Raw genomic sequence first — 113595 nt, 5'->3', positions numbered from 1 at the left:
CCCGTGGATCTGCTGCCCCGGCGAGAGGTGTTGGCGCAGCAGGCCGATCCCGACCTGGGCGACGGTCGCGGCGTCGGCGGCGTTGCGCCCGAACTCCGGTGCGGCCGACGCGTGCGCTTCGCGGCCGGTGAACGTGACCGCGATGTCGGCCAGCGCGAGCGACGTCGCTCCCGTGATGTCGATCGGACCCGGATGCACCATCAGGGCGGCCGCGACATCGTCGAAGACGCCCTTCTCGAGCATGGCGATCTTCCCCCCGCCGCTCTCCTCGGCGGGCGTCCCGATGACCCGCACCGTGATCCCCAGCCGGTCGGCGACCGTGGCGAGCGCGACGCCGGCACCGACCGCGGACGCCGCGATGATGTTGTGCCCGCACGCGTGACCGATCTCCGGGAGCGCGTCGTACTCGGCGCAGATACCGATGACGAGGTCGCCGCTGCCGAACGTGGCGTCGAACGCCGTCGGCAGGTCCGCGATGCCCGACCGCACGTCGAACCCGCTGCGTTTGAGCAGTTCGGTGATCTTCGCGACGCTCCGGAACTCCTCGAACGCCAGTTCCGGTTCGCTGTGGATCGAATGGGACAGCGCGATCAGATCGGTCTCGATTGACCTGACCGCCGCCTCGACATCCGCATTCACGTGCTCATTCTCTCACCCGAAGCTGAAGTTGCTCTTGTCCGTCACCGTGGCGAGCGCGGCGAGGGCGTCGTGATGGATTCCGCGCTTGATCCCGGCGAGGTTGGCGCCGCGGGTGGCGGTGAGTGCAGCGGCCCGTGTCACGGCGGCCGCGAGGACGCCGTCGCCGTCCGCGACCTCGTCGACGATGCCCGCGGCGAGCGCGTCGGAGCCGCCGAAGCGGCGGCCCGTCGTCATCGCCTCGACCGCGGCCTGCTTGGGCAGACGAGTGTTCAGGAGCGCCGACATCCCCACGGTGAAGGGCATGTTCAGCGACACCTCGGGGAGGCAGTAGAACCCGCGGTCGGCGCGCATGAACCGGAAGTCGTGCGACGTGGCGAGCATCGCGCCTGCACCGAAACTGTGCCCCTGGACGGCGGCGACGGTGGCCATCGGGAACGCGAGGAGGCGGCTGTAGATCGTGTGCACGCGGTCGAGATATTCCGGGAGCTTGTCCGTGTTGGCGAAGATCCACGTGGTGTCCAGGCCGTTCGTGAAGAACTTGCCCGTCGCGGTCGTGACCAGTGCGGCGGGACCCTCGTGGGCTTCCACCTCGTCCAGCGCGGCGTGGGTGGCGTCGATCCAGTCCGGATGGAAGCGGTTCTCGTTGTCCGCCTCGCCCTCGTTGCCGAGGTACAGGATGAATACGTCGCCGTCGCGATCGAGATAGGGCATGAATGGAAGACTATCGCCTCATGGGAACGCCAGACGCCGCGGCCGCCGCGCTCGCCGCGCACACGAACTGCGCCGAACACTCGATCGCCGTCGTCCTCGGATCGGGGTGGAATGCCGCCGCCGACCGGTTCGGCGAATCACTCTGCACCGTCCCGATGGCCGATCTACCGGGGTTCACACCGCCGTCCGCCGCGGGTCACGCCGGAACGATCCGCTCCGTGGACGTGGGCGGCACACGGGTCCTCGTCCTCCTCGGCCGCACCCACGCCTACGAGGGCCATCCCCTGTCGTCCGTCGTCCACCCGGTACGCACGGCCATCGCCGCGGGAGCGACGACCGTCATCCTGACGAACGCCGCCGGGGGAATCCGCGAGGACTTCACCGTCGGACAGCCCGTGCTGATCAGCGATCACCTGAACCTCACCGCCCGGTCACCGCTCGTGGGCGCGGAGTTCGTGGACCTCGTCGACGCGTACGACCCCGAACTGCGGGCCCTCGCCCGCGACATCGACGGGTCGCTGACCGAAGGCGTCTACGCCGGTCTGCCGGGTCCGCACTACGAGACCCCCGCCGAGATCCGCATGCTGCGGACGATCGGTGCGGACCTCGTCGGCATGTCCACCGTCCACGAAACGATCGCGGCACGGGCACTGGGCGCCCGCGTCCTCGGGATCTCGATGGTGACGAATCTCGCGGCCGGCATCACCGGCGAGCACCTGAACCACGAGGAGGTCCTCGCCGCGGGCCGAGCGTCCGCCGACCGCATGGGCGGTCTCCTGCGAGAACTGGTGGAACGCTTGTGAGCGATCCGATCACGGACTGGATCGACGCCGATCCCGACCCCGAAACCCGGGCGGAACTCGCAAATCTCTCCGCCGACGAGCTCGCCGACCGCTTCGCCGCTCCGCTGAGTTTCGGGACCGCGGGTCTGCGCGGGCCGGTACGGGCAGGCCCGAACGGCATGAATCACGCCGTGGTGATCCGCACGACGGCCGGGCTGAGCGCGTGGCTGAAAGACCGGTGCCCGGGCGGCTCCACCGTCGTCGTCGGGCGCGACGCGCGGCACGGATCCGAGAAGTTCGCCGTCGCCGCCGCGGAAGTGCTGGCGGCCGCAGGATTCTCGGTCGTCCTCCTCCCCCGCCCGCTCCCCACACCGATTGTCGCGTTCGCGGTCCGCCGCCTCCGCGCCGCGGCCGGCGTGCAGATCACCGCCTCCCACAACCCCGCCGCCGACAACGGGTACAAGGTCTACCTCGACGGCGGCGCCCAGTTGATCTCGCCGTCCGACAAGGAGATCGAAACATCGATCGCCCGGGTCGGGCCGGCGAATCTCGTGCCCCGCACCCCGGTGACACCGACGTCCGAGGAACTCCTCGACCGCTACGTCGAGCGGGTCGCGTCCCTGCCGACGGGACGGTCGCGGACCCTGCGCATCGCGATCACCGCCATGCACGGCGTCGGCGGCGAGACCGCGGTCACCGCACTGAAATCCGCCGGATTCACCGACGTCCACACCGTCGCCGCACAGTTCCACCCGGACCCGGACTTTCCGACCGTCGAATTCCCCAATCCCGAGGAGCCGGGCGCCTCGGACGCCGTCCTCGCTCTCGCCGCGGACGTCGGCGCCGACATCGCGCTGGCCCTCGACCCCGACGCCGACCGGTGCGCGGTCGGCGTGCGCGGGCCGGACGGCTGGCGGATGCTCCGCGGCGACGAGACAGGGGTCCTGCTCGGCGAGCACGTCCTTGCCTCCGCCCCTGCCGATTCGCTCGTCGCGACGACGATCGTCTCGTCCGACCTCCTCGGAAAGCTCGCCGAAGCCCGCGGCGCCCGCTTCGCCCGCACCCTCACCGGCTTCAAGTGGCTCGTCCGAGCGGGCGAGGGTCTCGTGTACGCGTACGAGGAAGCGATCGGTCACTGCGTCGACCCGGAGTCGGTGCGCGACAAGGACGGTATCTCCGCCGCGGTGATGGCCGCCGATCTCGCCGCGACCCTGCGAGCAGAGGGGACGACACTCCTCGACAGGCTGGACGACTACGCGCTCGAATTCGGATTGCACGCCGGAGACCAGCTGTCGCGACGTGTCACCGACCTCACGGACATCACCGCGATGATGCAGCGCTTGCGGTCGGAACTGCCGACCGAACTGGCCGGCGAACCCGTCGAGGCCACCGACCTGGCGGAACTGCGGGGGCCGTCCCGCACCGACGCCGTCGTCCTCGCCGGGTCCACCGTTCGGATGGTCGTGCGTCCCTCGGGAACCGAACCCAAGCTCAAGTGCTACCTGGAGGTCATAGTCCCGGTGCCCGATCAATCGGCGCTACCCTCAGCCCGCGAGACGGCCGCAACCCGGTTGAACCTGTTGCGCGAGTTCGCCGAAGCCCTGTAGCCGAGGCGTCAGCGCGGTCCGAACTGACGGTCCCCGGCGTCGCCGAGGCCGGGCACGATGAACGCGTCCTCGTTGAGCCCCTCGTCGACCGCAGCGGTGACGAGTCGCACGGGATAACCCGACGCCGAGAGGGCGGCAACACCTTCGGGCGCCGCGACGACGCACACGGCCGTGACGTCCGTGGCGCCGCGGGCGACGAGCAACTCGATCGTGTGCACCATCGAACCGCCGGTCGCGAGCATCGGGTCGAGAACGTACACCGGGATCCCGGACAGATCCGCGGGGAGCGACTCGAGGTATGGCACCGGCAGATGCGTCTCCTCGTCCCGAGCCATCCCGACGAAACCGACTCGCGCCTGCGGGATCAGGCTGCTGGCCTGCTCGACCATGCCCAGTCCGGCGCGCAGGACGGGAACGAGCAACGGCGGATGAGTGAGCCGCACCCCGTCAGTCGTCGCGATGGGAGTGACCACGTCGAACGTCTCGACCGGAGCCTCGCGCATCGCCTCGTACACCAACATGTGCGTCAGCCTTCGCAAGGCGGCGCGAAATGTGGCATTCTCGCTGCGCGCATCGCGCATCGTTGTCAGGAGGACCGCTGCGAGCGGGTGGTCGACGACGTGCGTGTTCATTCTCGAAGGATAAGGGGGCGCGGGGCTAGATTTCGCAGGAGAGCAATTCTCGGCGAATCGGGGGCGGAACCGAATCGGTCTCACCGGCGGCGCGCGTCCAATATGGTGACCGGTTTGACGTCCTCTCGGCCGTGAACGACCGAGATTCCCCTCGAGACTCGCGTCCCGAGGTTCCTGTTTCACCGACAGTTGCCTCCCCACACTTTATGTGCGGGGCGGTCTCACACCATCTCCGCAGGCTGCCACCGTCAGTCCGACGGCCAAAATGTTCTTCGCCGCGTTCACATCCCGATCATGGACGGCGCCGCATCGGCACGCCCACTCCCGCACGTTCAGTGGCATCGTCGAGGCGATCGCCCCACACACCGAGCAGGCCTTCGACGACGGATAGAACCGGTCGATCGCCACCACCCGCCGCCCGTACCAGCCGGCCTTGTACTCGAGCATCGACCGGAACTCGGACCAACTCGCATCCGAGATCGCCCGAGACAACGACCGATTCTTCACCATGTTCCGCACACTCAGATCCTCGATGGCGATCACTTGGTTTTCGCGCACCAGTCGAGTGGAGAGTTTGTGCAGATAATCGCGACGCCGATCGGCGATCCGGCCATGTATCTTCGCGACTTTTTGTCGGGCCTTAGCCCGGTTACAGGATCCTTTCTCCTTCTTGGCCAGCACCCGCTGCGCCTTCGCCAACCGCTCACGGTCCTTGCGCTCATGACGCGGGTTGGTGATCTTCTCCCCCGTCGAGAGCGTGTAGAGGCTCGTGATCCCGGCATCGAGCCCGACCACATGACCTATCGGCCCGAGCTCGGTGATCGTGTCCTCGACGAGGATCGAGATGTGGTACTGACCACGGGTATTGCGCGACACCGTCACCTGCGACGGCGCGGCCCCCTCCGGTAGCGGCCTCGACCACCGAATGTCCAGGGGTTCGGACTGCTTGGCCAACCGGATCTGCCCGCCGCGGTAGGTGAAGCAGTTCGAGTAGTAGGTGGCCGAATCCTTCGACCGGCCCTTCCTCTTGAATTGCGGGTAGCGGGTCTGTTTGCGCCAGAACTTGTCGAACGCGCCCTGCAATTGCCGCAGCGACTCCTGCAGCGGTCCCTTCGAGGGCTCCGACAACCACTCGGTTTCGGTGTCCCGCTTCCATCCGGTGAGCATCTTCGAGGTATCCGCGTAGGTCACCCGTCGCTGCTCCTGCGACCAGGCACGCGAGCGCTCGGCCAACGCCCGGTTGTAGACATACCGGGTGCATCCGAACGTCCGAGCTAGCTGTTCCGCCTGCACCGCAGTCGGATAGAAGCGGTACTTGAACGCCCGCTTCACCACCCTCCCCGCCATGCCTGAGAGACTAACATCCTAAAATTCCAGTTGCAGGGGATCGGCTATCCCGGACCTGTCCGACCTGGTTTGCCCCCGAAAGATTCACGGATCAAATCCGACTGGGGGGATGACGATGAACGACTTGAGGGCGGCTACCGCGAGTATCGCCGAGTCGAGTGAGTCCGATCACGTTACGGCCGCAGAAGACGGGAACGCACGCTGACCGGTCTCTGGATCGACGACTCCATCTCGACGCTCGACGCCCGCACACTCGCGACGATGATCACGAGCACCACGCAGGAGGCCGCCCGGCTCGCCACCGGACAGCGCACCCGGGTGATGACGACTTTGCAGGACGGGTTCGGGAGGGTGTGACCGTCATTCCCCGGCGAAGTCGATGACCGTCTGGCTGAGCGGCATTTCGTCGGTACGGGGTTCGGGTGTGGGCAGATACGTGACGTCGTCGAGTGTCGCGTGCCCTGCCAGGTCGAACGCGTCGAACTCGAACGGCACGCTCTCGGCCAACGCGGGATTCGTGTTGTCCATCAGATGGAAGTGCAGGTGCGGCGCCGTCGACTGACCGCTGTTGCCGAGTTGGCCCAGCATCGCCCCTTTCTCGGCGCGATCGCCCTCCTTCACGGCGATGCTGCCCGGCACGAAGTGGCCGTAGAACGCGTACACACCGTTTCCGAGGTCCAGGACGATGTGGTTGCCGGTCGCCTCGGTGAGGTTGCGCTCGGGCTGCGGTTCCCCGATCACGTTCTCCTCCTGGCCGTCGAGAACCGAGACGACCTCCGCGTCGGCCACCGCGACCACGTCGGCCCGGTACCCGACGTAGTTCTCTTTGGTGTTGTCGCCCCGGTACGCGTAACCCTCGCGGTCCACCCCCAGGAAGTCGATCGCGTACCGCTCGAAGTTCAGCAGCCGTCCGTCGACCGACCAGACACCGCGGCGGTGATGGGTGTTGTCGGCGCAGCAGCCTTCCATCGCCGCCCATCCGTCTCCGCGGAGCGGCGGGCCGATCACCGGGACCGTTCCGTCGAAGACCGGGATGGTCACCGACGTGTCGAGGGTGGCAGGCACGGGACCACCGGATTCGTCGACCATGCCCGCGAGGCCGGGAATCGGCTGATCGGGCGGCGGCGTGCCCTGGGCGCGGACCGAGACCGTCGCCTGCACCCCGTCCGGCACCGGGGTCGCCTCGTCCAGGGCGACGTCGACGAAGAAGACGCCGAGTTGGGCGGGTTGCAGGCGATCGGTCGGGGTCGCGTTGTCACCCACGAGGTTCATGTTCGCCGCGACCGACGCACCCTCGTAGTTCGCGAGGACGCCGTCCGCTCCGTCGGCCGAGTCGATCTGCACGCGCTGCACGACCAAGGGAACGGCCGCGGTGTTCGTCACGTGGACCTCGAACGTCAGATGGTTGCGACCGTCCGTCGCGGCGACGGGGGACGGGGCGAAAGGGATGGACAGCGCGACAGGCGAGGGTCCGTCGAGCTCAGCGGTCGACGACAGCCGTTCGGCGCTGGACCATTCGGTCCCCCACTCCGGCGAATCCGACCCGGAGGCGTCCGACGTGCCGCACGCGACCGTCGTCGCGCACATCCCCAGCACTGCGATCGAGGCGGCGAGCGACCGTCGCCGCCGGGGGCTTCCCGTCACATTGCCGATCCGGAACATGCAGCCTCCTCGAACGACTCGACGCACAGTGAACGTCATGGTAGGGCCCCGATACGCGCCGCTCGCCCCGTTTGGCCGACTAGGTCGCGGCCGCCGCGACACGGCGGCGACGGGCGCCGGAAACGCTCCGCACACAGCCCGGGTACAACTTTGGCCGCGGGGTCGATAGGCTTCGCGCCATGGCTGGAGACATCGTCCCGATCGAACTCGGTCTCACCGACGGCGACCTCGTGACACTGTGGGCACCACGGTGGCGTGAGGGCGACGACGAGTGGGAAGCATTCCTTGGTCACGAGGAAGACCTCTACGGGTTCGAATCAGTGGCAGAACTCGCTGCCTTCATCCGCACGAACACCGACAACGATCTCGTCGAGCATCCCGCGTGGAGTGTGGTGTCCGGACTGTCCGCCGCCGAACTCGAGCCCGACGAGAACTTCTGCTTCGATCTCATCGGTGTGCCGGAGCTTGCCGCGAGCGACCCCGAGGCTCTTGTCGTGAGCGAACTCGAAGACACGCTCAACATGGTGCGCAACATCGGTGAGGTCTGCGAACTGGACGCGGTCACCAAGTTCTTCAACGCGAACCCCATTCTCGGCGCGCTGCCCGCAGGCGTCAGCGCGTTCGAGGGCCGCGAGGGCGAGGAACTGTGGGCCCAGATCGGTACCGCCATCGCGAAGGGCTGGGATGACGTCCTCGACGCCGTCGACAACATCGTCGCCACCCCCGAGGTGGACGCCGAGGCGGTAGCCGTCGCCGAGGCCGAACTGGTGGCCGCCGACGAGAACACCGTCGACGTGGACGACGTGGCCGAAGAGGCGGAGGAAGACGAGGAGTTCGTCGCGCTCGACCTCGACACCGAGGACGAAGAGGAGGACGACTCGTTCTGGGGTGCGGTGGGTGTCGACCCCGTCAAGATCATCACGTCCGGGGAGACCTACTTCACGCTCCGCTGCTACCTCGACGACGACGCGCTCTTCCTCGGGCGTGACGGCGCGATCTTCGTCTTCACGTCCGAACGCGCGCTGGCCCGTTACCTTGCCGACAACCACGAGCACGCGCTCGCGCAGGTGAGCACGTACGAGGAGATCCAGGTGGCGGCCGTCGACGGATCGCTCGAGGTCGAGGTCACCGACGAGAACGTGTACGTTCTCCCCGGTCTCGCCGACGACCTGGCCGCCGGTCCGGAGTCCGTCGACGCGGACCAGCTCGACCTCGCCGTCGAATTGTTCACCGATGCAGCCGATTTCGCCGACGACGACTCGGTGGAAACCGCACTCGCGACGTCCGAGCCGCTGGGCTGGTACGTCTCGTTCGTCCTCAACCCGGATCCGACGCGGATGGCGCCCAGCGCACCGTTCGACGCCGAGGCGGAGGCGTGGCGGACGCTCGAGCGGGAGTTCGAGGCCCGCCTGCGGAAGGTCTGAGCGCCCGCATTCGGGACGCTCAGCCCACCAGCACGGCGAATCCCGGCTTGATCACCTCGTCGATCAGCTGCAGCCGCTGATCGAACGGGATGAAAGCCGATTTCATCGCGTTGATGGTGTAGCGCTCGAGGTCCGTCCAGCCGTAACCGAACGTCTCGACGAGGCGCAGCATCTCCATGCTCATGCTGGTGTCGCTCATCAGCCGGTTGTCGGTGTTGACGGTCACCCGGAACCGCAGCCGGGCAAGCAGGTCGAACGGATGATTCTCGAGCGCGTCCACGGCCCCGGTCTGAACGTTGGAACTGGGACACAGTTCCAGGGGAATCCTCTTGTCCCGCACATAGTTCGCAAGCTTGCCCAGCACCGGGACGCCGTCGTCGCCGATCGTGATGTCGTCGGTGATCCGGACCCCGTGCCCGAGGCGGTCCGTCCCGCAGAACGCGATGGCCTCGTGGATGGACGGCAGACCGAACGCCTCACCCGCGTGAATGGTGAAGTGCGCATTGCTGCCCCGCATGTACTCGAAGGCGTCGAGGTGGCGGCTGGGCGGATTCCCGGCCTCGGCCCCGGCGATGTCGAAACCGACGACGCCGCGGTCCCGGAACCGGATCGCCAGTTCCGCGATCTCCCGGGACCGCGCCGCGTGCCGCATCGCGGTGAGCAGTACGCCGATCCGGATGTTCTGGCCGCGCACCTCCGCCGCCGACTCCCCTGCCTCGAATCCCAGCAGGACCTGCTCCACCACCTCGTCCAGGGTCAGCCCCTCCTCGAGGTGCTGCTCCGGGGCGAACCTGACCTCCGCGTAGACCACGCCGTCGGCGGCGAGGTCCTCGGCGCATTCACGGGCGACGCGTTCGAGCCCGACGGGTGTCTGCATGACCGCGACCGTGTGGGCGAACGTCTCGAGGTATCTCTCGAGCGAACCGCTGTCGGCGGCCTCCCGGAACCACGTGGCCAGCGCGGGCGCGGTGTCGGCGGGCAGCGCGTCGTAGCCGCAGTCGCGGGCGAGTTCGAGAACCGTCTCGGGCCGGAGACCCCCGTCGAGATGGTCGTGCAGCAACACCTTCGGCGCTCGGCGCAGGGCCGACAGATCCAGTGCGGTCATGCGTCGACGTTAGCGTGAGGGATCCTCTATCCGCTCGATGACGAGCGGCGTGGTCACCGACGGCGCGTCGGCCACGACGGTCCAGGCTTCGGAAAGTACGGCTTTCGCCGCGGCGAACCGTTCGGGCGTGTCGGTGTGCAGCGTGACGAGCGGGGTGCCCACCGACACCGTCTCCCCCGGCTTCGCGTGCAACTCGATGCCCGCCCCCGCCTGCACCGGCTCGCCCTGTCGCGCCCGACCCGCGCCGAGCCGCCATGCGGCGAGCCCGACCGCCATGGCGTCGAGACCGCACACCACCCCGTCCGACTCGGAGAGCAGCACCTCGGTGTGCCTGGCTGTCGGCAGCGGCGCGTCGGGGTCGCCGCCCTGGGCGGCGATCATCCTCCGCCAGCGGTCCATGGCGGATCCGTCGCGGAGTTTGTCGGCAGGGTCGACTCCGTCGATTTCGGCTGCCTTCAACATTTCTCGCGCGAGCTCGAGAGTCAGTTCCACGACGTCGGACGGGCCGCCTCCGGCCAGCACCTCCAGCGATTCCCGCACCTCCAGTGCGTTGCCCGCGGTGTGACCGAGGGGCGCGTCCATTGCCGTGAGCAAAGCCATCGTCCGCACTCCGGCGTCGTTCCCGAGGTCGACCATCGTCTGGGCGAGCTCCCGCGCGTCGTCGAGCTTCTTCATGAACGCGCCCGAACCGACCTTGACGTCGAGCACGAGCGCGCCGGTGCCCTCGGCGATCTTCTTGCTCATGATCGAGCTGGCGATCAGGGGAATCGACTCGACCGTCCCGGTGACGTCGCGGAGCGCGTACAACCGCCGGTCCGCCGGCGCCAGGTCTGCGCCGGCGGCGCAGACGACGGCTCCGACGGCGGGATCGGACAGGATCTCGGCCATCTCGGAGGTGTCGAGGTCGGCGCGCCAGCCCGGGATCGACTCGAGCTTGTCGAGGGTTCCGCCGGTGTGACCGAGCCCGCGTCCCGACAGTTGCGGCACCGCGGCGCCGCATGCCGCGACCAGCGGTGCGAGCGGGAGCGTGGTCTTGTCGCCCACACCACCCGTCGAGTGCTTGTCGACGGTGGGGCGCCCGAGGTGGGTGAAGTCGAGGCGTCGACCGGACGAGATCATCGCCGTGGTCCAGCGGCTCACCTCCTCGCGCGTCATCCCGCGGAAGTAGATCGCCATGGCCAGCGCCGACATCTGCTCGTCGGCCACGACCCCCCGGGTGAATGCTTCGACCACCCAGTCGATCTCTGCACCGGACAGTTCCCTGCCGTCGCGCTTGGCGGCGATGATCGACGAGGCGTCATGCATGGCTGATTCTCCCCTTCTCCTCCGGACCGAAAGCGTCCGGCAGCAGCTGTTCCAATGGGCGCACGCCGGCCCGGTGGTCGACGAGCAGTCCGGGGCCGCCGTGCTCGAAGAGAATCTGCCGGCAGCGTCCGCACGGCATGAGTATGTCGCCACTCGCGTCACAGCAGGTGAAGGCGATTAATCGCCCGCCGCCGCCCGCAAATAAGTTACCGACCAGTACACACTCGGCGCAGAGCCCCAAACCGTATGAGACATTTTCCACATTGCATCCGACGACGATTCGCCCATCGTCCACCAGCGCCGCCGCTCCCACCGCGAACCCGGAGTAGGGCGCATAGGCCTGGCCCATCACCTCACGCGCGTTGGCGCGCAACAGCTTCCAATCGATCTCGACCATGGTTCCCCATCCAATCACGTGGGCTGAATGGATGCAGAGATTCGCTCGGTACGGCCCATCCGCATTGGAGAGGCAAACCTAACTTCATTTGAAAGGGCCGTACGAACCCCGACTCGAATTAGTTCCCCCGTTTCCGTTGGGTTTAGAGTTCAGAGAAGTCGGTTCAGGATCACGTCGGGTCCCCAGTTGTGGTATGTCCGCAACGCTGCGCAGACTCGACACGTCCACCAATGACGTTGGAGGCACAGCACTCGATGAGTACTACGACTGAAGCCGCTCCGGCCAAGGAGCGCACACGGTCGCTTTACCGGGGCGACCCCGGAATGTGGTCCTGGGTTTTGCACCGGATCACAGGCGTAATGACGTTCTTCTTCCTATTCGTGCACGTGCTGGATACCGCGCTGGTGCGTGTGAATCCCGACACGTACGACAGTGTCATCGAGACCTACAAGAACCCGATCGTCGGGCTCATGGAGCTCGCGCTCGTCGCCGCGGTGCTGTACCACGCACTGAACGGCGTCCGGGTGATGCTGGTGGACTTCTGGTCCAAGGGACCGCAGTACCAGCGCCTGATGCTCTGGGTAATCCTTGCGATCTGGTTCCTGGTGATGATCCCGGGCGCAGGCCGCATCTTCTACAACATGTTTGCGGGGCACTGACATGACGACAGAAGCCAAGAGTCTCGGCAAGACCTACGACCGTCCCGCCAGCCTGGACAACCCGCGCTCTCCGCGCCGGACCTCGAAGAACAACTTTGAGCTGTACGCCTGGCTGTTCATGCGGTTCTCCGGACTCGCACTGATCTTCCTCGTGCTCGGCCACCTCTTCATCATGCTGATGCTCGACGACGGTGTGCACCGCATCAACTTCGCGTTCGTCGCAGGCCGCTGGTCCAGCCCGTTCTGGCAATTCTGGGACCTCACCATGCTGTGGCTTGCCCAGCTGCACGGCGGAAACGGACTCCGCACGGTCATCGCGGACTACTCCCGCAAGGACTCCACGCGCTTCTGGCTGACCACGATCCTCGTTCTCTCGATGATCCTGATCATGGGCCTCGGCACGTACGTCATCTTCACCTTCGACCCCAATATCTCGGCGAGCTAGGGGAGCACAGATTTCATGCAGGAACACCGTTATGACGTGGTCATCGTCGGTGCCGGCGGCGCCGGCATGCGCGCAGCGATCGAGGCCGGTCCCCGCGCCCGCACCGCGGTACTGACCAAGCTCTACCCCACCCGCAGCCACACCGGTGCGGCCCAGGGCGGCATGTGTGCCGCGCTGGCGAACGTGGAGGAAGACAACTGGGAGTGGCACACCTTCGACACGGTCAAGGGCGGCGACTACCTCGCCGACCAGGACGCCGTCGAGATCATGGCCAAGGAGGCCATCGACGCGGTGCTCGACCTCGAGAAGATGGGTCTGCCGTTCAACCGCACGCCCGAGGGCAAGATCGACCAGCGCCGTTTCGGTGGTCACACCCGCGATCACGGTAAGGCCCCCGTGCGCCGCGCATGTTATGCCGCGGACCGCACCGGTCACATGATCCTGCAGACGCTCTACCAGAACTGCGTCAAGCACGACGTCGAGTTCTTCAACGAGTTCTACGCCCTCGACATCGCGATCACCGAGACGGAGAACGGCCCGGTCGCCACCGGCGTCATCGCCTACGAGCTGGCCACCGGCGAGATCCACGTCTTCCACGCGAAGTCCATCGTGTTCGCCACCGGCGGCTCGGGACGCATGTACAAGACGACGTCCAACGCGCACACCCTCACCGGTGACGGCATGGGCATCATCTTCCGCAAGGGCCTTCCGCTGGAGGACATGGAGTTCCACCAGTTCCATCCCACAGGCCTCGCGGGGCTCGGCATCCTCATCTCCGAGGCCGTGCGCGGTGAGGGCGGCATCCTCCGTAACGCCGACGGCGAACGGTTCATGGAGCGCTACGCCCCCACCATCAAGGACCTCGCACCCCGTGACATCGTTGCGCGGTCGATGGTCCTCGAGGTCCTCGAGGGACGCGGCGCGGGACCGAACAAGGATTACGTCTACATCGACGTGACCCACATCCCCGAGGAAGTCCTCGACGAGAAGCTCCCCGACATCATGGAGTTCTCCCGCACCTACCTCGGTGTGGACCCGGTCAAGGAACCGGTGCCGGTGTACCCCACCTGCCACTACGTCATGGGCGGTATCCCCACCCGGATCAACGGTGAGGTCCTGCGCAACAACGACGAGATCGTCCAGGGCCTGTACGCCGCCGGCGAATGCGCCTGCGTCTCCGTCCACGGCGCGAACCGTCTCGGCACCAACTCGCTGCTCGACATCAACGTCTTCGGACGCCGCGCCGGCATCGCCGCCGCCGAGCACGCCAACAACAGCGAGTTCGTCGACATGCCCGAGGCGCCCGAGAAGATGGTCGACGACTGGATGGCCACCATCCTGTCGGACCACGGTCACGAGCGTGTCGCGGACATCCGCAGCGAGCTGCAGCAGTCCATGGACAACAACGCCTCCGTGTTCCGTACCGAAGAGCGCCTCACCCAGGCCCTCAAGGATGTGCGCGCACTCAAGGAGCGTTACAACCACATCACGGTGCAGGACAAGGGCAAGCGCTACAACAGCGACCTGCTCGAGGCCGTCGAGCTCGGCTTCCTCCTCGAAATGGCGGAGGTCACCGTCGTCGGCGCGCTGAACCGCAAGGAATCGCGCGGCGGCCACGCCCGCGAGGACTACCCGGACCGCAACGACGCCGAGTACATGAAGCACACGATGGCATACAAGGAGGGCGACGGCCTGCTCTCCGACATCCGTCTCGACTACAAGCCGGTAGTCCAGACCCGCTACGAGCCGATGGAGCGTAAGTACTGATGAGCGCACCTGCAGTCGACAAGAGCGAGAACAAGTCGGATCTCCCTCCCGTGCCCGAGGGCGCCGTCATGGTCACCCTCAAGATCGCTCGGATGAACCCGGAGTCCGGCGAGGGCCAGCACTGGGACAGCTTCCAGGTTCCGGCTCTGCCGACGGACCGCATGCTGAACCTGCTCCTGTACGTGAAGGGCTACCTCGACGGCACCCTGACGTTCCGCCGCAGCTGCGCCCACGGCGTGTGTGGTTCGGACGCGATGCGGATCAACGGCGTCAACCGTCTGGCCTGCAAGCTCCTCATGAAGGACATGCTGCCCAAGGACGGCAAGCCGGTCACGATCACCGTCGAGCCCATCAAGGGCCTGCCGGTGGAGAAGGACCTAGTCGTCGACATGGAGCCCTTCTTCGACGCGTTCCGCGCCGTGAAGCCGTTCCTCATCACCACCGGCAACGAGCCCACCCGTGAGCGCATCCAGTCGCAGCACGACCGGGCACGTTTCGACGACACCACCAAGTGCATCCTGTGTGCCTGCTGCACCACGTCGTGCCCGGTGTACTGGAGCGACGGCAGCTACTTCGGTCCCGCTGCCATCGTCAACGCTCACCGGTTCATCTTCGACAGCCGTGACGAGGGTGCGTCGGAGCGTCTCGACATCCTCAACGACAAGGACGGCGTCTGGCGTTGCCGGACCACGTTCAACTGCACCGACGCGTGCCCGCGTGGCATCCAGGTGACGAAGGCGATCCAGGAAGTCAAGCGCGCGCTGCTCTTCGCACGCTGACCCCAGGTCTGCCGAGCACGTTCCAGGGCGCCCCCGACCGCACCGGTCGGGGGCGCCCTGCGTCGTGTCCAACCTCACTGTCCGAGCGGTCACACGGTGAAATCTCCGCGCTAGTGTCGAGAACAGATGCTCCCGACGGACAGTGAGGTTCACCCATGGCGCAGTCGCCCCCTCCCGCAGTGGTCACGGTCACCGGAGCGGCAGGCAGCATCGGCTACGCGTCGCTGTTCCGGATCGCCGCCGGCGAGATGCTCGGACCCGACACCCCGATCCGGCTGCGTCTCTTGGAGATTCCGTCCGCCGTGTCCGCCGCCGAGGGCACCGCGATGGAGCTCGACGACAGCGCCTTCCCGCTGCTCCGCGACATCGAGGTCCACGACGACCCGAAGCGGGGTTTCGACGGCACCGACGTCGCCCTTCTCATCGGATCACGTCCCCGGTCCAAGGGCATGGAGCGTGGCGACCTCCTGGCCGCGAACGGGCAGATCTTCACCGTGCAGGGTCGCGCGCTCAACCAGGTTGCCGCGGACGGAGTCCGGGTGCTGGTCGTGGGCAACCCGGCCAATACCAACGCCCTGGTCGCCGCGAACAACGCCCCCGACATCCCGGCGGAACGGTTCACGGCGCTGACCCGGCTCGACCACAACCGCGCGATCGCCCAGCTGGCACGGCACTCCGGCGCCGCGGTGAAGGACATCCGCCGCGTCGCGATCTGGGGCAACCACTCAAGCACCCAGTACCCCGACATCTTCCATGCGCGGGTCGGTGACCGGTCCGGTGCCGAGTTCGCCGCCGACCGCGAATGGCTCACCGGCGACTTCATTCCCACGGTCGCGAACCGTGGCAGCGCGATCATCGAAGCTCGCGGCGCATCCTCCGCGGCCTCCGCCGCCAACGCCGCGATCGACCACGTCCACGACTGGGTGCTCGGCACCCCCGACGACGACTGGACGTCGGTGGCGCTGCCCTCCACCGGCGCCTACGGCGTGCCGGAGGGACTGGTGAGCTCGTTCCCGGTTCGCTCGGTCGACGGGTCCTGGCAGATCGTGGACGGGCTCGAGATCGACGACTTCTCGCGGAAGCTGATCGACGCGTCGGTCGGAGAACTCGAATCCGAACGCGACGCCGTCCGGGGCATGGGATTCATCTGATCCGACGTTCGCCTTCCGGAACGGTCGCGCCGACGTCACGAAATCGTGTCGACACGTGTCCGTTTTCGGAAGTCGACCGGTCGTCGCATACGCTGCCTCTTCGATGATGTGGCGTCGAGTGTGTACCGCGGTCGTGTCCGGAACCCTGCTGGCCGGACTCTCGGTGAGTGCTGCCGGGGCGATTCCGCCTGCAGCGCCCTCCTCCCCCACCTCCACACCGTTCGCCACCCCGAACACCGACAACTGCCCCAACAGGTCGGCCCCCGCGCCTGCGATCGACCTGTCCGAGGTACCCCAGCCGGGTGATCCGGCACCCAGCGCCGTGTCCGTGCCCGACGAGCCGGTGGGCGGGCCGAAGCTGGCCGAGTGCGGGGTGATCCTTCCCGACGACGCGCCCGCGCTACCCGCCGACATCGCGGCGTCCGGCTGGGTGGTCGCGGACATCGACACCGGCGACGTGCTCGCGGCGAAAGACCCGCACGGCCGCTACCGGCCGGCGAGCACGATCAAGATGCTGCTGGCTCTCGTCGCGCTGAGCGAACTGGATCTCGACAAGACCGTGACCGCCACCGCCGAGGACGCCGCGGTGGAGGGCAGCGCCGTCGGGATCGGCAAGAACGGTCAGTACACGAACCGGCAGCTGATGCAGGGCCTGGTGATGGCGTCGGGGAACGACGCCGCCCACCTCCTCGCCCGGCAACTCGGCGGCGACGCCGCCACGGTCGACAAGATGAACCACCTCGCCGACACCCTCGGCGCGCACGACACGAGGACCGCGACCCCGTCGGGGCTCGACGGCCCCGGAATGAGCAGCTCACCGTTCGACCTCGCACTCATCTTCCATACCGCGATGAAGAACCCGACGTTCGCGGAGCTGATCTCCACCGAGACGGTGCAGTTCCCGGGTTTCCCGAAGGATCCGGCGATCCCGGACGATCAGGACCGGCCCCCGTTCGCACTGGCCAACGACAATCAGCTGCTCTACAACTACGACGGCGCACTGGGCGGCAAGACCGGGTTCACCGACGACGCCCGCCACACGTATGTCGGCGGCGCCGATCACGACGGTCGCCGCCTGATGGTGACGTTGATGGGCGCCGAAGCCCAGCCGATCCGGCCGTGGGAGCAGGCGGCACGACTGCTGGATTACGGTTTCGCCCTCGACCGCGACGCCCAGGTGGGATCACTCGAAGACCTGTATCCGACCGAATCCGATTCCGCCGCGGTGCTTGCCGCACCGCCGCAACAGGATTCGGCCGCCGCGACGAGTTCCGTCGTCGCGTCGGGTTCCGACCACCCCCACAACACACTCGCCCTGCGGGCAGGTGTGGGGATCGTGGGGACGGCCGTCGTGCTCATGCTCGTGCTCGGCGCGCGTCGGCTGTCCCGCAGGCGCTGACGAACACCGGCGCCCGGCTCAGCGCTTGGTGCGGGTGAACAGTCCGGACAGTCCGAGCGCAGCGATGGCGCCCACACCGACCAGTGCGAGTCCCCCACGCACACCCGGACCCTCGTGCACCTCGATCCGGGGGTTGATGACGGCCGGATCCGGCGGCGGCACGAAAGCGAGCGCAAGGCTGGCGCGGCTGGTCGCGGCCCACGCCGTCGAGAAGAGCAGCATCCGGCACGTCAGGTAGATGAACACGAGCAGACCGATGATCGGACCGAACGCGACACCGGCGGGACCCGCGGTGACCGCCGAGAGGTAGATGGCACCGACCTGCTTGAAGATCTCGAACACCACGGCCGCGAGCAGGGCCGCCTTGAGCGCACTGCGGAATGTCACGGGCTCTCGGGGCAGTCGGGCGATCACCCAGGCGAACACCGCCCACGTCGCGACCAGCGACACCACGGTCGACAGTGCGCGCAACCCGGCGTCGACGCCGGGCACGTCGTCGAGATTGAGCACCTCGACCACCGTGCGGGCCACCGGGCCGCTGCTCAGCGCGGAGGATCCGAGAGAGACCACCATCGCCAGACCCAGCCCGAGCAGAGCGGCCGCGTCGCCCAGTTTGGTTCGCACGAATCCCTTCGACTCGCGCTGGCTCTCCCACATCGCCGTCAGCGCGTCGCGCAGGTTCGCCATCCACCCGAGTCCCGCGTAGGCGGCACCGAGGAGGCCGAGTACACCCACGCTGGCACGGGACGCGATCGCCGAATCGATGACCGTGTTGAGCGTGTCACCCAGACTTCCGGGAACGTTCTTGGTGATGCTGTCCTGCAGTTCCTGCAGCAACTCCGGCTGACCGGCGAGGACGAAACCGGCGATGGCGAACGCGACCATCAGGATCGGAATCAGTGCGAGCACACTGAAATACGTGATCCCCGCCGCGTAATAGTCGCCCTTCTGCTGCTGATACCGCTGTGCGGCCCGCATCAGATGGTCGAACCAGGGGCGCGCTGCCCGCTGCCTGTCGAGAAAACTCGGTTCGTCAGCCACAGTGCTCATCCCTTCGGTGTCAGAAACCCAACCTTCTCGTATACGGCCGCCAGAGTCTGCGACGACACCTCACGGGCTCGGTGTGCACCGGCGGCGATGATCCGATCGAGTTCTGCCTCGTCCGAGAGGTACCCCTCCACCTTCGCTTTCAACGGTGTCACGAATTCGGCGAGGACATCGGCCGTATCGGTCTTCAGGTCGCCGTACCCTTTGCCCTCGTACCCGGCCACCAACGTCTCGACCGGCGTGCCGGACAGCGCGGACTGGATGGTGAGCAGGTTGCTCACACCGGGCTTGGCCTGCGGGTCGTAGCGGATCTCCCGCTCGTTGTCGGTGACCGCGGACTTGATCTTCTTCGCCGACACCTTGGGGTCGTCGAGAAGGTTGATCAGCCCCGCGGGGCTCGGACCGGACTTGCTCATCTTCGACGTCGGATCCTGCAGGTCGTAGATCTTGGCGGTGCCCTTGATGATCTGCGCCTCGGGAATGACGAACGCCTTCCCGAACCGGGTGTTGAACCGCTGGGCGAGATCGCGGGACAGTTCGAGATGCTGACGCTGGTCCTCGCCGACGGGGACGCGCTGCGGACGGTAGAGCAGGATGTCGGCAGCCATCAGCACCGGATACGTGAACAGGCCGACGCTCGCGTTCTCACTGCCCTGTTTGGCCGACTTGTCCTTGAACTGCGTCATCCGGCTCGCTTCACCGAAACCGGTGATGCAGTTGAGAACCCACGCCAGCTGCGCATGCTCGGGCACCTGGCTCTGCACGAACAGCGTGGCGCGGTCGGGGTCGATTCCGAGCGCCAGCAGCTGCGCCGCCGCGATCTTCGTGCGACGGCGCAGCTCCTTCGGGTCCTGCGCCACCGTGATCGCATGGAGGTCGGGGATGAAGTAGAACGCGTCGAAGTCGTCCTGCAGAGGCACCCACTGCTGCAGAGCACCCAGGAAGTTGCCGAGGTGGAACGAGTCGGCGGTGGGCTGGATGCCGGAGAGCACCCGCGGTTTCGCGGTGGGTTTCTGAGCTGCAGGGGTCGACATGAGTACTGATCTTTTCACGTGCGCCGTGACGACACGAATCAGATACCGGCCGTCACCGGTACTGGACGGTGACCGGCGCGTGATCGGACCACCGCTGGTCGTAGGTTTCGGCGCGCTCGACGACGGCCTGCTTGGCCCGCTCCGCCAGTTCCCGGGTGGCGATCTGGTAGTCGATGCGCCAGCCGGAGTCGTTGTCGAACGCCTTCCCACGGTACGACCACCAGGAGTACGGCCCGTCGACGTCGGGATTGAGCTGCCGGACCACGTCGGTCCAGTGCGCGTCCTCGGCGAACAGTGCCCCGAGCCACTCGCGCTCGTTCGGGAGGAAACCGGAGTTCTTCTTGTTGGTCTTCCAGTTCTTCAGGTCGAGTTCGGTGTGGGCGATGTTCCAGTCACCGCAGACCACGACGTGCCTGCCTGCCGCGACGGCGGCCGCTGCGGTGGCGGTGAGGTACCGGGCGAAGGAGTCCATGAACCGCTCCTTCTCCTCCTGCCGCGGTGTCTGGGCCTCCCCGGAGGGCAGGTACAGGCTCGCGACGGTCAGGTCGTCGAAGTCTGCCTCGAGGTAGCGGCCCGCGGTCGCGAACTCGTCGTCACCGTGGCCGACGCGGAAGGCGTCGGCAGGTTTCCGGGACAGGATGGCGACGCCGTTGCGCCCCTTCGACGACGGCTCCGCGGACACCAGGTTCCATCCGCCCTCCAGAGCGGGCGCGAGCGTCTCGGCGAGCTGCTCGTCGGACGCCCGCGTCTCCTGCAGACACACGACGTCGGCCTCCGTGCGCTCGATCCACTCGGTGAGCCCCTTGCGGGCGGCGGCGCGAACGCCGTTGACATTGACGGTGGTGATGATGTGTGGCACGGCAAGCACCGTAGCGGACGCGTACGACAGCGCGGCTACCGAGACGAACGGGCGCTGCGGCGTTCCATCGCGACCGCCACGGTGAGGACCACGAGCCCCGCCACGGCGAGCAGCGCACCGACCGCGGCGGGCGCCGTGTAGCCGTGGCCGGCCGCGATCACGACACCGCCGATCCACGCCCCGAACGCGTTCGCGATGTTGAGGGCCGCGTGGTTGAGCGAGGCGGCGAGGGTCTGGGCGTCGGCGGCGACGTCCATCAGCCGGGTCTGCAACCCGGGAACCATCGACGCACCCGCCGCGCCGACGAAGAAGACCAGCAGCAGCGCCGTGTACGGGTTGTGGGAGGCGATCACGAAGATGCCGAGCAACACCCCGAGCGCCGTCATCGATACGAAGAGACCGGGAAGCAGCGCCCGGTCGGCGAGCCGGCCGCCGATCAGATTGCCCGCGACCATGCCCAGCCCGTAGATCATCAGGGCCAGCGGCACCAGCGACCGCGACAGGCCGGCGACGTCGGTGAGCGTCGTGCTGATGTACGTGTAGACGGCGAACATGCCGCCGAACCCGACCATGCCGATGATCAGCGTCATCCACACCTGCGCGCGGCGCAGGGCACCGAGTTCGGTGAGGGGATTCGACATCCTCATGGCGGCGAGGGCGGGCACCCACGACCAGATCGCGCCCAGTGTCGCCACACCGATCACGGCCACGAGAGCGAAGGCGCTGCGCCAGCCGAGCGTCTGGCCCAGCCACGACGCGACGGGAACGCCGACGACGTTGGCCACCGACAGTCCCATCATCACGAGAGCGACCGCCCTGGCCCGCTGGCCGCGGTCCGCGAGGTGCGCCGCCACGAGGGCCGCGACACCGAAGTAGGCGCCGTGTGGGAGGCCCGCCACGAACCGCGCGGCCATCAGCACACCGTAGTTCGGCGCGAACACGGTGGCGGCGTTGCCGATCGTGAACGCCGCCATCAGCGCGATCAGCAGCGTCTTACGGGGCACCCGCGCGGTCAGCGCGGCGATGAGTGGCGCGCCCACGACCACACCCAGCGCATACGCCGAGATGACGTGCCCGGCCGTCGGCTCGGTGATCCCGAGGCTCGACGCCATCTCGGGCAGCAGCCCCATCGCCACGAACTCGGTGGTCCCGATCCCGAAGCCACCGAGCGCGAGCGCGATCATGGCGAGCTTGCGGACGGACGGATGTTGGGCGATGACACCGAGGTGCTCGGGGCGGACGGGGGTGGAAGTGCTCACAGAAGAACTTTCGACTAGGCAGGGAGACGGCTACGCGGCGCACGGCGCCTCGTTGCGCAACGACCCACATCGAAATTCTCTTCCCCGGATTCCGCTTTTCGCGCATCGAGCGACCGTGAGATGACTCACCCGGGCCCGGAGACGCCGGACGGGACGCCCCGTGAGGGACGTCCCGTCGGTAGCGCTGTGGCTCGATGCCTACTGCTCGGCGATGGCCTTCTGGAGGTTGATGTCCAGCGCACCGAGGAACTCCTCGGTGGTCAGGTAGCCCTGGTCGCCGCCGACCAGCATCGCGAGGTCCTTGGTCATCTGGCCACCCTCGACGGTCTTGATGACCACGTCTTCGAGCTTCTGGGCGAAGCCGATGACGTCGGGGGTGTTGTCCAGCTTGCCGCGGTGCTCGAGTCCACGGGTCCATGCGAAGATCGACGCGATGGGGTTGGTGGACGTCGGCTTGCCCTGCTGGTGCTGACGGAAGTGACGCGTCACGGTGCCGTGTGCGGCCTCGGCCTCACACGTCTTTCCGTCCGGGGTCAGCAGCACGGAGGTCATGAGGCCGAGCGACCCGAAGCCCTGCGCGACGGTGTCCGACTGGACGTCGCCGTCGTAGTTCTTGCAGGCCCAGACGTAGCCGCCCTCCCACTTGAGCGCCGACGCGACCATGTCGTCGATGAGTCGGTGCTCGTAGGTGAGTCCTGCCGCGTCGAACTCCGACTTGAACTCGGTCTCGTAGACGTGCTGGAAGATGTCCTTGAACGCGCCGTCGTACGCCTTGAGGATGGTGTTCTTGGTCGACAGGTACACCGGGTAGTTCTGCTGCAGGCCGTAGTTGAGCGAGGCACGCGCGAAGTCCTCGATGGACTTGGTGAAGTTGTACTGCCCCTGGACGACGCCGCCACCCTCGGGGAAGTTCACCAGCTCGTGCTCGATCGGCTCGCTGCCGTCCTCGGGCGTGTAGGTGATCATCACCTTGCCGGGGCCGGGGACCTTGAAGTCGGTGGCGCGGTACTGGTCGCCGAAGGCGTGACGGCCGATGATGATCGGCTTGGTCCAGCCCGGAACCAGTCGCGGAACGTTGGAGATGATGATCGGCGCGCGGAAGATCGTCCCACCGAGGATGTTGCGGATGGTGCCGTTGGGCGACCGCCACATCTTCTTGAGACCGAACTCCTCGACGCGTGCCTCGTCCGGGGTGATGGTCGCGCACTTGACGCCGACGCCGTGCTTCTTGATGGCGTTGGCCGCGTCGATGGTCACCTGGTCGTCGGTCTCGTCCCGGTATTCGATGCCGAGGTCGTAGTACTCGAGATTCACATCCAGGTAAGGATGGATCAGTTTGTCTTTGATGAACTGCCAGATAATGCGCGTCATCTCGTCGCCGTCGAGTTCGACGACGGTGCCCTCAACCTTGATTTTGGACATGGGTGCTTCGCGTCCTCCTAGGAAGTTTCCCTGGTTACACGGTTGCGGGCGCACTTTGTGAGTGGGTCCGCGAACGGTTCGCTTTTCAAACGTAAACGGTCGAAGCGGCCGCTGGGAGACCGCACGTAAACAAGACAAGCGTACTGCTATGCGCCACGCGCGCAAGACGTGGGGCACGCAGGCCGTCCCTACTCGCGGGTAACTTTTCCCTGCTAGTGGCCGTGAATCGGTGCCGTTTCCGGTCGTTCCACCCCAGCCGCTAAGATTCACTCCAGGTCATGAGTGCCAGCAACGAGCCCCGGCTAGCTGGCCGGCAACCCTCCACCGCGGTGGGGTGCCCCGGGTGATGACCTGGTTTCCTGATTCACACAACAGTCGGGTGACAAGCGCGGGTCCGACATCGGAGGTTCATGATGTGTTGTTGTCGTAGATAGACCCCAGACAAGCCCTGCGCGCGAACGAACCAGCAACTCTGTCGCGCCTCGTCAGACCACTGGAGTAGACAGCACATGACCGAGAACTGGTCGTTCGAGACCAAGCAGATCCACGCCGGGCAGACGTCCGACGCGACCACCAAGGCGCGGGCGCTGCCGATCTACCAGACCACCTCGTACACGTTCGACAGCACCGATCACGCTGCCGCGCTGTTCGGTCTGGCCGAGCCGGGCAACATCTACACCCGCATCATGAACCCCACCCAGGACGCGGTCGAGCAGCGCATCGCCGCCCTCGAAGGCGGCGTCGCCGCCCTGCTGCTGTCCTCCGGACAGGCCGCCGAGACGATCGCGATCCTGAACCTCGCCGAGGCGGGCGACCACATCGTCTCCAGCCCGCGGCTGTACGGCGGCACCTACAACCTCTTCCACTACACGCTGCCCAAGCTCGGCATCGAGGTCTCGTTCGTCGAGGACCCCGACGACCTCGAGCAGTGGAAGGACGCGGTCCGGGACAACACTAAGGCGTTCTACGGCGAGACCATCTCCAACCCCCGCAACGACGTCCTCGACCTGCCGGGCATCTCCGGGATCGCACATCAGCACGGGCTCCCCCTGATCGTCGACAACACGGTGGCCACCCCCTACCTGATCCGCCCCCTCGAGCACGGTGCGGACATCGTGGTGCACTCCGCCACCAAGTACCTCGGTGGCCACGGCACGGCGATCGCCGGAGTCATCGTCGACGGCGGCACGTTCGACTGGACCCAGGGCCGCCACGGCAACTTCACCACCCCGGACCCGAGCTACCACGGCGTCGTCTACTCCGAACTCGGACCGCCTGCGTTCGCCCTCAAGGCGCGCGTGCAGCTGCTCCGCGACCTCGGCTCGGCGATCTCCCCGTTCAACGCGTTCCTCATCGCCCAGGGTCTCGAGACGCTGAGCCTTCGGATGGAACGGCACGTGTCCAACGCGACCGCCGTCGCCCAGTACCTGGAGGCGCGGCCGGAGGTCGTGTCCGTCGGATACGCCGGGCTTCCGTCCTCGCCCTGGCACGACCGGGCGAAGCAGATCGCGCCGCGGGGTGCGGGCGCCATCGTGACGTTCGAACTCGCCGGCGGCATCGACGCCGGCAAGAAGTTCGTCAACGCGCTCACCCTGCACAGCCACGTCGCGAACATCGGCGACGTCCGCTCGCTGGTGATCCACCCGGCGTCCACCACACACTCCCAGCTGACCCCCGAGGAGCAGGCCGCCAGCGGCGTCACCCCCGGACTGGTCCGCCTGGCTGTAGGCATCGAAGGGATCGACGACATCATCGCCGATATCGAGACCGGACTCACGGCGGCGGCATCTTGACCGTGAGCGCTGTACAGAACCTGCCCGTGGCGGACGGACGTCTCGGCACCATCGACATCGGATCGCTCGAACTCGAGAGCGGAACAGTGATCCCGTCGGTGTCCCTCGCCGTGCAGCGATGGGGTGAGCTGTCCCCGAACCGGGACAACGTGGTGCTCGTCGAGCACGCCCTCACCGGCGACTCCCACGTCACCGGACCCGTCACCGACGAACACCCCTCCCCCGGCTGGTGGACCGGGATGGTCGGTCCCGGTGCGCCGATCGACACCGACGAATGGTGCGTCATCGCGACCAACGTCCTCGGTGGCTGCCGCGGCACCACCGGTCCCGGTTCGATCGCCGAGGACGGGCGCCCGTGGGGCAGCCGCTTCCCCGAGATCTCCATCCGCGACCAGATCGCGGCCGAGAAGAAGTTCACCGACCTACTGGGCATCGACAAGCTGGCGTCCGTCGTCGGCGGTTCGATGGGCGGAATGCGCGCCCTCGAGTGGGCCGTCACCTACCCGGACCAGGTGGCGTCCGCGCTCATTCTCGCGGTCGGCGCCCGCGCGACCGCCGACCAGATCGGCACGCAGACCACTCAGATCGCGGCCATCACCAGCGACCCCGACTGGCAGGGCGGCGACTATCACGGCACCGGCCGGATCCCCCGGGCCGGACTGCGCATCGCCCGCCGGATCGCGCACCTGACCTACCGCAGCGAGGCCGAACTCGACTCCCGGTTCGCGAACTCGCCGCAGGACGGCGAGGACCCGTGGCGCGGCGGCCGGTACTCCGTCGAGAGCTACCTGCAGCACCAGGCCGACAAGCTGGTCGGCAGGTTCGACCCGAGCACGTACGTGCTGCTGTCCGAGGCCATGAACCGGCACGACGTGGGCCGCGGTCGCGGTGGCATCGCCGCGGCGCTGGGGACGATCACCGCACCCGTCATCGTGGGCGGCGTCGACTCCGACCGCCTGTACCCGATCCGCCTGCAGGAGGATCTGGCCAACGACATCCCCACCTGCGACGGTCTGCGGGTGCTCAACTCACGGGACGGCCACGACGGGTTCCTCACCGAGGCCGCCGCCGTCGCGAAACTGCTCTCCGAGACGATGCAACTGGCCCGCGCGGGACGCTGACCCCCGTGCGGGACGACACCCGCTCGGACCGCTAGTCGGTTCCGAGCGGGTCGATCGACACGGCCAGCCACACGATCGCGCCCCCGACGGCCACCAGCGCACCCACGTCGAAAGGCTTGCTGCGCACCGCGAGCAGTCCGACGCGCTCCGACGGCATCATCAACCGGAACACCGCCGCGAGCAGCGTGGCCACGCCGAACACGAACGCGCCTCGCCGCCACCGATCCGCGAGCACGAACACGACGGCGACGACGATGACGACGAGGACTGCGAGCATCGGCAGATTCTTCTTCGCGAACTGCCCCCAGTCGGCCATCTCAGCCGAGAGACGCTGCGACACGCTCGGCCCGCTCCACGACGTTGGTCAGCAGGAAGGCACGGGTGAGCGGCCCGACGCCACCGGGGTTCGGGGACAGGAAGCCGGCGACCTCGGCGACATCCGCCGCCACGTCGCCGCGCAGCCCGTCCGCGGTGCGGCTCACACCCACGTCGAGGACCGCGGCACCGGGCTTGACCATGTCGGCCGTGATCAGACCGGGAACACCGGCCGCCGCGATCACGATGTCGGCGCGGCGGACCTCCGCTCCGAGATCCCGCGTACGGGTGTGGCAGAGGGTGACGGTGGCGTTCTCGCTGCGCCGGGTGAACAGCAGACCGATCGGGCGGCCCACGGTGACACCGCGACCGACGACGACGACGTGCGCCCCCTCGATCGGCACCTCGTACCGGCGCAGCAGGTGCAGGATTCCGCGCGGCGTGCACGGCAGCGGCGCTTCCTTGCCCAGCACCAGCCGGCCCAGGTTGACCGGGTGCAGGCCGTCGGCGTCCTTGTCGGGGTCGATGCGCTCGAGGGCGGCGTTCTCGTCGAGCTGCTTCGGCAGCGGGAGTTGCACGATGTAGCCGGTGCAGTCCGGGTTGGCGTTGAGCTCGTCGATGGTGGCGTCGAGCTTCTCCTGCGTGATGTCGCCGGGCAGGTCGCGGCGGATCGAGGTGATCCCGACCTTCGCGCAGTCGTTGTGCTTCCCGCGCACGTAGGCGGCCGACCCCGGGTCGTCCCCCACCAGAACGGTGCCGAGACCGGGCGTGATGCCCCTGTCCTTCAGGGCGCTCACCCGCACCTTCAGGTCTTCGAAAATCTCGTCGCGGGTCGCCTTGCCATCGAGGATCGTTGCAGTCACGTGCCCCATTCTCTCAGGTTCGCCATACACGCGTCAGGTCGGTTCCACCACGAGCCCGTTGGCGGTCGCGTACGCGATGGCCTGGGTGAGTTCGATCTGCGCCTTGTCCAGCGAGACCGCCGTCCACAGGTTCGCGTCGACGTGGGCCCCGCGCAGGTCCGCGCCGTCGAATTTCGCGCCGCCGGTGCGGGCGCCGAACAGATCCGCCGACCGGAGCACGGCGCGCCGGAGGTCCGTGCGGACGAGGTTGGCTTCCCGGAACCGGCAGTCCGTGAAATCGAGTCCGCGCAGGTCGGCGCCGCCCAGCGACGCGAGCGTGAAATCGCATTCGTCGAAGACCATCGGGCGCAGCCGGCAGTTGTCGAACTCCGACCCGAGGAAGCTGCAGTTACGGAACTCGCTGTGCCACAGCGTTGTTCGGGTGAACGAGCATGAGCGGAACGCCGTCCCCACATGATGCGACTCGGCGAGGTCGGCGCCCGTGAAATCGCATTCGGTGAAGATCACCGACTCGGTGCGGAGTTCACTCAGGTCGGCGTCGCGGAAGTTGCATTTCGTGTAGTGCCGCCGCCGCCAGTTCTGCGCGGGGAGTCGTGCGTCGCCGTAGTCCTCACCCACCACCTCTTCTACCGGATCCATGCGTCCATCATGCCGCCTCGCGGTGTGCCCCTAAGCTGTGCGGGTGTTCCGAGTGATGTTCCACGAGTGGGATTGCAGCTTTAGCGCAACCTGGATAACCGCAGGTAGACCCCACAAATGAAACGACCCCGGCAGGTGCTACCAACACCGACCAGGGTCTAGGACACAACGGAGAACGCCGTTATGAACCGTAGGCACGATTCTAGCTCTGTCCAGCGTCAAGCGGGCAGCTACACGATCAACCAAGCTGCCGACCTCCTCGGTGCGGACACCGCCGACGTCATCGACGCTGCTGGCCTCACCTTGGGTGAGCTTGAGCTTGGAGCCGTCGAGATCGGTCTCTCAGTGACCGACTACCGGAACGTCCCGGTCCTCCGGAAACAAGACCTCGCAGTCATCGCATCCCGACTGGATGCTCAGCCCTACCTCTGACACCACCTGAGCCCTGTTAGGCCCTCCACGGGCCTCTCAGGGCCAAACGTCGTTATCCGTGCGAGTCCGACGCTAACCAACCGCATCCGTGATTCATCCCTAGTCCCCGTGAACGGCACGGGGCACCTGATCGAGTGGAGTGCACGCCGTCGAACAGGTCCAGCACAACCGGCTGCCCCAGATGGCAGTCGGCTAGAAGTGTTGGCCGAGACGGTATATCGGGGCATGGCTACCGGGCGACCTTGGGGAGGGGATTCGACACCGGCACCCTTAGGTGCTCCTCTCGGTCCAGGGCAGTCACCCCGAAGGGGTGTCCTTCTCATTTGCCGCTTTACGGTGACCGAGTTCGAGACCGACCTGATGGATAAGCGCCCTTCGCGCATTACCCTCGCTGACTCGTAACTCAACGAGCGTCCGTCTCGGATTCGGTTCCCCCGGTTCCACTGTCGCCAGGCCCGCCTCGATCGCGTTGATCTCCCCAACGACAAGGACCATTTGGGTTACGAGGTCACGCCAGGCCTTCATCCGGGCCTTCACTTGCTCCGTCCCATACGCGTTGACGAACGTCTCGACATGCACCTGCTCGTGCATCTCTGGGAGCTCCGGAGCCGGACCCGTCTGATCATCGAATAGTGGATACACCAACTGCGACCACAGCGACACTCGCTCCGACATGAGGAGCAGTTCGTGGTAAGCGGATTCCAACCTTTGCTCGACGCGCTGCGCCTTGGCGGTCTCGTCGGCGTGCTCGCGCCCCTTCTTACCGGTCCGCCAGGTGACGAACCCGTTGACGGCACCAACGAGCACGACAGTCGTCGATGTCGCGACGGGGGTGACCCATTCCCATGCCACAGTCCAATTATTAACCAACCTAGCGGTACGAAAAAGCCCCGCGCCCGGTCGGTCGGGCATGGTGCGGTTCGCTACATTAGCCGGATGCCAGAGGATGACCTGCCGGAAACCGTCTACCACTACACCGACATACACGGTCTGCAAGGCATCTACGAGCACGGCAAGCTGTGGGCTACCAACTCCCGCTACTTGAACGACACCTCCGAGATCCAACTCGGGGTGGTCACCTTGAAGACCCGGTTGTTACAAGGTCGGTTGGAACTCATGAAAGAGGAGAACGACCTTCTGAATGCGAGGCTAGATGCCACCGAGCAGGACCGGGAGATCCCTGACACAACGGACCGCGAATCCGAGATTGGGACCCGGCTCAAGAAGCTGCAGCGGCTTCTCGATGCAGCCGAGCGGGTCTCGAAGAACGAAGACACCTACGTCACCAGCCTGAGCGCAGCTCCGGACCAGCTAAGCCAATGGCGCGGGTACGCCAAGGACGGATACTGCATCGGTTTCTCCACCGAGCTTCTACGCAAGGGCATGGGGACGGATTTCGACATGCGCCCGGTTGCCTATCAAAAGGGCACCACTGACGACGATGTCCACGCAAAGCGCACTCACGAGCTTATCGATCAGCTCATGGATGACATCGATACGGACGACGATTTTTCAACGGAGGATGCCGATTGGATCGTCTCGTCGGTAATCCGGCAGGAAACGGCATTCGTCAAGGACAGGCATTTCAGCGAAGAAGCGGAAATCAGGATCGTTCCCAATACGTGGAGACCACCTGACCTTTTCACCCCCAACAGGTACGGGATGGTTCCTCGGATCCTCATCGACTTACCTGACGGTGCAATCACCAAGGTGATCGTCGGCCCCGGCGCACACCAGGAGCTGCGAATCCGCTCGCTCATCGAGTACTTCATGTTCGTGAAGTTCAAGAAAGACGACAACTCCAGCTCTAAGCCAAAGATCGAGCGTTCGATCATCCCCTACCGCGATTGGTAGAAGCTACACGAAAGCCCCTCACCAGGACGGGACAGTCCAGTGAGGGGCTGACGACACTCTACGCGGTACCCAGACACGAGAATGCCCCCGGCCTTACTAGGTCCGGGGGCTCTTACGTCCAATGTCAAGTTCCGTCACTCTGACGAAAATGGGCGAACCTCCTGCGGCGCCCCAGGGACGATCCGGGACAAGATCGCCGACGCCTCCGGCGTGAGCTGTCCGCCCTTTCGGCCAGCGGAGCCGGTGAGCAGTCCTTCTTTACGCGCCCTCCACAAGTGCCCCCGAATCGTCTGCAACGACTTCCCGATGTCCTCGGCGAGATGCTCGACCGGCTTCGCCTGCCCCGAGTTCACGCGGGAGACGTACGCCGACGACAACAACGCCAGATATTCCGGTGTGACGCCCTTGGCGAGCGCGTCACGGATCCGCTCGATCCGGCCTGCCTCGTATTCGTCCGACCGCCTCCGCCATCTGTCGGCATTCGCAAGCCGACTCCGCAGCTTGGCCGTAGCGGCGCGGAAGTCCACCGACCGCAGGACCGTGCTCGATATTCCTCCTGCCGGGTACGTCTGCGGATCGGACGGCTCGATCAAAAGTGCGATCGGCCCGCCCTGAATGTCCCCCTCCTCTGGCCAGGACATCTTCACTATCCAGTCAGGTCCGAGATCCATCTCCACTTGGCGATTCGATGTCATATGCCGACCCTAGCATCGAACTCAACATGTTGGAGTTGACAGACATGTTGAACCACTGTCATAGTCATGACATCGCCCGACGGACCGGCGATACACACGAGGAGATAGACACAGTTGAAGACCACTACCGGGGTCGACACGTTCGCTTGGCTCGATGCAATCGACCAGCACCCCACCACCACCGACGCGGACCTCTTGGCCGCGCACGGACTTCTCGGAGTCGACATCGACCGGACGCCCGAGGAAGCCGACGAATCGACGTTGCGTCTGCACTTCGCGGGGTTCCTGCGCCCCGATGCGATCGACGGCAACGAATGGAGGTATCAGCTCGCAATACCACCGGAAACCGTTGCGGCTTAGAGCAACGTCCAAGGTCAATACGTTGCATTGATAACCACGACGCGTGCAACACACGCAATAGACGACGGAGCCCCCGGCGCAGGTATCGCCGGGGGTTTCTTGTCCCCACCCTAACTCAGACAAAGGAATCCATGACCACCACCAACAAGTTCAAGCAAAGGACCTATGCCGAAGTGAACCCCCTCACCGACGAAGACGCATGGATCATCGACGGCTACGTGTCGTCGTTTCACACGATGTTCTACGGCGAACCGAAGGCAGGTAAGTCTTCGCTCGTCTCCGCTGTAATCGCCTCTGTCGTCTCAGGTCAACCGTTCCTTGGGGTCTCGCCTAACCGCAAGATGCGGGTAGCTGTGTTCGGCTCTGACGACGGAGCCGCAGAGGAGTACCGGGAACGTATTGGTTCCGCGTTCGCGGAGGACGACCTGGAGAGTCCTCCCATCGGCTTCTACGACCTCCCGGTGATGTCCGCGAGCGACTGGCCGGAAGCCGTCGCCCAGGTGATCGAAGACGGGTACGACTTCGTCGTGATCGACAACGTCGAAGGCTGCATCGATGGAGACCCGAATCAGTCCCAGCCATGGCAACGGCTGTACGCCGGGACGAAGGGATTCATCGCCAAGGGGATACCGGTGCTGCTCGTCCACCACGCATCCGACAAGTCATTCCAAGGGTCGAAGTCATCGAAGCCCGGTGGCCACTACAAGGCCACTGCGTCAGTCCGTCATCGGGTGCACATCCGGAAGATCGGCAAGATCGGGAAGATGGAATTGGACCTGGTCGGTAACCGTGGACAAGAGCGCACGGTGAAGCTGATGCGTACCGGACTTGTCGAGTTCGACGTCACCGGCGAAGAGACCGCCGAGGAGATGCAGGCCGAGTCCGAGAAGACGAAGCGGACCCGGGACAAGGCCGTGATGGACACCAACCTAGAGAAGTCCAAGTTCGTCGTTGCTCACTGCCAGGGGATGTCCGATCGTGACGCGGCATCATCCCTTGCCGCCAAGTTCGGTGGCACCGAGGAAGGTCAGAAGACGTTTCTTCGGCACATGAAGGGTGCACTACTCGACAAGCAAGGACGAGGGTCAAGAACGTCGTGGGAGCTGCTCACGAGCTGATCGAGGTCTGATTGGGTTTGGGGTTTTGGGGGCCCTATAGGGGTTCGTTCCTCACCCCATACCCACTGAAAGATCTTTTGTCGCTCCGCTCCCGATGGGCGAAGGACAACTGAGCCCCGTTTCCTTCGGACGGGTCTCTTGACGATGAAGGTGGCCATAGGGGCCACACGACAAGTCCGAGTGGGAACACGAGGACATCGACACCGGACCTGACAGTTGGCAGCCTCGAAGCTGCCACACCAGGAAGTTGTCGCTTCCCCACAGGCCGGAGTCATGCCGGCCAACCATCCACCAGGAAGAACACGAGAGCGCCTATGTGGGCGCTCCACAACATCAACGAGAGGAACCACATGGACTACCCACGCATCACCACAGAGGACCGCAGTCATGCAGTCAACCCGTTGTCGCACAAGAAAGCGAAGACGGTCGACTCCAAGGTCGACGCATATCGCAGAGAGAATCCCGATGCGTTCCACACGTGGACCACCAAGTCCGGAGGTTGCGTGATCCAATTCTGGGGGATGCGCGTCTACTACGGTCGCTGCGAGGAATGCTCCACGCTTGTCACCCGACGCCGGAACATCTCGCACAAGAAGGAGGGGCCGACCAACATCGGCCGCTGGCCCAAGTACTGCGCCGGGTGCAACACACGCAAGCACGAAGCACACAACGATGCCGCCAGGGCTCGTATGCGCCGGTTACGCGCTGGAGGGCGTCAGCGCCCTTTCGAGTTCTCCGGGAAGCGAAGCTAGGCCACTGACCTGCACAGGTGTTCCACGCAATTACTACTAAGTGTAGGGGGTAAGAGGGTCAATCCCCTCAAGACCTTCGCTCGGCACGGTCCTAACTCCTCCCTGGGACCGTGCTGATGCCGCCGGGTTGTTCGGTCCCGGCGACCTCGGTTGAGTGAGTCCGCTGTTTGGTGGACCAGCGTTCGTCCTCCCGAGGTCCTCAACTTCCGCAATACACAGGCTCCAGCTTCCCGGCTGGGGCCTTCTCTCATTTGACCTCGGGTGATAGCCCGATCAACAGAAAGGAATCACCCGATGAAAGACGAATGCACCAACGGTCACGAGATCGTGGATCGGTCCCGTGACCGAACACCAACGGGACATTGCCGCCGATGCAGCTTGGATGCTGACCGGCGGTACCGGCTGAAGCGGAGAGCTGCACTAGAGCTTGTACGCGCGTTCGAAGCGAGCGGGGTCCATGTAGACCCCGAGACCTTGACGTTGACCACCGAGCCGACGACGGAGCCGAACGGAGTCGTCGCACAACGACTCGTCAACACCCACGGAGACATCAAATGACCATTATTCGCGGCATTATCACTGACGTCGGAGGCTCTACCCCCACCGGCACCATCGTCATTCGGGCTAGACACCCCCGACGCAACGAAGATGGCACGTCCACGGTTAGCACCGGGGCAGCGACCATCCAGGTCACCTCCGGCGATGTGAACCCCGAGCTGAAGGACATAGACCCAGGTCTGGTATCCCTCGAGTTCAATGTTGGTAGTTGGTACGAGATGTTCCCGTACGCCACGATCCCCCCGGTAGAGGGCGAGATCGACCTCTGGGAAATTATCAAGCCCCTGGTTGGTGCTTGATGATCACCACCGAACGACCCAGCAGGCGAACCGAGGCCGAGAAAGCCGAGGCGTTCGCCGAGTACATCTCCCGGACCGAACCGTACTTCGCGAAGATCCTCGACGACGGAGACCGAGTGTGGTTCGGCTCCGAGGCCGAACGCCGTGAGCTGTTCGACCGGAGGTACGTCCAACCCGCTCCCCCCGCAGGGATGGAGCGGATCAAGTCCGTTCGGGAGTACGCCCGCGAGGGCTGGTCCTGACGTCGTTTCTAAGCGATCGAGAAGCCTTTCCCACCCCGTCACACCAGGAGCGTACGAAACACGCTCAGCGTTGAATCATCCATCACAAAACACCAGGTCGGAAGCCGCTAACTTCCGAAGACAGGACTCAGCACCCGTGCCACAACACACAGACCTTCCAGTACTCGCATCATCCGCTGATCTAGCCGACATCCTCGGTGTCACCGAACGCACGGTGAACACCTGGCGGAACAACGGACTCGACGTCGTCGGGTCATATCTTCCCGCAGGCTCCCGGACACCGATCGATCTGTTCTCGGTAGAGGACGCACGCAGGATGCAGCGCCGAAACGCGGCCTGATCACAACCACCAAGGAGAAGACGAACAATGGCAACCACGAATCTGAAACCAGCTAACGCGCTCATGAAAGCGTTCATGGCCTCTGGTAGTCGGCCCGCACAGGCCGACGACGTCGATCAGGATGTTGAACGCATCCTGGGACGACTCAGCTCAACCCAGGCCAGCAAGGCGAAGTACACGCCAGGGGGCAAGGTCGAAGCTCAGGCGTATATCCCGTTGAACGGCGCATCGGTTCTACGTGCCGCCCTCGGAGCTAACTCCGGGAGCATCAACGGTGACGCCACCAACTCGGCTGCTGCACTGATCAGAGATGCGATCACCCAGCGACAGGACTACGCCGGATAGTCGTATCCAATTGCTAGACAACTGAATACCTCGCACACGGCCAGCCATCGAGCTGGCCATTCTTATGCCCGGACCATGGGCACACCACCAAGGAGAGAAAACCACATGTACATCGACCCCACTGTTACCGCCGCCAACGTCTCCGACTGGACCGCTCTCGGAATCAAGCTCCCTGCTGACCTGACCAAGTTGATCGACGCCTACGAAGCACTTCGCTACGTCGAGGTCGGGCACCAGCCTGTCATCGACGTCACCAAGCTCAAAGCCTCCAACGCCGCCGCAGAGGTCGACAAGATCGCTGGGGAGCTGAGCCTCAACGAACAGCGCGAGGAAGCGAAGCGTCGTCTGTTGGCCACGCTCGCGAACAAGATCGTTCGCGAAGCCGGTGACGCAGTCCCCGACCTGATCGAACAACTCACCCCTGGTTTCGTCACCGAGGCAGCAAAGTTCGCCGAGGCAGTCGCGAAGCTCCCCCAGGAGCTGTCTCCGGAGACCATCGTGGCCTCTGCTGACCCGAGTGTTCTCACCGCGTTCGGAGACGCGAAGCAGGCAGCATCGCACCTTGCTGCCGTCGATGCGTGGGTAGCTGGACTCTCCCAGCTCCCCCAGTTCGCTGGTGTCGAATCTCAGCCGGTGCTCCGGGTGCTCGCACCTGATACTCATTCGCGCCTGCACACGCTGCTCACGGCACGCAACGGGGTTAACCACGACGAACTCGTGCGGCAGATCAACCCTGTGTTCCTCACGGCTGCACGTCTCGGTATCAGTTTCGAGATCCACACCCCGCGCGAAGCCGATCAGCTTCGCCAGCGTCTCGAAGCGTCGAAGCCGTTGACCGCTGGCCAGAGGCTCATCGGCATGAACAGCCGTCGCTGACGACGCCGGTAAGAACTTCACACCACCTCGGGGGCAGGTACCGACATTGCCTGCCCCGTGGGGGTTAATCATCAAGAGGGATAAAGACATTGAACGAAACACAACACCCGTGCTCAAGGCCCGGATGCCCGGATACGGTGCCACAAACCATTGTGGATCAAGGGTTCCGGCACTGCTCCAGGCTGTGCCAGCTCGTGGATCAAGAACTTGATCAGCTAGAGGTCCAATGCCAGACACCGGGACTTCGCTCCGAGGATGACGCCGTGCTGACGGAGGCATGGACCACGCTCGTCGCAGCCGCTGACGCCTTCTCGGCGTACCGAGCAGGTGCAAAGGATCTACGAGACGTGCTCACCCGTGAAGGCAGGCGCTCTAGGCGCAGGCGTCAACGCGATAACCAACGACGGAAACCGACACCGCTGGACGCAGCTCAGACACTCACTGGGCCAGCTCGTCTGGCACTATCCCGTCAGTCAGCCACTCCAACGGCACCCCGCACCTGAGCGACCACAGCCGCAGCGTCTGCAATGGCACCCTCGCGCTGCCGCTCATGTACCGGCCTGCCGTCTCCCGGGTGATCCCGAGGTACTCGGCCATTGCGGTTGTCGTCATCTGTGCCGACTTCAGCGCCTTACGCATACGGTCGCCTTGATCCCACTCGGGGATGTGAACCGGGGGCATCAGTTCCTCGCTCATACGAGACAACCTGACACGGTGTGACTCTACGAGCAACACCCATCGGCAAAGACCGGCGTGTCTCTCACACAAGACCGTGGGTTTGTAGGTTCGTACGAGCCGGCCACCGCGGCCGGCAACTACTGACCTCGCGGTTTCCAACGCTGCCCGGAACAGGTCTTGTCCGGTTCCCACAAACAGCACACGCCTACCCGACTACCGGCTACTGCTGGCTCGGGGTAAACCCGGTCGGGGGAGGTCGGGTCAGTCCCTCCTTCTCGGTCACGAATCCACATGAGTGTGCCGCCTCCCCTCGGGGGAAGTGCGGGAGGCACGTAGGGCACTGCCTGCCTGGGTCTGGGTCGCCTGGCTCCGGGTAGGCAGGCGCTGCACGGTGTCGAGTGGGTCCTCTCGGGGCATCTCCGCAGGTCAGGACGGGTGACACCCAGGGGGTAATGCCCGGCCCTACACCTTCTGGATCGGGTCGTAATGCGGATCTGCCATCCGCTGAGGTTTTGAGAACGCTGAGTTTTTCCTATTCGCCCTGCTCAAGGGCCAAATCGACCAAAACGACGAAAGGTAAATTTATGAAGATCTGCACCTCGTGCCAGCGCGAGCTGGACACCACTGAGTTCGCCCAGGACAAGCGCACACGCGATGGACTGGCCAAGATCTGCCGTGACTGCGGCTCCGCTCCTGAGGCGGACGCCGTCAAGGTCCCACCCGCTCCGTCTGGACTCAAAGCGAGAGGACGCGCGTTGTGGACCGAGCTTCACCAGACGTTCGACTTCTCCGGTGACCCGCATCGTCACCTACTCGTGGAGGACGCTTGTCGAGAAGCGGACTTGATCGATCGGCTCCAAAGAGCCGTCGATGCCCAGGGCCTCCGCGTGGTTGGCTCCCAGGGCCAGCCCACGGCTGCACCGGAAGTGAGTGAGCTTCGTATGCACCGAGCGTTGCTGGGGCAGCTCGTGGCGCGTCTGAGCCTGCCAGATGCCGAGGAGGACAAAGAACCTGTGATTCCGCAGTCTTCGCAGGTGCAGCGTAAGGCGACGCTCAAGGTGGTGAAGTAATGGCGAAGCGACTAAGCGCGAAGAAGGTCAGCTTGGTCGATCGACTACCGGTGCGGTTCTTCCGCCCGGTGATCGACCCCGAGGACGTATTCGGCTCCCTCAACGCGTACATGGATGACCTGGACATCTGGGTCCGGGAGGAGCTGAGGCTCCCGGAACGTAAAAATTGGGACTCGCACCACAACAAGACCGACGAGCTGAGGAAAGAGATCGGCATCGACATAGCCGAGTGGATTCGGATCGGTATGACCAGCCAACGGCCTGGGAAACACCCGGTAACGAGTGTCCTCTAGGCCCCCGGTCCGCAGCCGGCCAAAAGCAGGCAGGCTGCTATGTCCCTGGGACCTCGAAACGCTCGCCCTTCTTGGACACGAACACGGCCTTACCGTCCCCGATCTCGACTCCGGCGATGTCGCACTCGGTCAGCGCCTCGAACATCTTGGTGAGGTTCTCGGGCATCTTCAGCCCGAGTGACTCGTAGAAGCCATGAGGAATACGGATGTCAGCGGACAACTGTCCATCGTGGAACTTCGACCGACGGACCCCTCCGGTCTCCAGGTGTATGGCAACAGTGATACCGGACCTGAGCAGTAGTTCGCGACGACCATCGGTGTCGGCTGCTCCCCAAGCGTCGAGGTACGTGCCACCGGTAGCCCGGTACTCCCACCGGGCCTCACGAGCTGGGGTCGATTCGAGTTCGACGATCCGGGCATCAACAGCCCGGAGCTGCTCTTGGATCCGTTGAACAGCCTGAGCGGACCTCATACTCCGGAGAGCCTTGGCCAACTCGTCCAGAGCCGACTGAGCTTCTTTCAGGTCCGCATCCCGAGAGTCACCGGGAACCCAGACACGCTCTCGGACCTCCAGGTCCCCGACCCGACCGAGGAAATGCTCCTCTACCAGCTCCTCCAGCTTCTCCGCTGGTATCTGGGTGGTGTGCTTCTCAGCACAACGGTAGTACCGGTAGTAGCGCCCCCTGGACTTGTGCCGGGTGTGGTGCAGAGGGTTGTCACACACCAGGCAGACCGCTACACCAGATAACGGGCTGGATTCGGATCGTTTGATCCCCTTACGGGACTCCTCGCGTCGGTCTAGGTACGCCTGGATCAACTCCCACTCGTCAGGGGAGACAAGCGGTTCAGCCATCTGGAGCGGCTGACCGTCGTCACCACGAACCGTCTCGCCGTTGTGGTGAACGTGTCCTCGGAGAGCCTTGGACCGGAGTAGCTGCCGAAGCGTCGTAGGTGCCCACTTTGAGCGTTTGCTGCCCTCCGAGCTGTTATCGGTGAAGTCAGGGCACAACTTCGCTGAGGGGTTGCCTGCTTTCACTGTGGAGTAGTACGCACCGGGGGTCAGATACCACTCGTCGTTGAGTTCCCGAGCAAGCCGGGTAATCGGCTTACCATCCAGGATGTGGTCAACGATTCGACTCACCAGCTCCGCTGCCAGGGGGTCAATCTCCAAGGCCCAGCCTTGGCCGTCTGTCCGCTTCACTGCCGTGTACCCGAACGGGGGCTTACCACCAGCCCACCGGGCACGCTCACGGAGCTTGGCCCGTGATGCCAAGGTCCGCTCCCGGATAGCCTCCAGCTCCCCCTCTGCGATACCGGCGATAATCGCCGCCAGCATCCGACCGGTAGTGGTGCTCAGGTCCATGGACTCGGAACAGGACACCAGCGTCTTACCGTGCTCCAGCGTCCACCCGAACAGCTTGTTGAGCTGTATCGCGTTACGACCGAGCCGGTCCAGCTTCCATGCTGCGAGAATGTCCCACTCGTGGGCCTTGCTCGGGTCCGTCAACCACGGACCCAGCGCCGGGGTATCGAACGGGTCCACGGACCCGGATACGTCCTCGTCTACGGCCCAGCCGACGACGGTGTGACCGTGGGCGTCTGCCCACCGAGTGATGATCTCGCGTTGCCGCTCGATAGAGGTTGACTCCTCGGTGGCGCGGGAGATCCGCAATCGACCGAGGACACGGCTAGGATTCGCAGAGGTTGACACAGAGTGAGATGATACATTCTGGTTGTGTTCAAGCTGATGTTCCACGAACCCCGAATCCCACCCAACACCGGCAACGCCATCCGCATGGTGGCAGGCACCGGGTGCGAGCTGCACCTCGTGGGTCCACTCGGATTCGACCTGTCCGAGCCGAAACTCAAACGTGCCGGACTCGACTACCACGACCTGGCGTCGGTGACCGTGCACGAGAACCTGGAGGCGGCCTGGGCTGCGCTGGAGCCCGCGCGGGTGTACGCGTTCACCGCGCACGCCACCGTGTCGTACGCCGACATCGCCTACCAGCCCGGCGACGTTCTGCTGTTCGGTCCCGAACCCACCGGACTGTCGGAGGAGGTGCTGGCCGATCCCCACGTGACGGAGCGGCTCCGCATCCCCATGCTTCCCGGCCGCCGGTCGCTGAACCTGTCGAACGCCGCCGCCCTCGTCACGTACGAGGCGTGGCGCCAGCACGGATTCAGCGGGGCTGCGCTGTAGCTCCGACGACTGCGGCCCCGACACCGGCGGCCGCGCTGGCACCGAGCGCGATGTCGAGGAAGTCGCGCGCCGCACCCTGAACGCCGCGCACCGGGTCCCAGACGGCGGAGAGCCGCCGCGGAAGCGTCAACCCCTCCACCTGAACGGAGGCGAGGCGGCCGTCCGTCAGGTCGGCGGCCACCGCCAGCGAGGACAGCACCGCCGGAGCGTTACCCGCCACGACCGCCGCCTTCACCGCCGTGCACGACGTCAGCTCCAGCAACGGCGGAACGCACTGCGGCACCGCGTTCTCCAGGGTGGTGCGCGTCCCGGAACCGGACTCACGCTGGATCATCGGCGTCGCGGCGAGTTCGGACACGGAAATCGGTGACCGGCGGACCCATTCGTGCTCGGGCGGCACCACGACCACCAGGTGGTCGCGGCCGATCTCCCGTACCTGCAGTCCCGCCGGAATGTCCGGGCCCTCGACGAACCCGAGATCCGCCTCACCGGACAGCACCCGGGCGGTCACCTCGGACGAGTTGAGCAGCCGCACGTTGGTAACCACGTTCGGGTACTTGCGCCGCATCGCGACGGTCCACCCGGGAACCAGGTACTCGGCGATCGTCATGCTGGCCGCCACCGTCAGCCCGGCCTGCCGTTCGCCGCGCAGCGCCGCGACTCCCGACGCCAGTTCCTCGGCCGTGGCGAGGATGTGACTCGCCCATTCGAGGATGAGCGCGCCTTCCGACGTGGGCCGCACCCCGCTGGCGCCGCGGCTGAACACCTTGATGCCGAACTGACGCTCGGCCGAACGCACCCGGGCGCTGACGGCCTGCTGGCTGAGCCCGTGTTCACGGCCCGCCGCCCCCATGCTTCCGAGCCGCTCGACGGACAGCAGGACGTCGAGGGCACTGAGTTCGGGTACTCGGGGAGACAGCGGCACAACCCAAGGCTAGTCCCACAAACGCGATTTGTGGGTATTCAACGACAAGCCTTCTACCGGCCACGACGATGCGTCGGCAAGCTCTAGGTATGACCCCGAATTGGTTCGCAGCAGTGATGGGCACCGGCATCGTCGCAGTCGTCGCCGCGGCATTTCCGGCAGGCGGTCCGGTGGCCCGGACGGCCGCCGAGATCTTCTGGCTGATCGCCGCGACGCTGCTCGTGGTGCTGACCACCGCACTGGTGCGGCACTGGATCCGTCGCCGCGACGACGCACTCGCGGACGCGCGCAGCCATACGATGTTCCCGTTCTACGGCGCGGTGTCGATGGCGGTGCTGACAGTCGGCGCCGGCACCGGATCCGCGGGTCGCGCACTTCTCGGTGGTGTCGCCGTCACCGCGTCGGCCACCCTGTGGACGATCGGGACCGTCATCGGGCTCGTCACCTACGTGGTGATGGCGCGCCGGCTGACCCGGCCTCACCAGGTGACTCCGGTGCCGTCCTGGCTGATGCCCGTCGTGCCGCCGATGGTGTCGGCCGCCACCGGTGCCGCGCTGGTCAAGCACCTCCCGGAAGGCGCGCCGCAGATCGCGATGCTGGCGCTCTGCTACACGCTGTTCGCGCTGGCGCTGAGCGCCGCGCTGACCGTCGCCGTCGTCGTCGGACGCCATCTGCTGAGCAACGGGCTCCCCGACACCCCACTCGTGCCCACCCTCTGGATTCCGCTCGGCGTGATCGGCCAGTCGGTGGCGGCGATCAATCTGCTCGGCGGGGTATCCGGCCACGCCTGGCTCCACTCGGTGGGCGTGGTCTACGGGACCACCGTCGGCGCGCTCGGCGTCCTCGCCCTCGTGACGCTGGTCACCGTGACCGTCAGGGCCTTTCGCCGCGGACTGGGGTTCACGCCCGGCTGGTGGAGTTTCACGTTCCCCGTCGGCACGTGCGCGCTGGGCGCGAACTCGCTCGGCGTCGCATTGGACTCGGTGGTGATCGTCGGCGCGGGCATGACCCTGTGGTGCGCGCTGGTCCTGATCTGGAGCACCGTCGCGGTCCGCACAGTGCGCCACGCCGCCGGGCAACGGGGTGGGCGCTCGGTCCGCGACGATTCCGCGGGGCACGCCCTCAGCGCGGCGCGCTGACCGCGAACCCTGATCCGGGTGTCAGGCGCCCGACTCGACGGGGCGTCCGGACTGCATCCACGCGGACGTCCCGCCCGCGACCGACACGGCGTTGATCCCCCGCGCGTTCAGGTACTCCGCCGCCTGCAGGCTCCGGCCACCCACCCCGCAGATCACGTAGACGACCTCGGCTTCCGGGATCTCGTCCACGCGCGCGACGAACTCACTGAGCGGAATCAGCGTCACACCCGGCACCCGCGCCTGGGCGTACTCGTCGGCCTCGCGCACATCGATGACGGGGGCACCCGACGCCAACGCACCGTCCAGGGCATTCAGGTCGACTTCGATCATTGCGTCTTCGCCTCTTCTCGTTCCGGCGCCGGGCCCGGCGGTGGGCCGGCCGGCCTGTTGTACATCCGGCGCAGACGGTACGCGCCGTACACGACCAATGCGATGACGGCCACGAAACCGAACCAGGGAATCAGCGCCCCCACGACCACGGCACCGCCCTTGATCGCAGACAGCAGGGCGTGCCAGCCCGCCACGAGACCTTCCCAGAAGTTGTCCGGACCGGGACTGGGCTGCTCGGCATCCGTGGCGGTGACGTCGATCATGAGCGTCGCCAGTGCCACCTGGTCGCTCAGCGACCGCTTCTGAGCGGTGAGGCTGTCCAGTTCGCCCTGACGCTCCGACAACGCCCTCTCGGCCTCGATCAGATCCGCGGTGTTCGCCGCCGACGTGATGAGCCCCTGCAGCCGGGTGACGGAGGCCGTCAACGCGCCGATCCGGGCGTCGAGATCCTGCGACTGCATCGTCACGTCGCTCTTCGTGACGCTGACGCTGGTGACCTTGCCCAGTTCCCGCAGATCGTCCAACGTCTGCGTGAGCGAGTCGGCGGGCACCCGGATGGTCAGGGAACTGCTCGCGTCCTGGTCGTCGGAGCCCGGCTGTTCGGTGAGCTGGTCGACGCGTCCGCCCAGATCGTCGACCTTGTCCACGATCTGCCTGCCGACCGCCACCGGGTCGTCCGCGGTGAGCGCGACCTGACCGGTGATGATCTCCTGGCGGTCGGTGGGCGCCTGGTCCTTCGCGGGTTGCTGTACCGCGCCACCGATTTCCATCTGGCTCGAGTCCCCGGGTGTCGGGGCGAGCGACGGTTGGGAGGAATCACTGCCGGAACCACCACACCCCGCGAGCGCCAGCGAAGCCACGACGATCACCGACACGACGTATCTCCTCATGTCCGAATGCTAGCGGTGCCTGCTCACCTGAAGTCCCTGGATTTGGCGGACACCCGCAAATCCATCAGCTGCAGCCGATCCGCCACCACCGTCACCGCCCCCTCCGCGTTCTGCACCTTGCCGCGCACCAGCAGTGCGGGCGCCGTGTTGGCGAGCTTGCGGTACTTCGCCCACAACCCCACCGAACACACCACGTTGACCATCCCGGTCTCGTCCTCGAGGTTGATGAACGTGACCCCCGCGGCCGTCGCCGGGCGCTGCCGGTGGGTTACCGCCCCACCCACCAGAACCCGGTCGCCGTCGGGAACATCGAGTAGGCCCGCCGCCGGGATCACCCCCAGCGCGTCGAGTTGCGGGCGCAGGAACTGGGTGGGGTACGTGTCCGGTGACACCCCGGTGGCCCACACGTCCGCCGCGGCCAGTTCGAGATCGCTCATCCCCGGCAGGGTCGGCGCGCGGGTGGATGCCCCGATCCCCGGCAGCCGGTCGCGGCGCTCCCCCGCCGCGGCGCCCGCCGCCCACAACGCCTCCCGGCGGGACAACCCGAAACTGTCGAGAGCACCTGCGGTAGCCAGCGATTCGGCTTGCGCCGTACTCAGTTCCACCCGGCCGGTGAGGTCGAGGAACGACGTGTACGGACCTCCGTCGCCGCGGGATTCGACGATCCGCTCGGCCAGCGCGGTCCCGATGTGCCGCACCTCCCCGAGCCCGAGACGCACCTCCGTCCCGCCCGCCTCGACGGTGGCGTGCGCGAGACTCGCATTGATGTCCGCGCCGTGCACCGGCACCCCGTGCCTGCGGGCGTCGGCCACCAGCGACTGCGGCGAGTAGAACCCCATCGGCTGCGCCCGCAGCAGACCGGCGCAGAACGCCGCCGGGTGATGCAGCTTGAACCACGATGAATAGAACACCAGGGCGGCGAAACTCTGCGAATGACTTTCGGGGAAACCGAAATTCGCGAAGGCGTACAGCTTCTCGTAGATCCGGTCGGCCACGTCGTCGCCGATCCCGTGCAACTCCCGCATGCCCTGGTAGAGCCGCCCCCTCAGCCGTTCCATCTTCTCGGGCGACCGCTTGGACCCCATGGCCCGGCGGAGCTGGTCGGCCTCGGCCGGGCTGAAACCCGCGACGTCGACCGCCATCTGCATCAACTGCTCCTGGAACAGCGGCACACCCAGCGTCCGCTTCAGCGCCTTCTCCAGGGACGGGTGGTCGTAGGTCACCGGTTCGAGCTTGTTGCGGCGGCGGATGTACGGGTGCACCGATCCGCCCTGGATCGGACCGGGACGGATGAGCGCCACCTCCACCACCAGGTCGTAGAAATTCCGCGGTTTCAGCCTCGGCAGGGTGGCCATCTGGGCCCGTGACTCCACCTGGAACACCCCCACCGAGTCCGCCCGCTGCAACATCTCGTAGACGGCTTCCTCGGAGAGGTCCAGCTGCGCCAGATCCACCTCGATCCCCTTGTGCTCGGCCACGAGGTCGATCATGTAGTGCAGCGCGGAGAGCATGCCGAGACCCAGCATGTCGAACTTCACCAGACCCACCGCCGCGCAATCGTCCTTGTCCCACTGCAGAACGCTGCGGTTCTCCATACGCGCCCACTCCACCGGGCACACGTCGGCGATCGGCCGGTCGCAGATCACCATGCCGCCCGAGTGGATGCCGAGGTGCCGCGGAAACCCCTCGATCTGGGCGGCCAGTTCGAGGACGGCGGGCGGAATGTCGGTGCCGACCTCCTTCCCGATGCCGCCCCAGCGGCTGACCTGTTTGCTCCACGCGTCCTGCTGCCCCTGCGAGAAACCCAGCGCCCGGGCCATGTCCCGCACCGAAGACTTTCCGCGGTACGTGATGACGTTCGCCACCTGCGCCGCGTACTGGCGTCCGTACTTGGCGTAGACGTGCTGGATGGCCTCCTCCCGCCGATCGGATTCGATGTCGACGTCGATGTCCGGCGGGCCGTCGCGTTCGGGCGAGAGGAAACGTTCGAACAACAGCTTGTTGCGGACGGGATCCACGTTGGTGATGCCGATGGCGTAGCAGACGGCGGAGTTGGCCGCCGAACCCCTTCCCTGGCAGAGAATGTCGTTGTTCTTGCAGAACGACACGATGTCGTGGACCACCAGGAAGTAGCCCGGGAAGTTCAGCCCGGTGATGATGTCCAGTTCGTGCTCGATCTGCCGGTAGGCCTCCGGCCGGTCCGCAGGCGCACCGTAACGTCGTCGGGCCCCGTCCATCGTGAGCTGCCGCAGCCAGCTCGCCTCGGTGTGCCCGTCGGGCACGTCGAACGGTGGCAGTTGCGGCGCGATGAGCCGCAGGTCGAACGCACACTCCCGGCCGAGGTCCGCGGCACCGCGGACGGCTTCCGGGTACGCGGCGAAGAGGTGCGCCATCTCCTCACCGGACCGCAGGTGCGCTCCCCCGGCGGGCGCCAGGTGCCCGGCCGCGTCGTCGAGGCTCTGCCGGGCCCGGACGGCGGCCATCGCCATGGCCAGTCTCCGGCGCGGCGGTCCCGCGAAGTGCGCCGCCGTGGACGCGATCACCCGAAGTCCGTGCTGCTGTGCGAGTTCGGCGAGGGAGGCGTTGCGCTCGGCGTCCTCCGCGATGCCGTGATGGGTGAGTTCCACCGTGACCCGGTCGGCCCCGAACCGGTCGATCAGCTCCCGCAGCCGGGCGGCCGCGGCGTCCGGGCCACCGGCGGCCAGCGCCTGACGCACATGCCCCTTCCGGCACCCGGTCAGGATCTGCCAGTGCCCCCCGGCAGCGTCGGTGAGACGGTCGAGGTCGTAGCGCAGCTTGCCCTTCTCCCCGCCCGCGAGATGCGCCGCCGCGATCTCCCGGGAGAGCCGCCGGTACCCCTCCTGACCTCGCGCCAACACCAGCAGATGCGCGTCGTCCAACGTCAGTTCGGACCCGAACACGGTGCGCATGTTCAGTTCCTTCGCCGCCTCCGCGAACCGGACCACACCGTAGAACCCGTCGTGGTCGGTGAGTGCGATGGCCTCGAGACCGAGCCGGACGGCCTCCTCCACCAACTCTTCCGGCGGGGAGGCGCCGTCGAGGAAACTGAACGCCGAATGCGCGTGGAGTTCGGCGTACGGAACGGTGGAGCCGGCCCGCTCCTGCGGGCCCGCCCGGTACTCACCCCGCTTGCGCGACCACGCGGGGCTGTCGCCGCCGTCGCCCGGGTACAGCGACTCCGGGCTGACCCGCCCCGGCCTGCCCGACAGGACGCGCTCCATCTCGGACCACGTCGGCGGACCGTTTCCCCAACCCATCTGGCACACCTCTTCATGTCACGCACGTGCCGTGCCGAAACCATGGAAGATGCCGCTGGGGAAGACGCATCATTCGAACGGGAGTTCGAACGCTGTCAGTCTGCCATCACACCCGCAGACCGGTCAACGCGGGCCACCCGGACTCACGTCACGAGCGCGGCCAGACCTCGCAGACGGTCCTCGGCCGGCCTCCTCGGGCAGCTCACACACTTGCCCGACCCGGGGGTCTCGTAGATCAAGCAGCACGACGCCCGCTGCGTGAACCGGCGTGACAGTGCCCCGGCCCGGACGTCGACGAACCGCGGGTCCGGCAGCACCACACCGACGCGGCGGAGTGCGTCCACCAGCCCCCGGGCGAAGATGCTGCCGCGTGCGCGATCGCCGCACGCCGTTCCCGCGTCGAGTGACCGGTTGGCAATCGAATCCGTCGTGATCGCCCACATCGCCGCCTGCCGCACCCCGGACGCCGCGGCGAGAGCGTCGATGATCGGCGTCAGCGCCGCGGCCATCTCGGACGCCAGCTCGGACAGCCCCTCGGTGACCGGCAGTGCCGACGACGCGGTCAGGCCGCCGAGATACCCGTCGTCCCGCAGGAATGCCACGGCGTCGACGAGCCGAGGCCGGGCGGCGACCCCGGTGACGAGCGCGGTCGCGATCGGAATCCCGGTCAGTGTCGAGCTGGCCGAGTACCACCACAGGGTGCCGTTGACCCGGGGATCGTCGCTGCCCCACCGCCGCGCCGTGTCCGCGACGCGGTCCGCGAGCCAGCCGGGATCGGTCAGGCGCACGGCCGGGAACGAGGAGGCCCCGGGTTGCCCGATCTGGTCGGCGATCATCGGGACGCGGCGGGCGGTCAGCTCGTACGCACGCCGCAGTTGCTCATCCATCGGCCAACCCCAGGATCTCCATCGACAGCCGCGGCGCCGACCGCACCACGGCGCGGATGCCGAACACCCCGCCCAGCACGGTGTCGTCCAGCACGTCGGCGGGCGGACCGGTGCTGATCACCCGTCCATCGTGCATCACGGCCAGCGTGTCGCAGAACTCGACGGCCAGCCGGAGGTCGTGCATGGTCACGACGATCGCCAGACCGTCGCACGCGAGGTCACGCAGCAGGTTCATCACCGTCAGCTGATGCCGCAGGTCGAGGTGGTTGGTGGGTTCGTCGAGCAGCAGGACCCTCGGCTGCTGCGCGAGCGCCCGGGCGATCGACACCCGTTGACGCTCCCCACCCGACAGTGCCTGGACGTCGCGACCCGCGAGTTCGGCCAGCCCGACCTGACGTATGCACGTCTCGACGATCTCACCGTCGGCGCCGGTCGCCCGCTCGAACCAGCCCCGGTGCGGGATGCGTCCGAGCGAAACGGATTCGCGCACGGTCAGTCCCGCGGACACCCGCGGCTCCTGGGTGCTCGCCCCGATCGTGCGGGCCAGTTCCCGCCGGCCCAGATCGGCGGTATCCGTTCCGTCGACGACGACGGCGCCCCCGGTCGGGGTGAGCGCGCGGTAGCAGCAGCGCAGCGCGGTGGTCTTGCCGGAACCGTTGGGCCCGACCAACGCCAGCACCTCCCCGGGACGCACGGAGAAGTCGATGCCGTGCAGCACTTCCCGCGACCCGAGTTCGGCGCGGACACGTTGCAGGCTCAGGGCGGTCACTGTTCGGCCCTCCGATACTGCCGGTAGAGCATCCACACGAAGATCGGCGCTCCCACGAGCGCGGTGACGACGCCCACCGGGACCTCGATGCTGTGCGCGACCGACCGCGCGGCCGTGTCCGCCGCGACCATCGCGATCGCGCCGAGGAATGCCGCGACGGGCAGCAGCCTGACCGCCCGGGCGCCCACGACGTACCCGGCAAGGTGCGGCACCAGCAGACCGATGAAGCCGATACCGCCTGCGACGGACACGGCGGCCCCGGCCAGCATCGACACACCGAGCAACTGCACGACGCGGAAGCGTCGCACGTGCATGCCGAGGGCGGCGGCGCCGTCGTCTCCCGCCTGCAGCAGGTCGATTCGGCACGCGCTCAGCATCATCGCAGCCCCGACCGTCGCGAGTGCCACGGCCGGGAAGACCGCCGTCGACCAGCGCGAGTCGCCGAAACCGCCCGCCAGCCAGTGCATCACCGAACTCAGTTGATGCTCGTCCGCGACGACCAGGATCGAGAACGTGATGAGGGCCGAGAACACCTGCGCCGACGCGACCCCCACGAGGATGACGGCCGTCGGCTGCGGATACCGTCCGCCGATCGCCAGCGACAGGAACAACGGCACCATCGCGCCCAGGAACGCCGCGACGGGGACGGTGAACGCGCCGAGCGCTCCCACCCCGAGCCCGAGCACCGTCACCACCACCACGCCGAAACCGGCACCCGAGGACACGCCGAGCAGATAGGGATCGGCCAGCGGATTGCGGGTCACCGCCTGCGCCACGGCGCCTGCCAGGGCCAGCGCCGCACCGACGGCCGCCGCGGTCAGCGCCCGCGGCAGCCGGGAGTCGAGGACGATCGACTCCCGCGCCTGTGACCACCAGGACTCGAATGCGCCGGGGGCCACGCGGTGCGCGACGATCGCCCACACGTCGCCGACCGGGATGCGCACGGAACCGAACGACACCGCGAGGCCGACGACGAACAGGGTCGTCAGCGCGAGCGCCACCATCAGGCCCGCGAAACCGAGGCGTGCGCGGGCCGGGTGCGGTGCCTGCGCCGGCGGTGCCGCGCATTCTGCGGTAACGGTCATCGCGCGCCGACGACATCCGGATGCAGCGCCCGCGCGATCGTCTCCACCGACCGCACCAGGCGCGGGCTCTCGAAGAAGTCGTCGAGCGGCACCACCACGAAGCGGCCGGCCTTCACGGCGGGTGTCGTCGACATGATCGGGTGCGACTTCAGGAAGTCGATCTTCGCCCGCGCACTCGTCGTGCCGTAGTCGAGGACGACGATCGCCTCCGGGGCGCGTTCACCGATGATCTCCCAGGTGGACTTCGAATACGGCTTCTCGCCCTCGGCGAAGAGGTTGGCCGCGCCCGCGTGGTCCGCGATGAGCTGGCCGACTCCCACACCGCCGATCGTCAGCGGGACGTCCTCGCCGGAATCGTAGAAGAACGTCGGAACCGGGGCGGTGCCCGCGATCTCGTCACGCACGGCCTGCAACCCGGACGTCACCCGGTCGGTGATCGCCCGCGCCCGGTCCGGGACTCCGAGGATCTCGCCGAGCTGCTGGTAGTCGCCGCGCAGCAAACCGATGTCCGGGAAGCCGTGCCCGCAGTACTCGGAGAACAGGAACGTGGGAATGCCCTGGTCGCCGAGGGATTCACGCGACCGCCCCTCCTTCTCGTCGAATGCGCTCCGCATTCCGCCGACCACCAGGTCGGGGTCGAGGTCGAGGATCTGCTCCCGGGTCGGGTACTCCTTCGCGAGTTTCGGGATCTTCCCGAAGGCGTCCGCGAACTCCGGCAGCGGGGTCGCGTCGCCGTACCCCGTGCCGACGATGCGGTCGCCGGCCCCCATCTCGATCAGCACCTCGGTGACGTGATCGTTCATGCTGACGATGCGCTGGGGCGGGGCGTCGAACGTCTCCGTTCGATCGCAGTTGGTGACGGACACCGGCTCGGCGAAGGATTCGGCGGAAGCGGTCTGCCCCACGGACTCCCCGCGCGAACAGCCGGCGACCACCAGCGCGGCCACCAGCGCGGCCAGACCGGTACTTCTGAACAACTGACCGTGCATGTAAACCTCATTGCGGCTCAGAGCCACGAATGAGAAGTCAGCAGACGCCGGTGCGACGCCTGCAGGACTCCGCTTCGTAGACCACGACGAAAAGGATGTCGCACACCCCACGCCGGGTAATCGGGCTCGCCACCGAAAGGATCTGGTGGCCTACCGTTGCGGGTCAGCGCCGGATTCGGACCGGCTTCCCCCGTGCGTGTGGCTGCAAGTGCGATGCCGAGTATGCACGATTTGCCGGGAGCCGCATCACACCCCCGTCGGTGACACCCCGATCCGCACTACAGTCGGCAGTCGCAGCTGCCCGCCCCCGACACGCCGGAGATGACGCATGACACGTTGGGCCTCGACCGTTGTTTCACGCAAATGGTGGGTCCTGAGCCTCGCCGTCGTCGCCGTTCTGGTGAGCGGCCTGTGGGGCACCGGTGTCTTCGCGAAACTCAGCTCGGGCGGGTTCACCGATCCCGGTAGCGAATCCGCGGAGGTGGCCCGGATCGTCCAGGACAACCTGGGTCCGCAGACACCGGACATCATCGCGATCTACACCGCACCCGACGGGAAGACCCTGGACGACATCGGCCCCGAGGTGACCGCGAGTCTCGACCGGTTCGCCGCCGAGGTGCCGACGTATTCGGTGACGTCGTACTGGACCGCGGACGCGGCGAGGAAGCAGCTGATGGTGTCGGAGGACGGCACCAAGGCGTCGGCCGCGATCACCGTCGACCCGGACGCCGGGATCACGGCCGCCACGTTCGACGACCTGCTGCCGAAGCTCGAGGTGGAGGGCATCGACACCGAGTTCGCGGGCAATTCGGTGGTGGGTGTGGCGTTCAACAACCGGCTGCAACAGGACCTGGTGCTGGCCGAGGCGATCGCGCTCCCGATCACTCTCGTGCTGCTGGTCTTCATCTTCGGCGGACTGGTGGCCGCGGCCGTTCCGGTGTTCGTCGGGCTGCTCTCGATCTTCAGTGCCCTCGCCACCCTGCGCCTGCTGACCCTGTTCACCGACGTCAGTTCGTTCGCGATCAACGTGGCGTCCCTGCTCGGCCTGGGGCTCGCGATCGACTACGGCCTGTTCGTCGTCGGACGTTTCCGCGAGGAACTCGAGTCCGGCGCCGACGTCGCCGAGGCGACCCGGCGCACCGTGCTGACCGCGGGCCGCACCGTGCTGTTCTCCGGTCTGCTTCTCGTGTGCGCCTTCTCGGGCATGCTCGTGTTTCCGCAGGACGTGATCAAGTCTCTCGGATTCGGTGCGATGGCCGCGGTCGCGAGCGCGGCGCTGCTGTCGCTCACCGCGGTTCCGGCGCTGCTCGCGATCCTGGGGCATCGCATCAACGCACTGACCTGGCACAAGGACGCTTCGCAGCGTGGGGAGGTTCGCGCCCGCAAGTTCTGGGGCTCCGTCGTCACCTGGGTGATGCGGCGGCCGGTCGCCATCGCGGTCGGCATCGTCGCGGGGCTGCTGGTCCTCGCCTCGCCCCTGCTCAGCGCGTCGCTCGGCGAGGTCACGTACACGGCGCTGCCGGAGAACGACCCCGCCCGCATCGCCACCGACACTCTCACCACCGAATTTCCGACCACCGGAAACGGCGCCACCCTCATTCTCCGGGGCACCGACGGCACCGCCCCGACCGCGGCCGACGGTGCCGCGGTTGCCCAGGCCGCCGGCCAGGTGGAGGGCATCGGGGCGGCCACCGTCGTCGCGTCCGGCAACGAAATGGTCGCCGTCCAGGCCGTCTACTCCGAGGGTGTCACCACCGACGACCAGAGCGCGGCGGTCGACGGTCTCCGCGCCATCACGCCACCCGAGGGAACCGAACTCCTCGTCGGCGGCGGCCAGGCGACCGTCGACGACGGGAACGCGGCGATCGTGCACTGGATGCCGGTGATGATCGCGATCATGGTGGGGTCGACGCTCGTGCTGCTGTTCCTGGCGTTCGGTTCGGTGGTGCTGCCGATCAAGGCGGTCGCGATGGCGGGGCTGAGCCTCGCCGCCACGTTCGGTGTGCTCACGTGGATCTTCGAGCTGGGCCACGGCGCGAGTCTGCTCGGGGTCAGTCCGGCACCGCTCGAGGCGACGTTCGTGGTCCTCATCCTCGCCGTGGTCTTCGGCCTGTCGACCGATTACGAGGTGTTCCTGATGTCACGGATGGTCGAGGCGCACGAGGCAGGCGCGACCACGGAAGAGGCGGTGCGCTTCGGCACCGAGCGCACGGGCCGCATCGTGACGGCCGCGGCGCTGCTGCTCGTGGTGGTGACCGGAGCGTTCACCATCTCCGGTCTGTCGATCATGCGGTTCCTCGGTGTGGGAATGATCGTCGCGCTCCTCGTCGACGCGACGGTGGTTCGCATGCTCCTCGTTCCGTCCCTCGTGAAGCTGATGGGCGAGGCCAACTGGTGGGCTCCGGCCTGGATGAAGAAGGTGCACGCCAAGGTGGGTCTGGGCCACTAGTGCATTATCTTACTTTGGAGTAAGTTCGGGTCATGGCCACCTACCTCGTCACCGGCGGAACCGGCTTCCTGGGTCGGCACGTGCTGCCCCTGATCCTCGACCGCGATGAATCAGCCGAGATCCACGTCCTCGTCCGGCGCGCGTCCGTCGCGCGGTGGGAGGCGCTCGTCGACGGCATGCCGGGCGGCGAACGCGTGCATCCGCTGATCGGCGACCTGACCGAGCCCGGCCTCGCACTCACCTCGGCGCCGGCGGCCGACCACGTCCTGCACCTCGGCGCGATCTACGACCTCACGGCGGGCGACGAACAGGCCACCACGAACGTCGACGGCACCCGCTCGGTGATCGCACTGGCCCGGGAACTGGATGCGACGCTGCACCACGTCTCGTCCATCGCCGTCGCGGGGGATCACGAAGGTCCGTTCAGGGAAACCGATTTCGATCTCGGGCAGGGTTTCCCCACCCCGTATCACCGCACCAAGTTCGAGGCGGAGAAGCTGGTCCGGGAAGCCGACGGCCTGCGGTGGCGCATCTACCGCCCCTCCGCGGTGGTCGGCAGTTCGGTCACCGGCGAGATGGACAAGATCGACGGCCCGTACTACCTCTTCCCCGCCATCGCGGCGCTCGCGAAACTCCCCGCGGCCCTGCCCGTGGCCGTCCCGCGGATCGGATCGACCAACGTCGTCCCCGTCGACTACGTGGCCGCGGCCATCGTGGAGTTGATGTCGGCACCGGGACGGGACGGCCGGACGTTCCATCTCGTCAATCCGCGCCCCCAGCCGGTCCGCGAGATCTACGCCGCGCTCGCCGAGGCCGCCGGTGCACCGCATCCCGCGGCCGGACTACCCGGCGGACTCGTCCGCCCCTTCCTCACTCCCACCCCCGACTCGGCCCTCGACACGGGCCGCAAAGTGGTGCTCGGCGCCCTCGGCATCCCGCCCGTGCTCGCCGAGAACATGACACTGCCCACGGTGTTCGTGAACGACGACACCCGGGAGGCGCTGCGCGGCACAGGCATCGACGTCCCGCGGTTCGCGTCGTACGCCGACAGGCTGTGGTCGTACTGGCGCGAGAACCTCGACCCGGACCGAGCGCGCAGGCCCCACCCGGCCGGACCGCTCGTGGGCAGGCACGTGGTGATCACCGGGGCGTCGTCCGGCATCGGCCGGAGTTCCGCGATCGCGACGGCCCGCAAGGGCGCGAAGGTCATTCTCCTCGCCCGGCGCACCGAGGAACTCGACGCCGTGGTGGCCGAGATCCGCGCGGCGGGCGGCGACGCCTACGGCTACCCCTGCGACATCACCGACGACGAGTCGGTCGAGCACACCGTCAAAGCCGTTCTCGCCGAACACGATCACGTCGACATGCTCGTCAACAACGCCGGCCGGTCGATCCGGCGGGGCCTCTACCACTCCACGGACCGGCTCCACGATTTCGAGCGGACCATGGCCGTCAACTACTTCGGCGCGGTCCGGCTCGTCCTCGCCTTCCTCCCGCAGATGCGCGACCGGCGGTTCGGGCACATCGTCAACATCAGCAGCGCCGGGGTCCAGGGCGCGACGCCGCGGTTCGCCGCCTACGTCGCCAGCAAGTCGGCCCCCGACGGCTTCACTGACGTCGCGGCGTCCGAAACCCTCTCGGACGGAATCACGTTCACCACCATCCACATGCCACTCGTCGAGACGCCGATGATCGCGCCCACCGGCCGGTACAACATCGGACCGATCACCTCCCCGGAGAAGGCGGCGGCAATGGTCGTCCGGGCGCTGATCGAACGCCCCAAGCGCATCGACGTCCCGACCGGCACCCTCGGGGAACTCGGCCACGTCTTCGCACCCGCCGTCAAGGATCGCGTGATGCACCAGATGTATCGCATGTTCCCCGATTCCCCGGCGGCGAAGGGGCAGAGCACGGACGACGCGGCGCCGGCACCTCAGCACACACCGGAACCCAGGCACCACACGTCGTCGGTGCTCGGCCGCGCGGCCCGGAAGGTCGGAAGGCTGGTGCCCGGCACCCACTGGTGACCGAGTCAGGGGGCGAGGGCGCGAACTCCGGTGGCGACGACGGGTCGCACCGGCTTCGGCGCCGCCCCGCAACTCGCCGGCCGGGGCGGCAGCTCCCGCTGCTCCAGGTCGACCACCCAACGGCGTCCGTCGCGATGCGCGACAACCGAATTCGCGTCCACCGTGAGCTCGTCCGCGGCCGCGTCCACGAAATCGCGGACGGCGAGTTCCGCCACCTGCCCCGGCGCGTCCCAGCAACTGCGGCCGCGCAGCCCGGTCGGGTACACCTCGCCCCGGGCGGCGGCGCGGACCGCGTCGACACTCTCCTGCGTCGACAACCGGCCGTAGGTGTAACCCGTGGGCAGCAGGATCAGCGAGGGAGCGAACCGGTGCCCACCCGTGTGCGAGCACTCCCACACCGCGTCGCCGAACTCCGCGGCCAGGCCGGCCGCGACCGGCCGCCCGAGGACGGCGCAGCACTGATCCCTCTTCCCGTGCGCGCACACCAGCACGACCGGGTCCGTCACCGGTGTGCCCAGACCGGGCGCGGTCCCCGCGATCAGCCCGAGGTCCAGGTCGAGCAGGTCTTCCGGAAAGGCGATCTCGAGCCGCTCGCACCACGACCGCGTGGGGTGCGACTGCGCCAGCAGCACCGTCCGCCGATCCGGGTCCGCGGTGCTGCGGCCCGGCCGGCGGATGAACATGACCCGCACCCCGGCCGCGTCGGCGCGGGCGTCGAGCTCACGGGCCAGATCCGGTCCGAGCGCGGTGCCGTCGAGCACGTCCCGGCCCCACGCACCCGGGAACTCCAGGCACACCCAGCCCGTGACATGCGCAGCGGTGCCCGCGAGAGGTTCGTCGGTCGCGGACAGAGCGGAGCAGGTGGCGGTGATCGTGTCAGGCACGGTGCCATTGTGTCAGCCGCGAAAATCGATCAGTCATGGAACTTCCTGCGCTCCGACAACTGCTGGACGAACTTCTCGATGCGGCGGGCACGTGTCTCCGGGCGGGTGGCGTCCTGCAGGCGGTAGTAGACGGCGTACCGGTTGTGGCTGTCGAGCGTCGCGTAGAAGGCCTCGGCCTCGGGGTTCTGCGCGAGGGCGTCCAGGAAGTCCTGCGGTATCTCCGCCGCCTTCTGTCCCGCGTACGCGCGGTCCCAGCGGCCGTCGGCCCTGGCCCGCTCCACCTCCGCCGCGCCCGCGGGCTCGAGGAGACCGGCCTCGGCGAGTTTCTCCGCGAACTCCCGGTTCCGCTTCGACCACGGACTCCGCGACGACCGCGGGGTGAACCGCTGCACGAAGAAGTCGTCGTCGACGCGGCGGACCTGGCTGTCGATCCAGCCGTAGCACAGCGCGACCTCGAGAGCCTGGTCGTAGTTGATCGACGAATGCGCCGACCCCTTCTTGGCCATCTTCAGCCAGATGCCCGGTGAGGAGTCGTGATGAGCGCCGAGCCACTCCCGGAACGCGGCCTGCCCGGAGAAGTACTCGACGCTGAGCTCGGCAGCACACATGTGCCCGAATCTAGCGGGAGAACAGCTTTCCCGCCCAGACCCGGACGAATCCCTGGGACAGATATCCGAGCGTCCCGAGCGCCAGCACCCATTTGGTGACGCTGACCGCACTGGTGGTGCGCACGGTCGCGTCGGTGATGTGCTCGCGATGAGACAGCAGATACAGCCCGACGACGTTCTCGGCGTAGTCGCCTGCCGCAGAGATCACCGGGGCCGCCGCCAGCACTTTCTGCGTTCTCGCCGAGAGTGGTGTCAGCTCCGCCAGACGTCGTGCGCCCGTGCGCAACGCGACCGCGTAGATCACGGGATGGACGAAGTCCGGGTAGTAGTGGCTGCGGTAGCGCGCCCTGTCGGCGGCGGACATTCCGTCGAGGATCGCCGTGTAGGACCGGGCGGACCGGGCGGTCTGGATATCGGCGAGCCGGGGTGCCACCGGGCCGAGCAGCCGGATGATGTTCGCCTGCGAGATCACGAATGCTGCAGACCAGCCGAGGAGTCTGCGGTCGAGTGCGGTGAGCGCCATGAGCCGATCCTGCCATCTCCCACCGCGACGCGTGCCTCAGCCGGCGGCCTCGGACATCGCCTTGGCGTCCTCCTCGCCGAACTTCTCCTCGAGGGCCTCGGGTGAATAGTCCAGATCGATCTCCTCGACCGGGCGGCCCCGCGCAGACTCGATCGCCCCCAGCCGGCGCTGCGCCCGGTCCGCGGCGTACGCGATGAACTCCTGGTCGTCGAGCCCGTACGGCTGGACCTCGAATTGCTTGTTGACCCAGTCGATCATGCCCAGTGCCAACGGCATCAGCTCCGCCATCCGCTCCTGGACGACACCCCAGTTGCTGTCGTCGGCGGCCACGTGCCGGCGACAGGTGAACGTCCCCCACGCCATGTGGCGTCGTTCGTCGTCGCCGATCCTGCGGACGAGTTCCTGCATGCCCGGCAGGATCCCGCGCGTCGTGCACACCTTCTGCCAGGCGTAGTACCCGGTGAGTGCGAGACTGCCCTCGATGACATGGTTGTAGGTGACGCTGGCCCGCACCTGATTGACCGGACTGGGATCGGTCTCGAGCACCTTCAGCGATCCCGGCAGCTCCTCGTAGAACAATTGCCGGTAATACGGGTTCTCGGCGACGAAGGGATGCAGGTCGCGTGTCAGGCCCACCGCGTCCATCCACAACCGGAACACCTGGGTGTGCTTGGCCTCCTCGAAACAGAACTGCGTCAGATACATCTCGTCCCCGAAACGCCCCTCGGCGGCCATCGCCTTCATGAACGGCTGGATGTCCTCGGTGACCGCTTCCTCACCGGCGATGAACTGTGCGACCAGATACGTGGAGTTGCGCTGTTGCTCCGAGTTCAGCCCCTCCCAGTCCTCCGCGTCCCGGCTGAAGTCGAGGTCCGTGGGATTCCAGAACTTGGCGTTGCCCTTCGTGAACAGCCGCAACGGGAACGCGTCCCAGTTGAGGCCCCCGGCGCGGAGCGAGCTGAACCCTTGCCTGCCGGGCGCATAGGGGCGTCCAGGCGTGAGTGTCGACATCGTTGGCCTTCTTCCGGACGTGCGGAAGACGTCGTCGGACGCCCCGCGGCTTCGGGGCGCTCATCGTGACAACCGGCCCGTTCCGAGCCCCCGCTTCGGTTCCCACGCTAGTCCTGTCGACGCCGTCGCGGTTTACATTTCCGGACTTTTTGTCAGCTCGTCTCGAGCTTCATCAAGAACGGCAGGACCGCCGCCGCGAAGTCGTCGTAACGGTCGCGGTGAATGCTGTGCCCGCTACGGAACACCACCACCCGGCAGTTCGGTATCGCCGCCACTGCGGACTCGAGTCTGCGCGGATCCACCATTCCGCCCAGACCGCCCCGCAGGATGAGCGTGTCGGCCTCGATGTCCGGCAATCTGTCCCACCACAACGGATCCGGGCGGCGGAACTGCTCGAGCGCCGAGCCCGTCATCGACCGGTCGAACGCGAACGCGGCCCGCGGATGCCGGATCAGGCTCGTCGTCGCGTGCCACAGTTCCGGCAGCGACGGCAGCCGATTCGCGAAAACCTGTTCCGGGTCACCGGGACGCAACGGGAGCGGGGCCTCCTCGATCACCAGCCGGCGAACCAGCCCGGGCCGGGTCTGGGCCGCGAGCGACGCCGCATGACCACCGAGCGAATGCCCGACGAGATCCACCCGCGTCAGCCCGAGGTTGTCGCACACCTCCACCACGTCGGCGCCGAACTCCTCGAAAAGGTACGACGCGGCGCGGGCACTGCGACCGTGCCCCCGCAGATCCACGACGAGGACGCGGCGCCCGCGGGCGACGAGTGCGCGGGCGAAGCGGTCCCAGGTGCCGCCGTCACCGCCCATCCCGTGCACCAGAACCACCGGCACGGGATGGACGCCCGACGTCCCCGGCACCGAGGACTCGCCGCTGTCCCGGTAGGCGATCTCGATACCGGCGCGCGTCGGGGTAGTCCTGCTCGTCTCCACGAGAATCCAGACTAGCGACCGCCACGGACTACCCGCCCGACCCGTACGGGCGGGTGATGATCTCCAGATAGTGACCGGACGGGTCGAGGAAGTAGACGCCCCGCCCGCCGTCGTTGGTGTTGATGGTGCCCGGCAGCGTCTGCCGCGGATCCGCCCAGTGATCGAGCCCCCACTCGACGATCAGACCGTAGATCCGGTCGAAGTCGTCCTCACCGACGAGGAACGCATAATGCTGCGGCGGGAATTCGACCGGCGGTTCCGCGAAGTCGAGAGACACCCCGTTGTCGAGGGCGACCGCCAGAAAATGTCCGGCAGGCACGGCGTCCGGCAGTCCGAACAACGTGGTGAAGAATGTCGCCGACTCCTGCTTGTTCTTGGCAGCGACAATCGTGTGGTTGAAAGAAATGGTCACAGTCGACCCTTTCGAGGTATGCCACGACCCGACGATGCGGCCGTGGCCGGCCTCCATGCCTGACGCTGTCCGCCACCGGCACGCGACCCTCTGCACAGCAAAGCATTTCGAACGGTCGGTTCGCAAGACAGGTCGCCGGGTGGGTTACGCTGCCCGCCCCACCCGATAACGCAACGTGACCACCCCGGAGTCGTACCCCTTCGACTCCAGCAACGTCAGCGCATGCATCCCGGTGTCCTCGTCGAGGAGCCTGCGGCCGTGCCCCAGCAGGATCGGCACCACGTGCAACTGGATTTCGTCGACCCGCTCGGCGGCGAGCAGTGCCCGCGCGAGGGTGATGCTCCCCCAGACGATCATGTCGCCACCGGGCTCCTGCCGGAGGTGCTGCACCCGCTCGACGGCGTCGCCCGGCCACAGCTGCGCCGGCTCCCGATCCCCCCACGGGGCGCTGTCCAGCGTCGAGGAGAACACGAGTTTCGGGATCGAGTTGACGGCCTCGGCCACGACCTCACCCTGCGCCTGTTCGGTGGGCCAGTAGTCCGAGAACATCTGATACGTCTTTCGCCCGAGCAGGGCGAGGTCCGTGTCGGCGAGCAGACGGAGGTTGTATCGGTCCACCTCACCGTAATCCGGCACCGCATCGAAGAAGTCCAGCTCGCCGGACCGTCCGGCGACGAACCCGTCGAGGCTCGTCAATTCCTGGACGACGATCCTGCGGTGCGGTGCGTCCCGCTCCGTGTCACTCATAGATTCCCTCCACCGACCAGCGGCCAGCCGTGCAGATCACCAGCAGCGCCCGCGACTCTTCCAGCAGCACCTGGGCCCGGGCCGCCGTCCGGGCGGCCGGAGGGTCCCACCACCGCTCGTCCACCGGCCACGGTCCGGCCCATCCGCACACCGCCCACTCTCGGCTCCCCCACCGCAACCGCGCGGGAGGCGCGCTGAACACACCCCGTTCCGTGACCGTCACAGCCATACCCCGCTCGTCCGACATCCACACCTCCGGATACGCGGTCAGCACCGCGGCAGGCGCCGGTTCCGGCAACGTGCCCGGCCACGGCTCCGACGGATCGTTGCGCGGAATCAGCTCGTCGCCCAACGGCAGCAACGTGATGCGCTCCGCCGGGCCCCGCCCACCGCTGAGGACACCCACCTGCACGGCTTCCCCGCCGAGCAGACCCTGCACCCGCACCAGAGCCCGCCGGGCCCGCTCGTCCCGGTCGCCGACCCCACCCCACAGTCCCAGCTGCAGGGCGCCGGCGGCCACCACTTCCACCGGTTCGAGCCGCAGGACGGCGATACCGGCGGTGGGCCGCTTCTCGCTGCGCCCGGTCAGCCACCCGTCCAGCTGCCACCGCACCCGGTCCGCCGTCGCCTCCGGCGTCAACGGTTCCGCGCACCTCCAGATTCGGGACAGTTGCTCACCGTTGCCGGTGCTCGCCGAAATCGACAGCCGGGTGCAGGCCACCGCGGCGTCCGACAGTGTGCGATGAAGCTTCTCCGCCAGCGCACGCCCCGCGAAGGCGGCGGCGTCGACCCGTTCGATGACGGGATCGCACCGTTCCTCGACCTCCAGGTCGGGAGGCAGCGACCGGCCCGACGGCGGACGCTCCGGTTCACTCCGCGCAGCGCGATGCGCCAGCACCGCATCGGTTCCGAACCGCGACGCCACATCGCCCGCCGACAGCGCGGCGAAACTGCCGATCGTGCGCAACCCGAGCCGGTGCAGCAGATCGACCAGCTCACCGCGATGGGGTGCCGCGAGGCTCGGCTCGGCGGCCAGTTCCCGCATCGGGAGCGGCGCCAGGAAGGCCGTCCCCTCACCGGGCGGCACGAGAGTTGCTCTGCGCGCGGCGATCACGGCCGTGGACAGCTGATCGGCGATGCCGACCTGGCACTCCACCCCCACCGCCGACACCTGGTCCACCAACCGCTCCGCGGCGGCTTCCTCCGAACCGAAGTACCGGGCGACACCGCGAGCGGACAGCACCACCAGACCGGGTCGCAGCACCTCGACACCGGGCGCCACCGCGTCGACGGCCGAGGCGACCGGCTCGAACAGCCGCGCGTCGCGGTCGGGATCGGCGGTCACCACGTGCAACCGGGGGCACCGGGCCTGGGCCTCGCGGCGGCGCAGGCCTCTGCGCACCCCGTCCGCGCGGGCCGGTGCCGAGCAGGCGATCACCCGATTGCCCGACGTCACCGCCACCGGGTGAGTCGGCGGGAGGTCCGCGGCAGCGGCCGCCGCGACCGCGGGCCAGTCGGGGCACCACAACGCCAGCACCCGGCTCACAGACCCACCACCTCCACCGGCGCCGGGAAGGGGGCGACCTCGAGGGGCGCCACCGGTTCCGGTGCGCTCACCCATTCCACCCGGCCCTGCGCCGACCGCACGTCCAACCGGGTGGTGCGCGGCTGGAACGACCGCCCCCGGGCGCACACCGCCAGGCTGAGGGAACGCAACCGCCCGCATCCCCGGTCCTGAGATCCGTTGCCCAGTCCGGCGTAACCGTGCACCCGGGCTTCCAGCCGCATCTCCGCGCCGTCCCAGTGCCCGTCCGTGACGACCAGGGTCGACCCCTTGCTCCGGGCCCGGGCCACCACCGCACGCGCCCGGGACGGCGCCACCGACGCCCCACCCAGTCCGAGCACCACCAGATCCATTCCGTCCAGGAGCACCGCGGCGATCTCCACCGGATCGGCGCCCGGATCGGGGATCAGGGCCAGCCGTTCCAGCTGCGCCCCCATCTCGACCGCTGCCAGCACCCCGAGCCGGGGATGTCCGATCACCGCGACGTGTCCGCCGCCCGCGGTCACGGACGCGACCAAACCCAGCAGGAGCGAGGTGGCACCCGACACCGACACCACCGAACCGCGCACCAGCCCGCCTCGGGGAAGGAGCTCGGCCAGCGCAGCCGGAACCGGAAGCACCCCGGCAGCATGGGAATCGGGCGCTGCGGACGTGCCCGTCGTGGGGAGCGCACTCTCCACCGGGGCGCGGCTCGCCACCGATTCACCGCGCGCGGGAACAGCGGCCATCCGTCGTCGGAGGTAGTCCAGACGCTCCTGCCGGGACAGCCCGGACAACTCGGGAGTCCCCGGCACCGGAAACCCCGGCTCGCCGGCCACTTCAGCCAACTCGACACCCCTGACACTCGGCACCAACAGCGGTCGGCAACCACGGGGAAGACGCGGCTCGAACAGACGCTTTGTTCGAACGTATTTTCGAACTCATTTCAAGTAAAGCCGGTCGGTGGAGGCCCGTCAAGTGGACCCCGAACGGCCAGGTCAGGACCGTCGCGCATCCCGTGTCCGCGCAATCCTCTAACCTGAACGCGTGATGGAGCAGGAGCAGAGCGAAAGGGGCATCGGACCCGAATACCTGGTGGCCGGAAGGTACCGCCTGCGGTCCAAACTGGGCGGCGGTGGAATGGGCGCGGTCTGGCTCGCACGGGACACCCTGCTGCACCGCGACGTCGCCATCAAACAGGTCACCACGACGGCCGGACTCGACCCCGACGAGGCCCGTCGTGTCCGCGAACGCACCATGCGGGAAGGTCGCAACGCCGCCAAACTCGCCCACAGCCATTCCATCGCGATGTACGACGTCGCGCTCGAGGCAGGCGAGCCCTGGCTGGTCATGGAGTACCTGCCGTCGCGCAGCCTCGCCCAGGCGATGAACATCGCCGACACACTGCCCCCGCTCGAGGTCGCCCAGATCGGCGCGCAGGTGGCCGACGCGCTCACCGCCGCCCACGCCGCCGGGATCGTGCACCGGGACATCAAGCCGGGCAACATCCTCGTCGCCGACCGCGGCCGCGAACTCGGCACCGTCAAGATCAGCGACTTCGGCATCGCCCGCGCCAAGGGCGACTCCGCCGACACCACGAACGGGGTCATCACCGGCACACCCGCGTACTTCTCCCCCGAGGTCGCCCGCGGTCAGGACCCCACCGAGGCCAGCGACGTCTTCTCGCTCGGTTCCACGCTGTACACCGTCGTCGAGGGCCAGCCGCCGTTCGGGATCGACTCCGATTCCATCGCACTCCTGCACCGGGTCGCGAAGGCCGAGATCTACCGTCCCAGTAAGGCCGGACCGCTCACCGACACGCTGCTGCACCTGCTCGAGCCCGACCCGGCGCGTCGTCCGACGATGGCCGAGGCCCGCGACGCCCTGGCCCGGGTGGCCATGTCCGGGGACGGGAACGTCGCGCACCTCGTCGGCTCGCCCGTCTATTCCGCAGACGGCACCATCCCTGCGTGGGCACACCGTTCGACCCCCTTGCCCGACTCACGCCGGCGCAGCAAGCTGGTGAGTTCCACCCAGGCCGGTCTGCCCGCCGTGCCTCAGAGCACCCCGCTCAAGAACGTGCCGCGTCCGCTCGGCCGGTTGCAGTGGCCGCCGCGCCCGACGAAACCCGCTCCCGGTTCGCCGGCCCCCACCGTCCGCGATCAGGTGGTGGCGTGGGCGCCGATCGCCATGGGTGTCATGGTCGCGATCCTGATCCTGGCCGTGCTCGTGGCCGTGATCGTCCTCCTCGCCCAGCCCTGACACCCCGGGAGGTCAGTCGATCCGCCGGCGGTGCGCCCACCTCGTGAGCGCATTCCGGTTGGACTGCTGCGTCTTCCGCAGCACGTTCGACGCATGCGTTTCGACCGTCTTCACCGAGATCACCAGTTCCTCGGCGATCTCGCGGTACGTGTACCCCCGCGCGAGCAGCCGCAGCACTTCCAGCTCCCGCGGTGTCAGCGAATCCAGCTCCGGATCCAGCTGCGGCTCAGGAGCATTGGAACGCCCGGTGAAGGAGTCCAGCACGAATCCCGCGAGCCTCGGGCTGAACACGGCGTCACCGCCGGCGACGCGGCGCACGCCGTCGGCCAGTTCCGCGCCCGAGATCGTCTTGGTGACGTACCCGCGTGCCCCGGCGCGAATCACGGCGATCACATCCTCGGCGGCGTCGGACACGCTCAGTGCCAGGCACACCGGACCCGACTCGATGCCCCGCAGCACGGCGACACCGCCGCCCTCGGGCATGTGGACGTCGAGCAGCACGACATGCGGCGAGGTGGCGTTGATCCCGGCCACCGCCTCCGCGACACCGCCCGCCTCGCCCACCACCTCCATGTCCGCTTCCCTGCCGAGTTCGGCGCGGACCCCGGAACGGAAAACGGCATGATCATCGACGAGAAAGACACGGTACGGGGGTGTTTCAGGCAAAGTCACTGCAGCTGTTCCTCGCGTGGGCGGTAGAGTCACCCCACTCTAGAGCGTGTCGAATGATTCGCACTGTCGCCGCACCACCGCCGGCATCCCGTCTTCCCCGTCGGTGGCGGTATCCGATTGGAGAGCCGCACCGGCACTGCGGAACCAGGCCTTCACCAGATATCCGAAGCTCGGCCACGTTCCGTCCTCCGGCCGCACGACGCAGAGACCCGTCATCCACTTGCCGAACGTCGCATGGAATCGCGCCTGAATCGCGGTCCGGTGGACGAACGAGAACACGAGCCACGCCGGTATCACCGCGAACCCCGCCGTTCCCTCCGCCGCGTTCGGCGGCACCGACTGTCCGGCCGTCTGCACGATGTAGACGAGGACCCCGACCACGGCCCCGACGAGTGCGTGCAACACGAGGTCCAGCACCAGGGCGACACCACGCCGGAGGTGACCGGCGGGCCGGACCCGCAGCCGGCTGTCGGCCCCGTTCACGGCAGACGCCCGTCGATCTCGTCGCGGGCACGCCGGACGTCGTCGTCGAGTCCGGTCCGGTCCAGCACCTCGTCGACGACGGCGCCGCTGAACCGCGGTGCGCCGACCGTCTCCTCCTGCACGTAGGAGCCGAGCATGCCCCCGAACTGAGAACGAGGGTCGGTGAACTTCAGCCCGAACGCGCCGTTGACCGCCCCCTTCACGCCTCCCCGAACCGCACCCTTGCCGCCCGCCTCTGCAACGTTGCCCCAATCCATGCTGTCGCGCCGACCCACGTGTATCTCGTACTTCTGAAACGCAGCCTCGAGGACCGCCTGGGCTCCGGCGCCGGCCGCCGCGCCCGTCGCGGCGCGGGTGAGGATCGAGGTGATCAGCTGCCGGATGATCATCCGGACGGTGACCTGTGTGGCCGCTTCCGCCGCGAACGCGGCCGGGCTCGCCGCGCCGAACGTCATCGCGCTGGCCACCGCGACCGCGACGAGTTCGGCCGCCAGTGCCACCAGGGCCGCGATGATCGACAGTTTCGCGACCCGGATGTCATCGGCCGACCAGTCGAGGGTGTCGCCCAGTTCGTGGAGCAACCCCGACAACTCGCGTAGTGCCCCGTCCGCACCGATCCGCGCCCAGTGCTGCGCCATCGCGGTGTCGACGTCACCACTCACCCCGGACATGGCCGACCGCATCGCGGCGTCGGCCTCCTCGATGATGTCGTCGAGCGAGGCACCGGCGTCCTTCCACCCCTGCCCGAGCCGCTCCATCGCCGTTTCGTCCGCGTCGGGCCAGTCCGCCCCGACGACCTTCTCCGCCAACCACCGGACACTGCCCGGAACCTCGATGCCCATCAGAACAGCCCGGCGAGGCTGGATGCGGTGCCGCGGTCGGTGTCATCGAACGAGTCGGCGGTGCTTCCGAGTCTGGATCCGAGCGCGGCCAGCGCCCCGACGGCGAACCCCAGCGACTGCCCGGCCGCGTCCGCGGACGGCAGATACCCGCTCGCGAACGTCGTCCCGGTCTCGTCGCCGCCCCAGCATTCACCCTCGGCCTCGAGGGTCGAGTGCAGTGTGGCGGCGACCGCTGCCATCCGCTGCGACAGTGCGTCGAATCGGGGTGCGACGCTGCGCAGATGCGCCGGGTCCACCCACAGCTGCGCGCTCACTGCCACCCGTCCCGCAGGACCGGCCGATTCCACTGCGCGTCGTCGGGATCGTCCGGGTCCGGTTCCCGATCGGCCGGGACGCCACCTACTTCGGGCTCGAGGCGCGGGAGGAAGTCCCGCAGGCTCGGAGCGCCGGGGACGAGGTCCGGCAGATCCGGCAGGGTCTCGGTCGCGGCCACGATCGATCCCATGATGCGCACCGACTCGGTGTGCGCGGCCTCGCCCGCACGCCGGGCGGCTTCGGTCATCGCACGTCCCAGCGACTCGGGGGTGGACCGCCGGAACGCGTTCGGCGCGAGGCGCACGTCCACCACGCCGCCCACCGAGTTCACCACCACCTGCACCAGTCCGTCTGTGGACGCCCCACTCACCCGCAGCTGCGCCACCTGCTGCTGAGCGGCATGCAGTTCCTGCGTCGGCCGGTCGAGCGCGGCCAGCATCGAATCGATCTGATCCTGCAACTCGTGCTCGCGCACGCGCAGACCCTCACGGTCGAACATGAAATCCCCCCTTGACATCTCGCGTCCCACCCCGCCGCAACACGGTGCGAGCACACGACCCCCACAGTCGTGTCGCCGGCGAACATTACCCCCTCGCTGGGACAGCATGCGAGCAGACACCGCGCACCAGTGCGCCGACACGGCGAAAGTGGTGCTCACGCACCCTGACTGAACGGCACGTCCTCGACGCCGGCAGTGTCCGTGTCCTCGGCGGTGGCCGCTGTCGCCCACGTCCGGCCGTTCCGCGGCATGTGGATTCGCACCTCGGTGCCCTTGCCGGGTGCGGACCGCACGTCGACGTGCCCGCCGCGCCGCTCGATCCGTCCACGGATCGACTTCGCCAGGCCCTGACGGTCCGGGGACACCTCGTCGACGTCGAATCCGACGCCGCGGTCCCGGACGAACACACTGACCTGTTCGTGCTCGGCTTCGGCGAACAGGTTGATGTCCGTCTCCCCGGAATGCTTGGCCGCGTTGACCAGAGCCTCCCGCGTCGCACCGAGCACCGCCGTGAAACTCTCCTTCGACAGGCCCTCACCCGTGCCCTCGACGTCGAGCGCCACATCGCCGACCGTCACCGGCCGCACCGTGACGCCGTGGTGGTCCTCCACCTCGCCCGCGATGATGCGCAACGCCTCCGCGAGGCTCGAATGGTCGGCGTCTCCCCCACCGAACAACCACTTCCGCAGTTCTCGTTCCTGACCCCGGGCAAGCCGCGCGACCTCCTGAGGATGGTCGGCCTGCTTCTGGATCAGCGCCAGGGTCTGCAGGACGGAATCGTGCAGGTGTGACGCGATCTCCTCACGCTCGTCGTTGCGGATCCTGGCGGCACGCTCCGCGCCCAGCGCGCGCCACAGTCGCAACCACAGGGGCACCGTCAGCAGCCCGGCGCCGACCAGGGTGACCACCACAGCCAGCAACGACGAACGCAGCGCAGCCAAGTCGACCTGCGCGAGGATCACCACACCGAGACCCGACACGATCAACGTCACGCCACCGAGGACCCGCGCCCAGGTGAGGACGGTCGGACGCTGCGGCAGCCCGATGACGGTGCGCGGACCTTCCGAATCGAACTCGCGCCACACCAGAGCCGCGCCGACCGCCACCACGATGATCGGCGCGATCACCGAACCGACGCGGCCACTGAACAACCACGACAACGCGGACGCACCGGCAAGGCCGATCGCGATCAGTCCGTACGCTCTCCGTCGCTCGGAGGCACTGGGCTTCTCGGTGTCGGAACCTGCGGCCGTGAAGATCCACAACAGTCCGTAGCCGACGATGCCGGCGCCGGCGAGCGCGGCGAGACACGCGAACGCGACCCGCACCTTCATCACGTCGACGCCCAGCTGATCGGCGATACCACCCGCGACGCCGCCGACGATGCGACCACCGGTCCGGCGTTCGAGCCGCGGCATGGGAATGCCGTCGGGCGGGGCAGGTGCGGTCACGTCGCCCGCGTACTGGGCACCGCCCGCGGACGTGTTCGACACAGGTTGCACATGTTCGATACTGGCACGATCCCCTGGCCACGGCATCAGGGTCCAACCCTGACTTCGGCACGCGTTCCGGCCCACCCCGACCGGAAAGATCAGGGTAGTTCCCGATGTACGCGCGCCGCGCCGACCGGAACGATGGTCGTATGAGCAATGGGAGCTTCCAAGAGCAGATACAGGATCTGTGGCGGACCCGGCCGGTGCGGTTGCCGGGCCGTGGTCACGTCGCCGGTGTCTGTGCGGGAATCGGCTACCGCTACGGCGTCGATCCCGTACTGATACGAGTCGCCTTCGTCGTGTCCACCATCTTCGGTGGCGCCGGCGTGCTCCTCTACCTGGCGTGCTGGCTCGCCCTCACGAAGTCGGGCGACCCGGCCTCCCCCGCGGAGTCGCTGGTGGGACGTGGTCACAGCTCCGACTCCGGCACCAAGACCATCGTCCTTCTCGTCGCACTGGCCATCGCGCTGAGCACCGTTGGTCCCTTCGGTGTCGGGCTCGGCGGCTCCGGGCTGGTCAGCATGGCGTTGATGCTCGGCGGCCTGTGGCTGCTGTACCAGCGGCAGCCGATACCCCCACCGTTGCCCGCCGGAGCCGTTGCCCCGGGTGTCGGGACCGGGTATCCCGGGACGAGTTTCTCGCCCGGTCAGTTCGGCGCCAACCCGTTCGGCCCCGGCACGTACGGTCCGAGTGCGTACGGTCCGGGTGCGTACGGTCCGTACACGAAGCTTCCCGACTCCTACACGCCGAGCACTCCGCCCACCTCGGACGAGAAGCCGGCCGACGCGCCCACCGAGGCACTGAAGCCCGAAACTGCTGCGGGCGAAACCGTTCCGGTGTCGTTCGAGAAGACCCCGACCCCCGGTCCGCAGGTCGACACACCCTCGGCCCCGTTCGCGCCGCTCGAACCGCGACCGCCGGCGTGGGACCCGCTCGGGGTCGCCCCGTTCGCATGGAATCTGCCCGAACCGGCCAGGACCACCACGCCCGCAGTACAACCGGACCGCACCCACTCCCGCCTGACGACGATGGTGATCGGGTTGGCGATCCTCGCGGCCGCGGCGGCGACCGCGTTGTCGGTCGCCACCGGATCCGACTGGTTGAACGCTGGCCGCATCGGCGCGGTCGCGCTCGCCGTCATCGGAGTGGGGCTGCTGATCGGCGGATTCCTGCGCAAGGGCTACGGACTTCTCGTCGTCGCCGGACCGCTGATCGGTTTCGTGATCCTCGCCTCGCTCGTCGGTTCACTCGACCTGAACAGCGAGAACATGGGCGATCGGACCTGGAACCCGGCGACGGCGGCCGCCATCGAGCCCGCCTACTCCGGCGGATTCGGCAGCTTCACGCTCGACCTCCGGAACGTCACTCTCACCGAGGACAAGACGGTCGACGTCAGCGGGCAGTTCGGTGAGGTCGTGGTACTCCTGCCGCCCGGTATGAACGTCGAGAACCACTGCACCACCCAGTTCGGCGACGCGCAGTGCCTCCCGGAGGGTCTCGACGGTGGCGTCGACGGCACGGACGGTCACGTCCTGACCCTCAACGCCGATGTCCGATTCGGAAGTGTGGAGGTGCGCCGTGGATGACATCGACGACACTCACGGCAACGAACAGACCCGGACGCGGAAGCGCCCGTCGCCACTACTGCTCCTCGCAGGATTGGCAGCACTCCTGGTGAGCGGCTGGGCACTTGCGGGGCCGTTCTCGCTGGAACCGCTCGCGAACGTCGAGTTCCGCTGGCTGTTCGTGGTGGTCGCGGTGCTGGTCGGCGTTGTGCTCGTGTTCGCACCCAACCGGCGAAAGTAGAGGCGCAAGCGCACGTGCGCGGTGAGCGGGTCCTCGGACTCACTCACCGCGCACAGTGCGTCACTCCCACTCGATGGTGCCCGGAGGCTTACTCGTGATGTCCAGCACGACACGGTTGACGTCGTGCACCTCGTTGGTGATCCGGGTGGAGATCCGCTCGAGAACGTCGTAGGGCAGTCGCGTCCAGTCCGCGGTCATCGCGTCCTCGCTGGACACCGGGCGGAGCACGATCGGGTGGCCGTAGGTGCGTCCGTCGCCCTGCACCCCGACGCTGCGGACGTCGGCGAGCAGCACCACGGGGCACTGCCAGATCTGACCGTCGAGCCCGGCGGCCGTCAGCTCTTCGCGCGCAATGGAATCCGCGTGACGCAGGATGTCGAGCCGGTCCTGCGTGACCTCGCCGATGATGCGGATGCCCAGGCCGGGACCGGGGAACGGCTGGCGTCCCACGATTTCCTCGGGCAGACCCAGCTCGCGCCCCACCGCCCGGACCTCGTCCTTGAACAGCAGGCGGAGCGGTTCCACGAGCGTGAACTGCAGGTCTTCGGGCAGTCCGCCGACGTTGTGGTGGCTCTTGATGTTGGCCGTGCCGGTGCCGCCGCCGGATTCCACGACGTCCGGGTACAGCGTGCCCTGCACGAGGAATTCGACCGTGTCGCCGTGCGCGGCGTTCTCGCCCAGCACGTCGCTGACCGCGCCCTCGAAGCTGCGGATGAACTCGCGGCCGATGATCTTGCGCTTGGTCTCCGGGTCGGACACGCCCGCCAGCTCACCGATGAAGGTGTCGGCGGCGTCGACCGTGATCAGCTTTGCGCCGGTCGCGGCAACGAAATCCTGTTCGACCTGGGCACGCTCGCCCGCACGCATCAGACCGTGGTCGACGAACACACACGTCAGGTTGTCGCCGATGGCGCGCTGCACGAGCGCCGCCGCGACAGCGGAGTCGACACCGCCGGAGAGCCCGCAGATCGCCTTGCCGTCGCCGACCTGCTCGCGGACCTGCTCGACGAGGGCGTCGGCGATGTTCGCGGCCGTCCATGCGGGAGGAATGCCGGCGATCTCGTGGAGGAACCGGCTGAGCACCTGCTGACCGTGCGGCGAGTGCAGCACCTCCGGGTGGTACTGCACACCCGCGAGCTTGCGGGCCCGGTCCTCGAACGCGGCGACGGGTGCGCCCTCGCTCGTGGCTGTCACCTCGAAGCCCGCCGGGGCCTCGGTGACCGCGTCGCCGTGACTCATCCACACGGGCTGGCTGGCCGGCAGCCCCTCGTGCAGCAGACCGCCCTGCACCTTGAGGTCGGTGCGGCCGTACTCCCGGGTGCCGGTGTGTGCCACCGTCCCGCCGAGTGCGCCGGCCATGGCCTGGAATCCGTAGCAGATGCCGAACACGGGAATGTCCAGATCGAACAGCGCCGGATCGAGCTGCGGCGCACCGTCCGCATAGACGCTCGACGGCCCACCCGACAGCACCACGGCAAGGGGATTCTTGGCCGCGATCTCCTCGACGGTCGCGGTGTGCGGAACCACCTCGGAATAGACCTTGGCCTCACGCACCCGCCGGGCGATCAGCTGCGCGTACTGCGCGCCGAAGTCGACGACGAGGACCGGTCTCTGTTGCTCGATATCTGCCACCGGGTCAGTCTAATCGGCGCAGCTCTGTGGTCTGCGCGACCCCATGACCCGGCCCTCTCGCGCCCTATGCAACGCCGTGCTTCTGCGCGTCGGGCACCACGGCGCTGTTGCGGATCTCGACGATCGGCAGCACCAGCGCGGCGGGCGCCCCCTCCGGGACGACCGGTGCGATCGGGGCGACCGGGTTCAGGCGCCGGTATCCCTCCCCCTGCGCCGGGCGCAGGTCCTTCTCGCCCTTGTTCGGCCAGAGCGAGGCCGCACGCTCGGCCTGCGCCGAGATCGTCAGCGACGGGTTGACGCCCAGGTTCGCGGACACGGCCGACCCGTCGACCACGCTCAGCGTCGGGTAACCCCACACGCGGTGGTAGGGGTCGATGACGCCCTTCGACGGTTCCGACGCGATCGTGCAGCCGCCGAGGAAATGCGCGGTGAGCGGGATGTTGAACACGTCGCCCCAGGTGCCGCCCGCGCGACCGTCGATCTTCTCCGCGATCCGGCGGGTCGCCTCGTTGCCTGCCGGGATCCAGCTGGGGTTCGGCTGGCCGTGGCCCTGCTTGCTGGTGACCTTGCGCCGACCGAACAGGCCCTTCTTCGTGTACGTGGTGATGGAGTTGTCGAGGTTCTGCATCACCAGGGCGATGATGGTGCGCTCGCTCCACTTGTACGGGGTGAGGACCTTCAGTGCTGTCGGATCCTTCGCCAGTTCCTTGAGGAACGTCATCCACCGCCGGCCGCCGCCGTCGGTCAGCAGCGTCTGCAGTAGGGCCATCGAGTTCGACCCCTTGCCGTAGCGCACCGGCTCGACGTGGGTGTCGGACGTCGGGTGGAACGACGACGTGATGGCGACGCCCTTCGTGAGCTCGAGCGCGGGATCCACCTTGTTCTTGGCGGCGCCGAGGATCGACTCCGAATTGGTGCGGGTGAGCACACCCAGCCGGTCGGAGATCTTGGGCAGCGCGCCCGTCTCCTTCTGGTCGAACAGCAGATGCTGGGTGCCCCACGTGCCCGCGGCCAGGACGACGTTCGCGGCGGTGTACGTCTTGCGGTTCCGGTTCTTGCGCGGCCCGCTGCGCCGGGTGAAGACGTCCCAGGTGCCGTCGGACGCCTCGCGCAGACCGGTGACCGTGGTCATCGGGATGATCTCGGCGCCCGCCTTCTCCGCGAGACCCAAGTAGTTCTTGAGCAGGGTGTTCTTGGCGCCGTGCCGGCATCCGGTCATGCATTCGCCGCATTCGATGCACCCGGTGCGGTCGGGGCCGACGCCGCCGAAGTACGGGTCCGGCACGGTCTTGCCCGCTTCACCGAAGAAGACACCGACCGGGGTCTGGATGAACGTGTCGCCCACGCCCATGTCCTCCGCGACCGACTTGATGATCTCGTCGGCGGGGGTCATGTGCGGGTTCTGGACCACGCCCAGCATCTTGCGGGCCTGCTCGTAGTAGGGCGTGAGCTCGTCGTGCCAGTCGGTGATGTGCGACCACTGCTTGTCCTGGAAGAAGGAGGCGGGCGGCTTGTAGAGCGTGTTCGCGTAGTTGAGCGAACCGCCACCGACGCCGGCACCGGCGAGGATGAGGCAGTCGCGCAGCAGGTGGACGCGCTGGATGCCGAAGAACCCGAGGGCAGGCGCCCAGAGGAACTTCTTGAGATCCCAGCTGGTCTTCGCGAAGTCCGCGTCGGCGTAGCGACGGCCCGCTTCGAGGATGCCGACCTTGTAGCCCTTCTCGACCAATCGGAGTGCGGTGACACTGCCACCGAATCCGGACCCGACTATGAGGACGTCGTACTCCGTTGCGCGCTGCTTACTCATCACTCGACCTCCAACGAAACCTGAGTTATTACTCGCCAGTATGCACCCCTCGGTTGTGACAGCTGCCACAAGGGTCACCTAACTGTAACGAGAGGTATCAGGAACGGTCGAGATACCCGCAAACGCACGTCGCCCAATGCCTCACCAATGCAGTTGAACTGCACCGATGTGACATTGGGCGACGAGAGAAGCGGCGACGAACGGACGCCTCAGGCGCGGACGGTCAGGCCGACCTTCTGGAACTCCTTCAGATCCGAGTACCCCGACTTCGCCATCGAGCGGCGCAGACCGCCGACGAGGTTCAACGAACCGAACGGGTCGTCGGACGGACCTGTGAGGACCCGGTCGAGCGACGGACGCGCACCGAACGAGACCGGCAGCATCGTGCCGCGCGGAACCGAGGGATGCGCCGCGGCCGACGGCCAGTACCAGCCGCCGCCGGGAGCTTCCGCCGCAACGGCCAACGGTGCGCCCAGGACGGCGGCGTCCGCGCCACAGGCGATCGCCTTGGCGAGGTCGCCCGAGGACGTGATGTCGCCGTCCGCGATGACGTGGACGTAGCGTCCGCCCGTCTCGTCCAGGTAGTCGCGGCGGGCCGCAGCGGCGTCCGCGATGGCCGTGGCCATCGGAAGACCGATGCCCAGCACCTCACCGGTCGTCGTTGCACCCTCGGTGGAGCCGTATCCGACGATCACACCGGCCGCGCCCGTACGCATCAGGTGCAGTGCGGTGCGGTGATCGCTCACCCCACCGGCGACGACGGGGACGTCGAGCTCGGAGATGAACGTCTTGAGGTTCAGCGGCTCGCTGTCGCCGTGCACGACGTGCTCAGCGGAGATGATCGTGCCGTGCACGACCAGCAGGTCGATGCCCGCCTCCAGCAGCTGCGGGGTGAGCGCCCGGGCGTTCTGCGGGCTGACCCGCACCGCGGTCGTGACACCCGCGTCGCGGACCTGGGCCACGGCAGCGGCCAGAAGTCCCGGCTGCAACGGCGCCGCGTGCAGTTCCTGCAGCTTCTTGATCGGTGCCTCGACGTCGACGTCCGACTCCGCCAGCGCGACGAGTTCGGCGAGCTTCGCCTCGACGTCCGCGTGCCGGCCCCACAGACCCTCACCGTTGATGACCCCGAGGCCACCACGCTTGCCGAGTTCGATCGCGAACGACGGCGACACGAGCGCGTCGGTCGGATGCGCCAGCACAGGGATGTCGAACCGGTATGCGTCGAGCTGCCAGGACGTCGACACCTCCTTGGAGGAGCGGGTCCGGCGGGAGGGGACGATGTCGATGTCGTCCAGCTCATAGGTTCGTCGGGCTGTTCGGCCCATGCCGATCTCAACGAGGTCGCGCACGCGCGCCCCTTTCTCGTGAATCGTGACTGGTTGCTAGCGAGCGGTGTAGTTGGGAGCTTCGACCGTCATCGTGATGTCGTGCGGGTGGCTCTCCTTCAGACCCGCAGCGGTGATCTGCACGAACTGCGCGTTCTGCAGTTCCTCGATCGACGACGCTCCCGTGTAGCCCATGGCAGCCCGCAGACCGCCCGTGAGCTGATGTGTGACCTGGGACAGCGGACCGCGGAACGCGACTCGGCCCTCGATGCCCTCCGGAACCAGCTTGTCCTCGGACAGCACGTCGTCCTGGAAGTAGCGGTCCTTGGAATACGACTTCGCGGCGCCACGGCTCTGCATCGCGCCGAGGGAACCCATTCCGCGGTAGCTCTTGTACTGCTTGCCGTTCACCAGGATCAGCTCACCCGGCGACTCCGCGGTGCCCGCGAGCAGCGAACCGAGCATGGCCGTCGACGCGCCTGCAGCCAGGGCCTTCGCGATGTCGCCGGAGAACTGCAGTCCACCGTCGGCGATCACTGGCACACCGTGCGGTTTGGCCGCGGCGACTGCTTCGAGGATCGCCGTGATCTGCGGGGCGCCGACACCGGCGATGACACGGGTGGTGCAGATGGAGCCGGGGCCGACACCGACCTTGACCGCGTCCACACCGGCCTCGATGAGAGCGGCCGCACCGCTGCGGGTGGCGACGTTGCCGCCGATGATCTGCACGCGCTCGTCGACCTCGGCCTTGAGCTTCGAGATCATGTCCAGCACGCCGGCCGAGTGACCGTGGGCGCTGTCGACGACGAGCACGTCCACTCCGGCGTCGGTGAGAGCCATTGCGCGGCTCCACGCCTCGTCACCCACACCCACGGCAGCACCGACGAGGAGCCGGCCGTCGCGGTCCTTGGTGGCGTCCGGGTGCTGCTCGGTCTTCACGAAGTCCTTGACCGTGATGAGGCCGGTGAGCTTGCCCTGACCGTCCACGATCGGCAGCTTCTCGATCTTGTGGCGGCGGAGCAGACCCAGCGCCACCTCCGCGGTGACACCCTCCTGGGCGGTGATCAGCGGCGCCTTCGTCATGACCTCGGACACGGCGCGGTTCTGGTCGACCTCGAAGCGCATGTCGCGGTTGGTGATGATGCCGACGAGCTGCCCGGCCTCGTCGGTGACCGGAAGTCCGGAGATCCGGAAGCGGGCGCACTTCGCGTCGACCTCGGCGAGAGTGTCGGACGGCTTGCAGGTGACCGGGTCGGTGACCATTCCCGCCTCGGACCGCTTGACCGTCTCCACCTGCCCGGCCTGGGCCTCCACCGACAGGTTGCGGTGCAGCACGCCCATGCCACCGGCGCGGGCCATGGCGATAGCCATCCGCGCCTCGGTGACGGTGTCCATCGCGGAGCTGACGAGCGGCACTCGCAGCCGGATGTCCCTGGTCAGCTGGCTGGACGTGTCGACCTGGCCGGGGATGACATTCGACGCCGCCGGCAAGAGCAGGACGTCGTCGTACGTGAGACCCAGCATCGCGACCTTGTTCGGGTCGTCACCGCCGGTGTGTACATGCCCTGCTGAACTTGTCATGCGGTTCGGGCCCTCCATGGAACATAGGTGCGGCGCCGGTGGCGCCGTCTGCGGACATTCAGATCTTCGATCTGGTGGAAACTTTCGGGAACACGGATACAGGAAAAAGGCCGGAGCGACGATCGATATTCCCAGCTCCACAAACCATGATATCGGCTCGACGCGATCACCACGGAGCCCACCCACGCTGGGCGTACGCCGAACGGCTGGCGCAGACCGGGCTGACCTGCGTACCGTGGTGCTGTGCGCGATCAACTGCCTCCAGGTCTGCCCCCGGACCCCTTCGCCGGCGACCCCGCCGACCCGTCCGCAGCTCTCGACGCGATCGAACCGGGCCAACCACTCGACCCCCACGAGCGTCTCGCCGTGGAGGAAGATCTGGCCGACCTCGCCGTGTACGAGGCGCTGCTGGCACATCGAGGGATCCGCGGTCTCGTCGTCTGCTGCGAAGACTGCCAGCAAGATCACTACCACGATTGGGACATGCTTCGTGCCAACCTCCTTCAGCTTCTGGTCGACGGCACCGTGCGACCGCACGAGCCCGCCTACGACCCGACACCCGAGGCATACGTCACCTGGGACTACTGCCGCGGCTACGCGGACGCCTCGATGAACGACGCTCTGCACGGAGACGGTTTCGACGCCTGATCCGGCACAACCCGATACAGACCACTGTGGCCCGACACTCGAAGTGTCGGGCCACAGTGGTCTGTGCGGGAGGGCCGCCGAACCGCTAGCTGGTGGGCGGCAACACCGGGACCGGGGTCGTGGTGGTGGGCAGCGGCACCGTCGAAGGCTCCTGCGGCGGCTGCTGGGTGGACGGCTCCGTCGCCGGGATGTCCGAGGGCAGCGTCGGAACCAACATGATCGTGGGATCCGGGCTCGGGGACGGCACCGTCTCGGGCGGAGGAGGCGGCAGCGTGGGCAGCTGTGGCAGCGGAATGGGCGGCAGTCCCGGAATCTGCAGGTCGGTCGGCAGGGTTCCCGGCAACGGCCCGACTCCCGGCAGTGTCGTCGAACCGGGTGTGCCCGGCACGGTGGCGGGCAACTCGGTGGTCTGCGTCGGCGCGCCGGTGGTGGTGGTACCGGGCGTCGTCGTCGCAGGCGGCGTGGTGGGAGCGATCTTCTCGACCTCCGCGGCGAGCTTCGCCCGCCACACGTCGAGTTCGTTGCGCATGTCGGCGTCACGTACCCCGCCGGAACGGTCGGCGGCGCCCTCGAGCAGGTTCTTCGCCGCCGCCGCGTCGCCCGCGGCGATCAGCCGCTCGGCCTCCTGCAGCTGCGACGTGGTGTCGATCTGCGCGACGGTCGAATCGGCCTGCTGGCTGAACACGACCGACTTGACGCTCCACAGCGGATCACCGGGTGCGGCGTTGTACGAGAAGATGGTGGCGCCACCCATGACGACCGCGATCGCGGCGGCGGCGCCTGCGATGGGTCGCAACAAGCGGAGCTTTCCGCGGGCGGCGCTGCGTGCGGAACGGGCGTCCGAGGCGTCGATCGCCGCGATCACGTCGTCGAGCAGCGGCCCGGTCGGCATCGGCGTCGCCACGATGTCGGCGCGCCAATTGGTCAGCAGAAGCGCGAGCTCGTACTGCTCCGGCGAATCCGTTGCGACGGGACCGCCGCCGGCGATCGCGTCGATCAAAGCGTCGTCGCGGCGCACTGCCGCGACGTTCACCGGTGCGTCGTCTCCTGGGAGATCGGCATCGGGATTGCCGTTGCGCTTGATGCCCCTAGCCAAACCTCTCACCTGCCCTCGTCACTTCTTTTTTCAGTTTCGCTATGGCTCGGTGTTGAGCCACGCGGACAGCTCCCGCGGTACTACCCACGGCCGCGGCCGTCTCCTCGGCTGACATACCGACCACGAGGCGGAGGATCAGGATCTCCCGGTGCTTCTCCGGCAGCGTGCTCAGCAGTTCGTTCATCTGCCTGCTCGCTTCCGAGTCCAGCGCCCTCTGTTCGGGTCCGTCATCGTTGGCTACGACATCCGGTACTTCGGCGACGGGCTCCGACTTGTTACGGGCGGAGTTCCGATGCGCGTCGGCAACTTTGTGTGCGGCGATCCCGTAGACGAATGCCATGAACGGCCGGCCTTGATCCTCGTAGCGAGGCAAGGCCGTCATCACGGCGAGGCACACTTCTTGCGCCACGTCGTCCGCGGAGAGTTGTCCCCTCTCCGCAGCACCGACCCTGGCTCTGCAGTAACGCACAACCAAGGGCCGAATGTTTTCCAGGACCAGAGCTAAAGCGGCCCGGTCACCCTGCGTTGCAGCGGCGACTGCGGAGTCCAACTCCTCGCTCGTATTAGTCATCGTTGCTGAATATCCTGGCGTTACAGTGGCACCTCCCCCGATGGGTGTGCTCCCGCTCTCAGCGGAACACTCCAAGAGTAACGGTGCGGACCGAACGGTATTCGCCCGGATTCGCAGCGATTCGCGCGCAACCCGGCCGTACGGGGCCCGACCAGCGGAGTCAGATTCGGAAGCGCCCACCTCGCGCCCTGATGACGGTTTCGCACTCCGTACGCACGGCCTCCGCACGTGAGTCGGAAGTCACACCACTCAGCAACATCGCAGCTGCCCACTTCAGAGGTATCAAGCCGTACCGATCGCACCGGTCGAGCACATCCGCGGCAAGCCGTGCCGCCGGACCCGAATCGGACTCCCCCGTCATCGACGCGCTCCGGAGCAGATCCGATTTGACGCGGTGCCGCGCAGATCCGGCGGCCTCCGAAATTTCCGCAGCGGTCTCGGCGTGGCGGCGTGCCGAGGCGAACTCTCCGCCCGCGAGAAGCAACTCCGCGCTCACCCAGTGCCTGCGGACGCGCTGCCGCCACAGGTCGTCGGGAGCAGTCTCGTCCAGGTGCTCGGAGCACCTGCCGAGAAGCCGCCGGCCCAGTGCCAACCGGCCGCACCCCAGCGCGTCGGCGGCCAGCCCCGTCAGCGCGTCGCACCGAGCTTCGCGAACCAGGACGCCGTCCTCGTCGTCGGGACGGGTCCCGACGACGGCCAGTGCCCGGCCGTCGAACCCGGACGCCACACCGTGCCAGCCGAGCTGCCTCAGCAGCGACGCCTGCGTGCTCCAGGCGAGCGAGGCGACCGCGGGCCCGGCCACCCCGCCCCGCGTCAGTGCGTCCAGCTCTGCGCGGGATCGGGCGTAGTGCCCCCGGGCGCCCCACGCCACCGCTCGCATCCAGCGCTCGACGGGAACGTCGGACGCCGGCAGCGGGCACCCGCCCGGATCGGGGCCGAAAGCCGCGCGGATCAACGAATTCGTGGCGTCGGAACGGAGACTGGAGTCGGGCACGCCGAGATCATCGCATCGTCCGGGCGCCCCGCGGTCAGGTGACCGCGGTGACGGCGTGCACGGCCTCGTCCAGCGTGCCCAGCACCGAAATCGATCGGGGCAGCGACCGCGTCCGGCATCCGGGGCCGCCCGCGAGCATCGTCAGGCCCGTGCGCCTGCGGCGGATCGCCCGCAGGAGAGACGGGAGGTCGCCTCCGGCGGCGGGCAACCACAGGACGATCACGTCCGGCTCGGCGTTGGTCACGGCAGCGAGCAGCGCCGACCGGCACAGGGGCAGCGCGATCCTCGTGTCCACCGAGCCCGTGGCCAGGGCGGCGCCCAGCGCCCGGAATTCGAGACCGTACGGGTCGGCGGGAACCGCGTCCGGCGGGTCCGCCGGCAGGTGCACGAGCAGGACACGGCCGCCGCCGCCGATCGGCGCGTCCAGCGTCATCGTGGACAGAATCCCCGCGACGCATTCGGCGAAGACGCGGACACTCGCAGCCGCAGCGTCCGAATTCCTCCCCTCGTCCGCCCATTCGAGCACCGGAACGACCAGGGTCGTCCACATGGAGACGAATCCCCGCTCCGCGACGGCCCGCACGACGATCCGCCGGATTGTCACGACGTCTCGCGCCAGCAACGCACCCGATAAATTCCGGACGGACGCCTCGGCGCCGCCGAGGCCGGAAAAGGATGACAAAAGGTTCGACGGGTCTGTTTTCGTCCTGTTCACCGAGTTGTCACCCAGATTTTTCACACCCGGCCGGTGGTCGCTTTCTGACGAATATGTAGCCATTGCGTTAATCGCATATCTCGCGGCCTCCGCGGAGTTTGCACCACCGTCCAGAGCGTGTTGCATGCATTCGAGCCGGGCGACGTCGCGCGGCGTGTATCGCCGGTGACTTCCCTGCGCGTGCACGGAGGGTCCGATGCCGTATCTGCGGTCCCAGGTGCGGAGCGTCGACGGAGCGACCCCGAGCTTTCTGGCCAGGGCAGATACCGAGATCGTGGGTCCCTCGTCCGGGGGTCCGGAAAGTGGCTGGGTGTCAGGCTCCGCGGGCTGGGGCACCCGCACATCGTCACCCGTGACCGGGGGTCTTTCAACCCGAAACGGAATCACGGAACCGCGGGAAAGTAAATATTTTCCAGGTTAACTTTCAGCTCGTGGGATATGTAAATCGCCACTGTGAACAACTATTGACGCGATTTCACAACCGACTCTACGGTTAGCGACGTGAATGATTAGTGGCTTGAACGTACCTACGAGCCTACGGTCCGCTCGTCGCCCGAGGCGAGCTTGCAGCTAAGGAGTCCACATGCCTGCACCCAACCACCTGCCCGGCCCGAACGCCGATATCTGGGATTGGCAGATGCACGGCCTGTGCCGCGGGGTCGACTCCTCGATGTTCTTCCATCCCGACGGAGAGCGTGGCCGGGCGCGCGCGCAGCGGGAGACCCGCGCCAAGGAAATGTGCCGACGCTGCCCGGTCCTCGCCCAGTGCCGCAATCACGCGCTGAGCGTGTCCGAGCCGTACGGGATCTGGGGCGGAATGTCCGAGACGGAACGCGAAATGCACGCCCGGCACAGACGCGGCCGGATAGCCGTCTGACCGCTCGACCACACTCACCGGGAACCCTCGTCGCCGCACGGGGGTTCCCCGCGTCACATCGACACCCTCGACACCCATCCACCGCGACGCGGTCTCCGAATGCCTACCGGCTGGAGGAGATGAGTGGATGTGCACGCTACCGTGGTTCTCGATGAAGCGAGACGACTTCCGGTGACGAACCCCGAGGGCAACACTCCAGCGGAAGACGTGTGCTCGGCGGATGCAGCCGGCGCACACAGGGCCCGAACCACCGAATCCACCGAACTCCACGACACCATGGCCCGCGTCGCGAACGGGGACGCCGACGCGTTCGCCGAACTCTACGACCGGACGAGCGCCCGAGTACACGGCATGGTTCTGCGGGTCCTACGCGACCCCGGGTACGCGGAGGAGACGACGCAGGAGGTCTTCCTCCAGGCGTGGCGCACCGCATCGAACTTCGATCCGGCCCGCGGCTCCGTACTGTCCTGGCTGATGACGCTCGCGCACCGCCGGGCGGTCGACCGCGTGCGGTCGGAGCAGGCGGGCACCGACCGCGAGGCGCTCTACGAGACCACCAACATCGCCGGGCCGTTCGACCACGTCACCGAGGAGGTGACCCGCCGGCTCGAGCATCAATCGGTGCTCGCCTGCCTGGACTCGCTCACGGACACGCAACGTGAGTCCGTCGCGATGGCGTACTACGACGGCCGCACCTACCGAGAGGTCGCCTCCCAACTGGGGGTCGCCCTGTCCACGGTGAAGACGCGCATCCGTGACGGACTGACGCGACTTCGCGGGTGCCTGGGAGGTCTGTGACATGAACGACGAACTCGTGGGCATGGCCTACCCGTACGCACTCGATGTGCTCGACGACAGTGAGCGCCGCGAACTCGACATCGATCTCGCCGTCACGGACGAGGACACCCGCTCCACGTTCACCGACGAGGTCCGGCGGATCCGCGAAGCGTTCGCGGTGGTGAGCGCGGTGGGAGCCGTCGAACCCCCGCCCCGGGTGCGGACACGAGTCCTCGACGAGGTCAGGAAATCCGCGTCCGGGCCGACATCGCTCACCGAACGCCGCTCCCGCAGGCGCCGCTGGCGGGTCGCCGTCGCCGCCGCTGCGGCCGTCGGGGTGCTCGCCGGCGGAACGGTGATCGTTCGGCATCTCACGGAAGGTCAGGCGCCGACCGTGGCGGAGCAGGTTCTCGACGCCTCCGACGTGCACTCGTCGACGAGTGCGATCGCGGCCGGTGGGTCCGCGACCGCCAACTACTCGAAGTCGCAGGACGCCGTGGTGTTCGTGCTGGACGGTGTCGCCCCGCCCAGCGCCGACACCGTGTACCAGCTGTGGCTGATGCCGGCGTCCGGGGCCGCGCCGGTGCCCGCCGGAACCCTCTCCCCCGGAGAAGTGCAGCCGACCACGACGATCGTCCTCGACGACGTGGGGTCGATGTCGAACCTGGCCGTCACCGTCGAACCGCCCGGAGGATCACCCCAGCCGACGTCGCAACCGTTCGCGGTGCTGCAACTGAGCTGATCCGGCGCCTGCCGACAGAAGAAACCCCCGCGCGGTGATCCGCACGGGGGTTTCTTCGCTCGAACGGTCGAAGCCGATCGGTCGCGACGGCAGAGCCTAGTGGCTGTGCCCGTGACCGGTCTGCTGCTCGTTCTCTTCCGCAGGCTTCTCGACTACGGCGCTCTCCGTGGTGAGGATCATCCGCGCGACCGAAGCCGCGTTGACGACCGCGGAGCGGGTGACCTTCACGGGGTCGACGACACCGTCGGCGAGCAGGTCGCCGTAGGTCAGGGTCGCGGCGTTGAAACCGTGGCCCTTGGGCTGCTCGGCAACCTTGCTGGTGACGACGGAACCGTCGAGACCGGCATTGCTGGCGATCCAGTACAGCGGCGCCTGCAGTGCTTCGCGCACGACCTTGACGCCCGTGGCCTCGTCACCGGTCAGACCGAGGTTGTCGGCCAGCTCGGTGCTCGCCTGGACGAGGGCGGAACCGCCACCGGGGACGATGCCCTCGGCGACAGCAGCCTTCGCGGCGTTGACGGCGTCCTCGACGCGGAACTTGCGCTCCTTGAGGTCCGTCTCCGTGGCCGCGCCGACCTTGATGACGGCGACGCCACCGGCCAGCTTCGCCAGACGCTCTTCGAGCTTCTCGCGATCCCAGTCGGAGTCGGTGTTCTCGATTTCGCGGCGCAGCTGCGCGACGCGACCCTTGATGTCGTCGTCTGTTCCGGCGCCGTCGACGATCGTGGTCTCGTCCTTGCTGACCACGACGCGGCGTGCGCTGCCGAGCAGGTCCAGCCCGGCGTCCTTCAGCGTGAGGCCGACGTCGGAGTTGATGACCGTGCCACCGGTGACGACGGCGAGGTCGTCGAGGAACGCCTTCCGGCGGTCACCGAAGAACGGCGCCTTGACGGCGACGGCCTTGATGGTCTTCCGGATGGAGTTGACCACGAGCGTCGAGAGGACCTCACCCTCGACGTCCTCCGCGATGATGAGGAGGGGCTTGCCGCTCTCGGCAACCTTCTCCAGCAGCGGCAGGAAGTCGGGCAGGGACGTGATCTTCTCGCGGTACAGCAGCACGAGAGCGTCCTCGTACACGGCCTTCTGTGCATCGAGGTCCGTGACGAAGTACGGCGACAGGTAGCCCTTGTCGAACTGGACGCCCTCGGTGATGACGAGCTCGGTCGCCAGGGTCGAGGATTCCTCGACCGTCACGACGCCGTCGGTGCCGACGCGGGTGAGCGCCTCGCCGACCATTTCGCCGATCTCCTCGTCACGCGAGGACACGGTCGCGACCTGGGCGATGGACGTCTTGCCCTCGACCGGCTTCGCGGCGGCGAGGAGTGCCTCGACGACCTTGTCGGCCGCGGCGTTGATGCCGATGCCGAGCGCCATCGGGTTCGCACCCGCGGCGATGTTCTTCAGACCGCCCCGCACGATGGCCTGAGCCAGCACGGTCGCGGTGGTGGTTCCGTCGCCTGCGACGTCGTTGGTCTTGGTGGCGACGCTCTTGACGAGCTGCGCGCCGAGGTTCTCGAACGGGTCCTCGAGCTCGATTTCCCGGGCGATGCTGACGCCGTCGTTGGTGACGGTCGGGCCGCCGAAGGCCTTCGCCAGTACTACGTGGCGGCCACGCGGACCCAAGGTCACCTTGACCGCGTCGGCAAGCTTGTCGACTCCACGCTCGAGAGACCGGCGTGCGACCTCGTTGAACTCAATCTGCTTGGACATGTGTTCTGTCTTCTCCTGGATCTCAGGGTTACGCGCGTGAACGCACTCCGCCCCGGGATCCTGTGGGGACTCCGGGGCGGATCACGTATGGCTTACTTGGAGACGACAGCCAGCACGTCGCGTGCCGACAGGATCAGGTACTCCTGGCCGGCGTACTTGATCTCGGTTCCGCCGTACTTGGAGTAGATGACCGTGTCACCCTCCTTGACGTCGACCGGGATGCGGTTGCCCTGCTCGTTGACGCGGCCTTCGCCGACTGCGACGACGGTGCCCTCCTGGGGCTTCTCCTTGGCCGTGTCGGGAATGACCAGGCCGGAGGCAGTCGTCGTCTCAGCCTCGTTGGCCTGGACGAGGATCTTGTCCTCGAGCGGCTTGATGTTGACGCTCGCCACGATGAGCCCTCCACTTTGGGGTATGCGGATCCGGATACTTCTCCGGACTCCTGTTTGAGTGTTCCGTTTACGGCACTTCACACAGCCCCGTCGTCGCGGGTGCCGGAGCTCGATCGGCGCCACTTGGCACTCTATACGTGAGAGTGCCAACGCTCAAGGAGAAGGGGGTGGTAAACCGCGCCGAGCCGAATGTCGGCCTGTCTCACGGGTCGTCACCTAAGGTTCCTCAGGTGTCTGACATCAATCGGCGTAAATTCCTGACATTTGCCGGACTCGGGGCGATCGGGGCAGTGGGATTCGGAGCACGCCCGTGGGGGTTGCAGTACGCGGGCGCGGCGCCTCTTCCCACGTCCGAGGCCGGCACCACCCTCGAAGCGGTGGCCGTCCCCCTCGGCAGCTCCGGCTACCGCAGGCTCGGCGCGGGACCGGGGTGGCCGACGATCGTCCGCACCGAACTCGCCGAGGCGCGCAGCGGGCGCGAGGACCGGCGCACCGCCCTCGCCTCCCTCGTCCAGCTCACGGACGTCCACCTGGTGGACGCCCAGTCCCCGATGCGGTTCGAATACGTCCACCCCTTCACCGGTTCCGCGTTCCGCCCGCACGAGACACTCACCGCACAGGGCCTCGTCGCGCTGGTCGCGCGCGTCAACGCGCTCGCGTCCGGCCCGCACACCCAGCGCCCCTTCGACGCGGTCGTGAGTACCGGCGACAACACCGACAACAAGGAGTTCGCCGAACTCGGCTGGTTCCTCACCGCACTCAACGGCGGCACCATCGTCCCCAACACGGGCGCACCCGACCGCTACGAAGGCGTGCAGAACTCGGGTGCGGATCTGTACTGGAACCCGGAGTCCTCCCTCCAGGACATGTACAAGAAAGCCGGGTTCCCCGAGATACCGGGTCTGCTCGGCGCGGCGATCGCTCCAGTCACGAGCCCCGGCCTGCGCACGCCCTGGTACTGCGTCTTCGGCAATCACGACGACTCGGTGGAAGGCACAGTCCCGAGCGGTATCCCACCGCTCGAAGCCATGTACACCGGTTCGCTGAAATTCGAGGTCCCCGGCTCGCCGGAGCAGGCGAAGGCAGTCGACATCGCAACCAGGTTCGACCCCGGCGCCATTCCCGCCGCCCTGTCCGCATTCACGACACCGCCGCGGGTCGTCACACCCGACCCTTCACGCGCCCCGTTCACGCCCCGCCAGTTCATCGCCGCCCACCTCGACCCGGCCAACACCGGTCCCGGACCGGTCGGCCACGGTTTCGCACCGGACGCCGGTGAGACCGGGATCGGCTACTACTCGTTCGAGATCGCACCCGGCGTGGTCGGCATCAGCATGGATTCCACCAACCGGGCGGGGTTCGTCGACGGCTCGCTCGGTGCGGAGCAGTTCCGATGGATCGAGGACACTCTGGTGGCCGGTAGCAGCCGGTACTTCGACACGGCCGGCAATCCGGTGACGCAGGCACGCAGCGACACCTGGTTCGTCCTGTTCAGCCATCACACCAGCGGCAGCATGGACAACGTCGTCCCCGATCCCTTCGCCCCGGCGGAACCCCGGATCCGTGGTTCGCGACTGGTGGATCTGCTGCACCGATTCCCGAACGTCCTCGCCTGGGTCAACGGACACACCCACGAGAACCGGATCACCCCGTGGCCCGGATCGACTCCGGAGCAGTCGTTCTGGGAGATCAACACGGCCTCGCACATCGACTTCCCCCAGCACGGGCGGATCATCGAGGTGGTCGACAACGTCGACGGAACCGTGTCTCTGCTCACGACGCTGTTCGAGGCCGACAGTCCCTACGCCGTCGACCACACCGATCTCTCACCGCTCGGGTTGGCGTCGCTGTACCGGGAGTTGTCGTTCAACGACATTCACGCCGACCCCGACCTGCTCGGCGGGACACCCGACAGGAACGTCGAACTGATGCTGGCGTCGGGTCGCTAGACCCGGCGCCTGCGGGCCCAGCCGACGGCCGCGACGACCGCGCGGATGCCGACGCCGAGAAGGATCAGGTTGCCGATGATCTGCACACTCACGACGGCTCGTGACGGATCGGTCGTCGCGGCGATGTCGCCGAACCCGACGGTCGAGAAGACGGTGAGCGAGAAGTACAGCGCACCCATGCGGGTGAGGGGTTCGGAGAAGAAACCCGGATCACTTTCGGACATCAGGCAGTAGCCGGCCGCGAACCCGAGCAGGTAGATCGGCAGGATCAGGGCCACTGCTTCGATCGCCTGGAGCGCCGGTATGTCGGACTGGACGATCCGGCGGATCTGCCAGACCGCGACCGCCGCGACCACGAGCAAACCGCCGGCCAGGAAGAACACGCCCGACATGTCCCCGAACGAGGTCCACGGCAGGGCGAAGTAGACCACCAGGCACAGGAGGACCGTGACCAGCGGGCGCAGAAGTGCACGCAGCACAAGCCGTCTGCGCTCGCGTCTCGTGAGGTTACGAAAATCGCTGGCGCGTCGCATGAGATTCCTTTGGACAACTGTGCAGGTGAGACCGGATATCGAGCGCCATCCTCGTCTTGTGCGGCCGAAAGTCGGAAGCGAAATCCGTTTGTTTTCTGTAACGTTCAGATAACAGTCGCCGATTCAACGGGCAGGGATTCCCCGCTGAACAGGGCGTTCCGACAGAGATGGCAGGTCACGCGTCGAAAACGTGAGGGGGTGTGTGATGGGGATGTCCTTGGGGATGTCCACCGGTGCGTCCGGTGTGGGTTCCGCCCTCGTCACCACGGCCTCCAACGGTTCGCAGAACGTCGAGTTCCGTTACCTGTCCGCCGATCAGGCGCACACCGACCTCGGTGACCTGGTCCGCTCGTCGATCTCGCTGATGACCACCCAGGTCCCTGCCGACCCCACCATTCCCGACGCGTTCGCCGTCGCGTACCGCACGGCGGAACAGGCGCATTCGATCCGCAGCGCCGTCAGCAGGCAGCGGCACCGCGTGCATCTCGTGCCCGAGACCGCCGCAACGCTCACCTACCTGCGGCACACCGGCGAGGTCGCCCAGCACGCCACAGTCGCGATCGTCGACTTCGGCGAGTCCGGACTGTCCGTCGCCGTCGTCGATCAGGTCGACGGCACCGTCCTGCACACCGACCGCACGAGCCGTGTGAGCGGCACCGGAATCGACGACCTCGTCTTCCACCACGTCGTCGGCAGCCTCTCGACCCCGCATCCCCTTCGGCACCTGGACCGCGACCTGCTCTCGGCGCGGTGCCGCGTCGCCAAGGAGCAGTTGTCCTCGGAGCCGAACGCACACGTCGACATCGACCTGCAGGGCATCCGCCCGATCGAGATCAGCCGCACCAGGTTCGACGAGATCGCCGCACCCACTGTCCGGGTCGCGGTGGAGTTCATCCGTGCCACCGTCGCCGACTCCCCACGTCAACCGGACGCCCTGGCCCTCGTCGGTGGTGGCGCGAACATTCCCGCGATCACCGCCGCCGTCACCGACGCGTTCGCTGCACGGGTCGTCGTGATGCCCGAACCCGACACGGCGACCGCGAAAGGTGCGGCGTTGCTCGCCGTCTCCTCCGCCATCCGCGACTACCCGGCCACCGAGTCGAACCGACCCGGTTCGACTGCCAAGGTGTCGGGGGCACTCGTCGGCGCCCTCGTGGTCGGAGGTCTCGTTCTCGGGTACGGCGTCAAGGAACTCGCGCCCGCGCCGGATCCCAATGTCTCCCCCGTGGGGACCGACATGTTCCAGACCACCGAGCAGGTCACGACCACGACAACGGACGGACCTCCCGCCACGCGGATTCCGTCGTACGATCCGACGCCGACGTCGGAGTTCCACCCGAATCAGGTTGCGCCGCCCACGTCCGGACCGCAGACGGACCGGACCTCCGAGCAGACGCCCGATTCGACGAGCGAGACCACGACACCGCGCACCACCACCCCGGTGCCGACGCCCACGGCGCCGCCGCGTCCGACGCTGCCGGGAACGAACCCGTCGCAGCCCTCGTGGCCGCACATCGAGTGGCCCGCGATTCCGCCGCTGTGGCCGCAGGTTCCGGGGGAATCCACGCCGAACGAACCGAGCCCCGTCGCGCCCGCACCCGACGTTCCCGAGGCGGCACCGCCGCCTGCGGAGACGCCCGCCGCTCCCGCGGAACCGAGTGCGCCCGCGGCACCCAGTGCACCCGCGACACCCGAGGGGCTCTTCCCGATGGTCCCGGCGCCGGGCACGGTCGCTCCGAATCCCGATGCGTCGCAACCGAGTGGTGCTCAGCCCGGTGCGGCGCTCACTCCCCCGGCCACGCAGACCGTCACGATTCCGGTCAGCTGAACACCTGACTGGTCGCCACCGACAGTCCGGGGTCGCTGGCCACGGTCAGCAGGGACGGCGCGGCGCCGCCAGCGATCAGATGCGCGCCGAGCGAGGCGATCATCACTCCGTTGTCGGTGCACAGGCGCGGTTTCGGTACCCGCAGGGTCAGTCCGGCGTCGGCGCAACGTTCCTCGGCGAGTGCGCGGATACGGGAGTTGGCCGTGGCACCGCCACCGAGAACCAGTGTGTCCACGCCGACGTCGCGGGCTGCGCGCACCGCTTTCATCGTCAGCACGTCCGCCACGGCCTCCTGGAAGCTCGCGGCGATATCCGGCACCGAGCACACCTCCCCTGCCCGCTCCTTGGACTCCACGTACCGTGCCACAGCCGTTTTCAGCCCGGAGAACGAGAAGTCGTGCCGGGCGTCCCGGGGCCCGGTCATACCGCGCGGGAAGGGAATGGCGTTGCGGTCCCCGTCCTGCGCCGCGGCGTCGAGAGCGGGGCCACCGGGGAATCCGAGGCCGAGGAGGCGGGCCACCTTGTCGAAGGCTTCGCCGGCGGCGTCGTCCACGGTGGTGCCGAGTTCGACGATGGGCTTCGCAAGATCCTCGACGTGCAGGAGGTGGGTGTGGCCGCCGGACACGAGCAGCGCCACGCACGGCGGCATCGGTCCGTGTTCGAGCGTGTCGACCGAGACGTGACCGCCGAGGTGGTTCACCGCGTAGAACGGGACGTCCCACGCCGCCGCATAGGCCTTCGCGGCCGCCACACCGACGAGCAGGGCGCCGGCCAGACCGGGTCCGATGGTGACGGCGAGAGCGTCCGGCTTGGCGATCCCGGCGGCGGCGAGGGCCCGCCGCATCGTCGGGACGATCGCCTCGAGGTGCGCACGGGACGCGACCTCCGGCACCACCCCGCCGTACCGTGCATGCTCTTCGACGCTGGATGCGACCTCGTCCGCGAGGAGTTCGCACGTTCCGTCACCGTTCCACCGGACGATGCCGACTCCGGTCTCGTCACAAGAGCTTTCGATCCCCATGACGATCATTGCACCGGCTCCTCACCCGATCCGGGGCGACGCATCGTGAAGGCGTCCGCACCGCTCGGTTGGTAGTACTTCTTACGGGTTCCCACGATCTCGAATCCTTCACGTCGGTAGAGGGCGATCGCCGCGTCGTTGTCGGTGCGCACTTCGAGAAACACCGGGCCACCCCGGGTGTCGGCCACTCGGAGGAGTTCGTCGAGGAGAGCACCGCCGATCCCCCGCCGCTGACACGCCGGATCCGTTCCGATCGTGTGGATCTCGGATTCAGGATGCGAACCGTCACCCAGCAGGGCGATTCCGGCGTACCCGACGACGTGGCCGGTGTCGTCCCGCGCCACGGTGTAGTGCACGTGCGGGGCGGCCAGTTCCGCCCTGAATGCGCCTGCACTCCAGGGTCCGTCACCGGCGAAGAGGAGTGTCTCGAGCTCCGCGCACCGTTCGGCGTCGGCGGCCGCCATCGGTTCGATGCGGAAAGTCATTTCTTCCGGTCCGCCAATTCGACCGCGTCCGGGCGCCGCAGGTAGAGCGGTACGAGCGCCGCCGGGGCAGCATCACTGAACAGGGCCCCCGCGGCCACCGCGACCAGTCCTGCGGGCGACGGTGTTTCCACGGGCTCGACCGGCAGATCGAAGAAGTCGACGTGTGACGGCGATCCCGCCACCACCTCGGACGGCATCGGCTCGAGTTCGCGCGGCTTCACCACCGCGGGACCTTCCACCCTCACCCCTGCCGAATAGCGCGCCCAGTACACCTCACGCCGCCGTGCATCCGTGACGACGAGCAGATTCCGGTCACCGTCCACCTGTGCGGCGATGGCGTCGAGGCTGCACACGCCGTGGGCCGGAATGCCGAGGGCGTCGGCGAACGCGGCGGCGGTGGCCATCCCCACGCGCAATCCGGTGAACGGCCCGGGTCCGGCGCCGACCACCACCGCGTCGAGGTCCGCGGCGACGTGCCCCGACTCGGTGAGGCATTCCAGGATATGCGGGGTGAGCACTTCCGCGTGGGCGCGCGGATTGACCGTCACGCGCACCGCGAGGGTGTCCACCGCCTCCACCGATGCGGAATCGGCCGAAACCCGGACGACTCCGGCGGTCACGGCAGGCGTGGACGTGTCGATGGCGAGAACAAGCACGGTAACTGAGGGTACTCGCACGTCAGAACCGCTCCCGACACCCGACCCGTCAGGAAATCCACTCCCAGTGGGCGGTGCGGACGTCCGTCTCCGGCTCGCGGCGCAGGCGTACCCGCAGATGACGATCGGCAAGCTGCTCCGCGATGCCCTCGCCCCATTCGACGACGACAACCGCTGCAGCCAGGTCGGTGTCGAGGTCGAGCGCGTCGAGTTCGTCCAGCGCATGCGGGCCGCTTCCGCCCAGTCGGTACGCGTCCACGTGCACCATCCCGACCGGGGTGCCCCCGTCGGGCCGCGTGCCCGCCCGGTGCTCCCGCGCGATCACGAATGTGGGCGAAGTCACCCGCCCCTGCACGCCGAGCCCGGCTCCGATCCCCTTCGTCAGTGCGGTCTTCCCCGCACCGAGGGGTCCGTCGAGGACCACGAGATCCCCGGCGACGAGGCCCCGGGCGAGATCTCGGCCGAACTGCTCGGTGTCCTCCGCCGTCGGCAACACCACGGTCCCGCTCACGGGCAACACTCCTTCTTCAGCCGACATCGGACTGCTCACGCGACTCGTACGTCTTCAGGCCACGATGCAGCACCCGGTCGACGGCGTCCGACACCACGGACGGGAATTCGAGCTGCACCAGATGGCCGGCACCGCGTACCCGCACCAGTTCGGACTCCGGAAGGTCCGCTGCCAGTTTCCGGGAGCTGCCGAACGGGATGATCATGTCGCTGTCTCCGCACACCACGACGGACGGGGTGCGCTCGATCGCCTCGAGTGACGCGGACTCGTCGTGCAATTCGAGTGTGCGCAGAAAGTTCACGATGGTCACCACCGACGTCCGGTCCAGCATGGAGTCGGAGAACTTGTGCAGCCGCGGACTCACGTCCGTGCCGTACGACGCCGCCCGCAGAATCGGGGTGATCAGCACGCGGGCGGCGCCGCGCGCGTGCTGGACGAGTTCGGGCGAGGTCCGGACGGCCATCCGGAAGCCGTCGATGACCGGGTTCTGCAGGTTCCGCGTCAATCCGGTCTCGCTGAGACCCGCGGCGGCCGTGGCCACCAGGCCCACACCGACCACCCGCGACGCCACCAGTTCGGGCCGCTGCCCGGCGAAGGCCAGGACCGTCATCCCGCCCATCGAATGCCCCACGAGCACAACCGGTCCGGTGGGGGCCTTAGCCTCGATCACGGTCGCGAGATCGGCGCCCAGCTGAGCGATGGTGCAGCTCGCCGTGGACGGCACACCCGAATCGCCGTGCCCGCGTTGGTCGTAGAACACCATCCGCACGTCGTCGCCCCACCGCTCGGCGAGCTGGCGGCGCTGGAAATGCCACGACGTCATGTCCAGGCAATAGCCGTGCACGAACACCGCCGTCACCGGCGCGTCCTCGGGGCCGACCTCGCGGACCGCGAGCGCGACGCCGTCCTCGGTGACCACGACGCTGCGCCGGTCCCGCGACATCAGCGTGAAGTCCTCGTCACCGTAGATCTCGCGGCCCGGCCGGGTCGCGGTGCGCAGCGCGTTGACGCCGGCGACCGAACCGAGGGCCAGCGCGCTCAGCAGGCCGCCGACGAGCCCCAACCGCTTCGACAACCCCATGATCTAGGTGCCCGTTCCGCCGACGTAACTGCGCACCGTGCGTCCGCGTACCCCTGTCACCACCTCGTAGTGAATGGTGTCGAGTTCATCGGCCCACGCTTGTGCGTTGGGTTCGCCGAGGTCTCCGTTGCCGAAGAACACGGCGGTGTCCCCCTCCCGGACTCCGCCGCCGTCCGGTCCGAGATCGACGACCACCTGGTCCATGCAGACGCGTCCGATACCCGGCCGTCGCTGCGCGCCCAGCTGGACCTCGAATCGGCCGCTGAGCGAGCGCGGCAGCCCGTCGGCGTACCCGAACGGCAGCAGCGCCACCGTCGTATCCCGTGGGGCCACCCACTGGTGCCCGTAGGACACGCCTTCACCTGCCGCTACCTTCTTCACCAGAGCCACCCTCGATCGCAGTGTCATCGCCGGGCGCAACCCGAACTGACCGAGTTCGGGTACGGGCGACAACCCATATATCGCGATTCCCGGGCGAACCATGTCAAACCGCAGGTCGGGACGGGTCAGGGTGGCCGCGGAATTGGACAGGTGCACCACTTCGGGGACCAGTCCCTGACGCTTGGCATCCGCGATCGCGCTGATCAGCCGATCGCGCTGGGAATCGATCCAGGCGTGGTGCGGCTCGTCGGCGTGGGCCAGATGCGAGAAGATGCCGCGCAGCCGCACCGAGCCCTCGGCCTGTGCGCGCGCCAGATCGACGAGGACCTGCGCCAGTTCGTCCGGCGCCACCCCGTTGCGGTTCAGTCCGGTGTCGACCTTGATCGTGACGATCGCCGTGGTGCCGACGCTCTGGGCGGCAGCGACCACCGCGGCGAGGTGACGGGGCGAGGAGACACCGAGTTCGACTCCGGCCGCGATCGCGGGGGCGAAATCGGCGTCGACGGTGTGCAGCCAGGCGAGGACGGGTGCGTCGATGCCCGCGCGGCGCAGAGTCAGCGCCTCCGACACCGTCGTCACGCCCAGTTCCGACGCTCCGGCGGCCAGCGCGGCGCGTGCCACGGGTACGGCGCCGTGGTTGTAGCCGTCCGCCTTCACGACGGCCATCATCGCCGCGTCCCGGGCGCTGTCGCGCAGGATGCGGACGTTGTGTGCGATCGCGTCCAGATCGACGACGGCCTCGGCCTGCGGTGCCGGCGCCTGCGTGGGCGCTGCGGGTTCGCTGTGTCCGTGGTCGTCGGCCGGTACTGCTTCAGCAAGCGTCATATGTTCGATCCTGCCATTCACGATGAGGCCGGCATTTCTTCGGGTGACACCCCCGCACGAAGAACTCTGATCGACTCCCTGAGGTGCGCGAGCAGCGTCCCGGCGGAGATCGGTGCTGTTCCGCGACCTGCGGAGAGGTCCGCGCCACCGCCTCGGGCGGCCAGGTTCGCGGCCAGCGAGTGCGCTCGCGCACCCACCGCCGCGGCCCGGGCCGGGCCGATACCCGCGGCCATGAGTGAGCCGATGATCCCGGCGAGTACGTCCCCCGCCCCCGCGGTGGCGGACCAGGACCCGCCCGCCTCGTTGACGAAGATCCGGCCACCGGGTTCCGCGATCACCGTGGCCCGCCCCTTCAGCAGCAGGTGAACGTTCCAGTCGGCCGCGAGAGCGCGTACCGACGCCACCCGGTCCGGACCCGGATCCGTCCCCGTCAGCCGGGCGAACTCCCCGGCGTGCGGGGTCAGCAGTGTCGCTGCGGTCCGCGACCGCACCAGATCCGGGTCCTCGGCGAGCAGGGTCAGACCGTCCGCGTCGACCAGCACGGGCACGTCGGAGTCGAGCACCGTCCGCAACGTGCGACGGGCGGCGTCGTCGGTTCCCATGCCCGGCCCGATCACCCACGACTGGACACGTCCCGCCTTCCCGAGATCGGCGGTCGCGATCACCTCCGGCGCGTGCGCGAGCACCTCGTGCGTGCACGGCCCGGCGTAGCGAACGAGCCCCGACGTGGCCGTGACCGCGGCGCCCGTGCACAGCACACCGGCACCCGGGTAGCCGTCGCTGCCAGCGACAACCCCCACCACGCCCTGCGAGTACTTGTCGTCGTCCGCCCCCGGCACCGGCCACGCAGCACCGACGTCGGCGGCGTCGAGGGCGGTGATCCCGGCATCGCCGAGCGACAGTCCGATGTCCACGAGCTCGACTCGGCCGCAGTGCGCGGCGCCGAGCACATGGACCGGTTTGAGGGCACCGAATGCGACGGTGACGGCGGCGCGCACGGCGGGCCCGTCGACCGCACCCGTGTCCGGGTCCACACCGCTCGGCAGGTCGGCCGACACGATCGGAGCCTCGATCCGGTCGACCAGCGCGGCAGCATCGGGTCGCAGCGGCCCCCGGCCGGAGATTCCGACGATCCCGTCGACCACCAGATCGGGCAGGCCCAGCTCGTCGGACGGGGCGGCCACCCGGCCGCCTGCCGCGGTGAACGCGGCCAGCCCCGCCTCGTGCGCCTTCTCCGGTTTCAGCAGGACCGCGGTGGCCGCGACGCCACGCCCCCGCAGCATCGACGCCGCCCACAACGCGTCCCCGCCGTTGTCCCCGGACCCCACCAGCACCGTGATCGTTCGACCCGCGACGCCCCCGGTCCGCGCTCGCAGCTCCGCCGCCACCACCGTGGCGAGCCCATGCGCTGCGCGTCGCATCAGCGCGCCGTCGGGAAGAGACGCCAGCAACGGCGCCTCGGCAGCTCGAACCTCGTCAGCGGTGTAGTAGCCCCGCATGGGAACTCCTCGTCGAGAAGGGTCGGTACCGGGTCAGACTACGCTCGACGTCATGCGTGGACGTGGAAGCTCGTGGATCGCCGGAGTGGCTCTGGCCGCAAGCATTTCGATGGCGGGCGTCGTGTCCGGGTGCAGTTCGCCGGACACCGCGGCGCCCGAGGCCCCGACCGGACCCGTCGTGCAGGTCGCGAACATGGCGTACGCGCCCGCAACGCTCACCGTGAAGGCAGGAGATACCGTCACCTGGAATTTCGACGACCGGGGTGTCACCCACGACGTGGTGGGTGTCGGCGCCGCGAAAAGTGTGCTGCGGAGCCGGTTGATGCAGACCGGCACGTTCACGTACACGTTCACCGAACCTGGGACCTACGAGTACACGTGTTCGCTGCACCCCGAGATGACGGGCACCGTCGTCGTCACCCCGTAGGGGCGCGGCCGGCCCGGCCACGCCCCTACGGTGGTTGTTATTCGACGGTGACGGACTTCGCGAGGTTGCGCGGCTTGTCGACGTCGTAGCCGCGCGTCTGCGCGACCTCCGCCGCGAACACCTGCAACGGCACCGTCGACAGCAGCGGCTGCAGCAGCGTCGGGGCCGCCGGGATCTCGATCAGGTGATCGGCGAACGGGCGCACGGCCTCGTCGCCCTCCTCCGCGATCACGACGGTCCGCGCACCGCGGGCCTGGATCTCCCGGATGTTGCTCAGCAGCTTCGAGTGCAGCACCGCGCGCCCCTTCGGCGACGGCATCACGATGATCACCGGCAACCCGTCCTCGATCAACGCGATCGGCCCGTGCTTGAGCTCGCCGGCCGCGAAGCCCTCGGCGTGCATGTACGCCAGCTCCTTGAGCTTGAGCGCACCCTCGAGCGCCACGGGGTACCCCACGTGGCGGCCCAGGAACAGCACCGTCGACGACGACGCCAGCTCCCGAGCCAGCGCCCGCACCGGCTCGACCGTCTGGAGTACCCGGCTCACCAGGTCGGGCATGGCCTCCAGGTCGGCGTACTCGCGTGCGACCTCGTCCGGGTACTTGGTGCCGCGGGCTTGGGCGAGGGCCAGGCCGACCAGGTAGTTCGCCGTGACCTGCGCGAGGAACGCCTTGGTCGACGCGACACCGATCTCCGGACCTGCCCGGGTGTAGAGGACGGCGTCGGCCTCGCGGGGAATCTGGGCGCCGTTCGTGTTGCACACTGCCAGCACCCGCGCCTTTTGGTCCTTGGCGTGGCGCACGGCCTCGAGAGTGTCGGCTGTCTCACCGGACTGCGAGATGGCCACGACCAGCGTCGACCGGTCCAGGACCGGGTCGCGGTAGCGGAACTCGCTGGCGAGCTCGACCTCGACGGGAAGCCGGGTCCAGTGCTCGATGGCGTACTTAGCGAGCAGCCCCGAGTGGTAGGCGCTGCCGCAGGCGACGACGAAGACCTTGTCGACGTCGCGCAGCTCCTGATCCGACAGTCGCTGCTCGTCGAGAACGATCTTCCCATCCGCGAAATGCCCCAGGAGGGTGTCCGCGACCGCGGCCGGCTGCTCTTCGATCTCCTTGAGCATGAAGTAGTCGTGGCCGCCCTTCTCGGCGGCGGCGAGGTCCCAGTCGATGCGGAACGGGCGGCCCTGCGCCTCGGATCCGTCGAAGTTCAGGATCGAGTACCCGTCCGCGGTGATCACCACGACCTGGTCCTGCCCCAGCTCGACCGCGTCACGGGTGTGCTCGATGAACGCCGCGACATCGGACCCGAGGAATGTCTCTCCCTCGCCGACACCGATGACGAGGGGCGTCGAGCGACGCGCCGCGACGATGGTGTCCGGGTGGTCCGAATGCGTGAAGACGAGCGTGAACGCGCCCTCGAGCCTGCGCAGCACGCTCAGCGCGCTCGCGACGAAGTCACCGGCCGTCTCGCCCGAGGCGTAGGCCCGCGCGACGAGGTGCACCGCGACCTCGGTGTCGGTGTCGCTGACGAAGTCGATTCCGTCGTGTTCGAGTTCGGCCCGCAAGGGGGCGAAGTTCTCGATGATGCCGTTGTGCACGACGGCAACCGTGTTACCCGCATCACGGTGCGGGTGCGCGTTGCGGTCGGTCGGCCTGCCGTGCGTGGCCCACCGCGTGTGACCGATCCCGGTGCTCCCGGTGAAGTGCTCGGCCCCGACCTCGTCAAGTTCGGCCTCGAGATTCGCGAGACGACCCGCCTTCCGCTCGACCGCCATGCCGCCGTGGCCGTCGAGCACGGCGATACCGGCGGAGTCGTATCCGCGGTATTCCATTCGCCGCAAGGCCTCCACCACAACGGTCAGAGCCTGCCGGTGGCCGACGTATCCCACGATTCCGCACATGGTTCATCAGGGTACTTGGACCGGGCGACGCGACGAAGTCGGAGTGTGGGCCCCATCGGCTCTATCGCCGGCCCGCGAATCGGATAACGTTCTCCCCGTGGCGCCGAAACCGAAGACCCTGGCCCGTGAACTGTCCAAGCGAGGACCGCACCGCGTGCTGCGGGGTGACCTCGCACTCGCCGGACAGCCGGGCGTCGTATACACGCCCGAATCAGGCTTCAACCTGCCCGCCGTCGCGTTCGCGCACAGCTGGATGGCAGGTGCCGACCACTATCGGAAGACGCTCGAGCATCTGGCGTCGTGGGGAATCGTCGTGGCCGCCCCCAACAGCGAGCGGGGTCCCGTGCCCTCTCACCTGGGCCTCGCCACCGACCTGCGGGCCACCCTCGACATCTGTGTGGGTGTGCGTCTCGGTCCCGGCCAGATCAGCGTGCGGCCTGACCGCGTCGCGTTCGCAGGACACGGGATGGGTGCGGGTGTGGCAGTGCTCGCCGCCGCGCAACGGGACGTATCGGCGGTCGCCGCCCTGTTCCCGGCACCGACCGCACCTAAGGCCGAGAGATATGCGTCCAAGATCACAGCGCCGGGGCTCGTCGTCGCCGGTGCCGACATCGACACCATGAACAGCAACGCCAAGGCGCTGGCCGAGGCGTGGGGCGGAGAACACGTCCTGCGCGCCGTCAACGGTGCCAAGGAGTCCGGGCTCACCGAGGGACGCCGTCTCCTGGGTGCACTCGGCATCGGCGGTTCCGAGCGGAAGACCCAGCAGATCACGCGCGCGCTGCTCACCGGCTTCCTGCTCTATCACCTCACCGAGGACAAGAAGTACGAGGTGTTCGCGAAGGCGGACGCCGAACTTCCCCACACCACGCTCGTCGATCCGCACGAGGAGCACACCGACGCCGGCTTCGAGGGTGTGCTCCCGCACATTTGAGTTCTCCGGTCACACCAGCCAGCTGCGCGGACGATAGAACTCGTCGTCGTCGAGTGTTTCCGGTGGCGCAGCAGCGGGTGATGCCGCTGCAGGCTCGGTCCGGCTACGGCCGGACCGGTTCGCCGCGGCTTCCTCGTCTCTGGCTCTGCGCTCGTCGATCCGTTCCCGGAACATGTCGAGGTCGGCCCGCATCTGTGCCCGTTGCGCGCGCAACTCTGCGGCTCGGTGGCTCACAGTGGCCCCGCCTCGGCCAACTCGGCGCCGCTGTCGAATCCGCCCACGGGACCTGTGGCCGATTCGGGCGCGGACCGCGATTCCTGTAGCGGCGGGAGCCGGCTCCTGCTGCACTGACACCGCCTGTGGTTGCGGGTCGGCCGTGGCGTCTCCGGCCGATGCAAGGGCCGGTGTGTTCTCGTGGTCCGGCACGGCGTCCGCGGCCGGTCGGCCGGGCGTCGGCTGTTCTTCGGATGTCGCGTCCGTGGCGGCCTCGGTATCACCGCTGACCTGTGATTCCGGGGTCGGCGAGGCGGGCGCGCAGTCGGCATCTGCGGAGTCTCCTTCGCCCGCAGCGGTTCCCGCTGCGATCTGCGGCAGACCATTTGGGCCGATCTCGACTCCGAACCTGGCTGTCCCGCCCTGTCCGTCGTTCAGCTCGAGATGAATTCCCTGGCCGTCGGCATCCATGGCGAGGGTCCACGACTGTCCGTCGAGGTTCAGTTCGAGGCCCTTGTCGTGTGACGTGCCGTCGGCCGACTCGCCGTCGTCCTCCCGCGGATCACCGAGTTCTTCGCCGAGATCCTCAGTGTTCCGCTCCTCGTCCCTGCCGGTGCGGGCCGAGACGGTGTCCTCGATCAACGGGCAAAGGATCGAACCGAGATCCGCCAGACCTTGACGCACCAATCACCCGGGCCGGGCATGGGCCCGGGGCAGTAGTCATCGGAGGCGCCGCAGCAGTCATCGGTGCGGTTGTCCACTCACACGGAGGCGACGGTGCCCGCCAGTTCGTCGGCGAGTTTACGGGCTACTTCGATGTCCGACGCCTCGACCATCACACGGACGAGTTGTTCGGTTCCCGACGGCCGCAGCAGCACCCGGCCGTTGTCGCCCAGGCTGCGCTCGGCGGCCACGACCGCGTCCAGCACCACCGGGGACGCGGCGACGGCGCGCTTGTCGGCGACCCTCACGTTCACCAGAACCTGCGGGAGCGTCGTCATCGCCGACGCCAGATCTGCGATCGCCTGTCCGGTCTCCGCCATCCGGCCCATCAGCCGCAGTCCTGTCAACACTCCGTCGCCGGTGGTGCCGAAGGCGGGGAACACGACGTGTCCGGACTGTTCGCCGCCCAGGCTGAAGCCACCGGACCGGAGTCCTTCGAGGACGTAGCGATCACCGACGGCAGTGGTGACCAGCGTGATCCCGGCCTCCCGCATCGCGATGTGCAGACCGAGATTACTCATGACCGTCGCGACGAGGGTGTTGTCCACCAGTTCGCCTGCGTCGCGCATACCGAGGGCGAGCACGGTCATGATGGCGTCGCCGTCGATGAGGGAACCGGCGGCGTCGACGGCAAGGCACCGATCCGCATCCCCGTCGTGCGCCAGCCCCAGATCGGCGCCGTGCTCGACGACCGCCTTCTGCAGGCTTTCGAGGTGAGTCGACCCGCAGTTCTCGTTGATATTGAGTCCGTCGGGTTCGGCGTTGATCGCGACGACGGTGGCGCCGGCGGCCCGATAGGCGGCGGGAGCGACGCCCGATGCCGCGCCGTGCGCGCAGTCCACCACCACGGTCAGCCCGTCGAGGCTGTTCGGGAGTGCGGTGGCCAGGTGCTGCAGATACCGTTCCGCGGCATCCGGCACCGTGCGGACACGTCCGATCCCCGCACCGGTCGGCGCCCGCCGTGTCGTGGTCCCGGCGGCGACGGCCTCGATCCGGTCTTCCACCTCGTCGTCGAGTTTGTGTCCACCGGCCGCGAAGATCTTGATGCCGTTGTCGGGCATGGGATTGTGCGAGGCGGAGATCATGACACCGAGAGCTGCGTCCAGCGCCGCGGTCAGGTAGGCCACCGCGGGTGTCGGCAGCACCCCGACGTTCAGAACGTCGACACCGGCCGACGTCAGGCCCGCGACGACCGCCGCCTCGAGCATTTCACCGCTGGCTCTCGGGTCGCGACCGACCACAGCCGTCTTGCGTCCCCCCGAACCCGGCGACGCCAGCACCGTCGCGGCGGCGGAGGCCACCTGCAACGCCAACTCGGCGGTCAGCTCGGTATTCGCGAGACCACGAACCCCATCCGTCCCGAACAATCGACCCATAGACCAGACTCCTCGCACCTAGGAAACCCACTACATCTCGGATAAAGCACGAGAGCAGGCGTCCGGTAACGATGGACGCCTGCTCTCGGGAAGAACAGGTGCCGAAGCCGACCCCGGAGGGCGGCTTCGGCGACACATCAGCGCTTCGAGTACTGAGATGCCTTGCGGGCCTTCTTCAGGCCGTACTTCTTGCGCTCGACGGCGCGGGCGTCACGCGTGAGGAAGCCGGCGCTCTTGAGAGCCGGACGGTCCTCGGGGGTGACCTCGATGAGCGCGCGGGCGATGGCGAGACGCAGTGCGCCGGCCTGTCCGGACGGTCCACCACCGTGCAGCAGCGCCACGATGTCGAAGGACTCGGCACGCTCGACCGTCACCAGCGGAGCCTTGATCAGCTGCTGGTGCACCTTGTTCGGGAAGTAGTCCTCGATGGTGCGGCCGTTGAGCTTGAAGTCGCCCGAACCGGGGGTCAGACGGACGCGGACAACCGCTTCCTTACGACGACCGACGGTCTGGATGGGGCGATCGATCACGATCGGGGCCTGCGGTGCAGCAGCGGCCTCGATGTCCTCGGCGACCTCGGGCTCCTCGACGGACACGTACTCGTCCGCCGCGACCTCGACAGCCTCGGTGATCTCTTCGGGGTTGGACACGTTCTGCTCCTCCGGCGCCGTCACTGGGCCACCTGCTTGATCTCGAATGGCACCGGCTGCTGCGCGGCGTGGGGGTGGTTCGGGCCCGCGTAGACCTTCAGCTTGCTGCTGATGGCGCGACCCAGCTTGTTCTTGGGGAGCATGCCGACGATGGCCTTCTCCACGAGGCGGTCGGGGTTCTTGTCGAGAACCTCACCGACGGAGCGGGACTTCAGACCACCGGGGTGTCCGGAGTGGTGGTAGAGGAACTTGCCCTCACGCTTGTTGCCGCTGATGGCAACCTTCTCGGCGTTGATGATGACGACGAAGTCGCCGCCGTCAACGTGCGGTGCAAAGGTGGGCTTGTGCTTGCCGCGCAGCAAGTTGGCTGCCTGGACGGCAAGGCGGCCGAGCACCACGTCAGTGGCGTCGATGACGTGCCACGTGCGGGTCACATCTCCGGCCTTCGGGGTGTACGTAGACACAGAACTTCCTCGTCTTGTTCAATCCGCTGCTGGCCATTGCGTATCGTCGAGCGATTCCCGGCGGCCAGTTGAGACCCGAGAACCGCCAGCCACTGCGACACGAGGACGCAGCGGCGCACGGCACGCCAACGGAGAACAATACCGGTCGGTGAGGCCCAGGGTCAAAACTCACTCGGCGAGCGCATCGGCGAGCTGTTCGACCGCCCACGTCAGCTCGTCCCGTTCGATCACCAGCGGCGGGGCGATGCGGATCGTTCCCTCGTGCGCGTCCTTCGCGAGGACCCTGCGTGCCAGAAGTCTTTCACAGATCGTTCGAGCGGACGGCATACCGTCGGCCAGCTGCACACCGGCCCACAGTCCGCGCCCACGCACCTCCGAGACGTGGTCGGGGGGCAGTTGCGACAGCATTCTGTGCAGGTAGGCACCCAGGTCGCGGCTTCGCTGCTGGTACTCGCCGGTCTCGAGCAGGTCCACGACGGCGCTCCCGACCGCGCAGGCGAGGGGGTTGCCCCCGAACGTGCTCCCATGTTGTCCGGGGCCGATCACCGCCATCACCGGCCAGTCGGCGACGACGGCGGAAACCGGTATCAGACCACCCCCGAGTGCCTTGCCCAGGACGTACACATCGGGGGTGACGTTCTCGTGGTCGCACGCGAACGTGTCGCCGGTCCGCCCGAGCCCGCTCTGGATCTCGTCGGCGACCATCAGGATCCCGCGACGAGTGCAAATGTCCCGGACCGCTGCGAGGTAGCCGGGCGGTGGCACCAGGACCCCGGCCTCTCCCTGGATCGGTTCGAGGAGCACCGCCACGGTGTTCTCCGTGATCGCGGCCTCGAGCGCATTCGCGTTCCCGTATTCGACGGACGCGAAGCCCGCCGGGAACGGACCGAATCCGGTGTACGCGTCCGGATCGGACGAGAACCCGACGATCGAGATGGTGCGACCGTGGAAGTTCCCGGCGCACGTGATCACCTCGGCACGCCCCGGCGGCACTCCCTTGACGTCGTAACCCCATTTGCGGGCCAGTTTCAGCGCGGTCTCCACGGCTTCGGCGCCCGTGTTCATCGGCAGCACGGCGTCCTTCCGGCACAGCCTGCTCAGGTCCTCGCAGAAGGACGCGAACCGATCGTGCTGGAAGGCGCGGCTGGTCAGGGTGAGCCGGCCGAGTTGTTCGCGTGCCACCCGGACGAGGGTGGGGTGCGCGTGGCCGAAGTTGAGAGCCGAGTATCCGGCGAGTACATCCAGGTAGTCGACGCCATCGATTCCCTTCACCCACGAGCCCGCGCCCGACTCGATCACGACCGGCAGCGGCGCGTAGTTGTGTGCGCTGTGCTCGTCGGCCCTGATCAGCTGTTCACGCGTGGCATCCGACACGGAAACGACACCGTCCGACATTGCTGGTCACCCCTGATCTTCCACGACCCGGAGCCCGCGGAATCCGCGGAGCTCCAAAGTGCTGCACTTGATTCCGCCACCGGATTTGAGGAACTCCGAATAGTCGACCGGCACGGGCTCGTACCCGCGAGCGGACAATTGGTCTGCAAGGTGCGAAGCCTGCACGGGTAGCACCACATTGGCACCGTCGCTGACCAGGTTCAGTCCGAGCCAGTCGGTGTCCGTCTCGGCCGCGATCACCGCGTCGGGATACATCTCCTCGAGCAGAGCGCGACTGTCCGGCGAGAACGCCGCCGGCAGGTAGGCGATGGTCCAGTCGTCGAGCACACCCAGCGCGGTGTTGAGGTGGTAGTAGCGGGGATTCACCAGGTTCAACGTGATCACCGGGCGGCCGAGGTGGGCCGAGGCCTCGGCGTGTGACTGCGGGTCGGACCGAAATCCGGTTCCGGCGAGGATCACGTCGCCGACGACGAGGAAGTCACCCTCCCCCTCGTTGACATACCGCGGCAGGGTGGGCCTGACCAGCCCGTTGTCCAGGAACCACCGGAACACGTGGTCGGCCTCGGCCCGCCGCTCGGCGGACCGGTAGCGGGCGCCGAGCGCGACACCGTCGACGACGAGTCCGCTGTCGGTGACGAACACCATGTCCGGGAGCCCCTCGACAGGGTCGATCGTGAGGACCTCGTGTCCGAGCCGCCGGTACGTGTCTGCGAGCGCCGACCACTGCGACATCGCACGATCCCGGTCCACGGGTTCCTCGGGCCGCATCCAGTCGTTGATGGCATAGACGACGTCGAAATACGTGGGCGGGCACATCAGGTAACTCCGCGAGTGAGCACGCCGGGCCACGCGGGCGGCGTCGCCCCGCACCTCTGCCGTCTCTTCGTACGGGTTTTCGGACTCGATACCAGCAGTGGGCGCCATCTCCACTCCCCCTCGGTCGGTGTCGGTGAAATCAGTATCCACCCACCAAAAGCCCTGATCAATGCGCTAGCGTTCCATCACATGGATGATTCATTGCGTCTGGACGGGCTCGATCGGCGGATCGTTGCGCGGCTGGAGCGCAATGCGCGGTCCAGCTTCGCCACCATCGGCGCCGAGGTCGGGCTCTCCGCACCCGCCGTGAAGCGTCGGGTCGATCGACTGATCGAGTCCGGAGTGATCACCGGATTCCATGCGGCGCTCGATCCGCGTGCTCTCGGCCACGGCGTCGAGGTCTTCGTCGAGTTGTACTGCAGCGGCCGCACCTCGGCCGTCGAAATCGCACGGATCGTTTCTCGTCACACCGAGGTTCAGGAGGCGTACACCGTCACCGGGGATGCCAACGCCCTCCTCCGCGTCCGCACCACCGACACGGCACACCTGGAACGCACGCTGGAGAATCTGCGGTCGGAGCCGGCCGTACTTCAGACCAAGAGCAGCGTCGTCCTCAGCCGGCTGATACCGCCCGCCGACTGATCACTCGATCCCTCGTCCGAGACGACAGTGCCCCAGCAAAATGCTGGGGCACTCGACCTGTCACGCGAGGATCAGAGCAGGCCGCGACGTTCTGGTCTTCCGCGGTCTGCATATCGACGGCGCCCTCCGAGACCGTTGACGTAGCGTCTACGTACATCTCGGACTGTCTGCCACTGGTGTGGCGGGCGCCTGAGATGGACGTGTGTCACGGCTACCCGTATCACCGTGCGGTGGTGTGGGTTGGACCGTGTCCCACACCGACGCTTGTGGTGCAGGAACATGCTGTTTCGGATTCACCCCCAACCGCGGCGTCACGGTGGGCAGGCTACGGCGGACCCGGCGATGCCGGGGCCTGCTCGGGGTCGGACCGGTTTTGTCGCGCGATGGCCGGACCGGCGCGTGTTCGGCGACCCGGACGGCGGGCAGCTGCCCCCGCCGGCGGGTGACGTTGTTCTTGCCGAGGAGCGCGCGTTTGGCCAGGTTCACCCCGGCGATGTGGTCGCGGTTGCCACCGACCCGGCAGCCCGGGCACCACGCGGTGTGGTACCCGCCGGGACGGGCAAGTGGTTCGTCGCAGCCCGGACACCATGCGGACGATCCTCGGGCGGGCACCGAGACCACCGCGATACCAACGGCTGCGGCGGTGTGCGCGAGCGCAGCGACCGCTTGGCGGCGGGCGGACTGCGCGGCCCGGTTGTTGTTGACCCGGCCGTGTCCGCGGGTCTCGAGGGTGCTGAGATCTTCCACCGCGATCACCTGCGCTCCCGCGGTGGTGGCGTAGTCGGTGACCTGGCAGGCGAAGTGGAACGCGAGTTCCCGGTTGATCTTCCCCCGCTTGGCACCCACCGCGGTGCGGTGTTCGTCGAGGACGGCGATCTTCGCCTCCAGCTGGGCGCGGACCTCCGGTGGGGCGGTGGCGGCCAGCCGGGTCAGCCGGGCCGCCTTGGCGTGCAGCAGCTGCCCCTCGGCCTGCAGGCGCGCCAGTTTGATTCCGAGGCCGCGGTCGTCGTAGGTGAAGCCCCGGTAATCCGACACCAGCCCCTCCGGGCTGTCGGTGGTGATGGCGGCGGCACCGAGCGTGGACGGGGACCAATCCACGCCCACCGCCACGGCGGCCGAGTCCAGGTCATCTGCCGGGACGAGTTCGGTGGCGGCGCACCGCCACAACAGACCCCGGCGGTCGAGGACCAGGATCGGCAGATGCCAATCGATGACAGGCCGGCCGCACAGGTGCGCGGGGATGGCCGCGGTCAGCCGCACCCGCCGCCACTGCGCCCGCCCCACCGGCGCGGGACAGGTCGGCAGCTTCACCGTCAACACCAGCTCATGCTCTGCGACGGTGACGGCAAGCTGCGCGAGCTGCCGATCGGCGGCCGACAGTCGGGCCATCGACGCGATCTGCGGTGGTCCCTGCAGCTCGGTGATCCGCAACCGGCCGGCCGGTGCCCCGCCACTGGAGCGGGCGCGTGCGGCGAGCTGGCGCCGCACACCCCGAGCGAAACCCGAGGGCACAGAGTCGCCCGGCTCGGTGGGTGCGGTCAGACGACCGGTGGCCGGGTCGAATCGGGTCGACAGTGCCGCGATCGCGGTGTCCCGGTAGGTCAGGCTCCGCAGGGTCGCCAGCACCTGCGCGGTCACCACCCGGCTCACCCGCGACGGCACATAGACCCCGTCCGGATAGGTCGGATCCCAGCCGAGCCGCGCCGCGGCGACATGACCCTGTGCGGGCAGCCTGCGGTCCTGGCGGTCACGCCCGGCGGCGAGCACGTCGAACGTCGCCGGCCGCCACAGCCGCGACACCAACTCGGCGCCAGCACCTGCAATCAGATCGAGCAGCCACCCCACCCGGGTGTCGACGTCATCGAGGCCGATCCGCTCACCGGTCGCGTCGTCGACCGCCACGTGGGCGCGGGTGGTGAACGAGAACTGCCGCGCCGCGGTCGATCCCGGCCCGGTCACGCCGGGCCCAATTCATGAGCGGCGAGCACCGTCGCGTTCCGAGATGACCCGCGATCGCCCGAGATGCTCACCGGTCACCCCTTCCCCAACCGTGCGGCGGCATCGCCCCGAAGCCGGTGATGATTCTGCTTCGACCTCGACGGAGAGAACCGGCCGGACAACGATGCCAACCGTGCCATGCCGTCATCCATCAACCCTCTCCACCAGCGATGCATCACCCTTCTCTCGCAGGACCTCGACTGTAACGACGGCGTCCGACATTCAGCCTCGGAAGGAGTCCGCAGGCGGGCCGGGGCAATCGATCTCGCCACATGACCCGCACCACCGCGACCCGCCCAGGGCCGCGTCGTCGATCATCCGGCCGCGCAACCGCCGCTCCCGCAAACCCGAACACGATAGTTGTAGACCCGATACACCGCACCAGCAGGCGCCCTCCCGCAACATCTTTTGCTGATCAGGCAGCGACGCCTCTTGCGATCGTGCCCGACAATGCAATGCGTCCACTCTCTCCGGAGTCTGCTCCCGCACACTCTTATGCGGGCCTGCCCAGATAGGCGTCGCGGTCCGTGAGGTCAATGATTCGGTGACCCGAACCGATACGCCGGGAAAAGTAACCGGCCGTCCGATGCCTCGTTGCGCACCCAACTACCGAAGCGCCCACGGTTGAGAGGTAGCGGCAACAGTTGGAGCCTCACGCAGGTCACTCGGGACGGCTTCCAGACGACGCACGAACTCCCCACCGACGCCCTCGCCGCGCGTCTCGTGCAGCACGACATCTCGCTGAGCGGAATCGACATCGCCAGCCAAGGTTATCGTGCCGCGGCCGGCTCCCCCACCACCGACGTGTACGACAGGCTGATCGGTCCGCTCCCGGCGACCGAGACCCGGATGGTCTGGCTCGCCCTGCGATTCGACGCCACCCAGAGCGTTGCCGCCGTGGCGCGGCGCGGCGGCGGCGAGGAAGGCGCATCGCGCGCGATCACGATCGCGGCAAGCCGCGTCGTGCGTGCACTGGCCGATTCCGGCTGCCGCGCCCGCATTCTCACCGCACCGGAGATCGAATCCGCAGCGCTGCAGATCAGTCGCGGCGTCGATCCGAAGACCTTCACGGAGATGTGGAAGCATGCCACTGCCCGGAGTGTGCAACACCGGCTACGGAGTCGACCCGCGCTACCTGACACGAGATCTGCTCGCGAAGCTCTGGGTTCCGTCGAGCCTCGGCACGACCGTGACGATCCGGCTGCGCCCCAGCGCACACCACGGTCAAGTGAAGGTCGGCGCGGCCTGCCGGGTCACCACCCGGACGATGCCCGAGCCGCTCACGATTCCCGGACTCGTCTCGATGCAGGGCAGGCACCGGGACGGACTGCTGTCCAATCTTCCCGTCGCGATGCCGGACCTCGACGACGTGATGCCGTTGACCGACATGTCCGTCGAGGACCTGCGTGCGCTGCAGTTACCGCCCGCGGGGTGCGGCCAGCTCATCGGCTCCGACGACAACGGGCACGGAATCACCGCCCGCATCGCAGGTCCCGGCGTCGGCATGGTCTACGTGGCGGGCGAATTGTATCTCGCCCAGCAACTGGTGTTCCGCGCCGGCGCGACCGGAGCCCGGGTGCTCATCCACACCGATCGGCCCGACACGTGGTCGTCGTTGATCGACTCCATCGCCACACCCGACCGGTTGCGGATCGCCGGCCACAATCCGCAGTCCGACAACAGGTTCAACACCGTCGTGCTCGACGGCGTCAACGCGCTGCCGCCCCGCGCCGGGGTCACCGCGATCTATCTCTACGGAGAACCGAGCCAGTGGCCCGGTGCCGAACCGGACTTGTCGATCGTCCAGCCGAATGCGCTGGGCGACCGCATTCTTCTGTCGACCGGAGGGACGAGTATCGAACTGATGCTGGTCACGATCTCGTCCGAGACGGCATCCCGGCCGGCCTCGCGCGGTGGACGAGTACCCGCCGGTCCACCAGTACTAGCCGGGGTACGGGACCGTCCCGCGCTGGACACGGACTGCGTCGGCCCACCACGCCAACTGCGCCAGCATGCGGTCCGCCGAGTCGATGGCGGCGCCGTCGGTCGTCTGCCCCTGGTCGTCGAATCGCTTGCGCACCTGGTGGAAACTCACGCTCTGCCGCACCGACACCATGTGCAATTCGGCCACCACCTGGCGCAGCTGTTCGGTTGCCCGGAGCCCGCCTGCCAACCCGCCGTACGACACGAAACCGATGGGCTTCGAGCGCCATTCGTGTTTGACGCTGTCGAACGCGGTCTTCAGCGCTGCAGGGTAACCATGGTTGTACTCGGAGGTGACGGCCACGAACCCCTCGGCTCTGCCCACTCGCTCCCGGAATTTGTCCGTCACGGGGGATGCGCCGAGATCCTGCGGCAACGGCGTGTCGGCAAGATCGATGATGCCCACGTCCAGTCCCGGGTAGGCGCGAGCACGTTCGGCGAACCAGGCGGCGACGACGGGAGCGATCCGACCCACTCTGACGGATCCGATGATGATCTCGATCCGGACGGGTGCGACTGCGGTCATGAACAGGCTCCTTCTCTTCCGGAGCCATCGTAGGTGCTGGTGCCTGCGCTAACGCGGTGGTGATCGACGCCGCAGATTCCGGTCAGTCGCCGCAGCAGCCGCCCGGCGCGGTCCTGACGTCCCGGGTGATCTTGTTGCGTGCCGCCAGATCCGCGTCGTCCGGGTAGTCGACGCGCACCAGGGACAGTCCGTGCGCCGGGGCCACCAGGATCGAACTCGACCGCGACTTCTCCTGGAGGAGTCCTTCGATCCAGCCGAGGTCGCGGCGTCCCTCCCCCACGGCGAGAACAGCACCGACGAGACTGCGCACCATCGACCAGCAGAAGGCGTCGGCGCTGACGAAAGCCGTGAACACGTCGCCGTCGCGCTCCCAGTCGAAACGTTGGAGATCGCGGACAGTCGTGGCGCCCTCCCGGCGTTTGCAGAACGCCGCGAAGTCGTGCAACCCCAGCAGCGTCGCGGACGCCGAGCGCATGAGTTCGAGGTCGAGAACCTTCGGATACGACACGGTGTCCCGGGCTCGGAGCGGATCGGCGCCGTAGACCGCCGATGTCAGGCGGTACTCGTAGTGCCTGCGCATCGCGGAGAACCGTGCATCGAAGTGTTCGGGCGCAAAGGCGATCCGCTTGATCCGCACGTCCTTGGGCAGGAACCGCGCGAGCCTGCGGACCAGCCGAGACGGGTCGTCCGGAAGGGCGTCGACCGGAACGTCGACGTGCGCCACCTGTCCGGTGGCGTGGACCCCGGCGTCGGTGCGGCCCGCCACCGTGAGTTGCAACGGCGTGCGCAGGACGGCGCCGAGCTTCTCCTCGATCTCCCCGCACACCGTGCGTAACCCGTTCTGCCGGGCCCACCCGGAGAAATCGGTTCCGTCGTATGCGATGTCCAGGCGCAAGCGACGGGTCCCATACGAAACGGGCCCGCCGTCCCTCGGGGGGACGACGGGCTCGTTCGATTCAGCGTGTGCCGAAACCAAGTGGACTAGTCCTTCTTGGCCTCTTCGGCCTCGGGGGCGTCGGCCGCGGTGGCGGTCTCGTCCTCGATGGCCTCGACGACGGCGTCAGCGTTCTCGACCTCGGCGTCGGTTGCCTCGGCCTCGACGGCCTCGACGACGTTCTCCTCGGCGGGAGCTGCAGCCGGCGCATCCTTCGATGCCTTCACGCGACGAGCGCGGTCGGCCTCGGAGGTGACGGTCTTCTCCTTGACGAGCTCGATGATCGCCATCGGCGCGTTGTCGCCCTTGCGGGGGACCGTCTTGATGATGCGGGTGTAGCCGCCGTCACGATCGGCGTAGAACGGGCCGATCTCCGCGAACAGGGTGTGCACGACATCCTTGTTGCGGATGACCTTCAGAACCTCGCGACGGTGAGCCAGGGTTCCGGCCTTGGCGTGCGTGACGAGCTTCTCGGCGTACGGGCGCAGGGCCTTGGCCTTGGACTCCGTGGTGGTGATGCGGCCGTGCTCGAAGAGCGCGGTAGCCAGATTGGCGAAGATCGCCTTCTGGTGCGAAGCCGACCCGCCGAAGCGGGCACCCTTCTTGGGCTTGGGCATGATGATCTCCTAGTAAAGGACCGTGAGCTACAGCTGTTCGGTCTCGGCGTAGTCCTCGGTGCCCTCGGCATCACCGAAGGAACCGGCGTCCGTGTCGCTCCACGTTCCGGTGGCGGCGTCGTAGCCGGCAACGGTGGTGGGATCGAAGGACGCGGGGCTGTCCTTGAGGGCCAGGCCGAGCGAATGCAGCTTGACCTTGACCTCGTCGATGGACTTCTGTCCGAAGTTGCGGATGTCGAGCAGATCGGACTCGGTACGGCCGACAAGCTCACCGACGGTGTGAACACCTTCGCGCTTGAGGCAGTTGTAGGAACGGACCGTGAGGTCCAGGTCCTCGATGGGCAGTCCGAACGAAGCAATGTGATCGGCCTCGGCAGGCGAAGGTCCGATCTCGATGCCTTCTGCTTCGACGTTCAGCTCACGGGCCAGGCCGAAGAGCTCAACCAGGGTCTTGCCTGCCGAAGCGAGCGCGTCCCGAGCGGTGATGGAGTTCTTGGTTTCCACATCGAGCACGAGCCGATCGAAGTCGGTGCGCTGCTCGACGCGGGTGGCCTCCACCTTGTAGGTGACCTTGAGCACCGGCGAGTAGATCGAGTCGACCGGGATACGGCCGATCTCGGCGCCGGACGCCTTGTTCTGGACGGCGGGGACGTAGCCGCGACCGCGCTCGACGACGAGCTCGATCTCCAGCTTTCCCTTGTCGTTCAGGGTGGCGATGTGCAGATCCGGGTTGTTCACGGTGACGCCGGCCGGGGGCACGATGTCGCCTGCGGTCACAGCGCCGGGGCCCTGCTTGCGGACGTACATGGTGACCGGCTCGTCCTCTTCGGAGCTCACGACGAGGCCCTTGAGGTTCAGGATGATGTCGGTGACATCTTCCTTCACACCGGGAACTGTGGTGAACTCGTGCAGAACGCCGTCGATGCGGATGCTGGTGACAGCAGCGCCGGGAATCGACGAGAGCAGCGTGCGGCGGAGCGAGTTGCCGAGGGTGTACCCGAAGCCTGGCTCGAGGGGCTCGATGACGAACTTCGAGCGGTTGTCAGCGATGACCTCTTCGGTCAGCGTGGGTCGCTGAGAAATGAGCATTTGGATTTCCTCCTGTACGGGCGTCCGCTATTTGACGCCCACGATGGGAAAGGCACTTCGTGCCCGTGCGCCTTTCCGGTAGTCGGAACTACCGGAAAGGCGCACGAGCCGTCAGGCCTACTTCGAGTAGTACTCGACGATGAGCTGTTCCTGCAGAGGAACGTCGATCTGCGCACGCTCGGGAAGCTGGTGAACCAGAACCCGGAGACGTCCACCGACAACCTGCAGCCAACCCGGGATCGGGCGATCGCCCTGGGTCTCGCGCGCAACCTGGAAGGGAAGCGTGGACAGCGACTTCTCCTTGACATCGATGATGTCGTACTGGGAGACGCGGTAGCTGGGGATGTCGACCTTCTTGTTGTTCACAAGGAGGTGGCCGTGGGTGACCAGCTGACGGGCCTGGCGGCGGGTGCGAGCCAGTCCGGCGCGGTACACGACGTTGTCGAGACGCGACTCCAGGATGCGGAGCAGGTTCTCACCGGTCTTACCGGGGCGGTTGTTCGCCTCCTTGTAGTACAGGCGGAACTGCTTCTCCATGACGCCGTAGGTGAAGCGAGCCTTCTGCTTCTCCTGCAGCTGGAGCAGGTACTCGCTCTCCTTGATCCGCGCGCGGCCGTGCTGGCCCGGCGGGTAGGGACGACGCTCGAACGCCTGGTCGCCTCCAACGAGGTCGACGCGCAGACGACGCGACTTGCGGGTGATGGGTCCGGTATAACGTGCCATTTTCTTCTACCTATCCTTCCCGCTAGACCCGACGCCGCTTGGGCGGACGGCAGCCGTTGTGCGGCTGGGGGGTGACATCGGAGATGGTGCCGACCTCGAGGCCCGCGGCCTGAAGCGAGCGGATCGCGGTCTCACGGCCGGAGCCGGGGCCCTTGACGAAGACGTCGACCTTCTTGACACCGTGCTCCTGCGCCTTGCGGGCTGCGTTCTCGGCGGCCAGCTGAGCGGCGAACGGGGTCGACTTACGCGAACCCTTGAAGCCGACGTGTCCCGAGGACGCCCAGGAAATCACGTTTCCGGCGGGGTCCGTGATGGACACGATGGTGTTGTTGAACGTGCTCTTGATGTGAGCGGCGCCGTGCGGGACGTTCTTCTTGTCCCTGCGACGCGCCTTCTGGGTCTTCTTCGGACCGGTGCCACGTGACTTGGGGGGCATTACTTCGCCTTCTTCTTGCCTGCAATGGT

At 67.6% G+C, this 113595-nt stretch carries 116 protein-coding genes, 2 pseudogenes and 2 riboswitches (2 of these 120 running past the window's edge); of the genes and pseudogenes, 40 read left to right on the top strand and 78 right to left on the bottom strand.

The features are described from left to right. Positions 1–639, bottom strand: partial view of a M20 family metallopeptidase gene (locus PSR88_RS31880; protein WP_011598215.1) — the 5' portion only. It extends 522 nt beyond the left edge of the window; 639 of the gene's 1161 nt are visible here — the first part of the coding sequence; it begins with the start codon at positions 637–639; its stop codon lies beyond the left edge, outside the window. A gap of 12 nt (positions 640–651) precedes the next feature. After that, positions 652–1350 (bottom strand): enoyl-CoA hydratase-related protein, encoded by a 699-nt coding sequence (locus PSR88_RS31875; protein WP_011598214.1) that lies wholly within the window; start codon positions 1348–1350, stop codon positions 652–654. Positions 1351–1370: 20 nt separating this feature from the next. On the opposite strand from PSR88_RS31875, the gene PSR88_RS31870 reads away from it, so the two are divergent. Next, positions 1371–2153 carry a purine-nucleoside phosphorylase gene (locus PSR88_RS31870; RefSeq protein WP_029539462.1) on the top strand — a complete coding sequence of 261 codons (783 nt, stop codon included), beginning with the start codon at positions 1371–1373 and terminating at the stop codon, positions 2151–2153. Then, a complete protein-coding gene (locus PSR88_RS31865; RefSeq protein ID WP_011598213.1) occupies positions 2150–3739 on the top strand; it encodes a phospho-sugar mutase in 1590 nt (529 codons plus the stop codon). Before PSR88_RS31870 ends, PSR88_RS31865 begins: the two co-directional genes overlap by 4 nt. An 8-nt stretch (positions 3740–3747) precedes the next feature. Here PSR88_RS31865 and upp read toward each other — a convergent pair whose 3' ends face one another. The 3 genes from upp to PSR88_RS31850 form a co-directional block, all read right to left on the bottom strand. Then, a complete protein-coding gene (gene upp, locus PSR88_RS31860) occupies positions 3748–4371 on the bottom strand; it encodes a uracil phosphoribosyltransferase (RefSeq protein WP_029539463.1) in 624 nt (207 codons plus the stop codon). 204 nt (positions 4372–4575) lie between these two features. Beyond that, positions 4576–5718, bottom strand: coding sequence for an RNA-guided endonuclease TnpB family protein (locus PSR88_RS31855; protein ID WP_050787427.1), 1143 nt, complete (start codon positions 5716–5718; stop codon positions 4576–4578). Positions 5719–6078: 360 nt separating this feature from the next. Next, positions 6079–7380, bottom strand: a complete 1302-nt coding sequence (locus tag PSR88_RS31850; protein WP_009479458.1) for a peptidoglycan DD-metalloendopeptidase family protein — start codon at positions 7378–7380, stop codon at positions 6079–6081. A 179-nt stretch (positions 7381–7559) separates the two neighbouring features. On the opposite strand from PSR88_RS31850, the gene PSR88_RS31845 reads away from it, so the two are divergent. Then, positions 7560–8804, top strand: coding sequence for a hypothetical protein (locus PSR88_RS31845; RefSeq protein ID WP_009479457.1), 1245 nt, complete (start codon positions 7560–7562; stop codon positions 8802–8804). 19 nt (positions 8805–8823) lie between these two features. Here PSR88_RS31845 and PSR88_RS31840 read toward each other — a convergent pair whose 3' ends face one another. The 3 genes from PSR88_RS31840 to PSR88_RS31830 are packed head-to-tail and all read right to left on the bottom strand — an operon-like array spanning position 8824 to position 11611. Further along, a complete protein-coding gene (locus PSR88_RS31840; protein ID WP_009479456.1) occupies positions 8824–9909 on the bottom strand; it encodes an adenosine deaminase in 1086 nt (361 codons plus the stop codon). 9 nt (positions 9910–9918) lie between these two features. Then, entirely contained in the window at positions 9919–11214 is a 1296-nt protein-coding gene (locus PSR88_RS31835; protein ID WP_009479455.1) for a thymidine phosphorylase, read from the bottom strand. Beyond that, positions 11207–11611 carry a cytidine deaminase gene (locus PSR88_RS31830; RefSeq protein ID WP_009479454.1) on the bottom strand — a complete coding sequence of 135 codons (405 nt, stop codon included), beginning with the start codon at positions 11609–11611 and terminating at the stop codon, positions 11207–11209. The genes PSR88_RS31835 and PSR88_RS31830 overlap by 8 nt, the downstream gene beginning before the upstream one ends. A 254-nt stretch (positions 11612–11865) precedes the next feature. On the opposite strand from PSR88_RS31830, the gene sdhC reads away from it, so the two are divergent. From sdhC to PSR88_RS31800, 6 genes are all read left to right on the top strand, one after another. After that, positions 11866–12270 (top strand): succinate dehydrogenase, cytochrome b556 subunit, encoded by a 405-nt coding sequence (sdhC, locus tag PSR88_RS31825; protein WP_005239889.1) that lies wholly within the window; start codon positions 11866–11868, stop codon positions 12268–12270. A 1-nt stretch (position 12271) separates the two neighbouring features. Continuing rightward, complete coding sequence (locus PSR88_RS31820) at positions 12272–12715, top strand: succinate dehydrogenase hydrophobic membrane anchor subunit (protein ID WP_005239887.1); 444 nt, start codon at positions 12272–12274, stop codon at positions 12713–12715. 15 nt (positions 12716–12730) lie between these two features. Continuing rightward, positions 12731–14482 carry a succinate dehydrogenase flavoprotein subunit gene (gene sdhA / locus PSR88_RS31815; protein ID WP_005256984.1) on the top strand — a complete coding sequence of 584 codons (1752 nt, stop codon included), beginning with the start codon at positions 12731–12733 and terminating at the stop codon, positions 14480–14482. Next, positions 14482–15261 carry a succinate dehydrogenase iron-sulfur subunit gene (locus PSR88_RS31810; RefSeq protein WP_005256985.1) on the top strand — a complete coding sequence of 260 codons (780 nt, stop codon included), beginning with the start codon at positions 14482–14484 and terminating at the stop codon, positions 15259–15261. Before sdhA ends, PSR88_RS31810 begins: the two co-directional genes overlap by 1 nt. Positions 15262–15416: 155 nt before the next feature. Continuing rightward, the gene (locus PSR88_RS31805) at positions 15417–16412 is read left to right on the top strand and encodes a malate dehydrogenase (RefSeq protein WP_011598209.1); all 996 of its coding nucleotides are present in this window, start codon (positions 15417–15419) and stop codon (positions 16410–16412) included. 118 nt (positions 16413–16530) lie between these two features. Beyond that, a complete protein-coding gene (locus PSR88_RS31800; protein ID WP_050787426.1) occupies positions 16531–17811 on the top strand; it encodes a D-alanyl-D-alanine carboxypeptidase family protein in 1281 nt (426 codons plus the stop codon). An 18-nt stretch (positions 17812–17829) separates the two neighbouring features. Here the strand turns inward: PSR88_RS31800 and yhjD are convergent, their stop codons facing one another. From yhjD to PSR88_RS31775, 5 genes are all read right to left on the bottom strand, one after another. Beyond that, the gene (yhjD, locus tag PSR88_RS31795) at positions 17830–18852 is read right to left on the bottom strand and encodes an inner membrane protein YhjD (protein ID WP_011598207.1); all 1023 of its coding nucleotides are present in this window, start codon (positions 18850–18852) and stop codon (positions 17830–17832) included. Positions 18853–18857: 5 nt separating this feature from the next. After that, on the bottom strand, positions 18858–19892 hold the full coding sequence (trpS, locus tag PSR88_RS31790; protein ID WP_011598206.1) for a tryptophan--tRNA ligase: 1035 nt from the start codon (positions 19890–19892) through the stop codon (positions 18858–18860). Positions 19893–19944: 52 nt separating this feature from the next. Continuing rightward, positions 19945–20751: an exodeoxyribonuclease III gene (locus PSR88_RS31785; RefSeq protein ID WP_342338672.1), complete on the bottom strand. Its 807-nt coding sequence runs from the start codon at positions 20749–20751 to the stop codon at positions 19945–19947. A 35-nt stretch (positions 20752–20786) separates the two neighbouring features. Beyond that, positions 20787–22010 carry an MFS transporter gene (locus PSR88_RS31780; RefSeq protein ID WP_009479448.1) on the bottom strand — a complete coding sequence of 408 codons (1224 nt, stop codon included), beginning with the start codon at positions 22008–22010 and terminating at the stop codon, positions 20787–20789. 198 nt (positions 22011–22208) lie between these two features. Then, positions 22209–23432 carry an NADP-dependent isocitrate dehydrogenase gene (locus tag PSR88_RS31775; RefSeq protein ID WP_009479447.1) on the bottom strand — a complete coding sequence of 408 codons (1224 nt, stop codon included), beginning with the start codon at positions 23430–23432 and terminating at the stop codon, positions 22209–22211. 274 nt (positions 23433–23706) lie between these two features. Next, positions 23707–23827: riboswitch (SAM riboswitch) on the top strand. Positions 23828–23941: 114 nt separating this feature from the next. Between PSR88_RS31775 and PSR88_RS31770 the strand changes: the two genes are divergently transcribed. Both PSR88_RS31770 and metX read left to right on the top strand, forming a co-directional pair. Then, the gene (locus tag PSR88_RS31770; protein ID WP_005257028.1) at positions 23942–25225 is read left to right on the top strand and encodes a bifunctional o-acetylhomoserine/o-acetylserine sulfhydrylase; all 1284 of its coding nucleotides are present in this window, start codon (positions 23942–23944) and stop codon (positions 25223–25225) included. Further along, positions 25222–26346: a homoserine O-acetyltransferase MetX gene (gene metX, locus PSR88_RS31765; protein WP_043782105.1), complete on the top strand. Its 1125-nt coding sequence runs from the start codon at positions 25222–25224 to the stop codon at positions 26344–26346. Before PSR88_RS31770 ends, metX begins: the two co-directional genes overlap by 4 nt. A 31-nt stretch (positions 26347–26377) precedes the next feature. Here metX and PSR88_RS31760 read toward each other — a convergent pair whose 3' ends face one another. The 3 genes from PSR88_RS31760 to PSR88_RS31750 are packed head-to-tail and all read right to left on the bottom strand — an operon-like array spanning position 26378 to position 28163. Beyond that, positions 26378–26662, bottom strand: a complete 285-nt coding sequence (locus PSR88_RS31760; RefSeq protein WP_005239865.1) for a DUF3017 domain-containing protein — start codon at positions 26660–26662, stop codon at positions 26378–26380. Position 26663: 1 nt separating this feature from the next. Further along, on the bottom strand, positions 26664–27524 hold the full coding sequence (locus PSR88_RS31755; RefSeq protein ID WP_192817881.1) for a bifunctional methylenetetrahydrofolate dehydrogenase/methenyltetrahydrofolate cyclohydrolase: 861 nt from the start codon (positions 27522–27524) through the stop codon (positions 26664–26666). A 33-nt stretch (positions 27525–27557) separates the two neighbouring features. Further along, entirely contained in the window at positions 27558–28163 is a 606-nt protein-coding gene (locus PSR88_RS31750) for a pentapeptide repeat-containing protein (protein ID WP_011598202.1), read from the bottom strand. Between the two features lie 183 nt (positions 28164–28346). On the opposite strand from PSR88_RS31750, the gene PSR88_RS31745 reads away from it, so the two are divergent. Continuing rightward, positions 28347–28595 (top strand): hypothetical protein, encoded by a 249-nt coding sequence (locus tag PSR88_RS31745; protein WP_342338670.1) that lies wholly within the window; start codon positions 28347–28349, stop codon positions 28593–28595. Positions 28596–28892: 297 nt separating this feature from the next. Here the strand turns inward: PSR88_RS31745 and PSR88_RS31740 are convergent, their stop codons facing one another. Next, positions 28893–29447 carry a hypothetical protein gene (locus PSR88_RS31740; protein ID WP_342338668.1) on the bottom strand — a complete coding sequence of 185 codons (555 nt, stop codon included), beginning with the start codon at positions 29445–29447 and terminating at the stop codon, positions 28893–28895. Between the two features lie 84 nt (positions 29448–29531). Between PSR88_RS31740 and PSR88_RS31735 the strand changes: the two genes are divergently transcribed. After that, positions 29532–30449: a DUF2971 domain-containing protein gene (locus PSR88_RS31735; protein WP_342338667.1), complete on the top strand. Its 918-nt coding sequence runs from the start codon at positions 29532–29534 to the stop codon at positions 30447–30449. Positions 30450–30583: 134 nt separating this feature from the next. Here PSR88_RS31735 and PSR88_RS31730 read toward each other — a convergent pair whose 3' ends face one another. Then, complete coding sequence (locus tag PSR88_RS31730) at positions 30584–31144, bottom strand: hypothetical protein (RefSeq protein WP_342338666.1); 561 nt, start codon at positions 31142–31144, stop codon at positions 30584–30586. A gap of 114 nt (positions 31145–31258) precedes the next feature. On the opposite strand from PSR88_RS31730, the gene PSR88_RS31725 reads away from it, so the two are divergent. The 8 genes from PSR88_RS31725 to PSR88_RS31690 all read left to right on the top strand — a co-directional run bounded on the left by PSR88_RS31725 (position 31259) and on the right by PSR88_RS31690 (position 36034). Beyond that, complete coding sequence (locus PSR88_RS31725; RefSeq protein WP_342338665.1) at positions 31259–31504, top strand: hypothetical protein; 246 nt, start codon at positions 31259–31261, stop codon at positions 31502–31504. Positions 31505–31635: 131 nt separating this feature from the next. Next, complete coding sequence (locus PSR88_RS31720; protein ID WP_342338663.1) at positions 31636–32622, top strand: AAA family ATPase; 987 nt, start codon at positions 31636–31638, stop codon at positions 32620–32622. A 350-nt stretch (positions 32623–32972) separates the two neighbouring features. Next, positions 32973–33374, top strand: coding sequence for a hypothetical protein (locus PSR88_RS31715; RefSeq protein WP_342338662.1), 402 nt, complete (start codon positions 32973–32975; stop codon positions 33372–33374). A gap of 554 nt (positions 33375–33928) precedes the next feature. Then, positions 33929–34231: a hypothetical protein gene (locus PSR88_RS31710; protein ID WP_342338661.1), complete on the top strand. Its 303-nt coding sequence runs from the start codon at positions 33929–33931 to the stop codon at positions 34229–34231. After that, positions 34231–34473, top strand: coding sequence for a hypothetical protein (locus PSR88_RS31705; protein ID WP_342338659.1), 243 nt, complete (start codon positions 34231–34233; stop codon positions 34471–34473). Before PSR88_RS31710 ends, PSR88_RS31705 begins: the two co-directional genes overlap by 1 nt. Before the next feature lie 136 nt (positions 34474–34609). Continuing rightward, complete coding sequence (locus PSR88_RS31700; RefSeq protein WP_342338658.1) at positions 34610–34813, top strand: hypothetical protein; 204 nt, start codon at positions 34610–34612, stop codon at positions 34811–34813. A 27-nt stretch (positions 34814–34840) separates the two neighbouring features. Further along, complete coding sequence (locus PSR88_RS31695) at positions 34841–35158, top strand: hypothetical protein (RefSeq protein ID WP_342338656.1); 318 nt, start codon at positions 34841–34843, stop codon at positions 35156–35158. 105 nt (positions 35159–35263) lie between these two features. Beyond that, positions 35264–36034, top strand: coding sequence for a hypothetical protein (locus PSR88_RS31690; RefSeq protein WP_342338654.1), 771 nt, complete (start codon positions 35264–35266; stop codon positions 36032–36034). A gap of 438 nt (positions 36035–36472) precedes the next feature. Here the strand turns inward: PSR88_RS31690 and PSR88_RS31685 are convergent, their stop codons facing one another. Beyond that, positions 36473–36730 (bottom strand): helix-turn-helix transcriptional regulator, encoded by a 258-nt coding sequence (locus PSR88_RS31685; RefSeq protein ID WP_342338652.1) that lies wholly within the window; start codon positions 36728–36730, stop codon positions 36473–36475. A 566-nt stretch (positions 36731–37296) separates the two neighbouring features. On the opposite strand from PSR88_RS31685, the gene PSR88_RS31680 reads away from it, so the two are divergent. Further along, complete coding sequence (locus PSR88_RS31680) at positions 37297–37782, top strand: hypothetical protein (RefSeq protein WP_342338651.1); 486 nt, start codon at positions 37297–37299, stop codon at positions 37780–37782. Then, entirely contained in the window at positions 37782–38075 is a 294-nt protein-coding gene (locus PSR88_RS31675; RefSeq protein WP_342338650.1) for a hypothetical protein, read from the top strand. The genes PSR88_RS31680 and PSR88_RS31675 overlap by 1 nt, the downstream gene beginning before the upstream one ends. A gap of 37 nt (positions 38076–38112) precedes the next feature. Here PSR88_RS31675 and PSR88_RS31670 read toward each other — a convergent pair whose 3' ends face one another. Further along, complete coding sequence (locus tag PSR88_RS31670) at positions 38113–39747, bottom strand: recombinase family protein (protein ID WP_342338649.1); 1635 nt, start codon at positions 39745–39747, stop codon at positions 38113–38115. Between the two features lie 63 nt (positions 39748–39810). Between PSR88_RS31670 and PSR88_RS31665 the strand changes: the two genes are divergently transcribed. Further along, positions 39811–40278: a tRNA (cytidine(34)-2'-O)-methyltransferase gene (locus tag PSR88_RS31665; protein ID WP_061042048.1), complete on the top strand. Its 468-nt coding sequence runs from the start codon at positions 39811–39813 to the stop codon at positions 40276–40278. On the opposite strand, the gene PSR88_RS31660 is transcribed toward PSR88_RS31665, so the two are convergent. After that, on the bottom strand, positions 40259–41203 hold the full coding sequence (locus PSR88_RS31660; RefSeq protein WP_009479441.1) for a LysR family transcriptional regulator: 945 nt from the start codon (positions 41201–41203) through the stop codon (positions 40259–40261). The genes PSR88_RS31665 and PSR88_RS31660 overlap by 20 nt on opposite strands. 89 nt (positions 41204–41292) lie before the next feature. Here PSR88_RS31660 and PSR88_RS31655 point away from each other — a divergent pair, with 89 nt between their 5' ends. Continuing rightward, entirely contained in the window at positions 41293–42342 is a 1050-nt protein-coding gene (locus PSR88_RS31655) for a TDT family transporter (RefSeq protein WP_029539464.1), read from the top strand. Positions 42343–42363: 21 nt separating this feature from the next. Here PSR88_RS31655 and PSR88_RS31650 read toward each other — a convergent pair whose 3' ends face one another. From PSR88_RS31650 to PSR88_RS31620, 7 genes are all read right to left on the bottom strand, one after another. Beyond that, the gene (locus PSR88_RS31650) at positions 42364–42672 is read right to left on the bottom strand and encodes a rhodanese-like domain-containing protein (RefSeq protein WP_005257071.1); all 309 of its coding nucleotides are present in this window, start codon (positions 42670–42672) and stop codon (positions 42364–42366) included. After that, the gene (locus PSR88_RS31645) at positions 42669–43562 is read right to left on the bottom strand and encodes a DUF4349 domain-containing protein (RefSeq protein ID WP_029539465.1); all 894 of its coding nucleotides are present in this window, start codon (positions 43560–43562) and stop codon (positions 42669–42671) included. Before PSR88_RS31645 ends, PSR88_RS31650 begins: the two co-directional genes overlap by 4 nt. 23 nt (positions 43563–43585) lie before the next feature. Continuing rightward, a complete protein-coding gene (locus PSR88_RS31640) occupies positions 43586–46840 on the bottom strand; it encodes an error-prone DNA polymerase (RefSeq protein WP_016883208.1) in 3255 nt (1084 codons plus the stop codon). Between the two features lie 143 nt (positions 46841–46983). Then, complete coding sequence (locus PSR88_RS31635; protein ID WP_016883209.1) at positions 46984–47727, bottom strand: (2Fe-2S)-binding protein; 744 nt, start codon at positions 47725–47727, stop codon at positions 46984–46986. Beyond that, positions 47720–48496: an ABC transporter ATP-binding protein gene (locus PSR88_RS31630; protein ID WP_009479436.1), complete on the bottom strand. Its 777-nt coding sequence runs from the start codon at positions 48494–48496 to the stop codon at positions 47720–47722. The genes PSR88_RS31635 and PSR88_RS31630 overlap by 8 nt, the downstream gene beginning before the upstream one ends. Continuing rightward, the gene (locus tag PSR88_RS31625; protein ID WP_016883210.1) at positions 48493–49581 is read right to left on the bottom strand and encodes a FecCD family ABC transporter permease; all 1089 of its coding nucleotides are present in this window, start codon (positions 49579–49581) and stop codon (positions 48493–48495) included. The genes PSR88_RS31630 and PSR88_RS31625 overlap by 4 nt, the downstream gene beginning before the upstream one ends. Next, complete coding sequence (locus PSR88_RS31620) at positions 49578–50570, bottom strand: ABC transporter substrate-binding protein (protein WP_011598197.1); 993 nt, start codon at positions 50568–50570, stop codon at positions 49578–49580. The genes PSR88_RS31625 and PSR88_RS31620 overlap by 4 nt, the downstream gene beginning before the upstream one ends. Before the next feature lie 93 nt (positions 50571–50663). Next, positions 50664–50798, bottom strand: a riboswitch (cobalamin riboswitch). Between the two features lie 100 nt (positions 50799–50898). Here PSR88_RS31620 and PSR88_RS31615 point away from each other — a divergent pair. Together PSR88_RS31615 and PSR88_RS31610 are read left to right on the top strand one after the other, a co-directional pair. Next, positions 50899–53019, top strand: a complete 2121-nt coding sequence (locus PSR88_RS31615) for an MMPL family transporter (protein ID WP_016883211.1) — start codon at positions 50899–50901, stop codon at positions 53017–53019. A 32-nt stretch (positions 53020–53051) separates the two neighbouring features. Continuing rightward, entirely contained in the window at positions 53052–55046 is a 1995-nt protein-coding gene (locus tag PSR88_RS31610; RefSeq protein ID WP_016883212.1) for an SDR family oxidoreductase, read from the top strand. Positions 55047–55051: 5 nt separating this feature from the next. Here the strand turns inward: PSR88_RS31610 and PSR88_RS31605 are convergent, their stop codons facing one another. The 9 genes from PSR88_RS31605 to PSR88_RS31565 all read right to left on the bottom strand — a co-directional run bounded on the left by PSR88_RS31605 (position 55052) and on the right by PSR88_RS31565 (position 62551). After that, positions 55052–55930, bottom strand: a complete 879-nt coding sequence (locus tag PSR88_RS31605; protein WP_011598194.1) for a sucrase ferredoxin — start codon at positions 55928–55930, stop codon at positions 55052–55054. A 29-nt stretch (positions 55931–55959) separates the two neighbouring features. Continuing rightward, on the bottom strand, positions 55960–56538 hold the full coding sequence (locus PSR88_RS31600) for a YdeI/OmpD-associated family protein (RefSeq protein WP_016883213.1): 579 nt from the start codon (positions 56536–56538) through the stop codon (positions 55960–55962). Between the two features lie 10 nt (positions 56539–56548). After that, complete coding sequence (locus tag PSR88_RS31595) at positions 56549–57061, bottom strand: hypothetical protein (protein WP_011598192.1); 513 nt, start codon at positions 57059–57061, stop codon at positions 56549–56551. Positions 57062–57097: 36 nt separating this feature from the next. After that, a complete protein-coding gene (locus PSR88_RS31590; RefSeq protein ID WP_009479428.1) occupies positions 57098–58072 on the bottom strand; it encodes a R2-like ligand-binding oxidase in 975 nt (324 codons plus the stop codon). Positions 58073–58224: 152 nt separating this feature from the next. After that, positions 58225–59010, bottom strand: coding sequence for an alpha/beta fold hydrolase (locus tag PSR88_RS31585; protein WP_016883214.1), 786 nt, complete (start codon positions 59008–59010; stop codon positions 58225–58227). A 28-nt stretch (positions 59011–59038) separates the two neighbouring features. Continuing rightward, positions 59039–59422 carry a VOC family protein gene (locus PSR88_RS31580; protein ID WP_011598190.1) on the bottom strand — a complete coding sequence of 128 codons (384 nt, stop codon included), beginning with the start codon at positions 59420–59422 and terminating at the stop codon, positions 59039–59041. A gap of 144 nt (positions 59423–59566) precedes the next feature. Then, positions 59567–60169, bottom strand: a complete 603-nt coding sequence (locus PSR88_RS31575; RefSeq protein ID WP_009479425.1) for a dihydrofolate reductase family protein — start codon at positions 60167–60169, stop codon at positions 59567–59569. After that, a complete protein-coding gene (locus PSR88_RS31570) occupies positions 60162–61715 on the bottom strand; it encodes a DNA polymerase Y family protein (protein WP_009479424.1) in 1554 nt (517 codons plus the stop codon). The genes PSR88_RS31575 and PSR88_RS31570 overlap by 8 nt, the downstream gene beginning before the upstream one ends. Next, the gene (locus tag PSR88_RS31565; RefSeq protein WP_029539466.1) at positions 61712–62551 is read right to left on the bottom strand and encodes a hypothetical protein; all 840 of its coding nucleotides are present in this window, start codon (positions 62549–62551) and stop codon (positions 61712–61714) included. The genes PSR88_RS31570 and PSR88_RS31565 overlap by 4 nt, the downstream gene beginning before the upstream one ends. A gap of 211 nt (positions 62552–62762) precedes the next feature. Here PSR88_RS31565 and PSR88_RS31560 point away from each other — a divergent pair, with 211 nt between their 5' ends. Then, complete coding sequence (locus PSR88_RS31560; RefSeq protein ID WP_011598187.1) at positions 62763–63974, top strand: serine/threonine-protein kinase; 1212 nt, start codon at positions 62763–62765, stop codon at positions 63972–63974. Between the two features lie 12 nt (positions 63975–63986). On the opposite strand, the gene PSR88_RS31555 is transcribed toward PSR88_RS31560, so the two are convergent. From PSR88_RS31555 to PSR88_RS31530, 6 genes are all read right to left on the bottom strand, one after another. After that, positions 63987–64646 carry a response regulator gene (locus PSR88_RS31555; RefSeq protein ID WP_016883215.1) on the bottom strand — a complete coding sequence of 220 codons (660 nt, stop codon included), beginning with the start codon at positions 64644–64646 and terminating at the stop codon, positions 63987–63989. 39 nt (positions 64647–64685) lie between these two features. Continuing rightward, positions 64686–65129 carry an RDD family protein gene (locus PSR88_RS31550; RefSeq protein WP_016883216.1) on the bottom strand — a complete coding sequence of 148 codons (444 nt, stop codon included), beginning with the start codon at positions 65127–65129 and terminating at the stop codon, positions 64686–64688. Then, positions 65126–65971: a hypothetical protein gene (locus PSR88_RS31545; RefSeq protein WP_016883217.1), complete on the bottom strand. Its 846-nt coding sequence runs from the start codon at positions 65969–65971 to the stop codon at positions 65126–65128. Before PSR88_RS31545 ends, PSR88_RS31550 begins: the two co-directional genes overlap by 4 nt. Further along, positions 65971–66285 carry a WXG100 family type VII secretion target gene (locus PSR88_RS31540; protein WP_009479417.1) on the bottom strand — a complete coding sequence of 105 codons (315 nt, stop codon included), beginning with the start codon at positions 66283–66285 and terminating at the stop codon, positions 65971–65973. Before PSR88_RS31540 ends, PSR88_RS31545 begins: the two co-directional genes overlap by 1 nt. After that, complete coding sequence (locus PSR88_RS31535) at positions 66282–66785, bottom strand: YbaB/EbfC family nucleoid-associated protein (RefSeq protein WP_029539467.1); 504 nt, start codon at positions 66783–66785, stop codon at positions 66282–66284. Before PSR88_RS31535 ends, PSR88_RS31540 begins: the two co-directional genes overlap by 4 nt. 155 nt (positions 66786–66940) lie before the next feature. Further along, positions 66941–68323 (bottom strand): PspC domain-containing protein, encoded by a 1383-nt coding sequence (locus PSR88_RS31530; RefSeq protein ID WP_016883219.1) that lies wholly within the window; start codon positions 68321–68323, stop codon positions 66941–66943. Between the two features lie 68 nt (positions 68324–68391). Here PSR88_RS31530 and PSR88_RS31525 point away from each other — a divergent pair, with 68 nt between their 5' ends. Beyond that, positions 68392–69864, top strand: coding sequence for a PspC domain-containing protein (locus tag PSR88_RS31525; RefSeq protein ID WP_016883220.1), 1473 nt, complete (start codon positions 68392–68394; stop codon positions 69862–69864). Continuing rightward, positions 69857–70084, top strand: a complete 228-nt coding sequence (locus PSR88_RS31520; RefSeq protein WP_009479413.1) for a hypothetical protein — start codon at positions 69857–69859, stop codon at positions 70082–70084. The genes PSR88_RS31525 and PSR88_RS31520 overlap by 8 nt, the downstream gene beginning before the upstream one ends. A 60-nt stretch (positions 70085–70144) precedes the next feature. On the opposite strand, the gene guaA is transcribed toward PSR88_RS31520, so the two are convergent. From guaA to guaB, 4 genes are all read right to left on the bottom strand, one after another. Beyond that, a complete protein-coding gene (guaA, locus tag PSR88_RS31515) occupies positions 70145–71716 on the bottom strand; it encodes a glutamine-hydrolyzing GMP synthase (protein ID WP_009479412.1) in 1572 nt (523 codons plus the stop codon). Positions 71717–71780: 64 nt separating this feature from the next. Beyond that, positions 71781–73523: a GMC family oxidoreductase N-terminal domain-containing protein gene (locus tag PSR88_RS31510; protein ID WP_011598180.1), complete on the bottom strand. Its 1743-nt coding sequence runs from the start codon at positions 73521–73523 to the stop codon at positions 71781–71783. A gap of 209 nt (positions 73524–73732) precedes the next feature. Beyond that, complete coding sequence (locus PSR88_RS31505) at positions 73733–74872, bottom strand: GuaB3 family IMP dehydrogenase-related protein (protein WP_009479410.1); 1140 nt, start codon at positions 74870–74872, stop codon at positions 73733–73735. Positions 74873–74905: 33 nt separating this feature from the next. Next, entirely contained in the window at positions 74906–76429 is a 1524-nt protein-coding gene (gene guaB, locus PSR88_RS31500; RefSeq protein ID WP_005570999.1) for an IMP dehydrogenase, read from the bottom strand. Between the two features lie 243 nt (positions 76430–76672). Between guaB and PSR88_RS31495 the strand changes: the two genes are divergently transcribed. Next, positions 76673–77077, top strand: a complete 405-nt coding sequence (locus tag PSR88_RS31495; protein WP_005239778.1) for a DUF5319 domain-containing protein — start codon at positions 76673–76675, stop codon at positions 77075–77077. Positions 77078–77162: 85 nt separating this feature from the next. Here the strand turns inward: PSR88_RS31495 and PSR88_RS31490 are convergent, their stop codons facing one another. The 5 genes and pseudogenes from PSR88_RS31490 to PSR88_RS31470 all read right to left on the bottom strand — a co-directional run. Next, positions 77163–78182, bottom strand: coding sequence for an anti-sigma-D factor RsdA (locus PSR88_RS31490; protein WP_029539470.1), 1020 nt, complete (start codon positions 78180–78182; stop codon positions 77163–77165). Next, positions 78166–78744, bottom strand: a complete 579-nt coding sequence (locus tag PSR88_RS31485; protein WP_005239770.1) for a sigma-70 family RNA polymerase sigma factor — start codon at positions 78742–78744, stop codon at positions 78166–78168. The genes PSR88_RS31490 and PSR88_RS31485 overlap by 17 nt, the downstream gene beginning before the upstream one ends. A gap of 160 nt (positions 78745–78904) precedes the next feature. Beyond that, a complete protein-coding gene (locus PSR88_RS31480; RefSeq protein ID WP_009479407.1) occupies positions 78905–79738 on the bottom strand; it encodes a hypothetical protein in 834 nt (277 codons plus the stop codon). Positions 79739–79772: 34 nt separating this feature from the next. Beyond that, positions 79773–80342, bottom strand: coding sequence for a hypothetical protein (locus PSR88_RS31475; protein ID WP_016883222.1), 570 nt, complete (start codon positions 80340–80342; stop codon positions 79773–79775). A 198-nt stretch (positions 80343–80540) separates the two neighbouring features. Beyond that, positions 80541–80789, bottom strand: a pseudogene (locus PSR88_RS31470) (MerR family transcriptional regulator); the annotation flags it as partial. Positions 80790–81036: 247 nt separating this feature from the next. Between PSR88_RS31470 and PSR88_RS31465 the strand changes: the two are divergent. The 3 genes from PSR88_RS31465 (at position 81037) to PSR88_RS31455 (ending at position 82849) form a co-directional block, all read left to right on the top strand. Then, positions 81037–81330, top strand: coding sequence for a WhiB family transcriptional regulator (locus tag PSR88_RS31465; RefSeq protein ID WP_005239766.1), 294 nt, complete (start codon positions 81037–81039; stop codon positions 81328–81330). Positions 81331–81501: 171 nt separating this feature from the next. Continuing rightward, a complete protein-coding gene (locus tag PSR88_RS31460; RefSeq protein ID WP_016883223.1) occupies positions 81502–82128 on the top strand; it encodes an ECF RNA polymerase sigma factor SigK in 627 nt (208 codons plus the stop codon). 1 nt (position 82129) lies between these two features. Then, positions 82130–82849: an anti-sigma factor domain-containing protein gene (locus tag PSR88_RS31455; RefSeq protein WP_011598176.1), complete on the top strand. Its 720-nt coding sequence runs from the start codon at positions 82130–82132 to the stop codon at positions 82847–82849. A gap of 96 nt (positions 82850–82945) precedes the next feature. Here the strand turns inward: PSR88_RS31455 and groL are convergent, their stop codons facing one another. Further along, a complete protein-coding gene (groL, locus tag PSR88_RS31450; protein ID WP_009479402.1) occupies positions 82946–84559 on the bottom strand; it encodes a chaperonin GroEL in 1614 nt (537 codons plus the stop codon). A 92-nt stretch (positions 84560–84651) separates the two neighbouring features. Continuing rightward, entirely contained in the window at positions 84652–84951 is a 300-nt protein-coding gene (gene groES, locus PSR88_RS31445) for a co-chaperone GroES (RefSeq protein ID WP_003940763.1), read from the bottom strand. 230 nt (positions 84952–85181) lie between these two features. On the opposite strand from groES, the gene PSR88_RS31440 reads away from it, so the two are divergent. After that, a complete protein-coding gene (locus PSR88_RS31440) occupies positions 85182–86900 on the top strand; it encodes a TIGR03767 family metallophosphoesterase (RefSeq protein ID WP_029539473.1) in 1719 nt (572 codons plus the stop codon). On the opposite strand, the gene PSR88_RS31435 is transcribed toward PSR88_RS31440, so the two are convergent. After that, positions 86897–87433: a potassium channel family protein gene (locus PSR88_RS31435; RefSeq protein ID WP_009479400.1), complete on the bottom strand. Its 537-nt coding sequence runs from the start codon at positions 87431–87433 to the stop codon at positions 86897–86899. The genes PSR88_RS31440 and PSR88_RS31435 overlap by 4 nt on opposite strands. Positions 87434–87638: 205 nt before the next feature. On the opposite strand from PSR88_RS31435, the gene PSR88_RS31430 reads away from it, so the two are divergent. Then, on the top strand, positions 87639–89261 hold the full coding sequence (locus tag PSR88_RS31430; RefSeq protein ID WP_016883225.1) for an Hsp70 family protein: 1623 nt from the start codon (positions 87639–87641) through the stop codon (positions 89259–89261). Here PSR88_RS31430 and tsaD read toward each other — a convergent pair. The 7 genes from tsaD to PSR88_RS31395 are packed head-to-tail and all read right to left on the bottom strand — an operon-like array spanning position 89254 to position 95720. After that, the gene (gene tsaD, locus PSR88_RS31425; protein ID WP_009479398.1) at positions 89254–90291 is read right to left on the bottom strand and encodes a tRNA (adenosine(37)-N6)-threonylcarbamoyltransferase complex transferase subunit TsaD; all 1038 of its coding nucleotides are present in this window, start codon (positions 90289–90291) and stop codon (positions 89254–89256) included. The genes PSR88_RS31430 and tsaD overlap by 8 nt on opposite strands. Continuing rightward, on the bottom strand, positions 90288–90767 hold the full coding sequence (gene rimI / locus PSR88_RS31420; RefSeq protein ID WP_009479397.1) for a ribosomal protein S18-alanine N-acetyltransferase: 480 nt from the start codon (positions 90765–90767) through the stop codon (positions 90288–90290). The genes tsaD and rimI overlap by 4 nt, the downstream gene beginning before the upstream one ends. Beyond that, a complete protein-coding gene (tsaB, locus tag PSR88_RS31415) occupies positions 90764–91423 on the bottom strand; it encodes a tRNA (adenosine(37)-N6)-threonylcarbamoyltransferase complex dimerization subunit type 1 TsaB (protein WP_029539474.1) in 660 nt (219 codons plus the stop codon). The genes rimI and tsaB overlap by 4 nt, the downstream gene beginning before the upstream one ends. A 49-nt stretch (positions 91424–91472) precedes the next feature. Beyond that, positions 91473–91961 carry a tRNA (adenosine(37)-N6)-threonylcarbamoyltransferase complex ATPase subunit type 1 TsaE gene (gene tsaE / locus PSR88_RS31410; protein WP_011598171.1) on the bottom strand — a complete coding sequence of 163 codons (489 nt, stop codon included), beginning with the start codon at positions 91959–91961 and terminating at the stop codon, positions 91473–91475. After that, positions 91951–93015, bottom strand: coding sequence for an alpha/beta fold hydrolase (locus PSR88_RS31405; protein ID WP_009479394.1), 1065 nt, complete (start codon positions 93013–93015; stop codon positions 91951–91953). The genes tsaE and PSR88_RS31405 overlap by 11 nt, the downstream gene beginning before the upstream one ends. Before the next feature lie 3 nt (positions 93016–93018). After that, positions 93019–94221 carry an alanine racemase gene (gene alr / locus PSR88_RS31400; RefSeq protein WP_016883226.1) on the bottom strand — a complete coding sequence of 401 codons (1203 nt, stop codon included), beginning with the start codon at positions 94219–94221 and terminating at the stop codon, positions 93019–93021. A 17-nt stretch (positions 94222–94238) separates the two neighbouring features. Beyond that, positions 94239–95720, bottom strand: a complete 1482-nt coding sequence (locus tag PSR88_RS31395; protein WP_016883227.1) for a bifunctional ADP-dependent NAD(P)H-hydrate dehydratase/NAD(P)H-hydrate epimerase — start codon at positions 95718–95720, stop codon at positions 94239–94241. Positions 95721–95772: 52 nt separating this feature from the next. Here PSR88_RS31395 and PSR88_RS31390 point away from each other — a divergent pair, with 52 nt between their 5' ends. Continuing rightward, a complete protein-coding gene (locus tag PSR88_RS31390; RefSeq protein WP_063711559.1) occupies positions 95773–96147 on the top strand; it encodes a cupredoxin domain-containing protein in 375 nt (124 codons plus the stop codon). A 37-nt stretch (positions 96148–96184) separates the two neighbouring features. Here PSR88_RS31390 and glmS read toward each other — a convergent pair whose 3' ends face one another. Continuing rightward, the gene (gene glmS / locus PSR88_RS31385) at positions 96185–98047 is read right to left on the bottom strand and encodes a glutamine--fructose-6-phosphate transaminase (isomerizing) (protein ID WP_011598168.1); all 1863 of its coding nucleotides are present in this window, start codon (positions 98045–98047) and stop codon (positions 96185–96187) included. Between the two features lie 97 nt (positions 98048–98144). Here glmS and PSR88_RS31380 point away from each other — a divergent pair, with 97 nt between their 5' ends. Next, on the top strand, positions 98145–98981 hold the full coding sequence (locus PSR88_RS31380) for a dienelactone hydrolase family protein (RefSeq protein ID WP_009479388.1): 837 nt from the start codon (positions 98145–98147) through the stop codon (positions 98979–98981). Positions 98982–98990: 9 nt separating this feature from the next. Here the strand turns inward: PSR88_RS31380 and PSR88_RS31375 are convergent, their stop codons facing one another. From PSR88_RS31375 to ddaH, 6 genes are all read right to left on the bottom strand, one after another. Continuing rightward, entirely contained in the window at positions 98991–99836 is an 846-nt protein-coding gene (locus PSR88_RS31375) for a hypothetical protein (protein WP_237724115.1), read from the bottom strand. 119 nt (positions 99837–99955) lie between these two features. Then, on the bottom strand, positions 99956–101293 hold the full coding sequence (glmM, locus tag PSR88_RS31370) for a phosphoglucosamine mutase (RefSeq protein WP_016883228.1): 1338 nt from the start codon (positions 101291–101293) through the stop codon (positions 99956–99958). 137 nt (positions 101294–101430) lie between these two features. Then, positions 101431–101967 carry a 30S ribosomal protein S9 gene (gene rpsI, locus PSR88_RS31365; protein WP_005239729.1) on the bottom strand — a complete coding sequence of 179 codons (537 nt, stop codon included), beginning with the start codon at positions 101965–101967 and terminating at the stop codon, positions 101431–101433. Continuing rightward, on the bottom strand, positions 101964–102407 hold the full coding sequence (rplM, locus tag PSR88_RS31360; protein WP_005239728.1) for a 50S ribosomal protein L13: 444 nt from the start codon (positions 102405–102407) through the stop codon (positions 101964–101966). Before rplM ends, rpsI begins: the two co-directional genes overlap by 4 nt. A 168-nt stretch (positions 102408–102575) precedes the next feature. Continuing rightward, positions 102576–103802 (bottom strand): ornithine--oxo-acid transaminase, encoded by a 1227-nt coding sequence (gene rocD, locus PSR88_RS31355; RefSeq protein WP_016883229.1) that lies wholly within the window; start codon positions 103800–103802, stop codon positions 102576–102578. Between the two features lie 6 nt (positions 103803–103808). Continuing rightward, positions 103809–104726, bottom strand: coding sequence for a dimethylargininase (ddaH, locus tag PSR88_RS31350; RefSeq protein ID WP_083853102.1), 918 nt, complete (start codon positions 104724–104726; stop codon positions 103809–103811). Between the two features lie 81 nt (positions 104727–104807). On the opposite strand from ddaH, the gene PSR88_RS31345 reads away from it, so the two are divergent. Next, on the top strand, positions 104808–105260 hold the full coding sequence (locus tag PSR88_RS31345) for an Lrp/AsnC family transcriptional regulator (RefSeq protein WP_009479382.1): 453 nt from the start codon (positions 104808–104810) through the stop codon (positions 105258–105260). Positions 105261–105407: 147 nt separating this feature from the next. On the opposite strand, the gene PSR88_RS31340 is transcribed toward PSR88_RS31345, so the two are convergent. Beyond that, complete coding sequence (locus PSR88_RS31340) at positions 105408–107219, bottom strand: zinc ribbon domain-containing protein (protein ID WP_342338641.1); 1812 nt, start codon at positions 107217–107219, stop codon at positions 105408–105410. A 633-nt stretch (positions 107220–107852) separates the two neighbouring features. Here PSR88_RS31340 and eccE point away from each other — a divergent pair. Continuing rightward, positions 107853–108308 (top strand): annotated as a pseudogene (gene eccE, locus PSR88_RS31335) (type VII secretion protein EccE); the annotation flags it as partial. 459 nt (positions 108309–108767) lie between these two features. On the opposite strand, the gene PSR88_RS31330 reads toward eccE, so the two are convergent. The 8 genes from PSR88_RS31330 to rpsM form a co-directional block, all read right to left on the bottom strand. Next, positions 108768–108998, bottom strand: a complete 231-nt coding sequence (locus PSR88_RS31330; RefSeq protein ID WP_237724116.1) for a hypothetical protein — start codon at positions 108996–108998, stop codon at positions 108768–108770. Between the two features lie 202 nt (positions 108999–109200). Next, entirely contained in the window at positions 109201–109767 is a 567-nt protein-coding gene (locus tag PSR88_RS31325) for an NADPH-dependent FMN reductase (protein WP_083853103.1), read from the bottom strand. 82 nt (positions 109768–109849) lie between these two features. Next, positions 109850–110743: a tRNA pseudouridine(38-40) synthase TruA gene (truA, locus tag PSR88_RS31320; protein ID WP_011598159.1), complete on the bottom strand. Its 894-nt coding sequence runs from the start codon at positions 110741–110743 to the stop codon at positions 109850–109852. Positions 110744–110748: 5 nt separating this feature from the next. Beyond that, on the bottom strand, positions 110749–111318 hold the full coding sequence (rplQ, locus tag PSR88_RS31315) for a 50S ribosomal protein L17 (RefSeq protein ID WP_005239685.1): 570 nt from the start codon (positions 111316–111318) through the stop codon (positions 110749–110751). 27 nt (positions 111319–111345) lie between these two features. Next, the gene (locus PSR88_RS31310; protein WP_005239684.1) at positions 111346–112407 is read right to left on the bottom strand and encodes a DNA-directed RNA polymerase subunit alpha; all 1062 of its coding nucleotides are present in this window, start codon (positions 112405–112407) and stop codon (positions 111346–111348) included. 117 nt (positions 112408–112524) lie between these two features. Continuing rightward, on the bottom strand, positions 112525–113130 hold the full coding sequence (gene rpsD, locus PSR88_RS31305; RefSeq protein ID WP_005253863.1) for a 30S ribosomal protein S4: 606 nt from the start codon (positions 113128–113130) through the stop codon (positions 112525–112527). 22 nt (positions 113131–113152) lie between these two features. After that, complete coding sequence (gene rpsK, locus PSR88_RS31300; RefSeq protein WP_009479376.1) at positions 113153–113566, bottom strand: 30S ribosomal protein S11; 414 nt, start codon at positions 113564–113566, stop codon at positions 113153–113155. After that, positions 113566–113595, bottom strand: partial view of a 30S ribosomal protein S13 gene (gene rpsM / locus PSR88_RS31295; RefSeq protein ID WP_005239677.1) — the 3' portion only. 345 nt of this gene lie beyond the right edge of the window; only the last 30 of its 375 coding nucleotides appear in the window; its start codon lies off the right edge, out of view; it ends in the stop codon at positions 113566–113568. The genes rpsK and rpsM overlap by 1 nt, the downstream gene beginning before the upstream one ends.

This window comes from Rhodococcus sp. DK176 (genome assembly GCF_038447315.2).
In the GTDB taxonomy this organism is placed as follows: Bacteria; Actinomycetota; Actinomycetes; order Mycobacteriales; family Mycobacteriaceae; genus Rhodococcus_F; species Rhodococcus_F jostii_A.
Note: the sequence above shows the minus strand (reverse complement) of the source record. Positions and strands in the feature narration are given on the sequence as shown.

Bases quoted from the DNA above. Each gene is read 5' to 3' on its own strand.
- PSR88_RS31875 (WP_011598214.1), bottom strand. From the start codon at position 1,350: ATGCCCTATCTCGATCGCGACGGCGACGTATTCATCCTGTACCTCGGC.
- PSR88_RS31870 (WP_029539462.1), top strand. From the start codon at position 1,371: ATGGGAACGCCAGACGCCGCGGCCGCCGCGCTCGCCGCGCACACGAAC.
- upp (WP_029539463.1), bottom strand. From the start codon at position 4,371: ATGAACACGCACGTCGTCGACCACCCGCTCGCAGCGGTCCTCCTGACA.
- PSR88_RS31855 (WP_050787427.1), bottom strand. From the start codon at position 5,718: ATGGCGGGGAGGGTGGTGAAGCGGGCGTTCAAGTACCGCTTCTATCCG.
- PSR88_RS31850 (WP_009479458.1), bottom strand. From the start codon at position 7,380: ATGTTCCGGATCGGCAATGTGACGGGAAGCCCCCGGCGGCGACGGTCG.
- PSR88_RS31845 (WP_009479457.1), top strand. From the start codon at position 7,560: ATGGCTGGAGACATCGTCCCGATCGAACTCGGTCTCACCGACGGCGAC.
- PSR88_RS31840 (WP_009479456.1), bottom strand. From the start codon at position 9,909: ATGACCGCACTGGATCTGTCGGCCCTGCGCCGAGCGCCGAAGGTGTTG.
- PSR88_RS31835 (WP_009479455.1), bottom strand. From the start codon at position 11,214: ATGCATGACGCCTCGTCGATCATCGCCGCCAAGCGCGACGGCAGGGAA.
- PSR88_RS31830 (WP_009479454.1), bottom strand. From the start codon at position 11,611: ATGGTCGAGATCGATTGGAAGCTGTTGCGCGCCAACGCGCGTGAGGTG.
- sdhC (WP_005239889.1), top strand. From the start codon at position 11,866: ATGAGTACTACGACTGAAGCCGCTCCGGCCAAGGAGCGCACACGGTCG.
- PSR88_RS31820 (WP_005239887.1), top strand. From the start codon at position 12,272: ATGACGACAGAAGCCAAGAGTCTCGGCAAGACCTACGACCGTCCCGCC.
- sdhA (WP_005256984.1), top strand. From the start codon at position 12,731: ATGCAGGAACACCGTTATGACGTGGTCATCGTCGGTGCCGGCGGCGCC.
- PSR88_RS31810 (WP_005256985.1), top strand. From the start codon at position 14,482: ATGAGCGCACCTGCAGTCGACAAGAGCGAGAACAAGTCGGATCTCCCT.
- PSR88_RS31805 (WP_011598209.1), top strand. From the start codon at position 15,417: ATGGCGCAGTCGCCCCCTCCCGCAGTGGTCACGGTCACCGGAGCGGCA.
- trpS (WP_011598206.1), bottom strand. From the start codon at position 19,892: ATGTCGACCCCTGCAGCTCAGAAACCCACCGCGAAACCGCGGGTGCTC.
- PSR88_RS31775 (WP_009479447.1), bottom strand. From the start codon at position 23,432: ATGTCCAAAATCAAGGTTGAGGGCACCGTCGTCGAACTCGACGGCGAC.
- PSR88_RS31770 (WP_005257028.1), top strand. From the start codon at position 23,942: ATGACCGAGAACTGGTCGTTCGAGACCAAGCAGATCCACGCCGGGCAG.
- PSR88_RS31760 (WP_005239865.1), bottom strand. From the start codon at position 26,662: ATGGCCGACTGGGGGCAGTTCGCGAAGAAGAATCTGCCGATGCTCGCA.
- PSR88_RS31750 (WP_011598202.1), bottom strand. From the start codon at position 28,163: ATGGATCCGGTAGAAGAGGTGGTGGGTGAGGACTACGGCGACGCACGA.
- PSR88_RS31745 (WP_342338670.1), top strand. From the start codon at position 28,347: ATGAACCGTAGGCACGATTCTAGCTCTGTCCAGCGTCAAGCGGGCAGC.
- PSR88_RS31735 (WP_342338667.1), top strand. From the start codon at position 29,532: ATGCCAGAGGATGACCTGCCGGAAACCGTCTACCACTACACCGACATA.
- PSR88_RS31730 (WP_342338666.1), bottom strand. From the start codon at position 31,144: ATGACATCGAATCGCCAAGTGGAGATGGATCTCGGACCTGACTGGATA.
- PSR88_RS31720 (WP_342338663.1), top strand. From the start codon at position 31,636: ATGACCACCACCAACAAGTTCAAGCAAAGGACCTATGCCGAAGTGAAC.
- PSR88_RS31715 (WP_342338662.1), top strand. From the start codon at position 32,973: ATGGACTACCCACGCATCACCACAGAGGACCGCAGTCATGCAGTCAAC.
- PSR88_RS31710 (WP_342338661.1), top strand. From the start codon at position 33,929: ATGACCATTATTCGCGGCATTATCACTGACGTCGGAGGCTCTACCCCC.
- PSR88_RS31705 (WP_342338659.1), top strand. From the start codon at position 34,231: ATGATCACCACCGAACGACCCAGCAGGCGAACCGAGGCCGAGAAAGCC.
- PSR88_RS31695 (WP_342338656.1), top strand. From the start codon at position 34,841: ATGGCAACCACGAATCTGAAACCAGCTAACGCGCTCATGAAAGCGTTC.
- PSR88_RS31690 (WP_342338654.1), top strand. From the start codon at position 35,264: ATGTACATCGACCCCACTGTTACCGCCGCCAACGTCTCCGACTGGACC.
- PSR88_RS31685 (WP_342338652.1), bottom strand. From the start codon at position 36,730: ATGAGCGAGGAACTGATGCCCCCGGTTCACATCCCCGAGTGGGATCAA.
- PSR88_RS31680 (WP_342338651.1), top strand. From the start codon at position 37,297: ATGAAGATCTGCACCTCGTGCCAGCGCGAGCTGGACACCACTGAGTTC.
- PSR88_RS31675 (WP_342338650.1), top strand. From the start codon at position 37,782: ATGGCGAAGCGACTAAGCGCGAAGAAGGTCAGCTTGGTCGATCGACTA.
- PSR88_RS31655 (WP_029539464.1), top strand. From the start codon at position 41,293: ATGACCCCGAATTGGTTCGCAGCAGTGATGGGCACCGGCATCGTCGCA.
- PSR88_RS31650 (WP_005257071.1), bottom strand. From the start codon at position 42,672: ATGATCGAAGTCGACCTGAATGCCCTGGACGGTGCGTTGGCGTCGGGT.
- PSR88_RS31645 (WP_029539465.1), bottom strand. From the start codon at position 43,562: ATGAGGAGATACGTCGTGTCGGTGATCGTCGTGGCTTCGCTGGCGCTC.
- PSR88_RS31640 (WP_016883208.1), bottom strand. From the start codon at position 46,840: ATGGGTTGGGGAAACGGTCCGCCGACGTGGTCCGAGATGGAGCGCGTC.
- PSR88_RS31635 (WP_016883209.1), bottom strand. From the start codon at position 47,727: ATGGATGAGCAACTGCGGCGTGCGTACGAGCTGACCGCCCGCCGCGTC.
- PSR88_RS31625 (WP_016883210.1), bottom strand. From the start codon at position 49,581: ATGACCGTTACCGCAGAATGCGCGGCACCGCCGGCGCAGGCACCGCAC.
- PSR88_RS31620 (WP_011598197.1), bottom strand. From the start codon at position 50,570: ATGCACGGTCAGTTGTTCAGAAGTACCGGTCTGGCCGCGCTGGTGGCC.
- PSR88_RS31615 (WP_016883211.1), top strand. From the start codon at position 50,899: ATGACACGTTGGGCCTCGACCGTTGTTTCACGCAAATGGTGGGTCCTG.
- PSR88_RS31610 (WP_016883212.1), top strand. From the start codon at position 53,052: ATGGCCACCTACCTCGTCACCGGCGGAACCGGCTTCCTGGGTCGGCAC.
- PSR88_RS31600 (WP_016883213.1), bottom strand. From the start codon at position 56,538: ATGTGTGCTGCCGAGCTCAGCGTCGAGTACTTCTCCGGGCAGGCCGCG.
- PSR88_RS31595 (WP_011598192.1), bottom strand. From the start codon at position 57,061: ATGGCGCTCACCGCACTCGACCGCAGACTCCTCGGCTGGTCTGCAGCA.
- PSR88_RS31590 (WP_009479428.1), bottom strand. From the start codon at position 58,072: ATGTCGACACTCACGCCTGGACGCCCCTATGCGCCCGGCAGGCAAGGG.
- PSR88_RS31575 (WP_009479425.1), bottom strand. From the start codon at position 60,169: ATGAGTGACACGGAGCGGGACGCACCGCACCGCAGGATCGTCGTCCAG.
- PSR88_RS31560 (WP_011598187.1), top strand. From the start codon at position 62,763: ATGGAGCAGGAGCAGAGCGAAAGGGGCATCGGACCCGAATACCTGGTG.
- PSR88_RS31545 (WP_016883217.1), bottom strand. From the start codon at position 65,971: ATGGGCATCGAGGTTCCGGGCAGTGTCCGGTGGTTGGCGGAGAAGGTC.
- PSR88_RS31535 (WP_029539467.1), bottom strand. From the start codon at position 66,785: ATGTTCGACCGTGAGGGTCTGCGCGTGCGCGAGCACGAGTTGCAGGAT.
- PSR88_RS31530 (WP_016883219.1), bottom strand. From the start codon at position 68,323: ATGCCGTGGCCAGGGGATCGTGCCAGTATCGAACATGTGCAACCTGTG.
- PSR88_RS31525 (WP_016883220.1), top strand. From the start codon at position 68,392: ATGTACGCGCGCCGCGCCGACCGGAACGATGGTCGTATGAGCAATGGG.
- PSR88_RS31510 (WP_011598180.1), bottom strand. From the start codon at position 73,523: ATGAGTAAGCAGCGCGCAACGGAGTACGACGTCCTCATAGTCGGGTCC.
- guaB (WP_005570999.1), bottom strand. From the start codon at position 76,429: ATGACAAGTTCAGCAGGGCATGTACACACCGGCGGTGACGACCCGAAC.
- PSR88_RS31485 (WP_005239770.1), bottom strand. From the start codon at position 78,744: ATGACTAATACGAGCGAGGAGTTGGACTCCGCAGTCGCCGCTGCAACG.
- PSR88_RS31465 (WP_005239766.1), top strand. From the start codon at position 81,037: ATGCCTGCACCCAACCACCTGCCCGGCCCGAACGCCGATATCTGGGAT.
- PSR88_RS31455 (WP_011598176.1), top strand. From the start codon at position 82,130: ATGAACGACGAACTCGTGGGCATGGCCTACCCGTACGCACTCGATGTG.
- groL (WP_009479402.1), bottom strand. From the start codon at position 84,559: ATGTCCAAGCAGATTGAGTTCAACGAGGTCGCACGCCGGTCTCTCGAG.
- PSR88_RS31435 (WP_009479400.1), bottom strand. From the start codon at position 87,433: ATGCGACGCGCCAGCGATTTTCGTAACCTCACGAGACGCGAGCGCAGA.
- PSR88_RS31430 (WP_016883225.1), top strand. From the start codon at position 87,639: ATGGGGATGTCCTTGGGGATGTCCACCGGTGCGTCCGGTGTGGGTTCC.
- tsaD (WP_009479398.1), bottom strand. From the start codon at position 90,291: ATGATCGTCATGGGGATCGAAAGCTCTTGTGACGAGACCGGAGTCGGC.
- rimI (WP_009479397.1), bottom strand. From the start codon at position 90,767: ATGACTTTCCGCATCGAACCGATGGCGGCCGCCGACGCCGAACGGTGC.
- tsaE (WP_011598171.1), bottom strand. From the start codon at position 91,961: ATGTCGGCTGAAGAAGGAGTGTTGCCCGTGAGCGGGACCGTGGTGTTG.
- PSR88_RS31405 (WP_009479394.1), bottom strand. From the start codon at position 93,015: ATGGGGTTGTCGAAGCGGTTGGGGCTCGTCGGCGGCCTGCTGAGCGCG.
- alr (WP_016883226.1), bottom strand. From the start codon at position 94,221: ATGACGCTTGCTGAAGCAGTACCGGCCGACGACCACGGACACAGCGAA.
- PSR88_RS31395 (WP_016883227.1), bottom strand. From the start codon at position 95,720: ATGCGGGGCTACTACACCGCTGACGAGGTTCGAGCTGCCGAGGCGCCG.
- PSR88_RS31390 (WP_063711559.1), top strand. From the start codon at position 95,773: ATGCGTGGACGTGGAAGCTCGTGGATCGCCGGAGTGGCTCTGGCCGCA.
- glmS (WP_011598168.1), bottom strand. From the start codon at position 98,047: ATGTGCGGAATCGTGGGATACGTCGGCCACCGGCAGGCTCTGACCGTT.
- glmM (WP_016883228.1), bottom strand. From the start codon at position 101,293: ATGGGTCGATTGTTCGGGACGGATGGGGTTCGTGGTCTCGCGAATACC.
- rocD (WP_016883229.1), bottom strand. From the start codon at position 103,802: ATGTCGGACGGTGTCGTTTCCGTGTCGGATGCCACGCGTGAACAGCTG.
- ddaH (WP_083853102.1), bottom strand. From the start codon at position 104,726: ATGGCGCCCACTGCTGGTATCGAGTCCGAAAACCCGTACGAAGAGACG.
- PSR88_RS31345 (WP_009479382.1), top strand. From the start codon at position 104,808: ATGGATGATTCATTGCGTCTGGACGGGCTCGATCGGCGGATCGTTGCG.
- PSR88_RS31325 (WP_083853103.1), bottom strand. From the start codon at position 109,767: ATGACCGCAGTCGCACCCGTCCGGATCGAGATCATCATCGGATCCGTC.
- rplQ (WP_005239685.1), bottom strand. From the start codon at position 111,318: ATGCCCAAGCCCAAGAAGGGTGCCCGCTTCGGCGGGTCGGCTTCGCAC.
- PSR88_RS31310 (WP_005239684.1), bottom strand. From the start codon at position 112,407: ATGCTCATTTCTCAGCGACCCACGCTGACCGAAGAGGTCATCGCTGAC.
- rpsD (WP_005253863.1), bottom strand. From the start codon at position 113,130: ATGGCACGTTATACCGGACCCATCACCCGCAAGTCGCGTCGTCTGCGC.
- rpsK (WP_009479376.1), bottom strand. From the start codon at position 113,566: ATGCCCCCCAAGTCACGTGGCACCGGTCCGAAGAAGACCCAGAAGGCG.